General features: G+C 70.0%; 110 protein-coding genes, 2 tRNA genes and 2 pseudogenes (2 of these 114 cut by a window edge). 74 read left to right on the plus strand and 40 right to left on the minus strand.

Annotated features, from left to right (window positions below):
- Together AB0G04_RS01625 and AB0G04_RS01630 are read right to left on the minus strand one after the other, a co-directional pair.
- On the minus strand, positions 1-71 hold the 5' end (the start) of the coding sequence (locus AB0G04_RS01625) for a DUF5667 domain-containing protein (RefSeq protein WP_360974590.1). 1,078 nt of this gene lie to the left of the window's left edge; 71 of the gene's 1,149 nt are visible here — the first part of the coding sequence; its start codon is at positions 69-71; its stop codon lies beyond the left edge, outside the window.
- A 175-nt stretch (positions 72-246) separates the two neighbouring features.
- Positions 247-1,191, minus strand: a complete 945-nt coding sequence (locus tag AB0G04_RS01630) for an ECF subfamily RNA polymerase sigma factor, BldN family (RefSeq protein ID WP_360974593.1) — start codon at positions 1,189-1,191, stop codon at positions 247-249.
- Positions 1,192-1,585: 394 nt separating this feature from the next.
- On the opposite strand from AB0G04_RS01630, the gene AB0G04_RS01635 reads away from it, so the two are divergent.
- From AB0G04_RS01635 to hemB, 8 genes are all read left to right on the plus strand, one after another.
- Positions 1,586-3,022, plus strand: coding sequence for an AMP-binding protein (locus AB0G04_RS01635; protein WP_360974596.1), 1,437 nt, complete (start codon positions 1,586-1,588; stop codon positions 3,020-3,022).
- Positions 3,019-3,264, plus strand: coding sequence for a glutaredoxin family protein (locus tag AB0G04_RS01640; RefSeq protein WP_360974599.1), 246 nt, complete (start codon positions 3,019-3,021; stop codon positions 3,262-3,264). Before AB0G04_RS01635 ends, AB0G04_RS01640 begins: the two co-directional genes overlap by 4 nt.
- Before the next feature lie 10 nt (positions 3,265-3,274).
- The gene (locus AB0G04_RS01645) at positions 3,275-3,916 is read left to right on the plus strand and encodes an HAD hydrolase-like protein (RefSeq protein ID WP_360974602.1); all 642 of its coding nucleotides are present in this window, start codon (positions 3,275-3,277) and stop codon (positions 3,914-3,916) included.
- Between the two features lie 232 nt (positions 3,917-4,148).
- Positions 4,149-4,895, plus strand: a complete 747-nt coding sequence (locus tag AB0G04_RS01650) for a redox-sensing transcriptional repressor Rex (protein ID WP_360974605.1) — start codon at positions 4,149-4,151, stop codon at positions 4,893-4,895.
- A complete protein-coding gene (locus AB0G04_RS01655; RefSeq protein ID WP_360974608.1) occupies positions 4,892-6,187 on the plus strand; it encodes a glutamyl-tRNA reductase in 1,296 nt (431 codons plus the stop codon). The genes AB0G04_RS01650 and AB0G04_RS01655 overlap by 4 nt, the downstream gene beginning before the upstream one ends.
- On the plus strand, positions 6,184-7,110 hold the full coding sequence (hemC, locus tag AB0G04_RS01660; protein ID WP_360974611.1) for a hydroxymethylbilane synthase: 927 nt from the start codon (positions 6,184-6,186) through the stop codon (positions 7,108-7,110). The genes AB0G04_RS01655 and hemC overlap by 4 nt, the downstream gene beginning before the upstream one ends.
- Positions 7,107-8,693 carry a uroporphyrinogen-III synthase gene (locus AB0G04_RS01665; protein ID WP_360974614.1) on the plus strand — a complete coding sequence of 529 codons (1,587 nt, stop codon included), beginning with the start codon at positions 7,107-7,109 and terminating at the stop codon, positions 8,691-8,693. Before hemC ends, AB0G04_RS01665 begins: the two co-directional genes overlap by 4 nt.
- A gap of 107 nt (positions 8,694-8,800) precedes the next feature.
- Positions 8,801-9,790, plus strand: coding sequence for a porphobilinogen synthase (gene hemB, locus AB0G04_RS01670; protein ID WP_360974617.1), 990 nt, complete (start codon positions 8,801-8,803; stop codon positions 9,788-9,790).
- Between the two features lie 148 nt (positions 9,791-9,938).
- On the opposite strand, the gene AB0G04_RS01675 is transcribed toward hemB, so the two are convergent.
- Both AB0G04_RS01675 and AB0G04_RS01680 read right to left on the minus strand, forming a co-directional pair.
- The gene (locus AB0G04_RS01675) at positions 9,939-10,958 is read right to left on the minus strand and encodes a GNAT family N-acetyltransferase (RefSeq protein ID WP_360974620.1); all 1,020 of its coding nucleotides are present in this window, start codon (positions 10,956-10,958) and stop codon (positions 9,939-9,941) included.
- Positions 10,959-11,065: 107 nt separating this feature from the next.
- A complete protein-coding gene (locus tag AB0G04_RS01680) occupies positions 11,066-12,841 on the minus strand; it encodes a lytic murein transglycosylase (protein ID WP_360974623.1) in 1,776 nt (591 codons plus the stop codon).
- Between the two features lie 124 nt (positions 12,842-12,965).
- Here AB0G04_RS01680 and AB0G04_RS01685 point away from each other — a divergent pair, with 124 nt between their 5' ends.
- Both AB0G04_RS01685 and AB0G04_RS01690 read left to right on the plus strand, forming a co-directional pair.
- Complete coding sequence (locus tag AB0G04_RS01685) at positions 12,966-13,184, plus strand: zinc ribbon domain-containing protein (RefSeq protein WP_360974626.1); 219 nt, start codon at positions 12,966-12,968, stop codon at positions 13,182-13,184.
- Between the two features lie 316 nt (positions 13,185-13,500).
- Positions 13,501-16,128, plus strand: a complete 2,628-nt coding sequence (locus tag AB0G04_RS01690) for an adenylate/guanylate cyclase domain-containing protein (RefSeq protein WP_360974629.1) — start codon at positions 13,501-13,503, stop codon at positions 16,126-16,128.
- Position 16,129: 1 nt separating this feature from the next.
- Here the strand turns inward: AB0G04_RS01690 and AB0G04_RS01695 are convergent, their stop codons facing one another.
- Positions 16,130-16,564 (minus strand): phospholipase, encoded by a 435-nt coding sequence (locus AB0G04_RS01695; RefSeq protein WP_360974631.1) that lies wholly within the window; start codon positions 16,562-16,564, stop codon positions 16,130-16,132.
- Between the two features lie 94 nt (positions 16,565-16,658).
- Here AB0G04_RS01695 and AB0G04_RS01700 point away from each other — a divergent pair, with 94 nt between their 5' ends.
- Entirely contained in the window at positions 16,659-17,678 is a 1,020-nt protein-coding gene (locus tag AB0G04_RS01700) for a potassium channel family protein (RefSeq protein ID WP_360974634.1), read from the plus strand.
- On the opposite strand, the gene AB0G04_RS01705 is transcribed toward AB0G04_RS01700, so the two are convergent.
- Positions 17,675-18,685: a 2-oxoacid:ferredoxin oxidoreductase subunit beta gene (locus tag AB0G04_RS01705; protein ID WP_360974637.1), complete on the minus strand. Its 1,011-nt coding sequence runs from the start codon at positions 18,683-18,685 to the stop codon at positions 17,675-17,677. The genes AB0G04_RS01700 and AB0G04_RS01705 overlap by 4 nt on opposite strands.
- Positions 18,678-20,543 carry a 2-oxoacid:acceptor oxidoreductase subunit alpha gene (locus AB0G04_RS01710; RefSeq protein ID WP_360974640.1) on the minus strand — a complete coding sequence of 622 codons (1,866 nt, stop codon included), beginning with the start codon at positions 20,541-20,543 and terminating at the stop codon, positions 18,678-18,680. The genes AB0G04_RS01705 and AB0G04_RS01710 overlap by 8 nt, the downstream gene beginning before the upstream one ends.
- 170 nt (positions 20,544-20,713) lie before the next feature.
- Here AB0G04_RS01710 and ndhC point away from each other — a divergent pair, with 170 nt between their 5' ends.
- The 5 genes and pseudogenes from ndhC to AB0G04_RS01735 all read left to right on the plus strand — a co-directional run bounded on the left by ndhC (position 20,714) and on the right by AB0G04_RS01735 (position 23,191).
- Positions 20,714-21,091, plus strand: a complete 378-nt coding sequence (ndhC, locus tag AB0G04_RS01715; protein WP_360974643.1) for an NADH-quinone oxidoreductase subunit A — start codon at positions 20,714-20,716, stop codon at positions 21,089-21,091.
- Between the two features lie 64 nt (positions 21,092-21,155).
- Positions 21,156-21,503, plus strand: a pseudogene (locus tag AB0G04_RS01720) (DivIVA domain-containing protein); the annotation flags it as partial.
- Positions 21,504-21,619: 116 nt separating this feature from the next.
- On the plus strand, positions 21,620-22,108 hold the full coding sequence (locus AB0G04_RS01725) for an SRPBCC family protein (RefSeq protein WP_360974646.1): 489 nt from the start codon (positions 21,620-21,622) through the stop codon (positions 22,106-22,108).
- A complete protein-coding gene (locus tag AB0G04_RS01730) occupies positions 22,105-22,677 on the plus strand; it encodes a DNA-3-methyladenine glycosylase I (protein ID WP_360974649.1) in 573 nt (190 codons plus the stop codon). Before AB0G04_RS01725 ends, AB0G04_RS01730 begins: the two co-directional genes overlap by 4 nt.
- Positions 22,678-22,681: 4 nt before the next feature.
- Positions 22,682-23,191: a hypothetical protein gene (locus tag AB0G04_RS01735; protein WP_360974652.1), complete on the plus strand. Its 510-nt coding sequence runs from the start codon at positions 22,682-22,684 to the stop codon at positions 23,189-23,191.
- Positions 23,192-23,194: 3 nt separating this feature from the next.
- Here the strand turns inward: AB0G04_RS01735 and AB0G04_RS01740 are convergent, their stop codons facing one another.
- Together AB0G04_RS01740 and AB0G04_RS01745 are read right to left on the minus strand one after the other, a co-directional pair.
- Positions 23,195-24,028, minus strand: coding sequence for an enoyl-CoA hydratase-related protein (locus tag AB0G04_RS01740; protein WP_360974655.1), 834 nt, complete (start codon positions 24,026-24,028; stop codon positions 23,195-23,197).
- Complete coding sequence (locus tag AB0G04_RS01745) at positions 23,952-24,818, minus strand: PaaX family transcriptional regulator C-terminal domain-containing protein (protein WP_360974658.1); 867 nt, start codon at positions 24,816-24,818, stop codon at positions 23,952-23,954. The genes AB0G04_RS01740 and AB0G04_RS01745 overlap by 77 nt, the downstream gene beginning before the upstream one ends.
- 274 nt (positions 24,819-25,092) lie before the next feature.
- Between AB0G04_RS01745 and AB0G04_RS01750 the strand changes: the two genes are divergently transcribed.
- Together AB0G04_RS01750 and AB0G04_RS01755 are read left to right on the plus strand one after the other, a co-directional pair.
- Entirely contained in the window at positions 25,093-25,260 is a 168-nt protein-coding gene (locus AB0G04_RS01750; protein ID WP_014694782.1) for a DUF3117 domain-containing protein, read from the plus strand.
- Positions 25,261-25,337: 77 nt separating this feature from the next.
- Positions 25,338-26,747, plus strand: coding sequence for a leucyl aminopeptidase family protein (locus AB0G04_RS01755; RefSeq protein ID WP_360974661.1), 1,410 nt, complete (start codon positions 25,338-25,340; stop codon positions 26,745-26,747).
- Here AB0G04_RS01755 and AB0G04_RS01760 read toward each other — a convergent pair.
- Positions 26,712-27,320, minus strand: a complete 609-nt coding sequence (locus tag AB0G04_RS01760) for an O-methyltransferase (RefSeq protein ID WP_360974666.1) — start codon at positions 27,318-27,320, stop codon at positions 26,712-26,714. The two genes, AB0G04_RS01755 and AB0G04_RS01760, sit on opposite strands and share 36 nt — an antisense overlap.
- 250 nt (positions 27,321-27,570) lie before the next feature.
- Here AB0G04_RS01760 and AB0G04_RS01765 point away from each other — a divergent pair, with 250 nt between their 5' ends.
- Both AB0G04_RS01765 and AB0G04_RS01770 read left to right on the plus strand, forming a co-directional pair.
- Entirely contained in the window at positions 27,571-28,830 is a 1,260-nt protein-coding gene (locus AB0G04_RS01765; protein ID WP_360974669.1) for a trypsin-like peptidase domain-containing protein, read from the plus strand.
- Between the two features lie 70 nt (positions 28,831-28,900).
- On the plus strand, positions 28,901-29,314 hold the full coding sequence (locus AB0G04_RS01770; protein ID WP_360974672.1) for a preprotein translocase subunit TatB: 414 nt from the start codon (positions 28,901-28,903) through the stop codon (positions 29,312-29,314).
- Positions 29,315-29,524: 210 nt separating this feature from the next.
- Here the strand turns inward: AB0G04_RS01770 and AB0G04_RS01775 are convergent, their stop codons facing one another.
- The 3 genes from AB0G04_RS01775 to AB0G04_RS01785 are packed head-to-tail and all read right to left on the minus strand — an operon-like array spanning position 29,525 to position 32,499.
- Positions 29,525-30,676, minus strand: a complete 1,152-nt coding sequence (locus AB0G04_RS01775; RefSeq protein WP_360974675.1) for a P-loop NTPase — start codon at positions 30,674-30,676, stop codon at positions 29,525-29,527.
- Between the two features lie 48 nt (positions 30,677-30,724).
- The gene (locus tag AB0G04_RS01780; protein ID WP_360976204.1) at positions 30,725-31,180 is read right to left on the minus strand and encodes a DUF1003 domain-containing protein; all 456 of its coding nucleotides are present in this window, start codon (positions 31,178-31,180) and stop codon (positions 30,725-30,727) included.
- Positions 31,181-31,227: 47 nt separating this feature from the next.
- On the minus strand, positions 31,228-32,499 hold the full coding sequence (locus AB0G04_RS01785; RefSeq protein WP_360974678.1) for a CBS domain-containing protein: 1,272 nt from the start codon (positions 32,497-32,499) through the stop codon (positions 31,228-31,230).
- A 27-nt stretch (positions 32,500-32,526) separates the two neighbouring features.
- Here AB0G04_RS01785 and AB0G04_RS01790 point away from each other — a divergent pair, with 27 nt between their 5' ends.
- Positions 32,527-33,411, plus strand: a complete 885-nt coding sequence (locus AB0G04_RS01790) for a PhzF family phenazine biosynthesis protein (RefSeq protein WP_360974681.1) — start codon at positions 32,527-32,529, stop codon at positions 33,409-33,411.
- Positions 33,412-33,428: 17 nt separating this feature from the next.
- Here the strand turns inward: AB0G04_RS01790 and AB0G04_RS01795 are convergent, their stop codons facing one another.
- Positions 33,429-33,923: a hypothetical protein gene (locus tag AB0G04_RS01795; protein WP_360974684.1), complete on the minus strand. Its 495-nt coding sequence runs from the start codon at positions 33,921-33,923 to the stop codon at positions 33,429-33,431.
- A gap of 151 nt (positions 33,924-34,074) precedes the next feature.
- The gene (locus tag AB0G04_RS01800) at positions 34,075-34,773 is read right to left on the minus strand and encodes an HAD family hydrolase (protein ID WP_360974687.1); all 699 of its coding nucleotides are present in this window, start codon (positions 34,771-34,773) and stop codon (positions 34,075-34,077) included.
- Between the two features lie 135 nt (positions 34,774-34,908).
- Here AB0G04_RS01800 and AB0G04_RS01805 point away from each other — a divergent pair, with 135 nt between their 5' ends.
- From AB0G04_RS01805 to AB0G04_RS01815, 3 genes are all read left to right on the plus strand, one after another.
- On the plus strand, positions 34,909-35,814 hold the full coding sequence (locus AB0G04_RS01805) for a DMT family transporter (RefSeq protein ID WP_360974690.1): 906 nt from the start codon (positions 34,909-34,911) through the stop codon (positions 35,812-35,814).
- Positions 35,815-35,894: 80 nt separating this feature from the next.
- A complete protein-coding gene (locus AB0G04_RS01810; protein WP_360974693.1) occupies positions 35,895-36,512 on the plus strand; it encodes a hypothetical protein in 618 nt (205 codons plus the stop codon).
- 233 nt (positions 36,513-36,745) lie between these two features.
- Positions 36,746-37,558, plus strand: coding sequence for an SDR family NAD(P)-dependent oxidoreductase (locus AB0G04_RS01815; protein ID WP_360976207.1), 813 nt, complete (start codon positions 36,746-36,748; stop codon positions 37,556-37,558).
- A 48-nt stretch (positions 37,559-37,606) separates the two neighbouring features.
- Here the strand turns inward: AB0G04_RS01815 and AB0G04_RS01820 are convergent, their stop codons facing one another.
- The 4 genes from AB0G04_RS01820 to trxA all read right to left on the minus strand — a co-directional run bounded on the left by AB0G04_RS01820 (position 37,607) and on the right by trxA (position 41,286).
- On the minus strand, positions 37,607-38,167 hold the full coding sequence (locus tag AB0G04_RS01820) for a DUF4190 domain-containing protein (RefSeq protein ID WP_360974696.1): 561 nt from the start codon (positions 38,165-38,167) through the stop codon (positions 37,607-37,609).
- Positions 38,168-38,276: 109 nt separating this feature from the next.
- Positions 38,277-38,684: a CoA-binding protein gene (locus AB0G04_RS01825; RefSeq protein ID WP_360974699.1), complete on the minus strand. Its 408-nt coding sequence runs from the start codon at positions 38,682-38,684 to the stop codon at positions 38,277-38,279.
- Between the two features lie 86 nt (positions 38,685-38,770).
- A complete protein-coding gene (locus AB0G04_RS01830; protein WP_360974702.1) occupies positions 38,771-40,702 on the minus strand; it encodes an intein-containing Rv2578c family radical SAM protein in 1,932 nt (643 codons plus the stop codon).
- A gap of 125 nt (positions 40,703-40,827) precedes the next feature.
- A complete protein-coding gene (gene trxA / locus AB0G04_RS01835) occupies positions 40,828-41,286 on the minus strand; it encodes a thioredoxin (RefSeq protein ID WP_360974705.1) in 459 nt (152 codons plus the stop codon).
- Between the two features lie 521 nt (positions 41,287-41,807).
- Here trxA and AB0G04_RS01840 point away from each other — a divergent pair.
- The 7 genes from AB0G04_RS01840 (at position 41,808) to AB0G04_RS01870 (ending at position 46,851) form a co-directional block, all read left to right on the plus strand.
- Positions 41,808-42,440, plus strand: a complete 633-nt coding sequence (locus AB0G04_RS01840) for an RNA methyltransferase (protein WP_360974708.1) — start codon at positions 41,808-41,810, stop codon at positions 42,438-42,440.
- Positions 42,441-42,518: 78 nt separating this feature from the next.
- Positions 42,519-43,181: a DUF6758 family protein gene (locus tag AB0G04_RS01845; protein WP_360976210.1), complete on the plus strand. Its 663-nt coding sequence runs from the start codon at positions 42,519-42,521 to the stop codon at positions 43,179-43,181.
- A gap of 130 nt (positions 43,182-43,311) precedes the next feature.
- Positions 43,312-43,470, plus strand: coding sequence for a hypothetical protein (locus AB0G04_RS01850; RefSeq protein ID WP_170153748.1), 159 nt, complete (start codon positions 43,312-43,314; stop codon positions 43,468-43,470).
- A 9-nt stretch (positions 43,471-43,479) separates the two neighbouring features.
- Positions 43,480-44,295, plus strand: a complete 816-nt coding sequence (locus tag AB0G04_RS01855) for a PH domain-containing protein (protein ID WP_360974712.1) — start codon at positions 43,480-43,482, stop codon at positions 44,293-44,295.
- A gap of 39 nt (positions 44,296-44,334) precedes the next feature.
- Positions 44,335-45,189 (plus strand): PHP domain-containing protein, encoded by an 855-nt coding sequence (locus AB0G04_RS01860; protein ID WP_360974715.1) that lies wholly within the window; start codon positions 44,335-44,337, stop codon positions 45,187-45,189.
- Positions 45,190-45,240: 51 nt separating this feature from the next.
- Positions 45,241-45,858 carry a MarC family protein gene (locus AB0G04_RS01865; RefSeq protein WP_360974718.1) on the plus strand — a complete coding sequence of 206 codons (618 nt, stop codon included), beginning with the start codon at positions 45,241-45,243 and terminating at the stop codon, positions 45,856-45,858.
- A gap of 141 nt (positions 45,859-45,999) precedes the next feature.
- Positions 46,000-46,851 carry a PD-(D/E)XK nuclease family protein gene (locus AB0G04_RS01870; protein ID WP_360974721.1) on the plus strand — a complete coding sequence of 284 codons (852 nt, stop codon included), beginning with the start codon at positions 46,000-46,002 and terminating at the stop codon, positions 46,849-46,851.
- A gap of 132 nt (positions 46,852-46,983) precedes the next feature.
- Here the strand turns inward: AB0G04_RS01870 and AB0G04_RS01875 are convergent, their stop codons facing one another.
- Both AB0G04_RS01875 and AB0G04_RS01880 read right to left on the minus strand, forming a co-directional pair.
- Entirely contained in the window at positions 46,984-47,838 is an 855-nt protein-coding gene (locus AB0G04_RS01875; protein ID WP_360974724.1) for an oxygenase MpaB family protein, read from the minus strand.
- Positions 47,839-47,917: 79 nt separating this feature from the next.
- A complete protein-coding gene (locus tag AB0G04_RS01880; protein ID WP_360974727.1) occupies positions 47,918-48,352 on the minus strand; it encodes a Fur family transcriptional regulator in 435 nt (144 codons plus the stop codon).
- A 210-nt stretch (positions 48,353-48,562) separates the two neighbouring features.
- Here AB0G04_RS01880 and AB0G04_RS01885 point away from each other — a divergent pair, with 210 nt between their 5' ends.
- Complete coding sequence (locus tag AB0G04_RS01885) at positions 48,563-49,018, plus strand: hypothetical protein (protein ID WP_360974730.1); 456 nt, start codon at positions 48,563-48,565, stop codon at positions 49,016-49,018.
- 473 nt (positions 49,019-49,491) lie between these two features.
- Here the strand turns inward: AB0G04_RS01885 and AB0G04_RS01890 are convergent, their stop codons facing one another.
- On the minus strand, positions 49,492-49,818 hold the full coding sequence (locus AB0G04_RS01890) for a translation initiation factor 2 (RefSeq protein ID WP_360974733.1): 327 nt from the start codon (positions 49,816-49,818) through the stop codon (positions 49,492-49,494).
- 64 nt (positions 49,819-49,882) lie between these two features.
- Here AB0G04_RS01890 and AB0G04_RS01895 point away from each other — a divergent pair, with 64 nt between their 5' ends.
- Positions 49,883-50,062 carry a hypothetical protein gene (locus AB0G04_RS01895; protein WP_360974736.1) on the plus strand — a complete coding sequence of 60 codons (180 nt, stop codon included), beginning with the start codon at positions 49,883-49,885 and terminating at the stop codon, positions 50,060-50,062.
- Positions 50,063-50,206: 144 nt separating this feature from the next.
- Here AB0G04_RS01895 and AB0G04_RS01900 read toward each other — a convergent pair whose 3' ends face one another.
- The 3 genes from AB0G04_RS01900 to AB0G04_RS01910 all read right to left on the minus strand — a co-directional run bounded on the left by AB0G04_RS01900 (position 50,207) and on the right by AB0G04_RS01910 (position 52,455).
- Positions 50,207-50,710, minus strand: coding sequence for a hypothetical protein (locus AB0G04_RS01900; RefSeq protein ID WP_360974739.1), 504 nt, complete (start codon positions 50,708-50,710; stop codon positions 50,207-50,209).
- A gap of 572 nt (positions 50,711-51,282) precedes the next feature.
- Entirely contained in the window at positions 51,283-51,645 is a 363-nt protein-coding gene (locus tag AB0G04_RS01905; RefSeq protein WP_360974742.1) for an FmdB family zinc ribbon protein, read from the minus strand.
- A gap of 120 nt (positions 51,646-51,765) precedes the next feature.
- Entirely contained in the window at positions 51,766-52,455 is a 690-nt protein-coding gene (locus AB0G04_RS01910) for a 5-formyltetrahydrofolate cyclo-ligase (RefSeq protein WP_360974745.1), read from the minus strand.
- A gap of 81 nt (positions 52,456-52,536) precedes the next feature.
- Here AB0G04_RS01910 and AB0G04_RS01915 point away from each other — a divergent pair, with 81 nt between their 5' ends.
- The 7 genes from AB0G04_RS01915 to mraY all read left to right on the plus strand — a co-directional run bounded on the left by AB0G04_RS01915 (position 52,537) and on the right by mraY (position 60,073).
- On the plus strand, positions 52,537-54,516 hold the full coding sequence (locus tag AB0G04_RS01915) for a diguanylate cyclase (RefSeq protein ID WP_360974748.1): 1,980 nt from the start codon (positions 52,537-52,539) through the stop codon (positions 54,514-54,516).
- 47 nt (positions 54,517-54,563) lie between these two features.
- Positions 54,564-55,457 carry a UTP--glucose-1-phosphate uridylyltransferase gene (locus tag AB0G04_RS01920; RefSeq protein WP_360974751.1) on the plus strand — a complete coding sequence of 298 codons (894 nt, stop codon included), beginning with the start codon at positions 54,564-54,566 and terminating at the stop codon, positions 55,455-55,457.
- Complete coding sequence (glp, locus tag AB0G04_RS01925) at positions 55,454-56,767, plus strand: gephyrin-like molybdotransferase Glp (RefSeq protein WP_360974754.1); 1,314 nt, start codon at positions 55,454-55,456, stop codon at positions 56,765-56,767. Before AB0G04_RS01920 ends, glp begins: the two co-directional genes overlap by 4 nt.
- On the plus strand, positions 56,768-57,406 hold the full coding sequence (locus tag AB0G04_RS01930; RefSeq protein ID WP_360974757.1) for a GNAT family protein: 639 nt from the start codon (positions 56,768-56,770) through the stop codon (positions 57,404-57,406). It abuts the gene before it with no gap.
- Between the two features lie 118 nt (positions 57,407-57,524).
- Positions 57,525-58,274: a hypothetical protein gene (locus AB0G04_RS01935; RefSeq protein ID WP_360974760.1), complete on the plus strand. Its 750-nt coding sequence runs from the start codon at positions 57,525-57,527 to the stop codon at positions 58,272-58,274.
- Between the two features lie 218 nt (positions 58,275-58,492).
- Positions 58,493-58,566, plus strand: a tRNA-Ala gene (locus AB0G04_RS01940).
- 403 nt (positions 58,567-58,969) lie between these two features.
- Positions 58,970-60,073, plus strand: a complete 1,104-nt coding sequence (gene mraY, locus AB0G04_RS01945) for a phospho-N-acetylmuramoyl-pentapeptide-transferase (RefSeq protein WP_360974763.1) — start codon at positions 58,970-58,972, stop codon at positions 60,071-60,073.
- A 185-nt stretch (positions 60,074-60,258) separates the two neighbouring features.
- Here the strand turns inward: mraY and AB0G04_RS01950 are convergent, their stop codons facing one another.
- Positions 60,259-60,462: a cold-shock protein gene (locus AB0G04_RS01950; RefSeq protein ID WP_360974766.1), complete on the minus strand. Its 204-nt coding sequence runs from the start codon at positions 60,460-60,462 to the stop codon at positions 60,259-60,261.
- Between the two features lie 249 nt (positions 60,463-60,711).
- On the opposite strand from AB0G04_RS01950, the gene AB0G04_RS01955 reads away from it, so the two are divergent.
- Positions 60,712-62,358, plus strand: a complete 1,647-nt coding sequence (locus AB0G04_RS01955) for a Na+/H+ antiporter (RefSeq protein ID WP_360974769.1) — start codon at positions 60,712-60,714, stop codon at positions 62,356-62,358.
- 31 nt (positions 62,359-62,389) lie between these two features.
- Here the strand turns inward: AB0G04_RS01955 and AB0G04_RS01960 are convergent, their stop codons facing one another.
- Positions 62,390-62,845 (minus strand): GNAT family N-acetyltransferase, encoded by a 456-nt coding sequence (locus AB0G04_RS01960; RefSeq protein ID WP_360974773.1) that lies wholly within the window; start codon positions 62,843-62,845, stop codon positions 62,390-62,392.
- Between the two features lie 10 nt (positions 62,846-62,855).
- On the minus strand, positions 62,856-63,359 hold the full coding sequence (locus AB0G04_RS01965) for a DUF2199 domain-containing protein (RefSeq protein ID WP_360974776.1): 504 nt from the start codon (positions 63,357-63,359) through the stop codon (positions 62,856-62,858).
- A 116-nt stretch (positions 63,360-63,475) separates the two neighbouring features.
- On the opposite strand from AB0G04_RS01965, the gene AB0G04_RS01970 reads away from it, so the two are divergent.
- Positions 63,476-64,720 (plus strand): GAF domain-containing sensor histidine kinase, encoded by a 1,245-nt coding sequence (locus AB0G04_RS01970; protein ID WP_360974779.1) that lies wholly within the window; start codon positions 63,476-63,478, stop codon positions 64,718-64,720.
- Between the two features lie 50 nt (positions 64,721-64,770).
- Here AB0G04_RS01970 and AB0G04_RS01975 read toward each other — a convergent pair whose 3' ends face one another.
- The 3 genes from AB0G04_RS01975 to AB0G04_RS01985 all read right to left on the minus strand — a co-directional run bounded on the left by AB0G04_RS01975 (position 64,771) and on the right by AB0G04_RS01985 (position 69,861).
- Positions 64,771-67,125 carry a bifunctional polysaccharide deacetylase/glycosyltransferase family 2 protein gene (locus AB0G04_RS01975; RefSeq protein WP_360974782.1) on the minus strand — a complete coding sequence of 785 codons (2,355 nt, stop codon included), beginning with the start codon at positions 67,123-67,125 and terminating at the stop codon, positions 64,771-64,773.
- Positions 67,122-67,838 (minus strand): hypothetical protein, encoded by a 717-nt coding sequence (locus AB0G04_RS01980; protein ID WP_360974785.1) that lies wholly within the window; start codon positions 67,836-67,838, stop codon positions 67,122-67,124. Before AB0G04_RS01980 ends, AB0G04_RS01975 begins: the two co-directional genes overlap by 4 nt.
- Positions 67,839-68,277: 439 nt before the next feature.
- Positions 68,278-69,861 carry a glycosyltransferase family 39 protein gene (locus AB0G04_RS01985; protein ID WP_360974788.1) on the minus strand — a complete coding sequence of 528 codons (1,584 nt, stop codon included), beginning with the start codon at positions 69,859-69,861 and terminating at the stop codon, positions 68,278-68,280.
- Positions 69,862-69,936: 75 nt separating this feature from the next.
- Here AB0G04_RS01985 and rsmI point away from each other — a divergent pair, with 75 nt between their 5' ends.
- Complete coding sequence (gene rsmI / locus AB0G04_RS01990; protein WP_360974791.1) at positions 69,937-70,794, plus strand: 16S rRNA (cytidine(1402)-2'-O)-methyltransferase; 858 nt, start codon at positions 69,937-69,939, stop codon at positions 70,792-70,794.
- Positions 70,795-70,799: 5 nt separating this feature from the next.
- On the opposite strand, the gene AB0G04_RS01995 is transcribed toward rsmI, so the two are convergent.
- Positions 70,800-71,720: a hypothetical protein gene (locus tag AB0G04_RS01995; RefSeq protein ID WP_360974794.1), complete on the minus strand. Its 921-nt coding sequence runs from the start codon at positions 71,718-71,720 to the stop codon at positions 70,800-70,802.
- A 133-nt stretch (positions 71,721-71,853) separates the two neighbouring features.
- Here AB0G04_RS01995 and metG point away from each other — a divergent pair, with 133 nt between their 5' ends.
- Positions 71,854-73,659: a methionine--tRNA ligase gene (metG, locus tag AB0G04_RS02000; protein ID WP_360974797.1), complete on the plus strand. Its 1,806-nt coding sequence runs from the start codon at positions 71,854-71,856 to the stop codon at positions 73,657-73,659.
- 192 nt (positions 73,660-73,851) lie between these two features.
- The gene (locus AB0G04_RS02005) at positions 73,852-75,108 is read left to right on the plus strand and encodes a hypothetical protein (protein ID WP_360974800.1); all 1,257 of its coding nucleotides are present in this window, start codon (positions 73,852-73,854) and stop codon (positions 75,106-75,108) included.
- Between the two features lie 10 nt (positions 75,109-75,118).
- Here AB0G04_RS02005 and AB0G04_RS02010 read toward each other — a convergent pair whose 3' ends face one another.
- Entirely contained in the window at positions 75,119-76,153 is a 1,035-nt protein-coding gene (locus AB0G04_RS02010) for a hypothetical protein (protein ID WP_360974803.1), read from the minus strand.
- A gap of 79 nt (positions 76,154-76,232) precedes the next feature.
- Between AB0G04_RS02010 and AB0G04_RS02015 the strand changes: the two genes are divergently transcribed.
- Positions 76,233-77,132, plus strand: a complete 900-nt coding sequence (locus AB0G04_RS02015; RefSeq protein WP_360974806.1) for a TatD family hydrolase — start codon at positions 76,233-76,235, stop codon at positions 77,130-77,132.
- 142 nt (positions 77,133-77,274) lie between these two features.
- On the opposite strand, the gene AB0G04_RS02020 is transcribed toward AB0G04_RS02015, so the two are convergent.
- Positions 77,275-77,694 (minus strand): hypothetical protein, encoded by a 420-nt coding sequence (locus AB0G04_RS02020; protein WP_360974809.1) that lies wholly within the window; start codon positions 77,692-77,694, stop codon positions 77,275-77,277.
- Between the two features lie 60 nt (positions 77,695-77,754).
- On the opposite strand from AB0G04_RS02020, the pseudogene rsmA reads away from it, so the two are divergent.
- The 4 genes and pseudogenes from rsmA to AB0G04_RS02040 form a co-directional block, all read left to right on the plus strand.
- Positions 77,755-78,576: pseudogene (rsmA, locus tag AB0G04_RS02025) on the plus strand (16S rRNA (adenine(1518)-N(6)/adenine(1519)-N(6))-dimethyltransferase RsmA); the annotation flags it as partial.
- A 227-nt stretch (positions 78,577-78,803) separates the two neighbouring features.
- Complete coding sequence (locus AB0G04_RS02030; RefSeq protein WP_360974812.1) at positions 78,804-79,757, plus strand: 4-(cytidine 5'-diphospho)-2-C-methyl-D-erythritol kinase; 954 nt, start codon at positions 78,804-78,806, stop codon at positions 79,755-79,757.
- A 7-nt stretch (positions 79,758-79,764) separates the two neighbouring features.
- A complete protein-coding gene (locus tag AB0G04_RS02035; protein ID WP_360974815.1) occupies positions 79,765-81,564 on the plus strand; it encodes an ABC-F family ATP-binding cassette domain-containing protein in 1,800 nt (599 codons plus the stop codon).
- A gap of 100 nt (positions 81,565-81,664) precedes the next feature.
- Entirely contained in the window at positions 81,665-82,126 is a 462-nt protein-coding gene (locus AB0G04_RS02040; protein ID WP_360974818.1) for a DUF4383 domain-containing protein, read from the plus strand.
- 21 nt (positions 82,127-82,147) lie between these two features.
- On the opposite strand, the gene AB0G04_RS02045 is transcribed toward AB0G04_RS02040, so the two are convergent.
- A complete protein-coding gene (locus AB0G04_RS02045) occupies positions 82,148-82,810 on the minus strand; it encodes a TetR/AcrR family transcriptional regulator (protein WP_360974821.1) in 663 nt (220 codons plus the stop codon).
- Between the two features lie 176 nt (positions 82,811-82,986).
- Between AB0G04_RS02045 and AB0G04_RS02050 the strand changes: the two genes are divergently transcribed.
- The 10 genes from AB0G04_RS02050 to cysN all read left to right on the plus strand — a co-directional run bounded on the left by AB0G04_RS02050 (position 82,987) and on the right by cysN (position 93,065).
- Positions 82,987-83,694 (plus strand): helix-turn-helix domain-containing protein, encoded by a 708-nt coding sequence (locus AB0G04_RS02050; RefSeq protein ID WP_360974824.1) that lies wholly within the window; start codon positions 82,987-82,989, stop codon positions 83,692-83,694.
- Positions 83,695-83,711: 17 nt separating this feature from the next.
- Positions 83,712-83,783, plus strand: a tRNA-Gln gene (locus AB0G04_RS02055).
- A gap of 87 nt (positions 83,784-83,870) precedes the next feature.
- Positions 83,871-85,310 (plus strand): bifunctional UDP-N-acetylglucosamine diphosphorylase/glucosamine-1-phosphate N-acetyltransferase GlmU, encoded by a 1,440-nt coding sequence (glmU, locus tag AB0G04_RS02060; protein WP_360974827.1) that lies wholly within the window; start codon positions 83,871-83,873, stop codon positions 85,308-85,310.
- Between the two features lie 111 nt (positions 85,311-85,421).
- Positions 85,422-86,402: a ribose-phosphate diphosphokinase gene (locus AB0G04_RS02065; protein ID WP_360974830.1), complete on the plus strand. Its 981-nt coding sequence runs from the start codon at positions 85,422-85,424 to the stop codon at positions 86,400-86,402.
- Positions 86,403-86,778: 376 nt separating this feature from the next.
- On the plus strand, positions 86,779-87,387 hold the full coding sequence (locus AB0G04_RS02070; protein ID WP_360974833.1) for a 50S ribosomal protein L25/general stress protein Ctc: 609 nt from the start codon (positions 86,779-86,781) through the stop codon (positions 87,385-87,387).
- Between the two features lie 80 nt (positions 87,388-87,467).
- Positions 87,468-88,055, plus strand: a complete 588-nt coding sequence (gene pth, locus AB0G04_RS02075; RefSeq protein WP_360974836.1) for an aminoacyl-tRNA hydrolase — start codon at positions 87,468-87,470, stop codon at positions 88,053-88,055.
- Between the two features lie 100 nt (positions 88,056-88,155).
- A complete protein-coding gene (locus tag AB0G04_RS02080; RefSeq protein ID WP_360974839.1) occupies positions 88,156-89,898 on the plus strand; it encodes a sugar transferase in 1,743 nt (580 codons plus the stop codon).
- Between the two features lie 29 nt (positions 89,899-89,927).
- The gene (locus AB0G04_RS02085) at positions 89,928-90,800 is read left to right on the plus strand and encodes a 3'(2'),5'-bisphosphate nucleotidase CysQ (RefSeq protein ID WP_360974842.1); all 873 of its coding nucleotides are present in this window, start codon (positions 89,928-89,930) and stop codon (positions 90,798-90,800) included.
- Positions 90,801-90,855: 55 nt separating this feature from the next.
- The gene (cysD, locus tag AB0G04_RS02090) at positions 90,856-91,767 is read left to right on the plus strand and encodes a sulfate adenylyltransferase subunit CysD (protein ID WP_360974845.1); all 912 of its coding nucleotides are present in this window, start codon (positions 90,856-90,858) and stop codon (positions 91,765-91,767) included.
- Complete coding sequence (gene cysN / locus AB0G04_RS02095) at positions 91,767-93,065, plus strand: sulfate adenylyltransferase subunit CysN (RefSeq protein WP_360974848.1); 1,299 nt, start codon at positions 91,767-91,769, stop codon at positions 93,063-93,065. Before cysD ends, cysN begins: the two co-directional genes overlap by 1 nt.
- On the opposite strand, the gene AB0G04_RS02100 is transcribed toward cysN, so the two are convergent.
- The 4 genes from AB0G04_RS02100 to galE form a co-directional block, all read right to left on the minus strand.
- Positions 93,049-93,867, minus strand: a complete 819-nt coding sequence (locus tag AB0G04_RS02100; protein WP_360974851.1) for an ATP-binding protein — start codon at positions 93,865-93,867, stop codon at positions 93,049-93,051. The genes cysN and AB0G04_RS02100 overlap by 17 nt on opposite strands.
- A gap of 104 nt (positions 93,868-93,971) precedes the next feature.
- Positions 93,972-94,163 (minus strand): hypothetical protein, encoded by a 192-nt coding sequence (locus AB0G04_RS02105; protein WP_360974854.1) that lies wholly within the window; start codon positions 94,161-94,163, stop codon positions 93,972-93,974.
- 36 nt (positions 94,164-94,199) lie between these two features.
- Complete coding sequence (gene galK, locus AB0G04_RS02110; protein ID WP_360974857.1) at positions 94,200-95,342, minus strand: galactokinase; 1,143 nt, start codon at positions 95,340-95,342, stop codon at positions 94,200-94,202.
- Positions 95,343-95,515: 173 nt separating this feature from the next.
- A complete protein-coding gene (gene galE / locus AB0G04_RS02115; protein ID WP_360974860.1) occupies positions 95,516-96,490 on the minus strand; it encodes a UDP-glucose 4-epimerase GalE in 975 nt (324 codons plus the stop codon).
- 131 nt (positions 96,491-96,621) lie between these two features.
- Between galE and trpS the strand changes: the two genes are divergently transcribed.
- From trpS to AB0G04_RS02175, 12 genes are all read left to right on the plus strand, one after another.
- Positions 96,622-97,647 (plus strand): tryptophan--tRNA ligase, encoded by a 1,026-nt coding sequence (gene trpS / locus AB0G04_RS02120; protein WP_360974863.1) that lies wholly within the window; start codon positions 96,622-96,624, stop codon positions 97,645-97,647.
- Between the two features lie 5 nt (positions 97,648-97,652).
- Complete coding sequence (locus AB0G04_RS02125) at positions 97,653-98,186, plus strand: 2'-5' RNA ligase family protein (RefSeq protein WP_360974866.1); 534 nt, start codon at positions 97,653-97,655, stop codon at positions 98,184-98,186.
- A 21-nt stretch (positions 98,187-98,207) separates the two neighbouring features.
- Positions 98,208-99,128: a YihY/virulence factor BrkB family protein gene (locus AB0G04_RS02130; protein ID WP_360974869.1), complete on the plus strand. Its 921-nt coding sequence runs from the start codon at positions 98,208-98,210 to the stop codon at positions 99,126-99,128.
- A gap of 7 nt (positions 99,129-99,135) precedes the next feature.
- On the plus strand, positions 99,136-99,513 hold the full coding sequence (locus tag AB0G04_RS02135) for a hypothetical protein (protein WP_360974871.1): 378 nt from the start codon (positions 99,136-99,138) through the stop codon (positions 99,511-99,513).
- Between the two features lie 21 nt (positions 99,514-99,534).
- Complete coding sequence (locus AB0G04_RS02140; RefSeq protein ID WP_360974874.1) at positions 99,535-99,762, plus strand: hypothetical protein; 228 nt, start codon at positions 99,535-99,537, stop codon at positions 99,760-99,762.
- A gap of 200 nt (positions 99,763-99,962) precedes the next feature.
- Entirely contained in the window at positions 99,963-101,057 is a 1,095-nt protein-coding gene (locus AB0G04_RS02145; RefSeq protein ID WP_360974877.1) for a BMP family ABC transporter substrate-binding protein, read from the plus strand.
- A gap of 158 nt (positions 101,058-101,215) precedes the next feature.
- A complete protein-coding gene (locus AB0G04_RS02150; protein WP_360974880.1) occupies positions 101,216-102,697 on the plus strand; it encodes an ABC transporter ATP-binding protein in 1,482 nt (493 codons plus the stop codon).
- Between the two features lie 56 nt (positions 102,698-102,753).
- Positions 102,754-103,893 carry an ABC transporter permease gene (locus AB0G04_RS02155; protein WP_360976213.1) on the plus strand — a complete coding sequence of 380 codons (1,140 nt, stop codon included), beginning with the start codon at positions 102,754-102,756 and terminating at the stop codon, positions 103,891-103,893.
- Positions 103,894-103,897: 4 nt separating this feature from the next.
- Positions 103,898-105,166: an ABC transporter permease gene (locus AB0G04_RS02160; protein WP_360974883.1), complete on the plus strand. Its 1,269-nt coding sequence runs from the start codon at positions 103,898-103,900 to the stop codon at positions 105,164-105,166.
- A gap of 115 nt (positions 105,167-105,281) precedes the next feature.
- Positions 105,282-105,998, plus strand: a complete 717-nt coding sequence (locus AB0G04_RS02165; RefSeq protein WP_360974886.1) for a cytidine deaminase — start codon at positions 105,282-105,284, stop codon at positions 105,996-105,998.
- The gene (locus AB0G04_RS02170) at positions 105,995-107,272 is read left to right on the plus strand and encodes a thymidine phosphorylase (protein ID WP_360974889.1); all 1,278 of its coding nucleotides are present in this window, start codon (positions 105,995-105,997) and stop codon (positions 107,270-107,272) included. Before AB0G04_RS02165 ends, AB0G04_RS02170 begins: the two co-directional genes overlap by 4 nt.
- A gap of 6 nt (positions 107,273-107,278) precedes the next feature.
- On the plus strand, positions 107,279-107,959 hold the full coding sequence (locus tag AB0G04_RS02175) for a DUF4272 domain-containing protein (protein ID WP_360974892.1): 681 nt from the start codon (positions 107,279-107,281) through the stop codon (positions 107,957-107,959).
- A gap of 4 nt (positions 107,960-107,963) precedes the next feature.
- Here the strand turns inward: AB0G04_RS02175 and AB0G04_RS02180 are convergent, their stop codons facing one another.
- On the minus strand, positions 107,964-108,764 hold the full coding sequence (locus AB0G04_RS02180; RefSeq protein WP_360974895.1) for a putative RNA methyltransferase: 801 nt from the start codon (positions 108,762-108,764) through the stop codon (positions 107,964-107,966).
- 26 nt (positions 108,765-108,790) lie between these two features.
- Between AB0G04_RS02180 and AB0G04_RS02185 the strand changes: the two genes are divergently transcribed.
- A complete protein-coding gene (locus AB0G04_RS02185; RefSeq protein ID WP_360974898.1) occupies positions 108,791-109,912 on the plus strand; it encodes an adenosine deaminase in 1,122 nt (373 codons plus the stop codon).
- Positions 109,913-110,366: 454 nt separating this feature from the next.
- A protein-coding gene (locus AB0G04_RS02190) for a nitrate- and nitrite sensing domain-containing protein (RefSeq protein WP_360974901.1) crosses the window boundary here: on the plus strand, positions 110,367-113,198 show its 5' portion. It continues 585 nt past the right edge of the window; only the first 2,832 of its 3,417 coding nucleotides appear in the window; its start codon is at positions 110,367-110,369; its stop codon lies beyond the right edge, outside the window.

The following is a 113,198-nucleotide window of genomic DNA, read 5'->3' on the forward strand; positions in this document are numbered from 1 at the left end:
GCGCCACCGGCGTCGTCGATAAGTTCCGCGAAGCGCTCGGCACTCCGGGAGTTCGGGAATGCGAACTTCACCGTGGGCACCTCCCCTCGCTCGTGACTGTCTCGCCGGCCTGCGGGCCGACGTCGGCGACCGGACCGTTTTCCACGGTCCCGGGTCGCATCCGGACAAACGCGCGACACGCGGCCCCGGTTACGGGTGCGAGGCGTTGCCATCGGGTATCGGAGATCGAAAACTCGTCAAGTCTGATCAAGATTGGAACCCGTCGGGCAGGAGCCGGTTCAGGGCGCGGACCGCCCGGTACTGCAGGGCCTTGATGGCACCCTCGTTCTTGCCCATGGTCTGCGCGGTCTCGGCCACCGAGAAGCCCTGCAGGAACCGGAGCACGATGCATTCCTGCTGTTCCGGGTTGAGCTGCTTGACCGCGGTGAGCAGGGCGACGTTGGTGATGTGGTCGACCACCGCGGACTCCGGGCTGCCCTCCGGCCCCCGATCCTCGCGGTCGGCGTCGAGCACATCGCCGGTCGTCACCTCGAGTCGGTATCGGCCGGACTTGAAGTGGTCGGCGACCAGGTTCCGGGCGATGGTGACCAGCCAGGCACCGAGGTCGCGGCCCTGCCAGGTGAAGCTGCCGATGCGCTTGAGCGCACGCAGGAAGGTGTCCGAGGTGAGATCCTCGGCGAGCTGCCGGTTGCCAACGCGGAAATAGACGAACCGGAAGACTGTGTCGACGTATCGGTCGTAGATCAGGCCGAATGCCTCGGACTCACCGGCCTGGGCACGCTCGACCAGTGCCCACACCTCGGCCGCGGGGTCGCCGCGGTCGGGACGGGCCTTCGGCGGCGCGGACTCGGTCGGCGGCCCGGTGGTGCTCTGGGTCGGAAGGACCACGGTGTGGTCGCCGGCGACGGCTTCGCCCTCACCGATGTTGGAGCGCTGGCCCGCGGTGGGCTGCGCCGGTGGCCGCGGGGCGCCGGCCCGTCCGCCGCCGTTGCCCTTGCCGGCGTGCGGTGAGGCGACCGCGGGCGGCCCGTTCAACGGGCGCCGGCTGCCGGTCTGCTTGGAGCTGTCGCCCCGGATGGCGTTGACGATCATGCCTCCTGATCCCCGGAGGGCATTCAGGCCCCCGGTCAGCGCGTGCCGGGCCGCGAGGACATCGCGGTGGTACGGGTCCTCCGCGTACACATGGGTCACTGCGCCTCCTCAGCCCGGCGGGCCTCCGGCGACAGTGAATTCGTCCCGCCAGACGTGAATTCACCGTGATTCCGTGCTTCGTGGGGCACAGCGGCCTCCTCGGGATGAGGGTGGGTCACTCACAACAAAATGGTCAATCACAACAAAATGGGTGAGTAACCGGCAGAAATGCCAGTCCGCCTCACCCGTTGGTGTGTATTCCGTTACACAGAGCGGAAGTATTGCCGACCTCGGACACGAGGAGTCGCACACCGTGTGCGCTACGCGCAAAGCCGCGAATCGCGCCGAACACGGCAACCATCGTCAAGGTCACTTTGGCGGAACAAGCCGCATCCCGGACGGACCGCCTGTCCGGCGTCCCGGTCACGGCCCGTCTGTGCCAGACTCGGGCCTCGTGGACGAACCCGCCCGTGACCCGGTCGCTGACGCCGCCCGCCGTCGCCCCGACCGGCCCGCACTGATCGCCGCGGACACCGTCGTCACCTGGGCGGAACTGGACACGCGGGTGTCCGCGGCCGCGAAGTGGATCGCCTCCCGGACCGCGCCCGGCGATCGAGTTGCATTGCTGCTCGGGAACACCGTCGAGTTCGCCGCCGCCTACTTCGGGACGCTGCGCGCGGGCCGTGTCGCGGTGCCGCTCAACCCCGGCTACACCACCGACGAGCGCGAGCACGCGATCACCGACTCCGGTGCGTCCCTGGTCGTGGACGGCCCGCCGGGGACAGCGGAAACGGGCGACACGCCAGCCGTACCGAAAATTAATGATCTTGCGGTGTTGCTCTACACCTCGGGCACGAGCGGGCGACCGAAGGGGGCGATGCTCACCCACGCCGCCCTCGCCGCCAACCATGACCAGCTGGATCGCATCGATCCGCCGGTGGTCGGCCCGGACGACGTGGTGCTGCTGGCCGTGCCGTTCTTCCACGCGTACGGACTGAACACCGGGCTCGGCAGCGTGGCGCACCACGCGGCGACCGGCGTGCTGGCCGAGCGTTTCGACCCGGCGGACTCGCTCGAACTGATCGCCAGGCACTCGGTGACCGTCACGGTCGGGGTGCCGGGGATGTATCAGGCCTGGCTGGGGCGCCCGGAGGCGGCCGAGGCGCTGCGCGGGGTGCGGACCGCGGTGTGCGGCGCGGCGCCGCTGGACACCGGCGTCGCGACGCGCTTCCGCGAGCTGACCGGCAGGGCGATCCTGATCGGGTACGGGCTGACCGAGACAGCCCCGGTGCTGACCACGACGGCGGTGAGCGACCGGGACAAGCGGGGCTCGATCGGCCGGCCGCTGCCCGGGATCGAGCTGATGCTGCGTACCACCGCCGGGGCCGAGCTGTGGCGGGACGGCACCGCCTCGGTCGACGAGGATCTCGAGATCGCCGAGTCGGCCGGCACCGACCCGGGTGAGATCGTGGTGCGCGGGCCGAACCTGTTCTCCGGCTACTGGCCGGACGGTCGCGACGGTCCCGGACCGGACGGCTGGTGGCGTACCGGGGATGTCGCGTACGCGGACGGCGACGGCGACCTGGTGCTCGTCGACCGGATCGGCGAGCTGATCCTGGTGAACGGTTTCAACGTCTACCCGGCCGAGATCGAGCGGGTACTGATGGCACATCCGCGGGTGACCGGGGTGGCCGTGGTGGGAGTGCCGGACCCCGCGGCCGGGCAGCGGCCGCACGCGTACGTCACCGTCCTCGGCGACCCCGCACCCACCCCGACCGAGCTGCAGGTGCACTGCGCCACCCGGCTCGCCCGGTTCAAGCTGCCCGGTGTCGAACTGGTGGACGAGCTGCCGCGGACGGTCATCGGCAAGGTACGGAAGAGGGACCTGTGAGACTGACTTTGATCAGCCGGGTGGGTTGCCACCTGTGTGAGGTGGCCGAGCAGACGCTCGACCGGATCGCACCCGGCCAGTGGCGCAAGGTCGACGTGGACTCCGACGTCGAGCTGGAACGGGACTACGGCGACCGGGTGCCGGTGCTGCTGCTGGACGGCAAGGAGCACGGCTACTGGCGGATCGAGGAGGAGCGCCTGCTCCGTGATCTGGCTCGACAGCCGGGTGAACCCCGCCTGTAGTTTTTCGCGGGTGACAGCAAAGCATCTGGTTTGGGACTGGAACGGAACCCTGCTCGACGATCTTCACCTGGTCGTGTCGTCGAGCAACGTCGCCTTCGCCGCCGCCGGTGGCCGTGACGTGCACGCGGACGAGCACCGGCGGGCCTTCCGGCGTCCGGTTGCCGACTTCTACGCCGAGATGCTCGGCCGCGCGATCGACGAGGAGGAGTTCGGCCGGCTGGACCGGATCTTCCACGACGCGTACCGCCTCGGCCTGACCGACGTGTCGCTCGCCGCCGACGCGCAGGCCGCCATCAAGACCTGGCCGGGCAGCCAGTCCCTGCTGTCCATGTGGTTCCACCACGAGCTGGTCCCGGCGGTCGAGAACTACGGGCTGAGCGGCCTGTTCGCCCGGATCGACGGGCTGCAGGCCGAGCTCGGCGGCGGTTTCAAGGCCGCGCACCTCGCCGCCCATCTCAACGAGATCGGCGTGGCCGGCACCGACGTGGTGATGATCGGCGACTCGCTCGACGACGCCGACGCGGCGGAGTCGGTCGGCGGTCGGGCGGTGCTCTACACCGGCGGGTTCACCGACCCCGCACGGCTGCGTGAATCCGGCCGTCCGGTCGCCGACACGCTGGTAGAGGCGGTAAAGATGGCCATGTCACTCTGAGCTGAGTGGCCCTGGCGGGGTCCGAGCGGTAATACTCGACAGGTCGGCCCGACTAACACAGCCGGGTCGATCTTGTCCAATTGTCCCGACAAGATCGCGATTTGTGCACGCCTTCACAAGCGCCTACTCTGTGACTCCGACGAGCCCCGCTACCACAGCCACCCCACGTGGGTTTCACCGGTATCGCACAGACAGGGCTCACCGCAGGTTCGCCTCGTCGGCACGGAGTCAGATGAGCCAGCAGCGTCACGGAAGCACGCCCGGCGAAGCCGATGGCGTCCCGGCCTTCCCGGATCTCCCGGAGGCGACCATCGCGCGACTTCCGGAATACCTGCGCGCCCTCCACCATCTCGCCGAAACCGGCGCCGAGACAGTCTCCAGCGAGGGACTGGCCGCGGCCGCCGGGGTCAACTCGGCCAAGCTCCGCAAGGACCTGTCGCACCTCGGGTCGTACGGCACCCGGGGCGTCGGTTACGACGTCGCGCTGCTCATCGACCAGATCGAGTACATCCTCGGTCTCGACACGAGCCGTGCGGTCTGCCTGGTCGGCGTCGGTAACCTCGGGCACGCGCTGGCCGGTTACGCCGGGTTCGCCAGCCGCGGCTTCCGGGTGGTGGCGCTCTTCGACGCAGACCCGAAGAAGGTGGGCGAGGAGATCAACGGCCTGGCCGTACGGCACATCGACGATCTGGCGCGGGTCGCGGTGGAGGAGTCCGTCGCGATCGGTGTCATCGCCACCCCGCCCGGCACCGCCCAGGCGGTTGCCGACGCGCTGGTCGCAGCAGGTGTGACAAGCATCCTCAACTTCGCTCCGGGGGTTTTGTCGGTGCCGCCCAACGTCGACGTCCGTAAGGTGGATCTCGCCATCGAGCTGCAGATCCTTTCGTTCCACGAGCACCGCAAAGCGTCCTTGACCGCGCTGCCCGGTGGCCGGGCACCCGCGACGGGGAACGGCGATCAGGAGGCGGTCAGTTCGTGAATCTCCTCAGCATCGGCGCCTCCTATCGCACGGCCGACGTCGCGGTCCTGGAACGCCTCACCATCCCCGAATCGAGCGTCCCCGAGCTGCTGCAACGCCTCGTCGCGCAGCCGTACGTGGGTGAGGCGGTCGTCGTCTCCACGTGCAACCGGGTCGAGGTCTACGCGGCGGTCAGCGGCTTCCACGGCGGCCTCGGCGACATCTGCAACGTGCTCTCCGAACACTCCGGCATCCCGGCCAGCGAACTGGCCGGGCACCTGTACGTGCACTACGGCGAGGCGGCGGTCCTCCACTCGTTCCGGGTCTCGTCCGGCCTCGACTCGATGGTCGTCGGTGAGGCCCAGATCCTCGGCCAGCTGCGTGACGCGTACCACGCCGCCACCGAGGTCGACTCGGCCGGCCGGCTGCTGCACGAGCTGATGCAGCAGGCGCTGCGGGTCGGCAAACGGGCACACGCCGAGACCGGTATCGACAAGGCCGGTCAGAGCGTCGTGACGGCCGCCCTCGACGTCGCCGCCGAGCACCTCGGCGGTGACCTCACCGGCCACTCCGCGCTGGTCGTCGGAGCCGGCGCGATGGGCGCGCTGTCGGTGGCCACGCTCACCCGGAGCGGGGTCGGGCCGCTGCGGATCACCAACCGCAGCCACGAACGGGCCGACCGGCTCGCCGAGGCCTACGGCGCGACCGCGGTCCCGTTCGAGCAGCTCGACTCGGCGCTGCGCGAGGTCGACATCGTGGTGTGCGCCACCGCCTCCACCGAGCCGGTGCTCACCCGGGACCGCCTGGAACGGGCCGGCAAGGAGCTGGTCGTCCTCGACCTGGCCGTTCCCCGCGACGTCGCCCCGGACGTGGCCGGCCTGCCCGGTGTGCTCATCGTCGACATCGACAGCCTGGCCAACAGCCGCCGCAGCAACCCGGCGGCGGCCGAGACCGCAGCCGTCGAACAGATCGTCACCGCCGAGGTCGAGAACTTCCTCGCCTGGATGCGCGGCGCCGAGATCGCACCCACGGTGGCCGCCCTGCGGACCCGCGCCGATGAGGTCGTCTCGTCCGAGATGCGCAAGTTGATCTCCCGGCGTCCGGATTTCACCGAGGAGCAGCGGGCCGACGTTTCCCGTACCCTGCACCGGGTCGTCCAGCAGCTGCTGCACTCGCCGACCGTGCGGGTCCGTCAGCTCGCCGCCGAACCCGGCGGCGACCAGTACGCGGCCCTGCTCCGCGAGCTGTTCGACCTGGACGTCCCGCTCGCCACGCACGCGGACGCCGTACCCGAGATCGGAGGACGTGCATGACCGCGCTACGTCTTGGCACCCGGGGCAGCGCCCTGGCACTCACCCAGTCGCAGATGGTCGCCGACGCCCTGACCGCCGCGACCGGCCGCCCGGTCGAGCTGGTCCGGATCGTCACGCCCGGCGACCGGTCGAGCGCCCCAATCGCCCGGATCGGCGTCGGTGTGTTCGTCTCCGCGCTGCGTGACGCATTGCTGGCCGATGAGATCGACTTCGCTGTCCACTCGTACAAGGACCTGCCCACCGCCGGGCATCCCCGCCTGCACATCGCCGCGATCCCGCCCCGCGAGGACCCGCGCGACGCCCTGATCGCCCGGGACGGACTGACCCTCGCGGAACTGCCGCCGGGGTCGTCCATCGGCACCGGTGCGGTGCGCCGAATCGCGCAACTGCATGCTTTGGGCCTAGAGTTGCAGGTCACGCCGATCCGAGGGAACGTCGACTCGCGCATCGCCCGGGTACTCGGACCCGAGGCCGACCTCGATGCCGTCGTTCTCGCCCGGGCCGGTGTGGCGCGTCTCGGCCGATCGGCGGAGATCACCGAGACGCTCGACCCGATGCTCATGCTGCCCGCCCCGGCTCAGGGTGCGCTGGCTGTGGAGTGCCGGGCCGACGACACCGCCCTGATCGAGCTGCTGTCCGCTCTCGATCACGCACCGACCCGTACCGCCGTACTGGCGGAACGGTCGATGCTTGCCACGCTCGAGGCCGGGTGCTCCGCCCCGGTCGCGGCACACGCCGAGATCGCCGAAGGCGATGACGGTGACGAGATCTACTTGCGCGGTGCCGTGATCAGCCCGGATGGTGTCCGAGCCGTCCGACTGTCGCGCACCGGAACGCCCGCCGGCGCGGCGGAGATCGGCAAGGCGCTTGCCATCGATCTCCTCGACGCCGGAGCCGATACCCTGATGGGGAGCACAGAATGACCACCCGCACCGCCCGTAAGCCAGCCGGACGCATCGCGTTCATCGGCGCCGGACCCGGCGACCCGGAGCTGCTGACCCGCCGCGCGTATGCGGCGCTGACCGATGCCGACCAGGTGGTCTACGACCGCGGCGTGCCCGATTCCCTGCTCAGCGCGATCCGGTCCGGCGCCAAGGAGGACGCGCAGTTCAGCCCCGCCGAGGGCGCTCCCGGCGACGTCGCCAAGGTGCTGCTCTCCGCGGCCAAGTCCGGCCTGTCGGCCGTGCACCTGGTCGCCGGTGACCCGTTCGGCCACGACTCGGTGGTCAAGGAGGTGCAGGCGGTCGCACGCACCGCGGTGCACTTCGAGGTGATCCCCGGTATCGGCCAGGCCGAGGGCGTCGCCGCCTACGCCGGTGTGCCGCTGCCCGGTGTACGGATCGCCGCGGACGTCGACGACGTCACCACCCTCGACTTCGACGCGCTCGCCGCGGCCGCCCAGAAGGGCTCGTTCGCCGTGGCGGTGGACGCCGGCGACCTCGCCGCCGTCCGTGACGGCCTGCTCGCCGCCGGTGTCGAGCCGGGTGTCCCGGTCGGCGTGACCGGTGACGGCACCGGCGAGACGCAGTACACCACCACCTCGACCGTGGACAGCTTCGTCGCGGCGGCGCTCGGCTTCACCGGCCGGGTCGTCCTCACCGTCGGCTCCGACGTCGCCGAGCGCGACTCGCTGAGCTGGTGGGAGAACCGGCCGCTGTACGGCTGGAAGGTTCTGGTCCCGCGGACCAAGGAGCAGGCCGGCGCCATGAGTGCCCGGCTCCGCGCCTACGGTGCCATCCCGTGCGAGGTGCCGACCATCGCGGTCGAGCCGCCGCGTACCCCGGCCCAGATGGAGCGGGCCGTCAAGGGCCTGGTCGACGGCCGGTACGCGTGGGTCATCTTCACCTCGGTCAACGCGGTCCGCGCGGTCTGGGAGAAGTTCGGCGAGCACGGCCTCGACGCCCGTCACTTCGGTGGCGTGAAGATCGCCTGCATCGGTGAGGCCACCGCCGACGCGGTTCGCGCCTTCGGTATCCAGCCGGAGCTGATCCCGTCCGGCGAGCAGTCCTCCGACGGTCTGCTTGCCGAGTTCTCGCCGCACGACGAGATCCTCGACCCGGTCGGCCGGGTGCTGCTGCCGCGCGCCGACATCGCCACCGAGACCCTCGCGGCCGGGCTCATCGAGCGCGGCTGGGAGGTGGACGACGTCACGGCGTACCGGACGGTTCGTGCCGCCCCGCCGCCGGCCGAGATCCGCGACGCGATCAAGTCCGGCGGATTCGACGCGGTGCTCTTCACGTCGTCCTCGACCGTGCGGAACCTGGTCGGCATCGCGGGCAAGCCGCACGCCCGTACCGTCGTCGCCGTGATCGGCCCGAAGACGGCCGAGACCGCGGTCGAGTTCGGCCTGCGGGTCGACACTCAGCCGCAGAACGCCTCGGTGCCCGACCTGGTCGAGGCGCTCGCCGAATACGCCCTCGAACTGCGCGAGAAGCTGGCCGCCATGCCGGCCAAGCAGCGTCGTGGCTCCAAGGTGCAGGGCCCGACGGCTCTCCGTTTCCGCTGACCCTGTTGATGAAGGCGCGCCGGCTCAGCTGACCCGGCGCGCCTCTTCGTTCTCCGACCGCTTCCTCGTTCGCGTCTCTTCGTTCTCCGATCGCTTTAGGAGCGCCGATGTCCTTCCCTGACATCCGTCCGCGCCGGCTGCGGCGTACGCCCGCGATCCGCCGCCTGGTCGAGGAAACCCGCCTCGCGCCGTCCGAGCTGATCCTGCCGATGTTCCTCAAGGAGGGACTGACCGAGCCCAAGCCGATCAGCTCCCTGCCCGGCGTCTACCAGCACACCCGCGAGTCGCTGCGTAAGGCCGCGACCGAGGCGGTGGCCGCCGGAGTCGGCGGGCTGATGCTGTTCGGCGTGCCGGACAACGCCAACAAGGACGAGACCGGATCGGCCGGCATCGACCCGGACGGGATCCTCAACGTCGGCCTCCGCGACCTCAAGGCCGAACTGGGCGACAGCACGGTCATCATGGGCGACCTCTGCCTGGACGAGTTCACCTCGCACGGGCATTGCGGTGTGCTCGCTGCCGACGGTTCGGTCGACAACGACGCCACCCTGGCCCTCTATGCCGAGATGGCGGTCGCGCAGGCCGAAGCCGGGGCACACATGGTCGGCCCGTCCGGCATGATGGACGGCCAGGTCGGCGTCATCCGCAAGGCCCTCGACGCGGCCGGCCACCAGGACGTCGCCGTCCTCGCCTACTCGGTGAAGTACGCGGGCGCCTTCTACGGCCCGTTCCGCGAGGCCGTCGAGTCGACTCTGCAGGGCGACCGGCGCCAGTACCAGCAGGACCCGCCCAACGCCCGTGATGCCCTGCGCGAGGTCGACCTGGACATCGCCGAGGGCGCCGACATCGTCATGGTCAAGCCGGCGCTGCCCTACCTCGACATCATCGCCGCGATCCGTGACCGGGTCACCGTCCCGGTCGCCGCCTACCAGGTGTCGGGTGAGTACGCGATGGTCGAGGCGGCCGCCGCGAACGGCTGGATCGACCGCGAGCGGGTCATCCTGGAGTCGCTGACGTCGATCAAGCGAGCCGGTGCCCAGATCACCCTGACGTACTGGGCGACCGAGGCCGCCCAGCTGCTGCGAGCCCGCTACTGACCCAGCCCCAGTCCCGGCTGCGCGCCCCCGGCTGTCTCAGCGCCTGTGAGACAGCGATGCTGTCCAGCTGGGTCGGGGTTGGCTGTACGCTACCGCTGTTTCGGGGGGTTGTGAGACAGCGGTGCGGGCCAGCTGGGATTCGATCGTTTCAGTCCTTGGGTTCGAGGAACTGGACCAGCTGGGTCACGTCGGCGATGTACTCGTACCAGTCCCGGTCGGACTCGTAGCCCAGCTCGGCGTTGACCTTGAGCATCGACTCGTTGTGCTGCGCGTTCCACGTCTGCACCTGGCACAGCGTCGGTTCGGCGGAGCGCAGCTCGAACAGCATGCGCGCCTTGATCGCCCGATCGATGCCGTAACCGCGGTGCTCCCGGACGACGATCGTGTCGTACTGGTCGGCGCGTTCCGGATGTTGTGCCGGCACCACCACCTCGGTGAGCCCGGCCACCTCGCCGGTCGCCTCATGGATGGCGAGCACGATGTACGGCTTCAGGCCGCGCTTGTGCAACGTCTCCAGCGACTCCCGCAGCCGCTGCGGATCGGACGAGCGCGGTGCCAGTTCCAGATCGTCGTCGTCGCGCTGCGCCTCGGCCTTCGCCTGCGCGTACGCGGCGAGCAGGTGCTCCGGTGGGCCGCCCGGGTGGTACTCCACCCGGTAGCCGGAGCTGATCCCGCTGGCCATGCCGCCGAGCGCCAGCCAGTCCACGGTGTCCAGGTTGAGAACGCTGCGAGTCTCCACGTACTCCCGCTCGAACCGGAGCGATTCGTAGAACGGGATCGCCGACGTGCCGCCGATCGCCTCCACCCCGATCGACGAGAAACCCTCCAGATAGGCCCGGCGGGCCGCCACCGCGACCAGCTGCCGGCCGAGCCCGCGACGCCGGAGTTCGGGGCGGACCAGCACCTCGAGCACCCCGATGTCGCCGAGCAGCAGAATGTTGACGTGCCCGAAGATCTTGCTCGTACCCTCGGGAAGGCGATCGTCCTCAGCGACCCAGGTGATCCGCCGCTCGCCGGGCATGGTCTCGGCGAGGTACTCCCGGACCTGCACGTCCCGCCAGGGTGGATCATCTGGAAGATCGGCCGCCAGGACCGCGTTCACCGTCTCCACGAGCGAGTTGACCTCGGTCGCGGACGCGGAGCGGGGATCCCATTCACGCACCCTCACGGGTACATCGTGCCGTTTGTGAGAACTCTAGGGAAGTGCTGGCCACGCAAAAGTACGGTTGCGCTCACGCTGCGTCGCGACACTTGCCGATGTCCCGGTGATCCTGATCAGGCCCGGCTGCGCCGGCCGTAATCGTTCGCGGTGTCGAAAACCTTCTGGGCGTACGGACGGACGGCGTTGTACGACAGAATCGCGTCCCACCAGGACTCGGCCTTGGACAGGTCGCGGCCGCCCTTGCAGAGGTACGCCGCCGCGGTCAGCGCCGCGTCGTCGATGTCGTTGGGGTTCGCCACCCCGTCACGGTCGGCATCGACCGCCGTCGCCGTCCAGGTCGCCGGGATGAACTGCATCGGCCCGATCGCCCGGTCGTAGGTGGTGTCCTTGTCGAGGACGCCCCGGTCGGTGTCGGCGATCAGCTGCCGGCCACCCTGCCCGTCCAGCGGCAGGCCCAGGATCGTCGGCTGGGCCACCCCGTCCGCGCCGAGGACCGCACCGTTGTAGCTGCCGTGCGACGATTCCACCTTGCCGATCGCGGCCAGCGTGGTCCAGCTCAGCTTGCAGGCCGGCGTGGTCTGCGCGGTCACCAGTTCGGCGTAGCCGTAGGCCTGCACCGCCACCACCGGGATACCGACCCGCGTGCCGGTCTGCTCGGCCCAGCCCACCAGGGAGTCGGCCGGGCGGGCCGCGTTCACCGTCGGCGGAGGGACTCCGGGCAGTCCGGTGGCACCCGGCAGTCCGGTGGCACCCGGTAGCCCCGTGGCACCCGGAAGGCCGGTCGTGGCGCCGGGAAGCGGGTAGCCGGGGATACCGGTACCGGGGAGGCCGCCCGGCACGCCCGGGGAAGCCCCCGCCGGCGGGACCGAGCCCTGCGCGGCCTCACCGAACGCCGGCGTGGCGCTGGGCGTGGGCTTGACCTCCAGTGCCTTGGGAACGAGATAGGCCCCCGACGTGACGGCCAGCGTGACCAGGCCCGCCACCAGCACGCCCGGCACCACCACGCGCCCGGTGGGGCCCCGGGTCCAGGTGGCGACACCCTTCGCTGCTCGGCCGGTGGCGTGCAGCGGCCGGAACCGCCGCTTCGGCTTCCCTGCCGCAGCTGGGTCGCCCGCCTTCCCGGCCGCTGTGGCGTCGCCCGCCTTCCCCGCCCCGGCCGCAGCCACCGCCCCGTCGGCCGTCTTACCTTCCCCGGGCTTGGCGGTCTTGCCGTCTGCGGGCGTGGCGGTCTTGCTGTCCCCGGGCGTGGCGGTCTTACCGTCTCCAGCCGTGCCGGACTTATCCGCGGCGGCCTTCTTGTCTTCCGTGGACGTAGCGGTGGCCGAAGCTTCCGAAGGGACGGCGTCATCCTCGCGGTTGGCTGCGGCCGGCTTCTCCTCGATCTTCGCCGGAGATTTCGACTCGGACCCGGCTCCGGCGAGGGCTGTCGTGGGCTCAACTTTCGCCTCAGCATCGGCCGTCGTCGAAGACGTCGCGCCGGCTCCGGCCTTCTGAGCGTCGTCGCCAGCCGATGCAACCCCGACCTGAGGTCCGGCACCGATCTCGGGCCCCGTTCCGACCTCCGGCCCGGCCTTCCGTCCGGCCGCGCTCGTGGCGTCGTCCGACGCCGAGGCGCCCGCAGCACCCGAAGCGCTGACGTCGCCGGAAGCACCGGCAGCACCCGTCAAGTCCGACGGGCTGCTCTTGACGGGAGCACCGGCAGCGCGCGAGGCGCCGGAGGAGGGCTGTGCCTGGCTCGGCACGGTCGGCAGCGGTGGAGCCGGCGGCAGCGGCGAGGCGGCGCGCGGAGCGGCCGGTGCCGCACCGGAACTGGCCAGCGGCCCGCCCTGATGCGGTGCCGCGGACCGCAGCTCCGGCTGCTCTGCTGGTTTCTTCTGCGCCTCCGCCACGGGCTAGACCCTACCCGCCGGAAACCCCCTGCGGGGAGGTCGTCCGGGGCCTGTGGACAACTACCCGGCATCGACTCGGGAACTCCTCGTGCGCCGCCGGCCGTACGGGTCCTACGCTGGTCCGATGCCGCGTTATGAGTTCCGGTGCCGCGCGTGCGGCGCCAACTTCGAGGTCAGCCGTCCGATGCGGGAGGCGACCGCCCCGGCGTCCTGTCCGCAGGGCCACGGCGACACCGTCAAGCTCCTGTCCACTGTCGCCGTCACCGGCCGTGGCGGCGCGGCCCCCTCGGGCCCGGCGGGGGGCGGCGGCGGTGGTTGTTGCGGAGGGGGGTGCGGCTGCTGATTCCGCAGGTCGTTCATGTTCGGTGTCGACTCCGGCCGGTGACCTTCTCCTTGCTGGCGGTGGAGATTCCGTTGCCCCGTACGGGTACACCCGATCGTCCCGGCGGTTTCGGCCGACCACGGCGTTTCCGCGTTCGATCTCTTTCGTTACGAGACGCGTAGTCCCGTATGCCTCCGGTCGATGTGGTGATCAGGATGTCCTCCGTAAGGGGTCGGCCATGGCGGGTACATGATTACCGTCCGTTTCTACGATGGGCGGTAACGCAGAGATACGACAGCATGAGTCGCGACTTCCCAAAGGGGGCGGAGGTTCCACCGTGTCGGGACGGATCGAGCTACCCAGTGGCCTGGTGACCTTTATGTTCACCGACATCGAGGGCTCGACACGGCTAGCCCGGATGCTCGGTGACGCGTACCGGAATGTTCTTGGAGCGCACCGAGCAGTGCTACGCCGTGTGTTCGACGACTTCGGTGGTGTCGAACTTCTCACGGAGGGTGACTCGTTTTTCGTTGCCTTCTCGAATGCCGACGCGGCGGTCGCGGCATGTGTCGAGGCGCAGCGCCGACTGTCCGCTCACGACTGGCCGCGCCGCGACGCCGTTCCGCGGGTCCGGATGGGACTGCACACCGGTCGCGCCGTTCCGGTGGGCCAGGAGTACGCCAGCGCCGAGGTGCACCGGGCGGCCCGGGTGTCCGCTGCCGCCCATGGTGGACAGGTTCTCTGCTCGGAGGCCACGGCCCTCGCGGTGACCGCTACTTACGCCGCCACCACCGGCGGGTCCACCGGTACCGCTGCCGCGGCCACGCTGGCCACCGTGGATCTGCTCGATCTGGGCGCCTTCCGGCTGCGCGGTTTCGACGACGACGAGCGGCTGTTCCAGGTGATGGCTCCGGGCCTGGACCGGGACTTCCCCCACCCGCGTACCGCCGAGGCGCCGCGGCACAACCTTCCGGCCGAGCACGCCCCGTTCGTGGGCCGCCGCGCCGAGCTCGCCGAGCTCACCGAGCTGATCAGCCGTAACCGTCTGGTCACGGTCGTCGGGCCGGGCGGCTCCGGCAAGACCCGGCTGACGCACGCGGTGGCCGAGCAGCTGCTTCCGGCGTACCCCGGCGGAGTGTGGACGATCGATGCGGCGAGTGCCGCCCAGGGCCTGCCCACCGCCCTCGCCGCGGCCCTCGGCCTGCGGCCTGAGCCCGGCCGGCCGATGATCGACACGGTGGTCGAGGCATGCGCCGAACGGCGGATGCTGGTGCTGCTGCAGACCTGTGACGCGGCGCCGGTGCTGACCGTGACGCTGGTGCACCGGCTGCTCAGCCGCTGCCGCCGGCTGGACGTGATGGCCACCGGCCGGGCGCCGCTCGCGCTCGCCGGGGAGACCGTGTGGCGGATTCCGCCACTGGTGCCGGCTGACGCGTTCGCACTCCTCCGGGACCGGGCGGCGGCTGCGCAGGGCGGGCGTCCGGGTGACGGCGACCCGCAGCTGGCGCGGCTGGCGGCCCGGCTGGAGGGCTCGCCGCTGGCCATCAACCTCGCCGCGGCCCGGTTGCGGCTGCTGCCGGCCGAGCAGCTGGCCCGCCGCCTCGACGACCCGCTGGGTGCCCTGGACAACGATGCCGCCGGCGACGGCCGGCACGCCAGCCTCACCAACAATCTGACCTGGTCGTACCGCACTCTCGGCAGCCGTGCCGCCGAGCTGCTGCGGCGCCTGGCGGTCTTCGCGGGGCCGGTGGACCTCGCGGCCGTCGAGTGGTGTGACCCGGAGGCGCTGGGTGCGCTCTCCGAACTTGCCGACAAGTCGCTGGTCGAGGTGACGCCGGGGCCGCGATACCGGCTTTCCGATCAGGTGCGGGCGTACGCGTTGCGCCGGCTGGCGGCGACCGGTGAGGAACCGGCGGTCCGGGATCGGCATCTCAGCTGGTCGTTGCACGTGCTCGACCGGGTCCTCGACGATCAGGTTCGCACGACCTCGCTGAACGATGTGAGCCCGTACGTGGCCGAGTGGCAGGCGGCCCTGCGCTGGGCGGCGGCCACCGGGAACGTGAAGGCCGGGCTGCGGCTCGGGGTCGCTCTGGATCCGTGGTGGCGTGAGCACGGCGATGTCCAGGAGGGCCGCGCGCTGCTGGCCGGCCTGTTCCGGCATCTGCCCGCCGACGCGACCGCGATGGTTCCGGCGGCGGAGCTGGCGGCGGCCTGTCTGGTGCGGGCGGGTCTCAGCACGGACCGGGTCGAGCGCGACCGCCTGCTGGAGCGGGCGCTGGCCGAGGCGGAGCGTTCCGGTGATCCGTCGTTGCTGGTCCGGGCATGTGCCGCCGGCCTGACGCTGACGGGTGACGACACCGCCGCCGCCGAGCGGGCCTGTCGCGACGTGATAAGCCTGGCGGAGCGGTCGGGCGTTCCGAACGCGGGTTTCCCGGCCGTGCTGGCGCTGGCCGAGCTGCTGTGGCGCCGGGAGGCGCTGGCCGAGGCGGCCGAGGTGCTCGGCGCCGCCCGTCACCTGGAGGCGGCACGTCCCGAGGACCGGGGCCGCCGGGCTGTCGACTGGCTGCTCGGCATGGTTGCGCTGCGCCGGGGCGACCTGGTGGCCGCGCACGATCATCTGGTGGTGGCACTGCGGTCCCGGCTGCGGCACGGTTTCCGTGGTGCGGCGGCCGACGCGGTCGCGGCGATCGCGGTCCGCTGTGTCGTCGGTGGTGACCCGGCGACCGCGACGGTGCTGTTCGGCGGGGCGGAGGCGGCTCGCGGCGCCCGGCGTACCGAGTCGTTCGGTGCTTTCTGGTCGGCGCATCAGACGTCGCTGCGGGAGGCGCTCGGCGATGCCGCTTTCGACGCGGCCTACGCCGACGGCGCCGGGCTCGGTTTCGATCGGATAGTCGCGATGGCACTGGCCGTGGAGCACCCGGACCTGGAGGACGGCGCCGCCCGGTTCGCGCAGATCGTACGATGAATCAGGAATTGACCAGAAGCCGGACCGCCTCGTAGTAGGTGAAGGCGATGCTGTTGCAGAACGGCTGCGCCATCAGCGGGCGAGCGTCGCAGACGCGTCGCAGATCGGCTCGGAACACCTCGTCGATGCGGTCCTTGTGGCGCGCGAAGTCCGTCCGGTAATTGCGGTAGCCGAAGTCGTGGTGCCGGCACGCGTTGCCGAAGTCGAAGCCGAGCGGGGTGTCCGGCGCGCGGCTGCAGAGGTCGCTGGACCAGTCGAAACGGTATTCGGCCCAGCGTGCCTGATCGAGCCGTGCGGCGTTCCAGGCGGCGGTGCTCTCCGCGGTCGGCTGGGTCCAGTTCGCCAGGATCGCCTGCCGGTCCGTCGATGACGCCCGCGCCGGCGCGGGCGGGAGCAGAACGATGCCCAGCAGAGCGGCGGCCGCGATGCGGCGCATGTGGCACCTCCGATGCGTGACCGGTGACGGATGTGATGTCCTGGGGATACGACGTCAAGCTTGACCGCTAAGGTGATCGCGTGCGGGCGGTTCCATGATTCATCTACCTTCGGTCCGCCAGGGACCGTTGAGGGCTCTCGGGGTCCGGATGCTGGCGGCGTGCGCCCTGGTCCTCGCCGCGGTCGCGGTGGTCTACGCCGACCGGAACGGTTACAAGGACGCCAACGATCCGGGGCTCACTCTGCTCGACTGCTTCTACTACGCGGTCGTCTCGCTCTCCACCACCGGCTACGGCGACATCACGCCGGTGACCCAGCCGGCCCGCCTGGTGAACGTCCTGTTCATCACGCCGGCCCGGGTCCTCTTCCTGATCATCCTGGTCGGCACCACACTTGAGGTGCTCACCGACCAGTACCGCAAGGGCCTTCGGGTCAGCCGGTGGAGGCGCAAGTTGAAGGACCACGTGATCATCTGCGGTTACGGCACCAAGGGCCGGGCCGCCGTCGCCGCGCTCCTCGAGACGGGGTACGACAAGTCCCGGATCGTCATCGTGGAGAACAAGGAGGCCGGTGTCCGTCAGGCCGCGGCCAGTGGGTTCGTCGTCATCGAGGGCGACGCCACCAGGTCGGCGGTGCTCAACGACGCCGACGTGAAGAACGCCAAGTCGGTGATCATCGCGACCGACCGGGACGAGGCGTCGGTGCTGATCACGCTTACCGTCCGCCAACTGACGGCCGGCCAGGTCCGGATCATCGCGGCGGTGCGCGAGCAGGAGAACGCCGCCCTGCTCAAGCAGAGCGGCGCCCATCACGTGATCGTGTCGTCGTCCACGGCCGGCCGGCTGCTCGGCCTGACCACCACCGCGCCGCCGCTGATCGACGTGGTGGAGGATCTGCTCACCCCGGGCCAGGGCATGGCGCTGGCGATGCGATCGGCGGAGCGGGCCGAGGTCGGCCGCAACCCCCGCGAACTGCCGACCCTGGTGGTGGCCCTGATCCGTCGCGGCAAGGTGCTGCCGCTCGGTGGCGAGCAGGCCGTCACGATCGAGACCGGCGACCTGCTCGTCTACATCCGGGCCGACGAGGCCGTCCGCACCGGGGTGACGACCTTCTAGAGGATCGTCCAGGTGTCACCGGCGTTGAGGAGGCCGTCGAGCATCTCCTCGGGTGTGCCGGTGGCCTGTGCTTTGGCGTCCAGCACCTGCTTGCGGACGATCTCGTCGTAAGACGGGCGTTTCACGTTGCGGAACACGCCGATCGGTGTGGTGTTCAGATCCGAGCCGGAGAGCCGGCTGAGCGCGAAGGCGTACGCCGGGTCGTCCACGGTCGCGTCGTGGATGATCGGTGTGCCGCCCTCCTGCACCTTCAGGCCGAAGCTGCCCTCCGGGTGCACCACGTTGAGGTTGCCGACCGTGATCGGCTCACCCTGCTCCAGGCGGATCAGGTGCGCGTCCTTCGTGGAAGGGTCCTTGATCAGGTCGAAGGCGCCGTCGTTGAAGATGTTGCAGTTCTGGTAGATCTCGACGAACGCCGAACCCTCGTGCTCGGCGGCGGCCCGCAGCACCGACTGCAGATGCTTGGCGTCGGAGTCGATGGTCCGCGCCACGAAGGTGGCCTCGGCACCCAGCGCCAGCGACAGCGGGTTGAACGGCGTGTCCGCCGAACCGGTCGGAGTCGACTTGGTGATCTTGCCGATCTCCGAGGTCGGGGAGTACTGACCCTTGGTGAGCCCGTAGATCCGGTTGTTGAACAGCAGAATCTTCAGGTTCACATTGCGTCGCAGCGCGTGGATCAGATGGTTGCCGCCGATCGACAGGGCGTCGCCGTCGCCGGTCACCACCCAGACGTTCAGGTCGGGGCGGGACGCGGACAGCCCGGTCGCGATCGCCGGGGCACGCCCGTGGATCGAGTGCATGCCGTAGGTGTTCATGTAGTACGGGAACCGGGACGAGCAGCCGATGCCGGAGACGAAGACGATCTTCTCCCGCGGGATGCCCAGCTCCGGCATGAACCGCTGCATGGCCGCGAGGATCGAGTAGTCCCCGCAGCCGGGGCACCAGCGGACCTCCTGATCGGACTTGAAGTCCTTGGCGGTCAGTTTCAGCGCGATCGTGTCAGCCATTCTTGACCACGTCCTCCAGCATGCTCTCCAGCGTCGCGGCGGTGAACGGCAGGCCGCTGACCTGGTTGAACGGAATCGCATCGACCAGGTACCTCGACCGGATCACGGCGGCGAGCTGGCCCAGGTTCATCTCCGGGACGACCACCCTGTCGTACGCCCGGAGCACCTCGCCGAGGTTGGCCGGCAAGGGTGAGAGGTGCCGCAGATGCGCCTGCGCGACGGTGAGACCGCGCTGGCGCAGCGCACGGCAGGCCGCGCCGATCGGGCCGTAGGTGGAACCCCAGCCGAGCACCAGCACGCTCGCGCTCTCCGACGGGTCCTCGACATCGACGTCGGGAACCGGGATCGTGTCGATGCGGGTCTGTCTGGTGCGCACCATGAACTCGTGGTTCGCGGGGTCGTACGAGATGTCCCCGGTCTTGTCGGCCTTCTCCAGACCGCCGATGCGGTGCTCCAGGCCGGGCGTGCCGGGCACGGCCCACGGCCTGGCCATGGTCTCCGGATCACGCAGGTACGGCAGGAAGCGCCCGTCGTCGGTGTTGGGTGCCGTCGCGAAGTCCACCCGCAGGTCGGGCAGCTCGCCGACGGACGGCAGCAGCCACGGCTCCGAGCCGTTGGCCACGTAGTTGTCCGACAGCAGGATGACCGGGGTGCGGTAGGTCAGCGCGATGCGGGCCGCCTCCAGCGCCGCGTGGAAGCAGTCGGACGGCGACTTCGGGGCGATCACCGCGAGCGGCGCCTCCCCGTGCCGGCCGAACAGGGCCATGTTGAGGTCGGCCTGCTCGGTCTTGGTCGGCATGCCCGTCGACGGCCCGGCGCGCTGCACGTCCACGATCACCAGCGGCAGTTCCAGGGCGATGGCGAGCGAGATGGTCTCGCTCTTGAGGGCCACGCCCGGCCCTGAGGTGGTGGTGACCCCCAGCGCACCGCCGTAAGCCGCGCCGAGCGCCGCCCCGATGGCCGCGATCTCGTCCTCGGCCTGCATCGTGGTGATGCCGAACCGTTTGTGCTTGGAGAGCTCGTGCAGGATGTCCGAGGCCGGTGTGATCGGGTAGGCGCCGAGGAACAGCGGGAGCCCCGACCGGACCGCGGAGGCCACCAGCCCGAGCGCGAGCGCCTGGTTGCCGGTGATGTTGCGGTACGTGCCCGGCGGCATCTTCGCCGGTTTGATCTCGTAGCGGACCGAGAACGCCTCGGTCGTCTCGCCGTAGTTCCATCCGGCCCGGAACGCCGCCTTGTTCGCCGCGACCAGATCGGGGCGCTTGGCGAACTTGCGTTCCAGGAACCGCAGCGTCGACTCGAACGGCCGCGAGTACATCCAGCTGAGCAGGCCCAGCGCGAACATGTTCTTGGCGCGCTCACCGTCCTTCTTCGAGACGCCGCTCTCGGCCAGCGCGCCTAGGGTCAGGGAGGTGAGGGCCACCGGCCGGACCGCGTACTCGTCGAGCGAGCCGTCCTCCAGGGGACTGACGGCGTAGCCGACCTTGGCCAGGTTGCGGCGGGTGAACTCGTCGGTGTTGACGATGATGTCGGCGCCGGCGGGCAGGTCGGCCACGTTGGCCTTCAGCGCCGCCGGGTTCATCGCGACGAGCACGTTCGGCGCGTCGCCGGGGGTCAGGATGTCGTAGTCGGCGAAGTGGACCTGGAAACTCGAGACACCCGGCAGTGTCCCCGCGGGGGCGCGGATCTCCGCCGGAAAGTTGGGAAGTGTCGAGATGTCGTTGCCGAGCTGAGCTGTCTCGGATGTGAACCGGTCACCGGTGAGCTGCATGCCGTCGCCGGAGTCACCGGCGAAACGGATGACAACCCGGTCCAGTTGCTCGACACGCTTCTCGACTGGTTTCTCGGGAGCGGCCACGATCAACCTCCAAAAGGGCAGCCGGCTGCTTCACGAGTGTCGATGTGCCGGCCCGCAAATCGTCACTTCCACACTACGTCGCCGCTCCTTACGAAGGGGCCCCGGACCGTTGCCCACGGTAGCGATCCGGGGCCCCTATCAGCTAGTGCTCTTGGGTAGGCTGCACGATCGTGGAGGGATATCTGGGCTCCTATGCCGTCCTCGGCCTCGTCCTGGCCGCCGGGGTGCTGCTGTTCGTGGCCGCGTTCGGGGCGAACCGGCTGCTCAGACCGGCCCGTCCGGCGGAGCCGCCCGGAAAGCGGATCTCGTACGAGAGCGGCATCGACCCCGTCGGCGGTGACTGGGCGCAGGCGCAGATCCGGTACTACGTGTACGCGTACCTATATGTGCTTTTCGCCGTTGAAGCCGTATTTCTCTTCCCCTGGGCGCTGATCTTCGATCGTCCCGGTTTCGGGGGACTGTCGATCGCCGAGATGGGCATCTTCGTGGCCGTCCTCGCGCTCGGCATTCTCTACGCCTGGCGTAAGAAGATCCTCGACTGGACATGAGGCCGGCGGTCCACCACGGGTGGCGGGCTCGCCACCGGAAAGCGGACATGTCAACATCGTGCGCATGGGTCAGCTTCTGCTCTTCGTAGTCGTGGCGCTCGTCGTCGCGACGATCGTCTTCGGCGTGACCGTCCTACTGAGCGGGGGCGACTCCGGCCTGACCCCGGTCGAGCCCGACGGCCGTGCGGTGCCGCTGCCCAGCGACCGCCCGCTCGGCGAGGACGACATCAGCGCCACCCGGTTCGACACCGTCTGGCGGGGGTACCGGATGGCTCAGGTCGACCAGGCGCTGCAGCGTGCCGCCTACGACATCGGTTACAAGAGCGAGCTGATCGGCGTGCTCGAGGCCGAGGTGGCCGCCCTGCGCGAGGGCCGTACCGAGGAGGCCGACGCGCTGCGCCGGGCCCGTGAGGCGGCGCTCGCCCCGGCCGCGCAGGTTCCGCCGGCGCCGGAGCCGCCGGTCATCCCGATGGCTCCTCCTTCGGACGACGAGGTGCCCGCGGACGACCCCGAACCGGTGGAGAAACGATGAGCAACGATGCGGAGGCGGGCCCAGGTTCGCCGGCGGGTCCAGGCGAGTTCACCGCCACGGTAATCGTCAACGCGCCCGCGCCGAAGGTCTTCGCCGCCTTCCTGAACTGGGAGAAGCAGTCCGAGTGGATCCCGTTCACCCGGGTCCGGGTGGTCGAGGGCGACGGCGGCGAGGGCAGCCTGGTGGAGGCGATCACCACGATCGGCCCGGCGGTGATCCGGGACGAGCTGCGGGTGATCAAGGTCAACGCGCCGTACGAGGTCCGCGTCGTCCACTGCGGCAAGCTGCTCAAGGGCCCCGGCGCGATGCGCTGCACCGCGATGTCCGGCGACCGGACTCAGATCGTGCTGCACGAGTGGTTCCAGCTCCCCGCCGGCCCGGTCGGCAAGATCGCCTGGCCGGTCCTCTGGCCGGGTTCGAAACTCGGCTTCACCGGCGCCCTGAAGCGATTCGCCCGGCTGGTCGAACAGGGCCGCCTGCCGTGACCGGCACCGGGATCGTCATCGGCGCCGACGGGCGCTCCCGCTGCTTCTGGGGCGGCGGCTCGCCGGACTACACCGAATACCACGACAGCGAGTGGGGGCAGCCGGTCCGCGGCGACGACGCGCTCTTCGAACGGCTCACCCTGGAGGCCTTCCAGTCCGGCCTGTCCTGGATCACGATCCTGCGCAAACGGCCGGCCTTCCGGGCCGCCTTCGCCGGGTTCTCGATCGCGAAGGTCGCCGAGTTCACCGAGACCGACGCCGAGCGCCTGATGGCCGATCCCGGCATCGTCCGGAACCGGATGAAGGTCGACGCGGCCCTGCACAACGCCCGGGTGGCGGTCGAGCTCGATCTGACGGACCTGCTCTGGTCGTTCGCGCCCCCGGCTCGCCCCCGGCCGCGAACGCGCGCCGACGTCCCGGCGGTCACGCCCGAGTCCACCGCCATGGCCAAGGCGCTCAAGAAGCGCGGCTTCAAATTCGTCGGCCCCACCACGGCGTACGCGTTGATGCAGGCCACCGGCATGGTTGACGACCACCTCACGGACTGCTGGGTGCCCGTGATGAGATGACACCATGGCTCAGTTCGTGGTGATCATTCCGGAAGGGCAGTGGGCGACCGAGCGGTTGTTCCAGCACGAGGCGGTGACGGTGCCGGCCGTTCCCTCGGCTGAAGTCGGTGACGAGGTCCTGGTCGTCGCCGAGGAGCAGGTCGTGGCCCTGGCCCGGGTGGAGAAGGCGGACGGCGGCGAACTCGCGCTGTGGTACCTGCGCCGGGCTTTCGACGAGCCGGTCCCGGCCACCGGCCTGACCGCCGGAGCGGTCGACGAGGCGACGTTCCGCCGGTTCGCCGACCGGCTGGGCGGCCCGGCCGACCGGAAGGCCTGGCTGGTCAGCGTGGCCATGCCGATCGAGGCGGTGAACCCGGCCGAGGCGGTACGCCAGTTCTGGTCGCACGTTCTCGAGCTGGGCCCGGCGGAGCTGCCGACCTACGTCTGGCCGTCCGGCGACGAGCTGGCCATGCAGGCCTTCGTCCTCGGGGCCGAGGCCAACCAGGACCCCGAGGAGGAGGATGAGGACGAGTAGTCCTCAGCGGCCCTGGTACGTCGGCTTCTCCTTGTTCAGGAACGCGGTCACCGCGGCCTGGTGGTCGGCGGTCGCGCCGCAGATCGACTGGGCCTGCGCCTCGGCCGCCAGCGCGTCCGACAGGGTGCCGGCGTCACCGATGGAGAGCTCCCGCTTGATCGCGCCGTAGGCGATCGTCGGGCCCGCGGCCAGCCGGGCGGCCAGTTCCTGGGCCCGGGGCAGGACCTGCTCGTCGTCCTCGAGCAGTTCGGTGAGCATCCCGATCCGGGACGCCTCCTCCGACTTGACCGGCCGGGCCAGCAGCAGCAGTTCGACCGCCCGGGCGTGGCCCACGATCCGCGGCAGTGACCAGGAGATGCCGCTGTCGCCGGCCAGGCCCACGTTGGCGAACGCCATCAGGAAGCTGGTCCTCGGGCCGCCGATCCGGAAGTCGGCGAGCAGGGCCAGCGAGGCACCCGCCCCGGCGGCCATCCCGCGGACCGCGGCGACCACCGGCTTGGGCATGCTGGCCAGCCGCTGGGCGATCGGGTTGTAGTGCACCTGGACGGTGTTCAGGTCGGTGGAACCGGCCTCGAGCAGGGCCGCGTGCTCCTTGAGGTCCTGGCCGCCGCAGAAGTTGCCGCCGGCGCCGGCGAGCACGATCGCCCGGCAGGACCGGTCGCTTTCGAGCTGGGCGAGGGTGTCCCGCAGCGCCTCCTTGAGATCGACGGTGAACGAGTTCATCGCCTCGGGGCGGTTCAGGGTCAGGGTGACGACCGCGTCAGTGCGGTCGACGATTAGGCAATCCGCCCTTGGTCCGTTCGTGGGTGGTGAGTGGGGCGGTTGGATGGCGGTCATGGGGTTGAGAATCCCACACGTCTTCCACGCGTGGCGCCTGCAGGCAACGTTCCACGTGCCGGTCCGCGGCCGGGCGGAGTCGCACGGCGTACTTGTCGAAGAACGCCGCCGCCTTCACGCCGGGCCAGCCCGGGGGCAGGAGTGCGGACGGCAGATGCGGGTCCTCGAAGAGGAACGAGCGCCAGGCGTGCACCAGCCGGAAGCGGGCCGCGTACGCCTCCTCGTCGGTGCTACGTGGAGTGATCGCCTTGACGACGGGAAGTAGTGATTCGATGAACTCCTCGTACGACTGTCCGATCCGGCCGAGGTCCCAGGCCCGTCCGACGATGTCCGACCCGGCCGTGTGGCTGGCGCTGAACCGCGTGTAGCCGACCTCGGCGAGCACCTGTTCGACCTCGTCGGAGGCCCTGGGCGCCACCCACACCCGATCGCTCAGCAGTCCGTAGCCCAGATAGGTGAGACGCAGCGCATCCGGCCGCGGGATCGGCTCGTGCAACAGGATCATGTCGAAGCGGCCGTCCCAGCCGCCGCGACCGGTCCGGTACACCCGGGCGGCCGCCTCGTCGAGCCGTCGCGCGGCTTTCGGGGTGAGCAGATAACCCGGTCCGGAGGCCAGACGAAGCGGATGCAGCCATCCCTGTCGCACCATTCGCGACACTGCGGTACGGACCGCTGGGGCCGCGATGTCGAGCGGCGCAAGCAGCCTCACCAGGGCCGCGACCGGTGCTCGGGAGCCGCGGGCTCGCAGGTAGTCGCCGTACAGGTCGAAGAGTGCGGACCGCGCCTGCATGACCGGACATTGTGACAGCCCGAAAGACGATATGCTAGACGCTGTCACATCCGCCCGGGCTGGGTTTGGGTTCGCCGGTGTTCATCAGGGAAAATGTTTGATCGGCACGGTGGGCCGCAACGCGTGAAGACGTGAAACGGCCTGAGCGGGCCGCCGGTCGGAAACGAGCACCGCGTCATGTGGGGCTGAGCACGTGACGTGGCTGCTGGCATTCCAGGAGCAAGTGGCTGTGGGGCAACCCACCGACCCTGACGTAGGTCTGAGGGGAGACAAGATGGCGGCGATGAAGCCGCGGACGGGCGATGGTCCGCTGGAGGTCACCAAGGAGGGTCGTGGCATCGTGATGCGCGTCCCGCTGGAGGGTGGTGGCCGTCTCGTCGTGGAGATGACCCCGGACGAGGCCAGCGCGCTGGGTGACGCGTTGAAGTCGATCGCCGGCTGACGTTTCACGCGAGCCCGCCGGTACGGTACCGCCCGTACCGGCGGGCTTTCCACGTCTTACGGAAAGGTCATCCTCCCGTGTTCGCAATCCGATTGACGGACGTTCCCGACGACACGTCCACCCGGGTCGTACCGGTCGGTCCCGGCCTGGATGCCGAGGCGTCCGCGCTGGCCGCAGCCACCGAGGGCGCCGATGTGGCGGGCCGGGTAACCGTGTTCCCGCGCCCGCTGCGGCAGCCGTCCCGGGTCCTCCTGGCCGGTGTCGGCGCCGGGGACGAGGCGGGCTGGCGTGCCGCCGGCGCCGCGGCGATCCGGGAGGTGGCCGACGACGAGGTGCTCGAGGTGCACCTGCCCGGCGCCATCGCCGCCGAGTTGGTTCGTGGCCTGGCGGAAGGGCTCTGGCTGGGTGGCTATCGCTATCGCGACGCGCCGCGCGGGCCCCGTACCGGCGAGGTCCGCATTTTCACCGATGAATCCGACGCGTACGCGGAAAGCCTCGCCCAGGCGCAGATCACGGCCCGGGCCGCCTGGCTGGCGCGGGACCTGACCAACACCCCGTCGTCGGTGAAGAATCCGGAGTGGTTCGCCGCCCAGGTCGTGGCCGAGGCGCAGAACCGCCCCGGGCTGACCGTCACCGTGCGCGCCGGCGACGAACTGGAGAGGTTCGGCGGCCTGCGGGCGGTCGGCGCCGGTTCGGTGTCGCCGCCCCGATTCGTCGAGCTGTCGTGGCAGCCGCCCGGCGCGACCACCCACGTGGTCCTGGTCGGCAAGGGCATCACGTTCGACACCGGCGGCATCTCGATCAAGCCGCGCGACGGCATGAAGCTGATGAAGAAGGACATGGGCGGCGCGGCCGCGGTGATCGCCGCCGTGCTCGGCGCCGCCGACCTGGGCCTCGGCCTGCGGCTGACCGCCCTGGCACCGCTCGCGGAGAACGCGGTCAGCGGCTCGGCCTTCCGCCCCGGCGACGTGATCACCCACTACGACGGCTCGACCAGCGAGAACACCAACTCCGACGCGGAGGGCCGGATCGTGCTGGCCGACGCCCTCGGATACGCGGCCGACGTACTGCACCCCGACCTGGTGCTCAACCTCGCCACCCTGACCGGGGCCAACGCGGTCGCGCTCGGCAAGCGCACCGCCGCGCTCTTCAGTCCGTGGGACGACCTGGCCGCGGCGCTCACCGAGGCGGGCACGGCGACCGGGGAGCGGATGTGGCGGTTGCCGCTGTCCGACGACTACCTCGACAACCTGCGCAGTGACATCGCCGACCGGATCAGCGCCCCGGCCGGCCCGGGCGCGGTGATGGCGGCCCTGTTCCTGCGCGACTTCTTCGGCGACGCCCGCTGGGCGCACCTGGACATGTCGGCGCCCAGCTGGTCGGAGACGCACGAACTGGAGCTGACCAAGGGCGCTACCGGGTGGGGCGCCCGGATGCTGCTCAGGTACCTCTCAACGCTTGACAGCGGTCAGCAGGCCGGCGCCTGAGGGGATCACCGCCGGGATCCAGTCCTCGGACTCCCGGATCGCCTTCACCGTCTCCCGGATCGTGAGGGTGTCCACGTCGCGGGCGGACGGGTCGCTGATCCGGCCGCCCGCATGGGCGCCGTTCACGATCAGCACACCGCCGGTCCGCAGCAGGCGCAGCGCGGCCTCGGTGCAGGCGGCGAATTCGGTGGTGTCGGCGTCCACGAAGATCAGGTCGTAGGCGCCGTCGGCGAGTCGCGGCAGCACGTCGAGGGCGCGTCCGCTGATGATGCGGGTACGCGACGGGGCGTACCCCGCCTCCAGGAAGACCCGGCGGGCGATCCGCTGGTGCTCGTGCTCGACGTCGATCGTGGTGAGGACCCCGTCCGTGCGCATCCCCCGCAGCAGCCAGATGCCGCTCACGCCGGTGCCGGTGCCGATCTCGACGACCGCCTTGGCGCTGCCCGCAGCGGCCAGCAGGCGCAGCACGGAGCCGGCGCCGGGGGAGACACAGGGCAGGCCGAGCTCGTGCGCGAGAGCACGCGCGGTCTGCAGAACCGGGTCCTCGGTGGCGTAGGTCTCGGCGAACGGCATTGACTGCGCCGCCGGCTGACCGAATGAACGAGCGGGACCGATGATGACGACCTCCGTACGGCAGTGGATGTCGCGGCAGAACCACGCACATCGGATAAGAGAGTAGAGCGATGTTCTCCGGTGATGCACCGCGCCGTCGATGGATAAACAACCCACTCGGCGCAGGTGCGGACCCGTGGCAAGGTGTGAACCGGTGGATCCGTGTCATCCTGGATGCGCGGAGCCGGTCGAGCGGAGTGGAGGCACCGACGTGACCGACGGCTGGAATTGGAGCCGCCCGCCGGCGCCACCCCCCGGTCAGCCGCCACAGACGCCGCAGCCGTCACCCTGGTGGTCCGGCGGGCAGGCGGACCCGTGGCGTGATCCCTACGCGCCGGCGGCGATCGTGCTGCCGTCCTCCCCGTCATCCGGCGGGCCACGGCTCGAGACGCCGCCCAACCCCGACGCGCCGCGCCGCCGGATCGGCCCGATCCTGCTGATCTGCCTGCTCACGGCCCTGATGGCGGGTGGTGTCGGCGGCACTCTCGGGTTCGTTTTCGCGGTCAAGGGCGGCTACGCCTCGGCCGCTCGCACCCAGCTCGGCGGCTCCGGGGAGAACGCTCCCGAGTCCGCGCAGCGTGCTCCCGAGTCGCTCGCCGGCGTTGCCGAGCGGGTCCAGCCGAGCGTCGTGACGGTCCGGGTCAGCGGGGCGATCGGCTCCGGGTTCGTGGTGTCCGCGAACGGCTATGTGATCACCAACGACCACGTGGTCGAGGGCGCCGACGACACCCTCACGGTCGCCTTCCACGACGGTTCCACGGCCACCGCGAAGCTCGTCGGACGGGACCCGGAGTCCGACCTGGCAGTGATCAAAGTCGCAAAGGAGGGGCTGGTCCCGGTCAGCCTCGGAAACTCCGACGAGATCGCCGTCGGTGACCCGGTGCTCGCTTTCGGTTCACCGTTGGCGCTCGTCAACACCGTGACCGCCGGCATCGTGAGCGCTCTCGACCGGACCATCCTGGCGGGCGAGGAGACCGGGACCAAGCGCTACTACGCGGCCATCCAGACCGACGCCGCGGTCAACCAGGGCAACTCCGGCGGCCCGCTGGTGGACGCGTCCGGCCAGGTCGTCGGGGTCAACTCGGTGATCCGGTCGGTCGGTGGGAGCACCACCGAGGCCGGCAACATCGGCCTCGCCTTCGCCATCCCGATCAACCAGGCCAAACGGATCGCCGAGGACATCATCGACACCGGCAAGGCCCGCCGTACCGTGATCGGCGCCGAAGTGATCACCGGCGAGTCCGCCTCGGGCGCCCGGCTGCGCTCGGTGGAACCGGCCGGCCCGGCCGCGGCCGCCGGACTGCGCTCCGGCGACGTGGTCACCAAGCTTGACGGGCGTCCACTGGAGGACGGGACCAGCCTGATCGCCATGGTCCGCAAGTACGCACCGGGCTCCGTCGTCGCCGTCGAGTACCGCCGTGGCACAAGGACCGCATCGGCCTCGGTGACCCTCGCCGCGGACACCAATTGATGGTCCGGGTGGGCTGCGATCGAACAGCGGGCGTGCGTACCCTTGGCCCGGGAAACCTGGGAGGCCGGACGTGTTCGAGAATCTGAACTGGTGGGAGATCGGCGCGCTGCTGCTGCTGGCGCTCCTGATCTTCGGGGAGCGGCTCCCCAAGGTGATCGGCGACGGGCTCCGCATGCTACGTGGCCTGCGCAGCATGGCCCAGAACGCAACCAGCGACCTGAGCCGTGAGCTGGGCACCGACATCCAGCTCGAGGACCTGCATCCCAAGGCGTTCATCCGCAAGCATCTGCTCAGCGAGGAAGACGAGGCGGCGATCCGCAAGCCTCTGCAGAGTCTCCTCGACGACGTGAAGCAGGACCTCAACGGCGTCAAGACCGAGCTCTCCGACGTGGCCAAGGCCGCCGACCTCAAGTCGGCCGCACAGACGGCGGCGCCGGCCGAGGCTCCTCGACCGGCGCAGCGTTACGACCTCGACGCTACTTAGGATGGCTTCGCTTCGCTCCGCGGCAACTTGCCTTGTAACCGGTGAGATGGCAGGCGATTTTCCGCCACCCGCAAACCCGGCGGGCGTCGGAAAATCACTTGCCATCTCACCGGCGGCAAATTGCGGTGTCGTGACCGTCAAGTCGCTTGGGGTGACCAAGCCAGGCGCGCTTGGCGGTGACTGAGCCAAGCGCGCTTGGTGGTGGCCGAGTCAGGCTCGCTTGGCGTTGACCATCAGGCCCAGCGGTTTGCCGACCAGGGACTCGCGGCGGACCGCCAGCCTGTCGGCGACACTGTCGAGGGCCTTCGCGGCCGGAGCGTCCGGGTCGGCAAGCACGATCGGGGTGCCGCCGTCGCCGGCCTCGCGCACCCGGGTGTCCAGCGGGATCTGACCGAGCAGCTCGACGCGGGCGCCGATGGTGGTGCTCAGCGAATCGGCCACGGTCTGGCCGCCGCCCGCGCCGAAGACCTCCATGCGCGAGCCGTCCGGCAGCTCCAGCCACGACATGTTCTCCACCACACCGACCAGGCGCTGGTGGGTCTGCAGCGCGATCGCACCGGCCCGCTCGGCGACCTCGGCGGCGGCCATCTGCGGTGTGGTGACGACCAGGATCTCCGCGTTCGGCAGAAGCTGGGCGAGCGAGATGGCCACGTCGCCGGTGCCCGGCGGCAGGTCGAGCAGCAGCACGTCCAGGTCGCCCCAGTAGACGTCGGCGAGGAACTGCTGGAGCGCCCGGTGCAGCATCGGGCCGCGCCAGACCACCGCGGCGTTGCCGGCCGTGAACATGCCGATCGAGATCACCTTCACACCGTGCGACTGCGGCGGCATGATCATTTCCTCGACGCGGGTGGGCCGGCCCTCGACACCGAGCATCCGCGGGACCGAGTGGCCGTAGATGTCCGCGTCGATCACACCGACCGACAGGCCGCGCTTGGCCAGGGCCGCGGCGAGGTTCACGGTGACGCTCGACTTGCCGACACCGCCCTTGCCGCTGGCCACCGCGTACACCCTGGTCCGGGAGCCCGGCTGGGCGAAGGGGATGACCGGCTCGGCGGACTCGCCGCCGCCGCGCAGGGTGGTCTGCAGCGCCTTGCGCTGTTCGTCGGTCATCACCCCGAAGTTGATCTCGACCCGGTCGATGCCGGGGATCTTCGTGACGGCGGCGGTGATGTCGTTGGTCAGCTTGTCCCGCAGGGGGCAGCCGGCAACGGTGAGCAGCAGATCGACCTTGACCAGGCCGGTGCTCACAGTGAAGCCGGCAACCATGCCGAGGTCGGTGATCGGGCGGCGGATCTCGGGGTCGTCCACGGTCGCCAGAGCGGCCTGGATCGCGTCCTCGAGCGTGTTGGCGGGAGCGGACATGGTTGCCATGCTACGTCGAGGTCAGAGCCGCTCTCCGTCAGGTGAGACTCACTCCGTACGCGCCCGTTTCTCCCGGCGCTGGGCGGCCTCGTCCAGTTCGTCGGCCAGCCGGGACAACTCCGACCGCAGGAAGTCCCTGGTCGCCACCTCACCCAGGGCGATCCGCAGCGCGGCGATCTCCCGGGCCAGGAACTCGGTGTCCGCCTTCTGCAGGGCGGCACGGCGGCGGTCCTCCTCCATGGCGAGACGGTCCCGGTCCGCCTGACGGTTCTGTGCCAGAAGGATCAGCGGCGCGGCGTACGACGCCTGCAGCGACAACATCAGGGTCAGGAACGTGAACGTGTACGGGTCGAACCGCAGCGGCTTCGGCGCCAGAGTGTTCCACGCGAACCAGGCGGCGATCAGCACCGTCATGTAGACGATGAACTTCGCCGTACCCATGTACCGCGCGATGCTCTCCGACCAGCGGCCGAACGCCTCCGGATCGAATCTCGGCAGCTGCATCCGGCCCGGGTCGCGAGGCTGGTCGAGCCGGTCCCTGCGCTGCTCGCTCACGCGGCCCCCTCGTCGTGGGCGTCGCGATCACGCCAGTCCCGCGGCAACGAATGGTCGAGCACATCGTCGACGGTGACCGCGCCGAGAAGCCGGTTCGTCGAGTCCACCACCGGCATCGCCACCAGGTCGTACGTCGCCATCCGCCGGGTGATCTCGAGCAGCCCGGTGTCGGTCCGCAACGGATCGATCCCGCTGTCCACCAGCGCGCCGACCATCGAAGCCGGCGGCTCTCGTAACAGTCGCTGGAAATGCACCATGCCCAGGTACCTTCCGGTAGGTGTGGCGTTCGGCGCACGGGCGACGAAAACCTGGGCGGCGATCACCGGGGAGAGCTCCGCGTTCCGGATCCGGGCCAGCGCCTCGGCCACCGTGGCGTCCGGGGTGAGAATCACCGGCTCCGAGGTCATCACACTGCCCGCGGTGCCCGGCCGGTAGCTCATCAACTGGCGCACCGGGGCCGCCTCCTCCGGCTCCATCAGGTCGAGCAGCACCGCTTGCTCGGTCTTCGGCAGCTCGGCCAGCAGGTCGGCGGCGTCGTCCGGGTCCATCCGCTCCAGCACGTCGGCAGCGCGTTCCCGTTCCAGTGCGACCAGGATCTCCACCTGGTCGTGTTCCGGCAGCTCCTCGAGCACGTCGGCGAGCCGCCGGTCGTTCATCGCGGCGGCCACCTCGTTGCGGCGGGGATCCGGAAGGTCCTGCAGCGCGTTGGCCACGTCGGCCGGGCGCATCTGGTCGAGCAGCGCGATCAGGTTGGCGGTGCCCTGTGCGTCGGCCGGACCGACCAGACCGCGAATCCGGTCGTATTCGGCCTGGTAGACATGCCCGCGCCGGGTCAGCCGCCCGGTGTGCTCCCGGACCGCCACCCGCGTGATGATCCACTCGGTGTTCCGGTTCAGCTCCATGCCGAGATCCAGCACGGTGGCGGTGTGGTCCGGCCCCTCGCCCTGCTCCGGCAGCACGGTCACCCGGCGGTCCAGCAGGTCCTCCAGGACCAGTAGTTCGTTCGGCCGCTTCTCGAAGCGGCGCAGGTTCAGCGAACCCGTCCCGAGCACGACCGCCTCGGCATCCATGTTCGTCACCCGCCCGATCGGCAGGAAGATCCGGCGCCGCAGAGCCATCTCGGCGACGAGGCCGACGACCTGCGGCGCACGATGCGTGGTGCGCAGCCGGACCACCGCGTCCCGGACCCGCCCGACACGATCGCCGTTGGGGTCGAACACCGGCAGACCGGCGAGGCGCGCCAGGTAAACCCTCGTCCCCATGGTCACGCCCCCAGACTAGGTTAGGGTCCGGACATGTCAGGAGTGGCGTACGAGATCGTCGACGTGTTCACGGATCGGCCGTTCGCCGGCAATCCGCTGGCCGTGGTGTTCGACGGTGCGAACCTGGCCAGCGGTCAGATGCAGACGCTGGCCGCCGAGTTCAATCTTTCGGAGACGGTCTTCCTGCTCCCGCCGTCCACGGCCGAGGCCACGTACCGCGTCCGGATCTTCACGCCGACCCTGGAACTGCCGTTCGCCGGGCACCCGAGCGTCGGTGCGGCGGTCACCGCGATGCGCCGCGGCCTCTTCGGCGCCGGTCCGGTGGTCCAGGAGTGCGGCGCCGGGCTGCTGCCGCTCACCGTCACCGCCGCGGGCGCGGCCACCCTCACCGGCGCTCCGCCCCGCCTCGGCGATCAGCTCGACCCGGGGCCCCTGCTCGCCGCGGCGGGTCTGACCGCCGCCGACTTCGCGGGCGATTCCCCCGGCGGCGTGGCTGCCCCGCGATCGGCGGGCTGCGGTCTCGACTGGATCTTTCTTCCGGTACGCCGGGAGGCGCTCGCCCGGGTCCGCGTGAATCCACGGGCCGCCGAGGAGGCGGGATGCGCCGACCTGAGCGTGTTCGCCTGGTCCGGTACCGAGGCCCACGCCCGGGTCTTCTCCTCCACCTGGACCGTCGACGAGGACCCGGCCACCGGCTCGGCAGCTCTGGGCCTCGGGGTGTGGCTGGTCGCCGCCGGCCGCCTGCCGGGCGACGGCACCTCCACCTACCGGATCCACCAGGGCGTGGAGATGAAGCGCCCGTCCCGCCTCGACTGCACGGTGACCGCGACCGGCGGCGTGGCCACCGCCGCGACCGTCACCGGCCACGTCCATCCGGTGGCCGCCGGCCGCATCGCCGTCCCGCCCTTCATCGGCTGACCCGAGGGTGGGGGCGGTCAGCGCTTGGTGACCCGGTGGAGACGGAACGGTTTGCGGGTCTCGACTCTCGCGGGGGTCTCCCGGGGTGGCTCGGCGTTCGAGCCGGCCGGGAGATCGGCGACGCCGGCCGCGGTCTCGGTCGCCGGGGTGAGCAGGACGACAGCGCAGTCGTCGGCTGCCCAGCGGGCCACGACCTCCTCGGCGCTGCCGCTGGCGTTGAGGCGTTTGCCGGCGAGCTGCGGGGCGATCTCGGCCCACTCGTCCGAGCCCGGGATGAGCCTGGTCACGCTGGCCTCGGTGACCACGATGAGACCGCCGTGATCACCGCGGAGCCGGACCGTGGCACGCTGCGCCTCGGCCAGCCCCGGGGCGAACTGCTCACCGTGACCACTGACGACCGCCAGCGACGCCTCCACCGGCATGCACCAGAGGGCATAGGCCGGCTGGTCCGCCACGGAGATCCAGGCGATCGCCGCTTTCTTGATCGCCTCTTCCAGCACTCCAGCACTCACCGGGCCATCCTCCCACGCCGTCCGCACACCGCCGGCCGTACCGCAGCTAGCTTTCCGGGCTGCGTTGACATGCGAGTTGTACGGCTGGGGGTGTGGCGGCCCGCGGGACAGGTCACCGCGGCCCGGAGGTCGTCCGTGGCGGACGCCGCGTTCAGAGGAGAGCCGGGACCGGGTCGACGAGGGTGAGTACGTCGGTGAGGGAGCGGACCGTACGGCCGGCGAAGTTGGTGTCGGCGTCGAAGACGAGGTGGTTGGCGAGGTCGGGGGCGGCCAGCCGGACCGGGGTCATGCCGACCGCGGCGGCGCCGGTCAGTTCGTGGCTGCCACCGTCGCCGACGTACAGGCAATCCTCCGGGTCGACGCCGAGCCGATCGCAAGCGGCCAGGTAGATCTCCGGGTCGGGTTTGCAGACCCCCAGTTCGACCGAGTAGATCTGGGCGTCCAGCAGCGGAGCCACCGGCAGGCCGGGCAGGAAGGCGGGGAGCTCGTGGGTGCAGTCGCTCACCACGGCAGTGCGGACGCCCCGGCTCCGGATGGCGATGAGGGCGCTGACCGCGTCCGGTCGCAGCTGGGTGTCGGCCCGCAACGCATCGACCCTGGCCGGCATGGCGGCCCGGATGGCGCCGGGACGTGGACGGCCGCCGGCCTGTTCGATCACCCAGCGTAGGGTTGCCTCGGCGGAGCCGTAGCGGCCGCAGGCACGGGCCCGGAAGGTTCGATCGAGGACGCCGGTGACGACCTCCGGGTCGGCACCGAGCGACCGGGCAATGGCGGCGTGTTGCGGACCGCGCTGCACAGATCGGGTCAAGGTGCCAAAAAAGTCAAACACGACCGCACGGTACGCGGGCATGCAGATCGTCCTCCTGGACATCGAAGGGGTGGAAACCGTCAGTGAGCCGTCGGTGACTGTAGCGATTCCGTCACTGTCAGCCAATAGACACTTGCCAACTGCCCGGTATCGCCCCGCAAGAAGCGATGGCCGGGGATGAATGTGCGCTCATCAGGTCAAGTGGCGGTGCCGACCGCTCTGGCGCTGACCGTCGCGGTGCTTGCCGTGTCGTCGTCCGCGCCGCTCATCGCGTTCGCGACCGCGCCCGCCCTCGCCATCGCGTTCTGGCGGAACAGTCTCGCCACGCTGGTGCTGACCCCGATCGCCCTCGGGCCGCGCCGGGCCGAGGTCCGCGGTGCGGCGCGTGGCCGGGCCGGGCTGCTGTGCGTGCTGGCGGGACTGACCCTGGCCGCGCATTTCGCCACCTGGATGCCGAGTGTGCAGCTCGGGTCGGTGGCCACCGCGACCGCGCTGGTCGCCACTCAGCCGGTGTGGCAGGGCCTGATCGCCGCGGCGCAGGGCCGGCGGCCGACGTCCGCGCAGTGGCTCGGCATCGGGCTTGCGGTGGCCGGGGCGGCCTGGGCGACCGGCGTCGACCTGGGGGTCTCCGCGCAAGCCGTGTTCGCCGACGTGCTGGCACTGCTGGGGGCGCTTGCGGCGGCGGTCTACACGGCATTCGGTGAGCGGGCCCGGGCCGAGCTGAGCACCACCACGTACACCTGGATCTGCTATGGGACATGCGGGATCGTGCTGCTCGGGGTGTGCCTGGCGTTCGGCGTACAGCTCCATGGCTACAACGACCGCACCTGGGCCGCGATCCTGGCTCTCGTGGCGGGCGCACAGCTGCTCGGGCACTCGATGTTCAATTACGCGCTGCAGCACACCTCGGCGACGACGGTCAGCGTGCTGATCCTGCTGGAGGTGCCGGGTGCGGCGTTCCTCGCCTGGTGGTGGCTGGGTCAGGTGCCCCGGGCCGAGTCACTGCCGGGGTTGTTCCTGCTGGTGGCGGGGGTGGCGGTCGTCATCCTGGGGCAAGCCTCTTTTAGGCTAATTCGTCGTTGATGTCAGCATTTCCCTCCGCCGATGACGGAACGTCGGCACTTGGCGCTCGTTGACCCGGGCGGGTATTGAAGGGGGATGCGATGCATCGCGAACGAGTGGTCCGGCTGCTGCTCGCCGGAGCGCTCGTCATGACGGCTCCCGGTTGTGGTGAGAACGACGGAGACGAGGCCGAGCGGCAGGCCGGGCTGACCGGTGGCTGGCGGACGGCCGGCTGCGAGTTCAGCCGCCCGGCCCAGTACACGACCGCCGGCTCCCAGCGCATGCCCACCACACCGCCGCGGCTCGCCGCCGCGATGGAACGGATCGACCGGGGCGGGCGTGAGCGGTTCGCCGCCAGCTTCGCCGGGCTCGAGGTCGATCAGGCGCGGGTACGAGCCATCGTGTACCGAGTTCCCTCGGCCGAGTTCGACGACTTCATCCGGGTCGCGGCCGAGGACTCCTGCGTGGTGGTGCGCGACGCCGCCCATGCGGTGGCGGAACTCACCGGCTGGCACGATCGGGTGGTGGCCGACCTGCCCTACTGGGCTGAGCAGGGCCTCCGGATAACCACGGTGGGCAGCCGGCACGACGGGGTGGGCCTCGAGATCGGCACCCGTGACCTCGAGGCGACCAGGATCGGTTTCCTCGCCCGCTACGGTGACGAGGCGCCGCTGGTCTTCGTCGAGGAAGGCCCGGTCCGCCCCCTGTCCACGGGCTGATCGCCGCCTCTCCGGATGCCGTTTCGCACCGTGCCGGACGACGGCGCCGGGAACGCCACAGTGACACGATGTTTGCCCCGGCTTGCCGGACCAGGCAGGATCGCCGCATGGTCTTCGACGCCCGTTCCACCGGGGGCAGTCCGTCCCGGCGCGACACCACACGCCCCGCCGCCGGTCGACCACCACGCTCCGGCACGTCCGGCGGCGACCCGGATCGCCCGTCCGGCAATGAGATGCAGGACCTCGTCGAGGCCGAGCTCGTGGAGGTGACCGGCGACGCGCCCGTCACCCTGCGCCTGGACGGCAAGGTCGCGCTGGTGACCGGTGCGGGCAGTCCGGACGGCATCGGGTACGCGACCGCCCGCCGCCTGCGGGATCTCGGCGCCCGGGTGGCGATCGTCTCCACCACCCGCCGCATCCACGACCGCGCCTCCGAGCTCGGTGTGACCGGCTTCGTGGCCGACCTCACCGACGAGTCCGAGGTCGGTGCCCTCGCCGACGCGATCTCGGATCAGCTCGGCGATGTGGAGGTGCTGGTCAACAACGCCGGTCTGGCGAGCCGGGCCAGTCCCGAGGTGCTCCGTCCGGTGGCTCAGCTCACCTACGACGAGTGGAAGGCCGAGATCGACCGGAACCTGAGCACCGCGTTCCTGTGCAGCCGGGCGTTCTGCGGCAGCATGTCGGAGCGGGGCTGGGGCCGGATCGTGAACCTGGCCGCCACCGCCGGACCGGTGAACGCGCTGCCCACCGAGGCCGCCTACGCGGCGGCGAAGGCCGGTGTGGTCGGACTGACCCGCGCCCTGGCGATGGAGCTGGTCGCCGACGGGATCAACGTCAACTGCGTGGCACCCGGCACGATCTACACGGCCGCTTCGACGGTGACCGAGATCAAACAGGGTCTGGGTACGCCGATCGGCCGGCCCGGGACGCCGGACGAGGTCGCGGCCGCGGTGACGTTCCTCTGCTCGCCGGCAGCGTCGTACATCACCGGCCAGATGCTGGTCGTCGACGGGGGCAACAGCGTCCGCGAGGCCCAGTTCCGCTGAGACGACACAGGTGGACCGGTCCAGGAGAGGACCGGTCCACCTGTCGTATCAGAAGCTGGAGGAGTTCGCGGCGCCGGAACCGATGGCCGCGATGATCACCACCACGTAGAAGATGATGGCGAGCAGACCCAGGGCGGACAGGATGTAACCGACCCACAGGCCGGCCGTGGCCAGTCCGTCGCCGTCCTCGCCGGTCTCCCGGATCTGCTTTTTCGCGACGTGCCCGAGAATGACTCCGACCGGCGCGCTGATGCAGGTCAGCACCCCCGCGATGGAGCAGACCAGCGACGCGATGGCCAGGCCGTTGGTGCGCTGGGCCGCGCCGTAGGGCGGGTACGGAACGCCGTAGCCGGGCGGCGGCTGGCCGAACGGGGACTTGTCGGGCGGCGGCGGGTAGCCGGGCGGCGGCCCGTAGGCCGGTGGCTGCTGTCCGTAGGCCGGCGGCGGTGCGCCGTAACCGGCCGGTGGCGGCGGGTACGCGCCGGGGCCGCTCGACGGTGCCGGACTCGACGGCGCGTAGGGCGGCGGGTACGGCATCGTCGGGTCGTAGGGTGGTGGTTGCACCGGCTGGTATGGATCCGGCGGCCCGCTGGCCGGGGGATAGGTCATGGAACGTCCTCCTCGAGTCCTCGCACCGTACATGCGGCGGAGGACGCAGACAGCGTACGAGTGCGTGTCACCACGTGACGACGGCTTTTCGACCGCTTTCCCCAGCGGGTCAGGAGAGCCTGGTGTGCCTGCCGACCGCGCGCTCGACGGCGATGCACAGGTCCTCGACGTAGTCGATGCCGGCCTCCTCGGCGATCCGCCGCGCCTCCGCCGAGACGATGCCGCTCTGCAGCCAGACCGCGGGTGCCTTGATCGCCACCGCCTGCCGGACCACCTCCACGGCGTCGCGAGCCGGGCGGAAGACGTTCACGAGGTCGACGGGCTCATCCAGGTCGGCCAGTGACGGCACCGCGGGGATGCCGAACACCTCGTCCACGAAGGGGTTGACCGGGATGACGCGCCAACCGTGCTGGACCAGCTGCAGCGGCACGGTGTGCGCCGCCTTGAAAGGATCGCGGGACGCTCCCACCACCGCGATGACCTGTGCCTCGGCCAGGATTTGCTGAGCATTCCGCATCAGTCGACTCTATGTCGTGCTCCGGTTGGGTGGCTTTCCGTGCACGTCACTCGCCATCCGGACCCCACCCCCTCACCTCAGGCCCCTCACATCAGGCTCAGCTGGTCACCGTGGGACGGCCGCGGAGCCGGCCCGGCGGCCACCTCGCGGGCTGCCACGGGTGAGGGCCGGTGCAGACCGTGCCGGCGGGCCGCCATCCGGACCCGGGCGTTGATCTCGTCCTGGTAGGCCCGGGGCAGGTAGGAGCCGTTGCCGAAGAGCTCGCGGTACCGCGGCCGCAGCTGGGGATGCTCCCGGCCGATCCACGCCGCGTACCACTCCCGGGCGCCGGGGCGCAGGTGCAGCGGGAGCGGAGTGACACCGGTCGCCCCGGCGGCGGCGATCTGCGCCACGGTCTCGTCGATCGACTCCTCGGTGTCGGTGAGGCCGGGCAGGATCGGGGCCATCAGCACGCCGACCCGGAAGCCGGCGTCGGTGAGCCGGCGAACCGCGTCGAGCCGGCGCCGCGGGCTCGGGGTGCCGGGTTCGGCGGAGCGCCAGACCGTCTCGTCCACGAAGCCGACCGAGAAGGACACCCCGACCCGGGTCACCGCGGCCGCCTGCCGCAACAGGTCGAGATCGCGCAGGATGAGCGTGCCCTTGGTGAGGATGGAGAACGGGTTGGCGTGGTCGCGCAGCGCCGCCAGGATCTCCGGCATGAGCCGGTAACGGCCTTCGGCCCGCTGGTAGACGTCGACGTTGGTGCCCATCGCAATCGGTGCGCCGGACCACCGTGGTGCCGCCAGCTCGCGGCGGATCAGCTCACCGGCGTTCACCTTCACCACGACGCGGGTGTCGAAGTCGTGTCCGGAGTCGAGGTCGAGGTAGGTGTGGGTGTTGCGGGCGAAGCAGTTGTGACTGACCACGCCGTCGGCGATGAAGTCGCCCGTGCCGGTCGAGATGTCGAACAGGGGCAGGGTCAGCCCGAGCTCCTCGATGTCGGCCACCGCGAGCCGGCGCTCCCGGCGCACACCCACCCCGGAGGCGTCCAGCGGCCGCATCGACGCCCCGGTCGCGTGCCGGAATCGCAGCGCGGCCTCGAGGTGACGCTCGGTCTCCACGCGGCCGACGCAGCCGGGCCGGACCCGGCCCGGTCCGCGGGCGGCCAGCCCCAGGCATGTCAGCGCCTCCGCCACCCGCCGGAGGTAGGCCGGGTCACTGCTCTCGAAGACCACGGCCAGCCGGTCGGTGCGGCCCACCGCGCCGAACGCGCCGGCCAGGAAGCCGCGGAACCAGTCACCGGTGGGCAGCTCGGGCCAGCGCACCGCCTCGGTGAGGGAGACGTTGTCGAGATAGCCGTCCGCCCGGATCCAGGCGTCGCTCTCGGTGGCCGTGCCGCCGTCGGCCGCGTCGCCGCGGACCAGGCCGCAGACGAATCCGGCCTGGTAGTCGGGCGACTCCTTGGGGGAGTCGGCGAACCGGCCCACCCCGGACATCAGGTCGCCGACGGCCAGCGACGGCTGGTGCGGCTCGGCCGGGCTGACGTGCCGCCAGCCGCGGTCGGTCAGGAAGCGGTGGTCGCCGCTGGAGACCAGGCGGGTCCCGTCGGCCAGAGTCACCCGGAACGCGGGCTTGGTGGTCTGCCAATGGTCGAGCACCGTGGTCGGCACGTAACGGCGGTGGGCACCGGCGCCCATGGTGCCCATCACCGCGTCCCCGGGCCGGATCTCCGCCAGCCGCCGTGTTGAGCCGTCGGCGAGCAGGATGGGGGTGTCGCCGGCGAGGCAGTAGGTGCAGGCGTGGGAACAGCCACGATAGGGATTGACGGTCCACTCGAACGGCACGGCGGACGTGCCCGGCACCCGGTTGATCAGGGACTTCGCGCGGATCTCGTAGAACGTCATGCCCGCGAAGCCGGGTGTGTCGAAGGTGCGGACGGTCGCGCCGGGCAGCGCCAGCGGCAGGGGTGGAGCCGCCGGCGCCGCCCTGTCCAGGAGCGAGCCGTCGTCGGGCCGAGCCGACAGGTTGGACCATCGCATGGCGGATATTCGAACACACGTTCTATGCCGTGTCCATGACCTTCCTCGAACAGGTGTACAAAGGGGAGCGTACGACGAAGGCCCGCGGATCGGGCGATCCACGGGCCTTCTCGATCGAGCTGTCGTCAGCCGCGTGCCGTAGCCGGCTCTTCCTCGGCCGCCACCTCGGCGGTCTTGGCGGGCTCGGTGGTCGTGGCGGGCTCGGTGGGCTCGCTGTGCGCGCCCTTGCGGTGTGCGGACATCTGCTCGCGCACCTCGTCCATGTCGAGCTCCTCGACCTTCTCGATCAGGCTCTCGAGGGCGGGCTCGGGGAGCGCGCCGGGCTGGGCGAAGACCACGACACCGTCGCGGACGGCCATGATCGTGGGGATGGAGCGGATGCCGAACTTCTCCGCGAGCAGCTGCTCGGCCTCGGTGTCGACCTTGCCGAAGGTGATCTCCGGGTGCTTCTCCGAGGAGCGCTCGTAGGTCGGCGCGAAGCGGACGCAGGGCCCGCACCAGCTGGCCCAGAAGTCGACCAGGACGATGCCGTCCTTACTGGTGACCTCGTCGAAGTTCGCTGCGGTCAGCGTAACCGTCGCCATGATGCCTCCGTCTGCGGGAATCGCTTTCGTCGGGTGAAACTCCGGGTACCCATTCATCATTCCCGTGCCGAGCGTCCCGACACGTGTCGTGCGGCACCCTCTCGGGTCGGGCCCGGGTCCGTACCCGCAAACGACACGGGCGCCCTATCGTAACTGAAAGTAGGCGCTCGGTGTCCGGTTGCTGACACGATTGAGTTGATGTTTCCGTACTTGATCGTGTGATCTAGGTGATTTGCCCTGGCTGCGAAGCGTCCGTGGGAGCGATCCCGTGAAGGAGGGTAAACAGTTAACTAACCTAAAAGTGAGCTGGCTCACAATTGAAAGTCCTTCACATGGATACGGACGGTAAGGCAAACTCTGTCAGAACAGAGCGTGGGCGGCGGGTGCCGGGGAGGGCCCCGCCGCTCATTGCGTCTCCTGCCGAAAATTCCGGCGCCTTGTCCCGTGCCGATTCCGGGGTGCTTCCGCCGTTCCCGATCACCTCGTGGTGTCGCGCGGCCGAATCGGTAGCCTAACGCCCCATGACCGTGGGCGAGGACCAATCCACCGAGGTCGGCGTGGGCCCGTGGGAGGGCGAGCCGCCGGCCGGCGACCATTGGGACCCCGAGTTGCTGGAGCACGGCGACCGGCGCAACGTGGTCGACCGTTACCGCTACTGGACCCGCGAGGCCGTGGTGGCCGACCTCGACACCCGCCGCCACGGGTTCCACGTGGCGATCGAGAACTGGCAGCACGACTTCAACATCGGCACGGTCGTACGCAACGCGAACGCCTTCCTTGCCGCCGAGGTCCACATCGTCGGCCAGCGCCGGTGGAACCGCCGTGGCGCCATGGTCACCGACCGGTACCAGCACGTGCGTCACCACCCGTCGATCGAGGACTTCGTGACGTGGGCCGCGGAGGCGGATCTGCCGATCATCGGTATCGACAACCTGCCGGGTTCCCGCCCGATGGAGTCGACCGTGCTGCCGGTGCGGTGCGTGCTGCTCTTCGGTCAGGAGGGCCCCGGCCTGTCCGATCCCGCGCGGAAGGCGTGCGCCCAGCTCTTCTCGATCGCCCAGTACGGCTCGACCCGCTCGATCAACGCCGGTGTCGCCAGCGGTATCGCCATGCACGCCTGGATCCGTCAGCACGCCGGCCCACCTCCCGGGTGACCCGGATCGGCCCGTCTTCGGCCGATTCGCTTGACGTCGCGCCGTGCGACCGACACGGTATGGAGTGTGGGTGTCACGGTGAGTTGCCCTAGGTGCACTGCACAGGTCCGGAAGCCGGATCTGATGCACAGCAGCTGGCGGTGCGACAACTGTGGCGACGTTCCGCCGTTCCACGTCGCCGAGCACATCAGCGCGGAGATAGTCGGAACGGTGCTGCGGGAGTCGGCGTCGAGCGCGGAGCGGACACCGCTCTGGTGTCCCTGGCCGTTGCCGTCCGGGTGGATGGTCACCGGGGTCGGCTGGTCGGGTGACGACCGGTTCGGGGTCCGCGCCACGGTCCTCGCCTGCAGCGGCCCGGAACCTCTCGGGGGCGGGCCGGCCGACCTGGTCCTGATCGCGGAACAGCCCGGTGTCGGCCTGGGCACCCGGTTCGCCGGGATACCCGGGATCGACCCCGGACACCTGCTCTCCGAAGCGCTGGCGGACCGTGGTTCGCACGCCGGTCCACATGCGAAGATCAAGGCGGCTGGGCACCCCACTCCACTGTGGTGTGTCAAGTCACCTGAGGATCGCAGCGCCTACGTGAGTGAGGCAAAAGGAATGTGGCTCTATGCGGTAGCGTGGCCCGCGAGCGCGGGCTATCTTCTCGCGGAGCACGTCGTCCTGCACGACCTCTCCGAGGGCGTGCCGCCTGAGCTCGTGTTCGGAGCGCCGTCGCCCTATCTGCATGGCCGGGCCTAATCCCTAGGTGTTGACCTGCAGCTATGGCAATCGACTTTCTGGCCACTTTGTTCACACGAAGCGACGAAGCTGATACCGTCAGTATTGCCGCGGCGCTGAACGCAACCCGCACCGGAGGAGAAGGCCCGCCATGATCAAGAAGGTCCTCACCTGGCTTGGCATTGCATTCTTGATCTTCTTCATCGCCTTCAACCCGAGCTCGGCCGCGGCGGTGTTCGAGTCACTCGGAGGCACGATCGCTGACATCGCCGAGGGCTTCGGCACTTTCTTCACCGACCTCGTCGCATAGCATCTCTACATGGATCCTGGTGAGCCGCGCGACCCGCGAGGTGAGGGTGCACGTCGCCCTCAGGACGACGACGAGAGCTACGGGTGGCGAGACCCCGCTCTGGACGACGGTCCTGCTTTCACGGACGGCGATCCCTATGAGGACGACCCGGCGTATGCGCGGCGCCGCCGCTCGGCCGACGACGTCTTCGACGAGACGGACGAGTACGAGGCGCCCAGCTTCACCGCCGAGGAACTCGAGGGCCTGGACCGCGGCGGTGGCCCGCGGCGCTTCCTCCCCCTGGAGGACGAGCCGACCACACTTGTCGCCCGTTACCTGTTCCCGACCGAGCGCTACCGCGGCGAGTGGAAACGGCACTGGATCCACCTCGCCAAGCCGATCGGCATCGGCGCCGCGGCCACGCTCCTTCTCGGCTATCTGGCCGGCTTCCTCACCAAGCAGGACGTCGACGGTCTGGTGACCGTCGCGGTTCTCATCTGGCTCGGTGTGATCAGCTGGGTGGCCTGGGAGGTCTTCGACTGGTACTTCGACAGGTTCATCCTCACCAACAAGCGCGTGATGGTGGTCAACGGCATCATCACCCGCAAGGTGGCGATGATGCCCCTCCTGCGGGTGACCGACATGAAATACGAGCAGTCCGCCCTCGGCCGCATGCTGAGCTACGGCACGTTCGTCCTCGAGTCAGCCGGTCAGGATCAGGCGTTGCGCGAGGTCAAGCACCTGCCCAACCCCAACGAGCTCTACCTGCGCGTCGTCGAGGAGATGTACGAACCGCAGGCCGTCGAGGCCCGGCTCGGCAAGGACGACGAGGGCGACGACGCCTGACAGATGCCTCCTCCGGAGGCGTCCAGCGGTAGCGTGACGGTGATGACCAGTATCGACCTGCACTGCCATTCGACTGCCAGCGACGGCACGCTCACCCCGGCCGAACTGGTCCGGGCCGGAGCGGCCGCCGGATTGGCCGTCATGGCGATCACCGACCACGACACCACCGGTGGCTGGGCCGAGGCTGCCGCGGCCCGGCCCCCCGGCATACGGCTGGTGCGCGGCGCCGAACTGTCCTGCCGGTGGCACGGCGTGGAACCCGGCATCCCGCTCCACCTGCTCGCCTACCTCTTCGACCCGGCCGAGCCGGCGCTCGCCGGGGAACTGACCCGGCTGCGCGAGGACCGCGAGCAACGCGCCGAGCAGATCGTCATCAAGCTGCGGGCCGACGGGGTGCCGATCACCTGGGAAGAGGTGCACGGATACGCGGCCGGTGGCTCGGTGGGGCGGCCGCACATCGCGCAGGCACTGATCAGAGCCGGACTCGTCAAGACCACGAGCGAGGCTTTCGCCTCCACCTGGCTCGGCGCGCGATACTTCGTACCCAAGTCTGATCTTGATGTTTTCGATGCCGTCCGGGCCGTGCGGGAGGCAGGTGGGGTGGCCGTTTTCGCCCACCCGCGGGCGTCCAAGCGTGGACGTGTGGTGCCGGACGAGCTGATTGCCGACCTCGCCGAGGCCGGGCTCTTCGGCCTGGAAGCGGACCACGAGGATCACTCACCCGCCGAGCGGGCCCAGGTGCGGGCGCTGGCCGGACGGCTCGGCCTGGTCGTCACCGGGTCGTCCGATTTCCACGGTACGCACAAGACTGTCCAGCTCGGTGCCTTCCAGACCGACCCCGAGGCGTACGAGAAGATCGTCTCCGCCGCCACCGGAGTACCGGTGCTCGGGTGACGCTCGCCGCACCAGCCTGCGCCCGCGGATGACGACCCCTAACCTGCTCGGGTGAACCTCAAGCTGTTCGGCGAATTCTTCGTGACGCTGCTGGTCATCGTGGACCCGCCCGGCATGGTCCCGGTCTTCCTCGCGCTCACCGGCTCCCTGCCCGCGAAAGCCCGCAACCGGGCCGGCACCCAGGCTGTGCTGCTCGCCCTCGGCGTGATCATCGGCTTCGCCGTCGCCGGGCAGACTCTGCTCGACTACCTGCACGTCCAGCTGCCGGCCCTGCAGGCGGCCGGTGGCCTGCTGCTCGTCCTGGTCGCCCTGCAACTGCTCACCGGAAAGACCGACGAGCCGTCGGAACAGGCCGGCACCACCAACGTCGCTCTCGTCCCGATCGGCACCCCGCTGCTGGCCGGGCCCGGTGCCATCGTCGCCACCATGCTCTTCGTGCAGCGGGCCGAGGGCCCCGACGAGTACCTGGTGCTGGCCGCCGCGATCCTCGCCGTGATGGCCTGCGTCTGGCTCGTGCTGCGCTTCTCCGGCGCCATCGTGCGACTGCTGCGCCCGGCCGGCATCGAGGTCCTCACCCGCATCGCGGGCCTGCTCCTCGCCGCCATCGCGGTCCAGCTGATCGCCGACGCGGTGTTCGCCTTCGTCAAGTCGTACACCGCTCTGCCCTGACGGTGCCGTCGGTTTTGCCGGGAGGGGCCGGCAGGGCGGTTGTGGGGATTTGTCAGGGGGTGCTGGCAGGATGGTCGCGTGCCCCCCACCCGATCCCGTGCCACCAGGTCAGCGGTTCCCGAGCAGCTAGGCTTCGCCGGCATGCCCGAGCGGCTCTTCGTCTGCACGCCGAGCAAGCTCGGGGCATATACGGACTGCCCACGGCGATACCGGTATTCGTATGTAGATCGGCCGGTCCCGCCCAAGGGGCCACCCTGGGCGCACAACTCGCTCGGCGCCAGCGTCCACACCGCGCTGAAGAACTGGTACATGCTGCCCGCCGAACGCCGGGCACCCGAGGCGCTGCCCACCCTGCTCAAGGCGACCTGGGTCCGTGAGGGTTACCGCGACGTCGACCAGGAACGAGCCGTCTACCGCCGGGCGCTCGACTGGCTGGAGAGCTATGTGGCGACCCTCGACCCGGAGGACGAGCCACTCGGAGTCGAGCGCGTCGTCGCCGCCAAGACCGCGGTTCTCGCGTTGAACGGCCGGGCCGACCGGATCGACACCAGGGCCGGCGAGTCCGGTCCCGAAGCCGTGATCGTCGACTACAAGACCGGACGCTCGGGGCTCTCCGCCGACGACGCCCGCGGATCACAGGCGCTGGCCCTGTACGCGTTCGCCACCGAGCGGATGTTCCGGCGACCCTGCCGACGCGTCGAGCTGCATCACCTGCCGACCGGGACGGTGGTGACCCACGAGCACACCGAGGAGTCCCTGGCCCGGCAGGTCCGGCGGGCGGAGGAGACGGCGCAGGACATCATGGCCGCCGAGAAGGCGGTGGCGGCCGGGGCTGATCCGGACGCCGAGTTCCCGGTCAACCCGGGGACGCTGTGCGGGTGGTGTGACTTCCGCAAGGTCTGTCCTGCCGGAGCCGATGCCGTGGCCAAGGAGCCGTGGACAGCCGTCGAGCACCTGAGCCCATCAACCGGGCAGGCCGGTCAGAGCGGGTAGATCCTGCTTCCGCCCACCGGGCGGGCCGGTCCGACCGGGTAAACCTTGCCTCCCGCCAACCCGGGTAGGCCGGTCAGGCTGGGTAGATCCTGCTCCCTCGCCTGTCAGGCCCGCCCGGATCGGCGCGCTCGGTCAGGCCAGGCCGGCTCTTTCCATGGCTGCGCGGCGTAGCGGGGGCACCCGGTACTGGGCCGGGAGCGTGGTCAGCACCGCGGCGATCACGGCCCGCAGGCCGCGGACCGAGAGGCCGGCGGCCAGGTCGGTGGTCGGCCAGCCGAGTCCGCCGTACATCTTGCGTGCCCAGGCCGGCAGCAGGCCGATCGCCGTGCCCGCGACACCGAAATAGGCCCAGCGGGCCGGACCCAGCGACAGCCCCAGGCGCAGGGGTAGCCCACCCCAGGTCTCGGGCACCGGCGGCACGGTCAGGAAAAAGGCCGCCTCCGCGCTGTCCCGGGTCAAGGACAGCTCCGGGCGCATCTCCTCGAAATAGTCCGCCACCTCGGCAGCGGTCGACGGCACGGTCGAGGGATCCAGACCGACCAGCTCGGCCGACCGCAACTGTTCCGTGTAGTAGCGGTCCACCTCCTCGGCGGACAGCCGCACCCCCGCCCGCACCGCCGTGGTCAGGAACGACTCGACCTCGGCCACGTGCACCCAGCGGAGCAGATCGGGTTCGTCGATGCGGAACCGCTCACCGGTCCTCGGATCGACCGCCGACATCCCGGCGTGCAGGCGTCGCAGCCGGCTCGCGGCCAGCTCGACCTCCTCGCTACTGCCGAAGATCACCGTGCCGACGTAGTCGGAGGTACGGGCCAACCGGCCCCACGGATCGGCGCGGTAACCCGAGTTCTGTGACACCCCGGCCACCGCCCGCGGATGCAGCGCCTGCAGATAGAGCGACCGCAGGCCGCCGAGCAACAGGATGGGTTCCTGGTGCAGTTTCCATGTGACCGAATCCGGTCCGAACAGCCCGACGTCTCCCGCCATGCTCTCCAGCGTGCCACGCCCGGCGGCGCGGGGCAGGATGGCGGCGGGGCCGGCTTCACAAGCCGGGCCTGCCCGAGGCTCAGGAGGCGATGTCGGCCGTGCGTCGGGCCTTGCAGGCCGGGCACAGGCCCCAGAAGGTGATCTCGGCCTCGTCGAGGTCGAAGCCGTGTACCTCGGCCGGCATCAGGCACGGTCGCCGGCCGACCTCACAGTCGACGTCGGCGATCGCACCGCAACCGCGGCAGACGATGTGGTGGTGATTGTCGCCGGCACGGGACTCGTAGCGCGCGGCGCTGCCGGCCGGTTCGATACGCCGGGCGAGGCCGGCCCGGGTCAGTGCGCCGAGTACGTCGTAGATCGCCTGAGTGGAGACCGAGTCGAGGCGGGACCGTACCCGGTGGGCGATCTCGTCGACTTCCAGATGGCCGCCGCCGTTCAGCACCTCGAGCACGGCGAGACGTGGACGGGTGACGCGCAACCCGTGCTCACGCAGCAGTTCCGCGCCGGTCGACATGAGTCCATGACAACACGACACCACCGATTCACCAACCCGGATCGTGGCCATACCCGCGCGCTCCGTACAGCGCGTTTCGATCACGACTTGCCCACGGGATAGTTGCGCCGTCAGACGATCCCTAAGCTTGCGGTCACTCCGGATGGCCACCGCCCGGATCAATGCCACGGCCCGGATCGAGGAGGAATGGTGTTAGACCAGGTCAACGGTTTGCCAGTACATGTCCTTGTGCTGCACGCCGCCGTCATCTTCGTGCCCCTGCTGGGCCTGGGCGCCGTCGTCTACGGCTTCGTCGCCGCGCTGCGCCCCCGGATCGGCTGGGCGGTGGCATCACTGGCCGTCGTCGCCCCGGTCGCTGCGCTGATCACCAAGCTGTCCGGCACCGAGTTCTACACCCGCCTGCTCCGTGAGGAACGCGTCTCGCCGGCAGGCAAGGTCATCCTCGACGGACACATGAACAACGGCGACATCACGTTCTGGCTGACGCTCGCGCTCGGCGTCCTCAGCCTGATCCTGTTCGTTCTCACCGCCCGCAATCCCCGCGCGCTGCCGAAGATCGCCGACCTGGGATTCGCCGTGGTCCTGCTGGTGCTGGCCGGCCTCAGCGCCTGGTACCTGTTCCAGACCGGCGACTCGGGTGCGACAGCCGTGTGGGGCACCTACTGACCGGACCTTGACCACCGGGCTCGGGCCCACGCCGGCCGCCGGGTCCGGACGGATCATGACTGCCAGGACTTAACCCACCCGGCTGCTGGCCATGTTGCGTTGCCGTGATCACCGGCCGGGAAACACCGAGCAGTCCGTCCAGGCCGAAGGGCTCGGGCTCCGCTATCGAGCGGCTCGTACCCTCCGCGCCTGGGCGGACTTTGTCTTTCGAGCTGTCCCAGCCCGTAATTCAGGCAGCTCATGCCGGGCCTGCACTTCGGTGGACTGCTGCGCGGACGTGAGCGGCCCGGTTCCCGGCCTAACGACTACTCGTCGTGGACCTGCGACCACTCGTCGCGTGGACCTGCGACCACTCGTCGTGCGGACTCGCGACTGCTCATCGCGCGGACTCGCGACTGTTCCGCGTGCCCCGGCCGCGCGGTCCTGCGCTGAGGCGTTGCCGGGATCGCCGGTGGCCCCTGTCCCGGTGTCGGTCAGAAGACGATCCGGGCGCAAAGCAGGCAGACGACGATCAGGGCGATCGCTCCGGCGACCAAGCCGACGCCGTAAGTGACAGTGCGCGCCGAACCCTCCGCCTCGTCGAGCGCCTCGAAGTCCTGGGGCGGCATGCGGCGGGGCGGGGGAGGATGCGCGATCGTCGGCGGGCGCCATCCGGCCGGAGGCGGTTCGGCGCGCGGCGGCCCCGGATAGTCGGCAGCCCTGGACGAGGGCGGATGCTCACTCCGGCGGGGCGGCTCGGCAGCCGGATCAGGGCGCTGCCAGTACGCGTCGTCGTCCGGGACATCGGTGGGGGAACTCACGTTCACCGACGGTACAACCGGAGGGGGACGACGACCGCGCCGCTCTCGGCTTACCCTCATAGTCGTGGACATCCTTGATGACCCTGAGCGTGACAACGACGCGGAGCGCGAGGTCGACTTCGAGTCCGAAGAGGCTCCGGTGCTGCCCGAGCAGACCCGGGACGACACCGAGCGCGGCTGGGGTGAGCCCTCCTGGTCGAACGACGACCGTCTGATCCAGGACCGTCCGCCGCACTGGGACTGAGCCTCTCCGGCCTCGCCGACACCGCGACTCCGGGATGCGCGCCTTCGGGGTGCGCGATCCGGGGTGCGCGACGCGGGACGCGCCACCGCGGGACTTCGCCGACTCTGGGACTCGCCGTATCTGTGCCGCTGCACGCACACGCCGTCAGCCTGGGCGGATCACGATCGCGAAGCCTCGGCCGGTCACGGAGACCGCGCGTTGCGCCTCGTCGGGGCCGAGTGCCAGGAGCAGCCCGCCGGTTGCCGGGTCGTCGGCTCCGGTGACCTCCAGGACGAGTGCGGCGCTGGCGACCGCGACGGTCCGGTCACGGTCGCCGTCGATCCGGAGCAGGTCCACCCGGTTGCCCGGACGCACCACGGTCAGGGCTGTGGGGTCGGCCAGTCGCACCGGGACGCCGACACTTCCGGGTGGTATCGCCATGGCGTCCGGCGCGGGTCCGGACGCTGACGCGGCGGGGGCGGCCGGCCCGGAGGATTGCGGAGCCGTCATCGGCGTGGCGCAGGTGGTGGGTTGCAGCCACAACACCGCTGCCGCGGTGAACAGCAGCCCGGCGGCCGCAACCAGCCGGAACAGCGTGCCCCGGCCCGGTCGGCGCCACCGCACCGGATCGAGACGTTCATCGGCCGGTGACGGGTCCTTGCGGGGCATCAGACCTCCAGAATCTCGCCACACCATGTCCGGCCGCCGCTGGCACCCGCGACAGGGCCGGGGCGGGCACGGACGCCCGCGTGGCGCCTTCTCGCGGCGTCGGGCCGCCGTTGCGATGACGTTAGGCCGAATGGGGCAAGCCGTACCGAGTCCCTGTGGACAGCCGGGGATTGTGGATAACGCCGACCTGCGCTGAAGAGCGTGGTGGGCGCGTGTTTGAGGGCGAGGAGAGCTTCACCAAGGCGCAGCTGGTGGCCACCGGGGAGAGGCAGGCGATCCGCCGCGCCAGCAGCTGAACCGGGAGCGCTGCGGTACATACAAGCAGAGATGGGCGGCAGACCGCGGGCCGGCGGCGGGGAGCGCCAGAGAGGGCGGGGCGCCTCGCGGTGAAGTGTGATGTTGTGACCGTGCGGTGCCAGCGGCCGGAGGGCTGGGAACGGCCGCGCGCCGGGCCGGAGAACCGGCCCGGCGCGCGGGGTGATGTCACAGCAGGCCGCATGCGCCTGCCTCACACGGGCGCGTGAGAGCACGACCGAGGGAGCCGCCCGAAGGCGCGGCTCAGAAGTCGCGGCTCAGGAGGCCGCGGCCGCCTTCGTGCCGCTGCTCGACGACGAGCTCGTGCTGCTGCTCGAGGAAGAGGACGACGATGACGAGGTCGTCGAGGGCGTGGTGGACGACGTCGACGTGGTCGAGGTCTCCGGCTTCTTGGCGGCCGCCTCACCGGTGCCGCTGCCTGACTTCTCGGCGCTCACGGTCCCGGAACGGGAATCGTTGCGGTAGAAGCCCGAACCCTTGAAGACGATCCCGACCGAGTTGAACACCTTGCGCAGTTTGCCCTGGCAGTTCGGGCACTCGGTGAGTGCCGGGTCGGAGAAGGACTGCACGGCTTCAAGCTGTTCACCGCACTCGGTGCAGGCGTACTGGTAGGTGGGCACGGCTCCTCCGGATCAATCGGCTGCTGGCACTCGCCAACTCCGAGTGCCAATGTTGCGGCATCGGAGGTCAATTCGTCCACTCGGCTCTCGGACTGAGGCAGAAGCAGGGCGTGGGCGATGTCACACGGGGCGCCGGGAGAGGCCGCCGGTCGGGGTGATCACCGCCTGTACGCGCCGATCGTGCGGTTCGGCGGGAACGACTTCCACGTCCTCGCCGTCGTGGAGGAGTGCCACGGTCAGCGGGCCCGGTGCCGGCAGGCGGGCCAGGACCCGGTCGTAGGAGCCGCCGCCCCGGCCCATCCGGGTGCCGTCGTGGCCGACGGCCAGCGCCGGGACCAGGAGTAGATCCACCGAGCGGATCGCGTCCACGCCGAGTCGCGGGCCGGACGGTTCCAGCAGTCCGCGCGGTCCCGCAACGAGGGAACCGTGCACCTCCGCATCCGGGGGGAGCCCGTCGCCGGGTGAGGTGCCGGGACCCGCGGCACTCGCCGTTCCGGGCGGGGTGAGTTCGGCCCAGTCCAGGTCGTTGTCGGGGAGCAGGACCGGCAGCAGGAGGCGGCCGCCGGGTGGGAGGGCGGCCAGCAGGCGGGCCGGGAGGTCGGGGCCGCCCGGTTCGGAGCCGACCGGTACGTACGCGGCAATCGAACTGGCGCGCGTCTCCCGTACCAGAGCAAGAATTTGATGTTGAAGTTTGGTGGCGGCGGCTGCCCGCGTGGTGACCGGAAGTGATCGACGCGCAGTGAGCAGGCGTGCGCGTAGCGCGATCTTGATTTGCGGTGATTTTTCCGCGACAGGGGTTAAATCCGACATGCAACACCCCCTTTTGAAAACCGGCAAACGGCACACACTATGTCAGCATCGCTGAAAAGAGGGCCACCTCCAGGAGGATGCGTGACACTACGTGGCCGGCTGACCAGCGCATTCCTGGTCGTCGTGCTCGGTCCGGTCCTGTTCGGGTCCATCTTCGTCGCTCTCACCGTCGGCGCCGTGAACCGGGAACGCACCACCGAACGCCTCGATCACGCTGCTAACACCGTCAGTGTCGCGATCGGCGCGATCTGCCGCCAGCTGCAGGTTTCGGCGGACGCCGTCGCCGTCGTCCCGGCCGGTGAGCGCCGGGCGGTCGCTGACCAGCTGGTTGCTCGCGGACTGGCAACGGAGATCCAGGTGACCGATCCGGAACAGCCGATCCTGGGCCGTTCCGCGGTGAGCGGTGACCCGGCCGGGGACGGCAGGCGGGACTGTGCCGGGCCGGGGGCCGACGCGAAGGCGCAGGTCACCGCGTTGACCGCGTCCGCGTACGCCCAAGAGGTCACCGTGACCGCCGCCCAGCGGGTCGATGCCGCCCTGCTGGACCGCCTCGGCGATGTCGCCGGGGTCGCCGTCGCGCTCGGTGCAGGCGCACCGGAGGCCGCCGGGAGTGCCCACCGTGACCTGCTCGCCGAGCCGGGCCGTCCGCTGCCGTTGACCTTGACCGTCACCACCGGCGGACCGACCTTCCGGTACCTGACCCTGCTGCTCATCGTGCTCGTCACCGCGGCCGCCGCGGTCCTTGCCGCACGGTGGCTGGCGCGTTCGACGACCCGCCCGCTCGGTGATCTGGCGTGGGCGGCCGACCGGGTGGCCAACGGTGATCTCGACACCCGGGTGCCGATCCCGCGCCCGGACGAGCTGGGCCGGCTGGCCGGGACGTTCAACCGGATGACGCGCGAGCTGCAGTCGTACGTGCAGGCGCTGACCGCGAGCCGGGACCAGCTCCGGCGGCATCTGGCGATCCTCGGCGACACCCTGTCCAGCACCCACGACCTGGACCGCATCCTCCCGGTGATCCTGCGCACCGCGATGACCGCGACCGGAGCGCGGGCCGGGCTGCTCCTGCTGACCGACCCGGCCGACGGGCGGCTGGCGGCCCGCTGCGGTTTCGGGCTGACCGGTGACTGGGATGTGCCGGGCGCCGAGCTGTCACAACGGCGTCTCACGCCGGGACGCGGCGTGCTCGGCACGGTGGCGGCGACCGGTTCACCCTCGCGGGGTACGAACGGCACCGACCCCGACGAACCGGTGTGTGAGTCGTATCTCGCCGTGCCGATCTGTGCGCCGCCGGACGAGGAGGCCGGTCCGGAACACGGCACGCTGGGGGTGCTCGCCCTGTACGACCGGCTCGGCGGCCCCGCGTTCTCCGACACCGATCTGCGTACGCTGCGCACCTTCGCCGGGCAGGCTGGGGTGGCGGTGCACAACGTCCGGGTCCACGAGGAGGCACAACGTCTGTCGTTGACCGATCCGCTGACCGGCCTCTGGAACTACCGTTATCTGCGCGAGGTGCTGCGGCGCGAGGTGGAGCGGGCGAGCCGGTTCGGCCGGATGCTCACCGTTCTGGTCCTCGACCTGGACCACTTCAAGGAGGTGAACGACACGTACGGGCACACGGCGGGTGATCAGGTGCTGGGCGAGTTCGCGCGGCGGATCCGGATCGGCCTCCGTGAGGTCGACGTGGCGTTCCGTCAGGGCGGGGAGGAGTTCGTGGTGCTGCTGCCGGAGACGGACGCGTACGGCGGCTTGATAGTCGCCGAGCGGCTGGGCGCCGCGGTCCGGGACCGGCCGGTGGCGGTGGATCCCCGGCGGCCCGGCCTGGCCGACCGGATCCCGATCAGCGTCTCGATCGGCATCGCGGTCTTTCCCGAGCACGGCGCCACCGCCCAGGAGGTGCTCGACGCCGCCGACGAGGCCCTGTACGCGGCGAAGAATGCGGGACGCGACACCTATCGGCTCGCCGAACGGGTTTCCCGGGGCGGGAATGAAGGGCATTCGGATCCCGCGACCGCCGTCACCGGTGGGCCGCAGCCGTCGCGACATGGCCGTGGCCGATAGTCTCGCGGCATGCCAGGGGCACGAACCAGCGAAGGTGAAGTGACTGAATGACGACGAAACGCGCCGTCAAGGCGGTGATCCCGGCGGCGGGACTCGCGACCCGATTCCTGCCGGCCACGAAGGCCGTGCCCAAGGAACTGCTGCCGGTTGTGGACCGGCCGGTTCTGGAGTACATCGTCGAGGAGGCCGCGGCTGCCGGCATCACCGACGTGCTGCTGGTCACCGGCCGCGGCAAGACCGCGATGGTGGACCACTTCGACAGGCGTCCCGACGTGGAGGCCCGGCTCGAGAAGAAGGGCGACCACGCGCGTCTCGCCGCGGTCCGCCGATCCAGCGAACTCGCCGACATCTACACCGTGCGCCAGGGTGAGGCTCTCGGGCTCGGCCACGCCGTCGGCACGGCCGCCTCGCACGTCGGCGACAACGCGTTCGCCGTGCTGCTCGGCGACGAGTTCGTCGAGGAGGACAAGCCGCTGCTCCCGGCCATGCTCGACCTGCAGGCGCGGACCGGCGGCATCGTCCTGGCGTTCATGGAGGTCGCGCCGCAGGAGACCTCCCGCTACGGCATCGCCTCCATCCGGGAGAGCGACCTGGGCGAGGACATCGTCGAGGTCACCGGCCTGGTCGAGAAGCCGTCGCCCGAGGAGGCCCCGAGCAACCTCGCGGTGCTCGGCCGGTACGTGCTGCCGGGCAAGATCTTCGACGTGATCGCCGACACCAAGCCGGGCAACGGCGGCGAGATCCAGCTGACCGACGCCATGGCGACGATGCTCGCCGACGGTGTCCCGGTGCACGGCATCGTCTACCGCGGCCACCGGTACGACACCGGCATGCCGCTCGGTTATCTGCAGGCCGTCGTCCAGCTCGCGGTTCAGCGCGACGATCTGGGCGAGGAGTTCCTGAGCTGGCTCACCGAATTCGTCGGCGGCCGGAAGGGATGACCGCCACGGCCGATCGCGAGGCGGCCGCTTCCAACGAGCTGATGCCTCTCGCCGAGTACCTGGGCAGCGTGCTGCGCAGGCTTCGCGCGCTGCCTCCGCTCGACCTCGACCTCACCCAGGCGCACGGGAACGTGCTCGCGGCCGACGTGGTCGCGCCGCACCCGTTCCCGGCGTTCGACCAGGCCGCGATCGACGGGTACGCGGCCCGATGGGAAGACCTGGCCGGTGCCGGGCGCATCGGGTCGCACCCGTCGTTCGGGCAGTTCGAGAACACCGCCCGCACGATCCGGCTGAACGTGGTCGGCGACATGGGGGCGGCCCACTGGCGGCCGGTCCGGCTCACCCCGGGCACCTGTTTCTCGGTGGCCGCCGGGGCGCCCCTGCCGATCGGTGCCGACGTGGTCGTCCCGATCCACTGGACCGATCAGGGCATGGCCGCCGTGGAGATCCTGCACGCGCCGAAACGGGGTTCCGGCGTCCGGCGGGCCGGTGAGGAGATCGCCGTCGGGCAGCTCCTCGCCGCCGCCGGGTCGTACGTGACCCCGCCCATGGTGGCCGTCTTCGCCGCCGCCGGTATCGGGCACGTCATGGTCCGGCCAAGCCCGCGGGTCGTGGTCGTCGCCACCGGGGACGAACTCGTCGACGTGGGCCGGCCCAGCCAGCCCGGTCAGGTCGTCGACGCGAACTCGCACGCTCTCACGGCCGCCGCCGTGGAGGCGGGCGCGATGGCGTACCGGATCGGCATCTGCGACGACGACCCGGAAGGCCTGCGTGGCCTGCTCGAGGACCAGACGCTGCGCGCCGACCTGATCATCACGACCGGCGGCACCGGCACCGGCCCCGGCGACATGCTGCGCCGGGTGCTGTCGCGTCCCGGTCCCGGCCGGGGCACCGTCGAGTTCACCGACGTGGCCCTCTGCCCGGGCACCTCCCTGGGGTTCGGCACGGTCGGCGGCGAGGAGGTCCCGGTGGTGTGCCTGCCGGGTGAACCGGGCGCCGCGCTGATCGGCTTCGAGGTGCTGGCCCGGCCGGTGATCCAGCTGCTCGCCGGAGCGGAACCGGTGTTCCGGCCCGGGATCAAGGCGCATCTGCTGGAGACCGTCTCGTCGCCCGGCGGGCTGCGCGAGTTCCGGCCGGCGTACGTCGCGGAGCGGCGCGGTGGCGGCTACACGGTGCAGCCGCTCGCCGGTGGGCCGTACACTCTCTCCGGTCTGGCCGAGGCCAACGGCCTGCTGGTGCTCGGCGAACGGGTCACCACAGCGGCCGCGGGCTCGACCGTCGACGTTCTGCTGCTCGACCGGAGGCGATGAATGCTGGGGGCCACCACGCCCGGATGGCCCGCTGTTCTGGCGGACGGGGCGGTGCTGCTCCGGCCGTACAAACGCGGTGACGCCCGCGCCTGGTCCGAGGTCCGGGTCGCCAATCAGGCCTGGCTCGCCCCCTGGGAAGCCGCACCGCCCGGGCCGTGGGCCGAGATGAACTCGCCGCGCGCCTTCGGTTACGTCTACCGCGACATGCGCCGTGCCGCCCGCAACGGCGACAGCATGCCGTTCGCGGTCTGCCTCGTCGAGGACGGCCGGGAACGGCTCGTCGGCCACGTCAACCTGGGGAATATCGTGCGGCGGGCGTTCGCGTCGGCGTACGCCGGCTACTGGGTCGATCATCGGGTGGCCGGCCGGGGCGTCATCCCGACCGCGCTCGCTCTCGCCGTCGACCATGCCTTCGGACCCGGCGGACTGCACCGCATCGAGGTCAACATCCGGCCCGAGAACGGGCCGAGCCGCCGCGTCGTCGAGAAGCTCGGTTTTCGCGAGGAGGCGTACCACGAGCGCTACATGCATATCGACGGTGGTTGGCGCGATCACCTCGGTTACGCCATGACCAGCGAGGAGGTCGCCGCCGAGGGCGGCCTGCTGGCACGCTGGCGCCGGGTACGCACGTCGAACTGATCTTGAACGTCGGAACGCTACCGGCGCGGCGCGCGAGATATCACCGCTACCGCCCGTAACCTCGCATTCGTCGTGTCATTTCACGTGTCATTCGTCGTGGCGGATCGGAGAGGTCACGGTGCCGACCTCGGTGCTCCTCGCCGTCCTCGCCGCGGCGGGTCTGCTCGCCCTCGCCCCGGCGCTCGTCCGCCGGTACGACGCCACCGAGCGCCTCGCCGCGGAGCGGGCGTCGTCGACGGCGCGGGTGCTTCAGCGCCGGCGCCGGATCCGCACCGTGCCCGGACGCCGACCGATCAACCCCGCGCGCCAGGTCACGGTTACGGTTCCGTCCCCAACGGGTGATTCTGCCCCGCCCGAACGCCGGCTCCGCCTGGTCACCGGCAAACGCCCGCCACGGCGTGCCCCGGAACGCCGCGGCACCCCGGCCGTCGTCCGCCGCCGCCGCGTCTTCGCCGCGCTCGTCCTGCTCAACGCCATCGAACTGGTCGGTGTCGTAGCGGTCGGGCCCGGCTTCTGGATCAGCTTCGCGGTCACCGGCAGCCTGCTGGGGCTCTATCTCGTCCACCTGCGCAACCGCGCCATCACCGACCGGCGCCGCCGTCGCGTCCAGGCCCGCGAGGCCGCCTGGCTCGCCGCCCGCCAGGCCGAGGTCCGCCGCGAACAGGCCAGGCGTGCCGCTGCCCGCCGCGAGGCCCAGCGACGGCTCGCCGCCCAGCGCGAAGCCGTCCGGCGTGCGGCGATGGGCCTCGACCGGGAACCGTCCGACCTTCCGGTCGCCGCCAACGGCGGCTCGGTCTCCTATCGTCGGCGGGGCGGTCTGCGAGGTCGTGCCTACGAGGCGGGCGGGCGTCACCACAACGCTTCCTGATTCTTCTTTTGTACGGAAGGAAGCGCCGGCAGACGCATCGGAGCCGTCCCGTGGCTCCGCCGGAACGAGTGCGGAACTCACGGCGGCCAGGCCGCCATCCGGGCTGTTGCCCTCCCGCACGACTGTGGGCGTTCTTGAGGAGGGGTGGTTCGCGGGGTCTCTGGGAGACCTGTTAGCCTTTCAACGGTTCCACGGTGGCGAAGCCACCCGACAACCAGGGGGCTGTGGCGCAGTCTGGTAGCGCACCTCGTTCGCATCGAGGGGGTCTGGGGTTCAAATCCCCACAGCTCCACCTCTTGAACGCCTGGACTTCGGTCCAGGCGTTTTTTGTGTCCGAGGAGCTGGCCGCCTGGAACGCGCGGTGGACTGGCCGAATGCTCCAGAACGGCGGCAGGTGTTGCTCCGGGCCGTGGAGCGCGGTTTGCCACTCATTCCTGAGGGGACGACGGCACGGTAAAGGTGGATCGCCGTTCCGGGCGGGCTGGGAACGGAGCAGGCCACGGTCTCGCCGTCGGCGATTTTCGCCGGTGGGCTCCAAGCCGGGCGGCGTTGCGAACCGTCGGCCCGTGAGGTGCAGGGCTGCTGCGGTTGCTGGTCGGATGGCAAGATCATGCCCCATGATCGATGCCGACTCATCTGACACGCATCGCGTGGTGGGACCCCGTGAGTGATCCGGATTCCCTGAAGGCTTGTCCGTGAGGGCGGTCATCGTCGCGGCGGCGGTCGCGTTCATCATCTCGCTGTTCGGCACGCCGGTGGCGATCCGGGTCTTCACCGCGCTCAAGGCGGGACAGCCGATCCGTTCTCTCGGTCTCGCCTCGAACGAGGGCAAGAAGGGCACCCCCGCCATGGGTGGTGTCGTGTTCATCGTGGCGACCCTCGTCGCCTACGTCGCCGGGCATGTGGCGCTGACCACGCTGCCCGAGCGGCAGATCGCGCAGGAGAAGCCGACCATGACGGCCCTCGTCCTGCTCGGCCTGTTGGTCTTCTGCGGCGCGGTCGGCTTCATCGACGACTTTCTCAAGGTCCGCAAGCGCAACTCCGACGGCCTGTCCGCCAAAGGCAAACTGCTCGGCCAGGCGATCGTCGGCACCGGGTTCGGCATCGCCGCCCTCTACATGGCGAGCACCAACGGTGAGACCGTGGCCAGCGAGAACATCTCGTTCATCCGTGACATCAGCTGGCTGAACGTCGGCAAGGTGGGTTCGGTGATCGTGTTCGTCTTCGTCATCACGGCGATGTCGAACGGCGTGAACCTCACCGATGGCCTCGATGGCCTGGCCACCGGCGCGTCGACCCTGGTGCTGGGTGCGTACGCGCTGATCGGGTACTGGCAGTATCGGCACTGGTGCGCCGACGAGACGTACGCCCGCGCGAACGATTACTGCTATGAGGTCCGTGATCCTCTGGAGATCGCCATGATCGCGGCGGCGGCGGCCGGCGCCTGCGTGGGCTTCCTGTGGTGGAACACGTCGCCGGCGCGGATCTTCATGGGCGACGTGGGCTCGCTGGGACTCGGCGCCCTGATCGGCGGGCTCGCGGTGGCGACGCGCACCACGCTGCTCTCGATCCTGATCGGCGGTCTGTTCTTCATCATCACGGTCACCTGGGTGATCCAGATCGTCTCGTTCCAGACCACCGGCAGGCGTGTCTTCCGGATGGTGCCGCTGCACCACCACTTCGAGCTGGCCGGGTGGAGCGAGGTCAACATCGTGGTCAGGTTCTGGACCGTGGCCGGGGTCTGCGTGGCGGCTGGTCTGGGCCTGTTCTACTCAGACTTCCTGGCGGCCGTCGGATAGGGCCACGCGATCCGCTGCACCAGGCTCAAGCCGGTGATCTGCACGGGAGTCTGCTGATCAACCGGTTGCTCGTTCCGCCGTGGCGGGAGAATGAGCACGGGATAAAAGAATGCGAAGGCAATAAAGGTGGAACGCCGAAAGGCGGCCCGCTGAACCAGTCGGGCCGCCGTTCGAAGAATGTGAAATCAGATGCCGCGGATGTTCTCCGCCTGCAGGCCCTTCTGGCCCTGGGTGATGTCGAACTCCACCCGCTGGTTCTCCTCAAGGCTGCGGAATCCGCTCGCCGAGATCGCGGAGAAGTGGGCGAACACGTCGGCGCCGCCACCGTCCTGAGCGATGAAGCCGAAGCCCTTGTCCCCGTTGAACCACTTCACGGTACCTGTAGTCATGTCTGCTCCTTCGCAGGCTGTTGGAGGCCGCACTGTGCGGACTCACACGCCGCCGCGTTGATCACCAGCGCCGGAACCGACACACAGAACGAAAAAGCGCCTTGACGGGTTAGATACCCATCAGGCGCCGAAAACGTCTACGGAAATCAAAACTGCAACTGGAAAACCGTACCACAGAAATTGTGTTCGAGCCTGCCGGATCTCGCACGGATCACCGAAGTCACCTGGCCGGTGCGTGAGGATGGGCCGATGGATGTCGAGTCGGTTCTGATTCTTGTCCTGGTTACCGTCGCGGTTGTCGGTCTGGTGCGGTGGTTCGCCGGCCGGACCGGGCTTCCCGCCGCCGCGCTGCTGCCGATCGTCGGTGTGGGATATGCCCTCCTGCCGGTTCCGGGTATCACGCTCGACCCGGACATCATCCTGACCCTGATTCTGCCGCCGCTGCTGTACAGCGCCGCCCTGGACTCGTCGATGCTCGCGATCCGCCGCAATCTGCGTACGGTGGTGAGCCTGTCCGTGGTCCTGGTTCTGCTCACGGCGCTGCTGATCGGGTTGGGCTTCGCGTGGTTCGTCACCGGGGCGACCCTGGCCGCCGGGATCGCGGTAGGGGCGGCCGTCGCACCACCGGATCCGGTCGCGGCGCTGGCTGTCGGGCACCGTGTGGGACTGCCGCCGAGGATCATCACTCTGATCCAGGGTGAGGGACTTCTCAACGACGCCACCGCGCTCACCATCCTGAGCGTCGCGGTCGCGGCGGCCACGGGCGGCGACTTCTCGCCGCTGTCGGCGGCCGGTCAGTTCCTCGTCGCTGCCGTGGGTGGTGTCGCCGTGGGTGTGCTCGTCGCTTTCGTCGTCCGCCTGTTGTCCCGGCCGCTCGCCGGCGATCCGTTGCTGGCCAATGCCGTTTCGCTTGCCACACCGTTCGCCGCCTACCTTCTCGGGGAGCGGCTGCACGTGTCCGGCGTACTGGCGGTGGTCGTCGTCGGGTTGATCGTCGGGCACCACACACCGCGATCGGCCTCGGGCGCCGGCCGTCTGCAGACGAGCGCGGTATGGCGGCTGGTCGACTTCCTGCTCGAGGGTTTCGTGTTCCTGCTGATCGGCCAGCAGTTGCCGCAGGTGATCGAAGGTCTGGCGGGGTACGACACCACCACTGTCGTCGTCGCGGTCGCGATCACCGTGGGCGTCGTCCTGGTGCTGCGGCCGCTGTGGCTCCTGCTGACCCTGGTCCTGCCCGGTGTGCTGCAGACCTGGTGGCGAAGAGGCCCGGCCGGTGAGCGTGGGCCGGCATGGTTGACGGGCCGGGAGGTCATTGCTCTGAGCTGGTCCGGCACGCGCGGCGTGATCAGTCTGGCGGCGATCTTCACCCTGCCGCTGGTGACCCGGAGCGGGGATCCGTTCCCCGCTCGCGACCTGCTCCTCTTCTGCACCTTCGTGGTGGTTCTCGTCACCCTGGTCGGACAGGGCCTGACGTTCGCACCGATCATCGGCGTGCTCGGGCTGCACGCCGACGACAACGACCGGGCGCGGCTCCGTAACGAGGCCCGCTCGGCATCCGTCGAGGCCGCGCTCGCCGCGCTCGACGAACTGGAGGAGCAGGGACACGACGACATCAGTGCCCAGACGATCGAGACGACCCGTGAGCAGCTACGGGCCCGGCTTAACCGGTACCGCGAGCGGCTCCTGCTGTTGCGCGACCACTACTCGGCCGACCCGCCGATCTCACCGCTGTACGAGTCCGCGCTGCATGTTCGCCGGGTGACCATCGACGCCCAGCGGGACGAGTTGCTGCGGTGGCGTGATGCCGGACGGCTGCCCGACGAGGGTCTGCGCATCCTGGAACGCGAGCTGGATCATGAGGAGCGGTTGCTGCCGGACCGTCCCACCCGCCGGTGAGCGCATCCGCGACGGGCGGCTGCCGGATCCGCTAGCCGAGTTCGCGGACCGCGACGGTCTCGCCGTCGGCGATCTCGCCGGTGGGACGGAAGCCGAGCCGGGCGTAGAACGGGGCCGGGCCGCCCTCGCGGGCGTGATAGGTGACGTACGCCTCCGTGCCGCCCCGGGCGCGGATCTCGGCGCAGACCGCTTCGACGGCGAAGGTCCCGTATCCGCGGCCCTGCTGTCCGGCGGCGATGTTGAGGCGCCAGAGGCCGGAGCGCCGGTCGGTGTCGTCCGGGTCGGTCCACGGGATGTCGAGGAACGCCATCACGAAGCCGACGAGCTGGTCGCCGTCGTAGATGACGCGGGGCCAGGCCTGTTCACCGTAGACGTACGCCTCGGCGAGGGATTTGACGACGGGCGCAACGAGGTCGGCCTGGTCGGGGCGGACCGAGAGTTCCAGCGCCGCCTCGTAGTTACGGGGGTCGATCGCGCGCAGTTCCATGGAACGCACGTCAGCGGTGCAGGTGGAAGGAGGCGATCTCCTCGACCCGGGTACGGGTGATGCCGGCGAGCTGTTCCACGGCGAGCGGATGCCCGGTCGGTTCGAGTTCGATGTACGGCAGCTGCCCGACGGCCCTGGTGTGCACGTTGGTCCGCAGGTTGAGCGTCGACGGTTCGTACCCGGCGATGATGTTGGAAAGCCAGCCGAAATAGGGCGGCTCGTTCTCGCGGCCGGGCTGTTCCCACACGTCGACGGCCCGGGTGAAGCTGGGCCGGCTCAGGGAGACCCACATGCTGTAGGTGAAGATGTCCCCCGTGTCCCACACCGGCAGTTCGATCAGGCCGCGGATGAAGAACTGCTCCCCGGCGATCACGCAGAGGTCCCCGTCGAGCAGGCAACCTTCCTGATCTGCCATCTCCGGCCGCCAGTATTCGGGGGCCGGTGCGGCAAAGCTGAGCGGCGGGCCGTCGTGGGTGGCGCCGCACGTTCCGCAGGCGAACTGCTCGGTGCTCATGGGCGCGAAGCATAACCGCTCGTCAGGAGCCTGCGTTGCCTGCCAGTTCCGCGAGAAATGCGAGAATTGCTACTTTTTGGTGGTACCTCTTGAGCGAGTCTCGGAGGTGACGCCACATGAAAGCACCACTGCCCGACAACGAGATCGAGCGGTTGGCCGCGCTCTACTCACTCGACATCCTCGACAGTCCTCCGGAAAAGGACTTCGACGACATCGTCGCGCTCGCCGCCGGCGTGTGCGAAATGCCGATGTCAGCGGTCAGCCTGGTCGACGCGGATCGTCAGTGGGCGAAGGCCAGCACGGGGGTGGAACTGGCGGAGACCTCGCGGGATGTGTCGTTCTGCGCCCATGCCATCCTCGACCGCGATCTGATGCTCGTCCCGGACGCCCGCGAGGACGCCCGGTTCGCCGACAACCCCGGGGTGACCGCCACGAACGGCATCCGGTTCTACGCCGGGGCGCCGCTGCTGACGACCGACGGGTTCGCGCTCGGCACGCTGTGCGTGATGGACACCCGGCCACGCCGGCTGGACGTCGAACAGCAACAGGCGCTGCGCGCACTGGCCCGGCAGGTCACCGCACAGCTGGAGCTGCGCCGGTACGCGTTCGCGCTGGCCAACACGACGGCACGCCTGCAGGAACTGGAACGCCGCAAGGACGATCTGGCCGGGCTGGTCGGCGGAGAACTGCGATCGTCGCTGCGGCTGATGTCGGCGTACCTGGACCGGCTCGGCGACACCGGCCGTCATGACATGGAGATGGCCGAACTGGTCGGCCGGGCCACAGCGGCGCACGTGCGCGGCTTCCGCGAGCTGATCGACCACCTGACCACGATGGCCGACGCCGGGCTGGGCGGGGACAGCCTGCACATGCGGCAGTGCGACCTGACCAGGGTCACCCAGCGGGCGGTGGAGGCCGTGCGGCCGATCGCGGCCAGCAAGCACATCTGGATCCTCAACCAGGCCGGCGGCCCGTCGCTGCCGATCATCGCCGACCCGGTGCGCCTCGAACAGGTGCTGACGCACCTGCTGTTCGCGGCGGTCAAGTACACGCCGGAGGGCGGCCGGGTCCGGGTGGGCACGGAGATGGAATCCGGCCCGACGGTACGGCTGGACGACATGGACATGCCGGACGGACTCCGTCCCGACCTGTTCCCGCACCTGTACTACGGCGCCATCGCGCACGCCGCGGACGTGCCCGGCCCGGATCGCGGGCTGGCCGTCGCCAAACGGATCCTCGACGCGCACCACGCCACGGTGGCGCTCTCCGACCGGCCCGGTGACGGCACTTCGCTGCACGTCGTGTTCCCGTACGCGGAGATGTCCCCGGCCGATCTGATCCGGGACCTGGCGATCGCCTGACCGGCAACCCGCCCCCGGTCGGCTGCAGTTCGCTCGGGGGCGGGCCGGTCTCAGAGCCGTTCCCGTACGTCGTCCGGCACCACCTGGGACGGCACCGGCGGGGCGACAGCCCGTCCGACCGGCCCTCGGTACGGGTCGTCGCCGGTCGGGGGCCAGGTGTCCACCACGGGGGCCACCGACGGTGCGGGTGACGGCGCGGGCAGGGCAACCGCGGGCGCGGCTTCGGGGGACGGTGACCGGGGCGCCAGTCCGGTGCGGTTGAGCTTGTGCCAGCGCAGCCGCCCGCCGGTGAGTGCGGTGGTGGCCGACTGGAGCAGCACCAGGTACATCAGCTGGCGGTAGGCGAACTGCTGCAACGGCAGTGTGAGCAGGGGCCGGAGCGACTCCCGGTCCATCCGGAACGCCACCACCGCGGTGAACAGCTGCAGGGCGAGCATGCCGAGCCATGCGACGGCGGTCTCGCGGAGATCCCAGAAGATCAGGCCGTAGACGAGCATGATGTCGACCACCGGGGCGAGCATCGGCAGCCCCAGCCCGAACAGGGCCAGGAACGGCAGTCCCACACGGCCGAACCGCCCGGACGGCCCGGAGTCGAACAGCGCCTTCCGGTGCTTCCACATCGCCTGCATGGTCCCGTAGCTCCACCGGTACCGCTGCCGGTAGAGCTGCTCCATCGTGGTCGGTGCCTCGGTCCAGGCCCGGGCCTTCTCCTCGTAGACGACGCGCCAGCCGGCCCGGCAGAACGCCATGGTGACGTCGGTGTCCTCGGCCAGGGTCTCGTCGCTGACCCCGCCGACCTGCTGGAGGGCCTGCCGCCGGAACGCGCCGATTGCGCCCGGGACGGTGGGCATGCAGTTCATCACCTCGTAGAGGCGGCGGTCGAGGTTGAAGCCGATGACGTACTCGATGTGCTGCCAGAGGGCGACCGTGGTCTCCCGGTTGCCGACCTTGACGTTGCCGGCGACCGCGCCGACCGTGTGATCGGCGAACGGCTGGACCAGCAGCCGCAGCGAGTCCTCCTCGAACACGGTGTCACCGTCGACCATGACGATCAGGTCGTGCCGGGCCAGGGCCACGCCGGTGTTGAGGGCGTTCGGCTTGCCGCCGTTGGGCACGCGGACCACGCGCACATTGGGCAGGGCCATCCGCTCGACGAGATCGGCGGTGCCGTCGGTGGAGCCGTCGTCGACGACGACCACCTCGATCTCGGGGTGGTCGCCGCCGGCCAGTGAGCGGACGGCTGCCTCGATGCCCTCCTTCTCGTTGTAGGCGGGCACGATCACCGAGACCGGTTCGGTCACCGGTGGGCCCCACTGCCAGCCCGGCTGACGGCGTTGCCGGGCGTGCCGGGTGGCTAGCAGGAGGAGCAGGAGGGTACGGCCGATGGTCAGCGACCCGACCACGAGGAAGAGGGCGCCGATCACGGTGACCAGGCCGTCGGCGAGGCCCACGGTCCAGATCAGGGCGGTGCCGCGCCACTGGTCGCCGGCCGGCGCCGGTGGGTTGAGCGGCAGCGGGGCCGGCGCCTCCGTCTTCGCGGCCTGCTCACGGATGCCCAGGTTGAGGCCCTCGGTGACGGTGGTGAAGCGGTAGCCGCGGGCCTTCATCCGCGGGATGAACTCGTCGAGGGCCGCGACGGTCTGGGCACGGTCGCCGCCGGCGTCGTGGAACAGGACGACGGCGGACTGATCGCCGGGCGGGGTGGCGTTCTGGATGATTTTCGTCGGCCCGGGGCGCTGCCAGTCGAAACTGTCCGTGTCGTTGACCACGACCAGATATCCGAGGGCGCCGGCCTCCTTGATCAGCTTCCAGTTGGCGTCGTCGATCGCGGCGTTCCTGGAGGAGTAGGGGAACCGCGCCAGGCTGGTGCGTACGCCGGTGGCCTTGGCGATCGCCATCTGGTTCTGGGACAGCTCGAGCTCCCGCCGCCACGGGGCGAGCCGCTGCATGTCCGGATGGGTGAAGGTGTGCAGGCCGAGTTCGTTGCCGGCCTCGACGACCTGCCGAGCCAGCTCGGGGTGCCGGGCCACCTGCGATCCGACCATGAAGAAGGTGGCGCGCGCGTCGTGGCGGCGCAGTACCTCGAGCACCTTCGGTGTCCAGGCCGGGTCGGGCCCGTCATCGAAGGTGAGGGCGATGGTGCGGTCCGGCAGCCGGGTGGTGCTCTCCTGGCCGCCGGTGGTGTTGATGATCGGCCCGCCGCGCAGCACGGCGGCGGGCACTCCGGCCTGGTCGCCGACTCCGGTCTCGACGTGGTCGCCGGTGAACTCGGCGTTGATGTAGGCCTGCACGATCAGCACCGCCACAAAGGACCCGGCGAGCAGGACACCGAGGAGCACCCGCGGTCGCGGCAGGATGCGGCGCCGTACGGCAGGCCGGGCCCGGCGGCCGGTTCGGGCACTCATGGCGCGGCCCGGGTGCTGGGTGCGGCCGTGTCCGCGGGGTGGTCCTCGGCGGGCGGTTGCGACGGGACCGGCGTGTCCGCGCGATCGGTGGTGACCCCCGGGGCCGGGATGATGTCGTCCGGCACGGGTCCGCCGCCGCCGGTGCCGCCGGTGTCCGGCTTCTCCACCACGGGCGGCGGGACCGGGGCGACAGGTGTGCCGGAGCCGGGGCCGGGCTTCGGTTGCTGACTCACGGTTGCGGACTCGACCGGTTTGGTTACCGGCCCTGCCGGCGAGCGGGACGGTGACGGGCTGGGGCTCGGTGACTTCGTGGTTCTGCCGGATGTCCGTGGCGAGGCTGACGTGGACCGGCGCGGGCCGGTGGCGTTGCGCTGCGTCGACTCGACGACCGGCCGGGCCGTGGTGGCGCTCGGCGACGGTTGCGGCGTGCGGGCGGGCGGCCGGGTGGGTTGCTGGTCCTCGGATTCTTCGTCGAGGACGGGGAACGGCAGCACGGCGCTCGAGCTGACCGGTCCGCCGGCGAGACTGACGCTGACCAGGCCACCGTAGGCGACCAGGAGCGCGCCGAAGGCCATGGCGAAGCCCCGGAGGACTCGGCTGCGTCGTCCGGTGGAGTCCACGAACACCGGCGCGGGCTCCGGTACGGCGATCACTTCCGTCTCGGGGGAGTGATCGTCGTCGTGGTGCGGGGTCTTGGGCTCCTGCGAAGTCACGCGGCGAAGCTTAAGAACATTTATCGCGATCTTGGCGTAGATCACTCACAAGGGTGACACACCGCTGATTACATGAAATAGGACGAAATGGCGACGCGCGGGTTTGGGCCGGTGGAGTCCGGTGTGCCGGTTCCGTCACGCCATTCGACTGAGCTGCTGTGCGGCGCGAAAACAAATGAGGTTACGCGGTTTTGCCAGCCAATTCGTTGTCGCATTTCCGACTGAATTGCCGAGCAAATCTCGCGAAGCGATACGGGAGATAAGTGAGGTTAGAGCTTAATGTCCGAATATCTGGGATGGTGGGAGCGACGCGACAATCTGGGGCCGGCACCCGTTGTGCGGGACATCTCCGCTCGTTAAGCTCTTCTTGCGCGCCCCAATCGCCCGCTTCCCCCGTGGCAGGCGATCGGGGCGCGCCCTTTCGTTTCTGTGGATCTCGCTAGATCCAGCGGCCGCCAAGCCACATGCGTACCGACCAATCGTCGTACGGCATGAGCGTGCCCACGAAAACCGGGTAGAAGTAGGCGAAACACAGCGCAACCAGGACGACGTAGGTGGACACCACGACCGTGCCCACCAACTGCCGGTCGGTCCGCGCCGCGCCGACCGCCATCCCGCTCTTCGGCGTCATGATCGCCCCGAGGACGTACACCACCGCGAGGATCAGGAACGGCAGCGCCGGCATCGCGTAGAACGCGAACATCGTCCGGCCGTCCTTGACCGCGAAGTAGAACCACGGCAGCAGCCCGGCGACGACCCCGGTCATGATCGCGTAGGCCCGCCAGTCCCGCCGCGCGATGCCGAACCAGGCCAGCGCGCCCAGCGCCGGCAGGAACGACCACCACAGGATCGGCGTGCCGACCAGCAGAATCTCGGCGGCGCAGCTGGGCGCCCCGCAGGTGCCGGCGGACGACCAGTAGAACGCCACCGGCCGCCCCAGCAGCAGCCACTGCCACGGCCACGACTGGTAGGTGTGCCGCTGCGTCAGGCCGGTGTGGAACTTGAACGCTTCCTCGTGGTAGTGGATCAGATTGAGCAGCGGCCCGATGACCGGCGGCTCGCTCCAGCCGTTGTCGGCCCGGTAGTGCCGGAAGTAGCCGTGGTCGGTGACGAACCAGCCGGTCCAGCTCGCCAGGTACACCAGGACGATCAGGCCGAAGGTGAGCACCAGCCAGCCGATGTCACCGAGGATCCCGGCGATGATCGGCCCGCGCACGCCGGCGGACCGGCGGGCCTGAGCGCGCCAGACGAACACCATCGCGGCGAAGAACGGGGCGAAGAACAGGGCGCTCCACTTGACGCTGCACGCCATCCCGAAGCAGACGCCGGAGACCAGCAGCCACCACGGCACGAACCGCGGGATGTGCGGGGTCGCGGACGGGTCGTAGCCCCGCTCCAGCGCCCGCTGCCAGCTGCGCCGGTAGTGGTCGCGGTCCAGCACCATCGCGGCGAACGCCATCAGGATGAACAGGCCGACGAAGATGTCCAGCAGCGACGTGCGCGACAGCACCAGCTGGAATCCGTCGAGCGCCATCAGCAGACCGGCGATCCCGGCCAGCACGATCGAGCGGAACAGCCGGTAGGCGAGCCGGATCAGGATCAGCACCATCAGCGTGCCGGCGACCGCGGTGGAGAACCGCCAGCCCATCTCGGTGTTGCCGTAGATCATCTCGCCGAGCGCGATGAGCCACTTGCCCAGCGGTGGGTGCACCACGTACGCGGCGCCGTTGCTCTTCTCGTCCCACTCGACGCCGTACTGCAGCATGTCCCATGCGTCGGTCGGGTAGTACACCTCGTCGAAGATGTATCCCTTGGGCCGGTCGACCCCGGCGAACCGCAGGATCCCGGCCGCCAGGGTGATGATGGCGGTGACAAGCCACGAGTACGGGTCGAACCGCCGGTCCAGCGTCGACAGGCGCCGCCGGACCACCGCTGGGAGGACCCGTATGCCCGGGGACGACTCCGCCCCGGTGGGGGAGTCCGCGGTGGTGAGTTCTGTCTCAGCTGTGGCCGCCGTCGTCACCCCGCGATCGTAGGCCCAGTCGCTGAGAACCGACGCCCGCCGTCGGCGCGTCCTGGCATGTGATGGACTTTTCCGATGCCTGATGCAGAACAAGCCGGTGGACGCGTCGTCCTGGCGGGCGCGCCGCTGGGTAACACCGGCGACGCCTCGACGCGGCTGCGCGAGGTCCTGGCCTCGGCGGATGTCGTCGCCGCGGAGGACACCCGGCGCCTGGCCCGGCTCGCCAAGGACCTCGGCGTCACGGTGCGCGGGCGGGTCGTCTCCTACTTCGAGGGCAACGACGAACGGCGTACACCCGAACTCGTCGAGGCCCTGCGGTCCGGCGCCGTCGTCGCCGTAGTGACCGACGGTGGCATGCCGAGTGTCTCCGACCCCGGGTACCGGCTGGTCCGTGCCGCGCTGGACGCCGGGTTCCCGGTGACCGCCGCGCCCGGCCCGAGCGCGGTGACCACCGCGCTCGCGCTGTCCGGCCTGCCCAGCGACCGTTTCGTCTTCGAGGGCTTCCTGCCGCGCTCCGGGTCGGGCCGCCGGTCCCGGTTGCGCGAGCTCGCGGCCGAGCCCCGCACGCTCGTCTTCTTCGAGGCCCCGCACCGGATCAAGGGTGCGCTCGAGGATCTGGCGTCGGTCTTCGGCGCGGACCGGCCGGCCGCCGTCTGCCGGGAGCTGACCAAGACGTACGAGGAGATCCGCCGCGACACCCTCGGGGCGCTGGCCGAGGGCGCGGCGCAGGATCCGCCGCGCGGCGAGATCACCCTGGTGGTGGCGGGTGCGCCGGCCGGACCGCCGGCGCAGCCCGCCGACGACGAGCTACGGGAGGCGGTGGCCCGGCGCGAGGCCGGCGGGGAGAGCCGGCGGGACGCGATCCAAGCCGTCGCCGATGCCTACGGTCTGCGCAGGCGTGCGGTCTACACCCTGGTCCACGAGAAAGCCTGACCTGATCAGTACGCCGAGACGAGGAACCCGCCGAGCAGCAGGATCGGTCCGAGGAAACTGGCGATCGTGGCCGACCGCCGGGTGGGCCGGGACGGCAGCCGCCGTGCCCCGGTCGCCTCAGCGATGCCGTAACCGCAGATCAGCACGAGCAGGAAGCCGAGTCCCCAGCGCAGGTGCATGAGAGGCCCGGCCGGGGCGGTGTAGGCCTGGCCGCTGTCGGCGCTCACCATCCGGGCCGGTGAGACGGCGCCGGGATGCCGCCGGTCGCCGGTGATGCCGAGCAGCGTCACCGGGGACACCGCGAAGTTCCCGTCGGCGGTGGCGAACCGGCCGGTGCAGCGCTGGGTCAGGCCGTCGCCCTGGCAGTGGGCCGTCGTCGCGTACCCGTGTTTCCCGTGCCCGGCCGCCAGCCAGAACGGTTCCGCGCTGACCCAGCCGAAGAAGGCCGCCACCAGGCTGAGCACCACCAGGCAGAACAGTGCGGCCAGCGGGTTGTGGGCCGGTGGGCGGCGGCGCCGGCCGGGCGGCCGGTCGGTTCCGGTGGTCTCGGCGGCGGCCCGTTCCTCCTCGCTGAGCCAGAACGGCGAGTTCTCCATCCGTTCCAGCCGGGCCTCGATCTCGGGCTCGCCCAGCACCTCAGGGAGCGGTGTGACGCCCGGCCGGGCGAGCCGCTCCGGCTCGATGATCATCAGTTCGCCGGCGGTGGCCAGCCGCGAGCCCCCGGGTGGCTCGACGGCCGGTGGTTCGGCGAGGTGCTCGGTGAGGTCACGGACCCCGGCGGCGTGGGCGGCGGCGATGGGCGGGCCGGCGTCGGGCTCGTCCCGGCCGGTCTCCCCGCGCCACCAGGCGCCCTCGGGGTCGGACAGAATCCAGGGGTTGACCTGGTCGCCAGGCGTTTCCCCTGGTTGCGGCACGTTTCCGGTCACCTGCTCATTGAACGCCCGAGGCCTGCGGTGAGCACGTCACTGATGGGGCGTGTCGGGACAAATCGGCATACCGCGCGTGGGAGGCGGCAATCCGTTCGCGGGCCGCCCCGAGCGGTCACTACGCTTGTACGTCATGAGTCACGTTCTCGCCGCGGTCGCCTGGCCCTACGCCAACGGCCCGCGCCACATCGGTCATGTCTCCGGCTTCGGGGTCCCCTCCGACGTCTTCAGCCGGTACATGCGGATGGCCGGCCACGACGTGCTCATGGTGTCCGGCACCGACGAGCACGGCACCCCCATCCAGGTGCAGGCGGACGCCGACGGGGTCACCCCGCGCGAGCTCGCCGACCGCTACAACCGGGTGATCGTGGAGGACCTGCACGGTCTGGGCCTGTCCTACGACCTGTTCACGCGCACCACCACGCGCAACCACTACGCCATCGTCCAGGAACTGTTCGAGGGACTGCACCGCAACGGCTACATCGTCGCGCGCACCACGCTCGGCGCCATCTCGCCGTCCACCGGCCGCACCCTGCCCGACCGCTACATCGAGGGCACCTGCCCGATCTGCGGCTACGAGGGTGCCCGCGGCGACCAGTGCGACAACTGCGGCAACCAGCTCGACCCGGAGCAGCTGGTCAACCCGCGATCCCGGATCAACGGCGAGACCCCGCAGTTCGTCGAGACCGAGCACTTCTTCCTCGACCTGCCGGCGTTCGCCGAGGCGATCGGCGGCTGGCTGGACCGCCGGGAGAACTGGCGGCCCAACGTGCTCAAGTTCTCCCGCAACCTGCTCGACGACCTGCAGCCGCGGGCCATCACCCGCGACCTGGAGTGGGGCGTCCCGATCCCGCTGGACGGCTGGCGGGACCGCGGCGACAAGCGCATCTACGTCTGGTTCGACGCGGTCATCGGCTACCTGTCGGCGTCGATCGAGTGGGCCCGCCGCACCGGCGACCCGGAGGCGTGGCGGCAGTGGTGGTCGGCCGACGCGCAGGGCAAGGACGCGCTCGGCTACTACTTCATGGGCAAGGACAACATCGTCTTCCACTCGGTGATCTGGCCGGCCCTGCTGCTCGGCTACTCCGGGGAGGGTGACAAGGCGGGCGAGCCCGGGTCGCTGGGCCGGCTCAACCTGCCCACCGAGGTCGTCTCCAGTGAGTACCTGACGATGGAGGGCAAGAAGTTCTCCTCGTCGCGCCGGGTGGTCATCTACGTACGCGACTTCCTGGAGCGGTACGACGCCGACGCACTGCGCTACTTCATCGCGGCCGCCGGTCCCGAGTCCAACGACACCGACTTCACCTGGGCCGAGTTCGTCCGGCGCAACAACGACGAGCTGGTGGCCGGCTGGGGCAACCTGGTCAACCGGTCCGTCTCGATGGCCGCGAAGAACTTCGGTGAGATCCCGGCGGCCGGCGAACTGACCGACGAGGACCGCGCGGTCCTGGCGGTGGCCAGAACCGGGTTCACGACGGTCGGTGAACTGATCGGCAAGCACCGGCAGAAGGCGGCGATCGGCGAGGCGATGCGGGTCGTCGCCGAGGCCAACAAGTACCTCTCCGAGCAGGCCCCGTGGAAGCTGAAGTCCGAGGAGGACAAGCCCCGCCAGGCCACCGTCCTGCACGTGGCGCTGCAGGTGGTCAGCGACGCGAACACGTTGCTCACACCGTTCCTGCCGCACTCCGCGCAGAAGGTGTTCGAGCTGCTCGGCGGTGAGGGCGTGCACGCGCCGATGCCGCGGATCGAGGAGGTCGAGGATCTTGACGGCGGCCCCGGTTACCCGATCCTGACCGGCGACTACACGACCGGGGCCCGCTGGGAGTCGGTGCCGCTGGTCGCCGGCACCCCGCTGGCGGCGCCGAAGCCGGTGTTCCGCAAGCTCGATCCGTCGGTTGTGGACGAGGAGCTGGCCCGCCTGGGCGGCGAAGAGTCCTGATTCGACGGTACGTCCGAGATGCCCGCCGGGATGACATTCCGGCGGGCATTCTCGTTGTCAAATACGTTGATCTGCCTCTGTGGACTCGGTAAGGTCATCGGAGCCACGGGGGAACGGGGGCGTTTCGTCGGTACGTGTTCGTAGCGGTTGCTCGACTTCTTCATGTGGCATTCCCACCCTTGAAGGAGTTCTGTGAGATCACGCCTTGCGCGTCCCGCTCTGGCGGCATTCGTCGGCGGCGCACTGCTCGCCGGCGGCGCGCTCCACGGCTCGCCGGCCTACGCGAGCCCGGATTCGTCCGCCGACGCCCTGACCGAGAAGCCCGCCGCCGAGTCCGGTACGGCCGACCCGGGTGCCGTCACCCTGGACGCCACCGACCCGGGCACCACCGACCCCGGCACGACTGACCCGGGCACCACCGACCCGGGCACGACTAACCCCGAGCCGCCGACGTCCGAGCCGGACACCACGAAGCCGACCGGCTCGTTCCGCATCAACTACACCTCGGTGTGGGCCGGCCAGCAGATCACGATCGGCCAGAACGCGTCCGAGTACAGCGACCCGGTCGACGCCCAGGACACCCTCAAGCGGGTTGTCAGCTGGGGTGACGGCACCACCACCACGCTCGGCGCGACCACGTTCCTCGCGTCGAAGTCGTACACCAAGGCCGGGAGCTTCAAGGTGACGGTGATCGTCACCGACCCCGCCGGCAACCAGTCGGAGATCCCCGCCCGGACCGTCGGCGTCAGCGTCCCGGCCGGCAAGATCTCGCTCAGCCGCAAGAGCATCTACCAGGGCGGCTCGTTCAAGGTCAACATCGACAAGGTTCCCGCCGGTGCGACCAAGTACCGGATCGACTGGAGCGACGGCTGGGTCTCCGTCCACAACGCGTCCACCCGCCGGCTCACCGGCAGCGTGCTCTACCAGTGGAAGTGGGACGCGGCCAAGAAGAAGTACGTCCGGGTCGGCAACGGGCGCCTCTCCGGCGTGCGGCCGATCAAGATCTCGTGGGGCAGCTCGCGGGGTTACAGCACCTTCCAGACGGGCGCCTGGATCAACGTGGTCAAGGACACCTGGAAGCCCACCGTGTCGATCACGAAGCCGTCGTCGCCCAGCAAGGCGAGCTCCTGGAAGACCATCCGGGGTACCGCGAAGGACAAGGGCGCCGGCCTGCGTCACGTCGGCGTGACCGTTTTCCGGGTCACCTCGACGGGCAAGGCCTACTGCCTGACCCCGCAGAAGAAGTGGAAGCGGTACTACAACGACGCCGACGTCGACAAGTACTGCTACGCCACCGGCTACAAGGTGAAGGTCGTCAACGGCAAGTGGTCGCTCAAGCTGCCGGCCGGCGTCGCCCGGAACCAGTTCATCGCCGTAGACATCTGGGCGTACGACTGGGCCGACCACTTCCGCCAGACCTACCGCACCGCCAAGCTGACCCGCAGCTGACGTTCTCTCGTCAGAGCTGGTAGGCGATGTCCGCGATGTGGTGCTCGGTCAGTTCGTCGACCGGAGCCCACGCCTCGTAGATGCCGCGCTCGTAACACCGGGCGCCGACCGCGTTCACCGTGTCGGCGTCCGGTCGCAGCAGCCGCAGCCGGGCCCACGTCTCGTCCCGCTGCAGCACCCAGCACGGCACCCTGCGCCACCGGGCCTGTTCGGCCCGCCGCGACAGGGTCTGCACCGGGTACCGGGCGGCCCGGGTCAGCGCACGCACCCGGAACTCGCCGGGCGGGTCCGCGACCGCCTCGTACTCGTTGTCGTCGATCCGCCCGACCAGCCTTGCCGACGCGGTCGCGCTGCACGGGACGTACTCCCGATCCGGGCTTCCGCCGGGGATCTCCGACAGCAGGCCGCGCCACCGCGGCCCGGCCAGCCGCAACCAGCCGTGCTGCTCCGGCTGGTACGTGTACAGCACCACCTCGTCACCGCCCGGCAGGTACGCGAGCAGCTGCGCGTTCGCCGACAGCGGGAGATCCGCGAAACCGGCCGTCACGTACTCCGGGACCAGATCGTCGGTGCTCGGGGTGAACCCGGTGCCCAGGACCATCGCCCCGACCCGGGAATGCGCCGGCAGCGCCGACAGCCCCGGCTGCGACGGCCCGGCCGGCACCTCGTAGTCGAGCGGATCGACGGCCCGCCACCGCAGCGCGAACGTGACATGGTCGTCGGACAGACCGTCGGTGCGCAGCAGACCCAGCTGCCGCGGCTCACGCAGGTGGGCGATGTCGCAGGAGCGGTAGCAGAAGCCGTACGGCAGCCAGCCGCCGAGGTGCCCGGCGACCTGCGCGGGGGAGAGGATCTTCGTCATCCGCGTGCCCCGGCGTACCGCCGCGGTCGCCCGGATCCGCCGCAGCCCGGCGTCGTCCCGGTAACCGGCCGACTGGCTCATCGACTGAACCTGCTGCCAGTCGAGGTCACGGCGGAGTGGCGCCATCAGAGGCGGGTCGAGCGGGTCGGCGCCCAGATCGCTGTCCTCACCGGTCACGGTCACGGCCCGGAACCTAAGTGATGCCGGTGGATATCGGATGAACGCCAGGTTGCCGGAAATGTCGACGTGCACAATGTCTCACATGCCTTCGTCACCCCCCGGTCAGTCTCCTTCAGACCGCCGCCGCGCCAAGGAATCGCGCCGAGCAGGCGAGTTCCCGCCGGCCCCGGAGCCGCTCGCGGTCCCGGTCTTCGACAGCCACACCCACCTCGACCTGACCGTGCAGGAGGCCGGCGTACCCGCGGAGGGTGACCCGGTCGAGGTACTGATCGCCGCCGCGGCCAAGAGCGGCGTCGACCGGCTGGTCCAGGTCGGAGTCGACGTCGACTCGTCACGGTGGGGGGCCGACCTCGCCGACGCGCACGGACAGGTGCTGGCCGCGGTGGCCCTGCACCCGAACGAGGCACCGCGACTCTCCGATCTGGACGAGGCGCTGCGGCAGATCGAGGCACTGGCCGCCCGGCCCCGGGTCCGCGGCGTCGGCGAGACCGGCCTGGACACCTTCCGTACCGGCGAGGACGGCCGGGCCGCGCAGGAGGAGAGCTTCCGGGCCCACATCGCCATCGCCAAGCGTCACGGCAAGGCCCTGATCATTCACGACCGGGACGCACACGCCGACGTCCTGCGGGTCCTCGACGACGAGGGTGCCCCCGACCGGGTGGTCCTGCACTGCTTCTCCGGTGACGCCGAGTTCGCCGCCGAGTGCGTACGCCGCGGCTACTACCTGAGCTTCGCCGGAACCGTCACCTTCGCCAGCGCCGCCGCTCTCCGCGAAGCCGCGGCGATCACCCCGCCGGGTCAGATGATGGTCGAGACCGACGCTCCTTACCTCACCCCGACCCCCTACCGGGGCCGGCCCAACGCCTCCTACCTCATCCCGATCACCATGCGGGCCCTCGCCGATGCCTCCGGCACCGACCTCGACACCCTCTGCGCCGCGGTCTCCGCCAACGGCACCGAGGTCTTCGGTTCCTGGACCTGAGATCCCTTCGCCGGTACGGGCAAAGCGGCCCCCGCCTGTCCCGGCTCCCTCGAAACAGCGGCCCAGCCCAGCCGCCAAGCCCCAGCTGTCGCGCACCGTTGTCTCAGCTCGCTTGAGACAGCGGTCCCGTCCAGGTGTGGTTTTAGTCGGTCAGGACCCGGGTGGCGGCGCCGAGCGTGCGGCCCAGCTGCTCCAGCTGGGTCGCGAACGCGGCCGGCGCCGCGTTCAGCGGGCCACGCGACACCATCCGTACCGCCCACCGATGACCCGGCGCCACGTTGTAGATCCGGTGCACCACGAGCGACCCGCGCGGGTCGGCCTCCACCGAGGTCACCCCGCGATACCACCAGTCACCCTGCTGCGTGACCGATCGGCCCGCCCGGTCCACCGTCACCGTGATCCGGCTGCCGTCCCGCACCATCACGAACTCGTTGCCGCCCCGCTCGACCGTGCCGGTCACCGTCAGCGGTGAACGACCACCGGGGGCGACGTCCAGCAGCACCGCGGCCACCGCGTCCGGAGTCGCCTCGATCACTCCGCGCAGCTCCAGCAACTCCGTCATGACTTCCTTGTTACCCGGCGGTGTCCAGTGGCCCGGACCGCCCACCGTAGGCTCTGGCGCATGGCGGAGACTCTCCTCGGCCCGGCGGAGATCCGGGACCTGGCCGCGCGCCTCGGCGTGGCGCCGACCAAGAAGCTCGGCCAGAACTTCCTGCACGACCCCAACACCATCCGCCGCATCGTCGCCGCGGCCGCCCTGCACCCCGGCGACGTCGCCCTGGAGGTCGGTCCCGGTCTCGGCTCCCTGACCCTCGGCCTGACCGGAGCGGTGCGGCACGTGCACGCCGTCGAGATCGACGCCACTCTGGCCGGTGCCCTGCCCGCGACCGTCACCGCGCCGCACCTGACCGTGCACCACGCCGACGCCCTCCGGATCACCGGCGACCGTTTCGATCCCGCCCCGACCATGCTGGTGGCGAACCTGCCGTACAACGTCGCCGTCCCGGTCGTCCTGCACCTGCTCGCGGAGCTGCCCACCCTGCGCGGCGGCCTGGTGATGGTGCAGAAGGAGGTCGCCGACCGGCTCACCGCCGGCCCCGGCTCGAAGGTCTACGGGGTGCCCTCGGTCAAACTCGCCTGGTACGCCGAGGCCAGACCGGCCGGGAAGGTGCCACCCGCGGTCTTCTGGCCGGTGCCCAACGTGGATTCCGGCCTTGTCGCGTTCACCCTTCGCGAGCCACCGGCCGGCGCTGACCGCGCCGACGTCTTCGCGGTCGTCGACGCCGCCTTCGCCCAGCGCCGGAAGACCTTGCGGGCCGCCCTGGCCGGCTGGGCCGGCGGCCCGGACCGGGCCGAGACCGTGCTGCGCGCTGCCGGGATCAGCCCGCAGGCGCGCGGTGAGGCGCTCACCGTCGGTGAGTTCGCCGCGATCGCGGCGGCGGCGAAACTGTCGGTCCCCGGCGGTAAGCTCGGCCGGTCCGACGCGCGGCCCCCTGACACACGTTCTTCAGGAACACGTTCTTCAGGAACACGGTCTCCGGGAACACGTTCTTCCGGAACACCGTCTTCGGGAACACGTTCTTCCGAGACACGGTCCTCGGGAGCACGGTCTTCCGGAGCACGGTCTTCCGAAATGCGGCCCTCCGACACCCAGCCTGAGGAGATGAACTGATGACGGAGGCGTGGGGGCCGGACGACGATGAGCCCCGCCCGCATCGCGGGCCGGTGCGGGTGCGAGTCCCGGCGAAGATCAACCTGCACCTGGCCGTCGGACCGCTGCGTCCCGACGGCTACCACGAGCTGAACACCGTCTACCACGCGATCAGCCTCTTCGACGAGCTCACCGCCCGCCGGGGCGACACCCTCACCCTCACCATGGAAGGGGAGGGCACCGGTGACCTCGAACTCGACGAGACCAACCTGATCATCCGGGCCGCACGGGCCCTGGCCGCCCGCGCCCGCGTCCCCGCCCATGCCCGTCTGCACCTGCGTAAGAGCATCCCGCTCGCCGGCGGCCTGGCCGGTGGCAGCGCCGACGCCGCAGCCACCCTGATCGCGTGCGACCTGCTCTGGGGCCTCGGCATGTCCCGTGACGACCTCGCCGAGGTCGGCGCCGAGATCGGCTCGGACATCCCGTTCCTGCTGCACGGCGGCACCGCCCTCGGCACCGGCCACGGCGAGGCGGTCAGCCCCATCCTGGCCCGCCCCACCATCTGGCACTGGGTCGTCGCAATCGCCGACGGCGGCCTCTCCACCCCCGAGGTCTACCGCGAACTCGACCGGCTCCGCGCCGCCGACCGGCCCCTGCCGCCCACCCCGCTCGGCGGTCCCGACCAGCTGATGACCGCGATGCGCCAGCGCGATCCGGAAGTCCTCGGCGCGGCCCTCGGCAACGACCTTCAGGCCGCCGCCCTGTCCCTGCGCCCGCAGCTCGCCGACGTGCTCAAAGCCGGCCACGAGGCGGGTGCCATCGCCGGGCTCGTCTCCGGCTCCGGCCCCACCTGCGTCTTCCTCGCCGCCGACGCGGCACACGCGCAGGAGATCGCGGCCGGCCTCACCGCGTCCAAGACCTGCCGGGCAGCTGTCACCGCGCGCGGACCCCAGCCCGGCGCGCGGGTAATCTAGACGCATCGTGGCCAACATCATCAACCTGGACCGGGTCAGCAAGGGTTACGGCGCAGCCGGCCAGTTGCTCACCGACGTGTCCCTCGGCCTGGACGACGACGCCCGCATCGGCATCGTCGGCCTCAACGGCGCCGGCAAATCAACCCTCCTCCGCCTTCTCGCCAAAACCGAGGAGCCCGACTCCGGCCGGGTCACCCACCGGCGCGATCTGCGGGTCGCGACCCTGCCGCAGACCCTCACGCTCGCCGGTGACCTCACCGTGCGTGATGTCGTCCTCGGCACCGCCTGGTTGCCGCAGAGCATGGGCGCCGAGCACGAGTGGGCCGGTGACGCCGGAGTCCGCACCATCCTCGACGGCCTCGGCATGGGCTACCTCGGCCTCGACACCCCCGTCGGGCCGATGTCCGGTGGCGAGCGCCGCCGTGTCGCTCTCGCCGCGCTCCTGGTCCGCGACAGCGACCTGCTCATCCTCGACGAGCCCACCAACCATCTCGACGTGGCCGGCGTCGACTGGCTCGCCAAGCACCTCCTCACCCGCAAGGGCGCGCTGCTCGTGGTCACCCACGACCGCTGGTTCCTCGACGCCGTCTGCACCATGACGTGGGAGGTCGTCGACGAGGAGGTGCACACCTACGAGGGCGGTTACGCCGCGTGGGTGCTGACCCGCGCCGAACGTCAGCGCATCGCCGCCACCGTCGAGGCCCGCCGCCAGAACCTGCTCCGCAAGGAGATCGCCTGGCTGCGCCGCGGCCCACCGGCCCGCACGTCCAAGCCGAAATTCCGGATCGACGCGGCCAACGCCCTGATCGCCGACGTCCCGCCGGTCCGCGACACGGTCAGCCTGCAGCGACTGGCCACCACCCGGCTCGGGAAGCAGGTCTACGACCTGGAGAACGTGGAACTCAAGGCCGGTCCCAAGCCGATCTTCCAGGGCCTCACCTGGCAGGTCGGCCCCGGCGACCGGATCGCGATCCTGGGCGCCAACGGAGCCGGCAAGACGACCCTGCTGCGCCTGCTCGCCGGAGTAACCACACCCGACGGCGGCCGCCTCGTCACCGGCTCCACCGTGCGGCCCGCCTTCCTGTCTCAGGAACTCAAGGAGCTCCCCGGGCATCTGCGTCTGCTCGAAGCCGTCGAAGAGGTCGCCAAACGCGTCAAACTCGGCGACCGGGAACTCTCCGCCGGCCAGCTCGCCGAAGTGTTCGGATTCACCGACAAACGGATCTGGACACCCGTCAGCGACCTCTCCGGTGGCGAACGCCGGCGCCTGCAGATGCTGCGGCTGCTCGCCGCCGAGCCCAACGTGCTGCTGCTCGACGAGCCCACCAACGACCTCGACACCGACACCCTCGCGTCGCTGGAGGACCTGCTCGACTCCTGGCCGGGCACCATGATCGTCGCCAGTCACGACCGCTACCTGGTCGAACGCGTCACCGACACCGTCTACGGCATGTTCGGCGACGGGCGGCTCGTGCACCTGCCCGGTGGCATCGACGAATACCTCGCCCGCGTGACCGATCCGGCCGCTCCGGGCGTACCCGCCAAGGGTGTTGCGACGGCGTCGCCGGCCGCGAGTGGCCTCTCCTCCGGTGAGCTGCGGCTGGCCCGCAAGGATCTGGCCCGTCTGGAACGTCAGATGGACAAGCTCACCGAGAAAGAGCGCAAGATCAACGAGGGTCTGGCCGAGCACGGCAGCGACTACGACAAGCTCGTCGAGCTGGAAGGCCAGCTCAAGGCCGTACAGCAGGAGAAAGCCGAGGCGGAGGAAGCCTGGCTGCTGCTCGCCGAACAGGTCGGCGACAGCTGATCCGCAGAGGGCGAAATGCCTTCCGGGGGGTGTGCCTGCGCCGCTTGTCGGGGATACGCGAGAATCTGCACGGAAGACACCCGACCTTGGAGACGGAACCATGGCGCACACCCCGGTCAATCACCCGCTACGGCCGATCTACCGGATCGTCGGCTTCATCGTCGGGGCATACCTCGTCGCCTTCGGCATCATCGGTCTCATCGCCACATCGAGCGAGGCGTTCACCGGCCCGGGCGTTCGGGTCCTCGGCCAGGGCACCAACATGCTGTGGTCGATCGTCTGCCTTGCCCTCGGTGCCCTCGTCCTGCTCGGCGCGGCCGTCGGCAAGAACATCGACGTCGCCGTCGACAAGTACCTCGGCTGGGGCCTGCTCGTTCTGGGCAGCTACGAGCTCTGCGTGCTCCGCACCGACGAGGTGAACATCTTCGGCTTCACGATGTCCACCGTGATCGTCACCTACCTCGCCGGGCTGCTGCTGATCACCGTCAGCCTCTACAGCAAGTCGGCGCCCGCGTCCCAGGCCGGCGCGCCCCGCCAGGTTCGCGAGGGCCGCACCGCCTGACCCGGCCCGCGCCGGGTCCGCTCAGCGGACCCGGCGGGTCGACAGTCCCGGCTTCGCCTCCAGATGCGACAGCCCGTTCCACGCCAGATTCACCAGGTGCGCGGCCACCATCTCCTTCTTCGGCTTCCGCGCCTCACGCCACCACTGCCCCACCAGCGCCACCATGCCGACGAGCGCCTGCGAGTACAGCTCGGCGAACCGCGGATCCAGCCCTCGGCTCTTGAACTCCGCGCCCAGGACATGCTCCACCTGATGCGCCACATCGTTCATCACGCCGGAGAAACTCCCCGACGCCGACAGCAGCGGTGCATCACGGACCAGCACCTGAAAGCCGTGCGGCTCCTCGTCGATGTAATCCAGCAGTGCCAGCGCCGCCTGCTCCAGCAACTCCCGAGGGTGCCCTGCCGTCAACGCGGCCGCGATCCGATCGAGCAGAGCCCGCACCTCGCGGTCCACGACCACCGCGTACAGGCCTTCCTTGCCACCGAAGTGTTCGTAGACCACCGGCTTGGACACCTTGGCCCGCGCTGCCACCTCCTCCACGCTTGTCGCATCGAACCCGCGCTCGGCGAACAGCTGCCGGCCGATCGTGATCAGCTGCTCCCGGCGCTGCGCGGCCGGCATCCGTACCCGTGGTCGCTGATGTCTGCCGCCGCTGTCACCCTGCTCCGTCACCCGGATCATCCTGCCAGCAACCGCCCACCCTCCTGATTGTCCGAAGCCGGGGAGTTGATCTTGTGGGTGTCCGGCGGCCGGGTGATCTCCCGCGGGAACCGTGAACGCCGCGGACGAGACCTCCCGGCGATTCGGGCGGGACTGCCGTCCTTGCGGCTCGATTGCTGCGCGGCTAGCATAGTCGCATGCCAGCTGGAGGCGTGCCTAGTGGTCTTGCAGCCAGTGGTCGCAGGCGCGCGGAGGCAGCCGAGCTGCGGAAGATCGGGTGGTCGATAAACGACATCGCGGTCCGGATGGGGATCGCCAAGTCGACCGCGTTCGCCTGGGTGCGGCACGTGCCACCCGACCCCGGCAGTGAACGGGCCAGGATGAAGCACGAGCTGGCGAAACTGCGTATCGCCGCCCGCTGGGACGCGTTCCGGGAGGAGCGTGACCGCCATCGTGCCGATGTGCGGGCGGCGGCCATGGGAGAGGTCGGCGGTCTCTCCGACCGGGACACGTTGCTTCTCGGCGCTGTCGTGTATCAGTGCGGGGGCGTCAAACCGGACCGTTTCGTCTTCACCGGCGATGACCCTGATCTGCTACTCCTCGTTCTGAAGTTCCTGCACCTGCACGGTTATGGCCCTGGCGACCTGAGCTATCGGGTGAACATCCGGGACGCAGCCGACGCTGAGGCGGCCGCTGACTGGTGGGCCCGGGTTCTGGGGATCCCTCGCGAGCGTTTCCGGAACGCGGCGGTCCGGAGGCACGTGCCGGGTGGTGGCCACCACCACGGCCGCCTGGCGGTGACGGCGCCGAGGAGCCGGGAACTCTGCTGGCGGATCGAGGGTGTCGTCGCGGCGATCGCCGGTGAGGCCTCGTCCGCTTATCGCCTCCGTCCGGAGGACCGCTAGGCTGTCGGTAGGAACATTCGGCCGTGGTGTAATTGGCAACACTCTTGGTTTTGGTCCAAGCTTTCCGGGTTCGAGTCCTGGCGGCCGAGCAACTTCTGTGGTAATGCGAACCGGATGGTCAAGGGGTGGCGTGCGCTCACCCCTTGTACGCCACCGCCAAATCAATGGAGTTGCGCGTGAGCCAGGCCCCCAGCCGTACCGTTGTCGTCCTCGCCGCCGGTGAGGGGAAGCGGATGAAGTCCGCGACGCCCAAGGTTCTGCAGCCGTTGCTGGGTCGCACCCTGCTGGGCCACGTGCTGGCCGTCGCGCAGGCGATCAACACCGACCGGACCCTGGTGGTCGTCGGGCACAAGGCGGACGAGGTCGGCGCGTTCCTGGACCACGCCGCGCCGGAGGCGACGCCGGTGCTGCAGGCGGAGCAGAACGGCACGGGTCACGCGGTGCGGATCGCTCTGGACGCGACACCCGACCTGGCCGGCACCGTGGTGGTGCTGAGCGGTGACGTGCCGCTGCTGCGCCCGGAGACGGTGGAGGCGCTGCTGGCCACGCATGAGCGGGCCGGTGCGGCGGCGACGGTGCTGAGCGCCGAGGTGGACGTGCCGGGTGGACTGGGCCGGATCGTGCGGGGCCCGGACGGCAATCTGGAGCGGATCGTCGAGGCGAAGGACGCCAGTGACGCGGAACGCCGGATCCGCGAGATCAACTCGGGTATCTACGCGTTCGACGCCGTGTTGCTGCGGGAGGCGCTGGGCAAGCTGTCGACCGACAACGCGCAGGGCGAGGAATACCTGACGGACGTCTTCGGGATCCTGGCGTCGCAGGGTCACCCGGTGGCGATCGAGGTGGCCGAGTTCGCGTTCGAGACGCTCGGCTGCAACGACCGGGCCGAGCTGTCGAAGCTGCGGGTGCTGATGCGCGATCGGGTGAACGAGGCGTGGATGCGGTCGGGTGTGCTGCTGCTCGACCCGGCGACGACCTGGATCGACGTGACGGCGACGCTGGAGCCGGACGCGGTGGTGGACCAGAATTCGCAGATCCTGGGGTCGAGCTCGGTGGCGACGGGTGCGGTGGTCGGCCCGGACACCACGCTGATCGACACGGTGGTGGCGGAGGGTGCGACGGTTCTGCGTACGCATTCGATCGGTGCCGAGATCGGGCCGGACGCGTCGGTGGGGCCGTTCTCGTTCCTGCGTCCGGGGACCCGGCTGGCGCGCAAGGCGAAGATCGGCGGGTTCGTCGAGGCGAAGAACGCGGAGCTGGGTGAGGGCGCGAAGGTGCCACATCTGACCTATGTGGGTGACGCGTCGATCGGTGCGCGGGCGAACATCGGGGCGGGCACGATTTTCGCGAACTATGACGGTGTGCGGAAGAGCCGGACGACCGTGGGCGAGGCGGCGTTCGTCGGTTCGGACACGGTGCTGATCGCTCCGGTCGAGATCGGCCCGGGGGCGTACGTGGCGGCCGGCAGCGCGGTGGCGAAGGATGTTCCGGCCGGCAATCTGGGTGTGACGCGGGCGCCGCAGCGCAACATCGAGGGCTGGACGGTCCGGAAGCGGCCGGGCACGGTTTCGGCGGCCGCGGCGGAGGCTGCGGATATCACCTCTGAGCAGGAGTGATCCAGCTGGGGTGAGGCATGCCACGCGAGGGCCTCGAAACGTGGCGGTTACGTTGCCGCAAGGGATACTTCACTGCGAACCCCACCCCCTATCCACGGGAGCAGCGAGTCGATGGGCAGCATCGTCGCCGAGAACCGTAAGAGTCTGATGCTTTTCTCCGGCAGGGGTTTCCCCGAGCTGGCAGAGGAGATCGGCCAGGTGCTCGGCGTGGCGCCGACGCCGGCGGATTCGTATGAGTTCGCCAACGGGGAGATCTTTGTTCGTTTCAAGGATTCGGTGCGTGGCTCGGACGCCTTCGTCGTCCAGTCGGTGACCGAGGGCGTCAACCGGTGGGTCATGGAGACCCTGATCATGATCGACGCGCTGAAGCGGGGTTCGGCCAAGCGGATCACCGTGGTGCTGCCGTTCTACCCGTATTCGCGGCAGGACAAGAAGCACCGCGGCCGGGAGCCGATCTCCGCCCGGCTGGTGGCCGACCTGCTGAAGACGGCCGGTGCCAACCGGATCCTCACCGTCGACCTGCACACCGCGCAGATCCAGGGCTTCTTCGACGGTCCGGTGGATCACCTGTTCGCGATGGACATTCTTGCCGACTACGTGCAGAAGAAGTACGCGGGCCGGCCGATGACCGTGGTGGCGCCGGACTCGGGCCGGGTGCGGGTGGCGGAGCGGTGGACGGACCGGCTGGGTGGCTGCCCACTGGCGTTCATCCACAAGACCCGTGACCCGTTGAAGCCGAACCAGGTGGTGGCGAACCGGGTGGTGGGTGAGGTCGAGGGCCGGGTCTGCCTGATCGTCGACGACATGATCGACACGGGCGGCACGATCGCGAAGGCTGCCGACATCCTGTTCCAGGAGGGTGCGGCGGACGTGATCGTGGCGTCGACGCACGCGCTGTTGTCGGACCCGGCGACGGAGCGCCTGAAGAACAGCAAGATCAGTGAGCTGGTGGTGACGAACACGCTGCCGCTGTCGCCGGAGAAGCGGCTCGACAAGATCACTGTGCTGTCGATCGCGCCGTTGCTGGCGCGGGCGATCCGTGAGGTGTTCGACGACGGATCGGTGACCACTTTGTTCGGTGGCCTCAGCTAGAAATCCGGCCGAAGGCGCTCGTCGTGCCGGCGGGCGCCTTTCGCATGTGGTGCAACTTGCATCAGGAGAGTTGTTTTTTCGCAGGCGTCGTCAGCGGGGCGGACCCGCTGACCGATGCACGATCGTGGCAGGTAAGCTAGTACGGTTGCCACGGCGAGGGTGCTTCGTGGGCTGTTGAGGTTCGCAGCCTGCTCGAGGCGCCGTCATCGACGCGGTGCTCCGGGCCTGTGCCCAGCGCGCCCCCTTGCCCGGCAGCGCCAGGAACACCTTTCGCCGGCGACGTTCCGCGCCGACGGCGACCGCCATGCAGCACTGCCGGATACCGCAGCCGCAGACTTAGACGCAGCCCGCATCGAAGAGTTTCAGGAGTTTCCCCGTGTCCGAGGTAAAGATCAGCGCCGAGCCCCGCACCGAGTTCGGCAAGGGTGGTGCTCGCCGCACGCGCCGGGCCGGCCTCGTGCCTGCCGTGCTGTACGGCCACGGCGAGAAGCCGCAGCACATCGCCCTCCCGGCCCGTGAGTTCGCGGCCGCCATCCGCCACGGCGGCATCAACCAGATTTTCACCATCGACATCGCCGGCAACGCGGCGGCGACCCTCGCGCTGCCGAAGGCGATCCAGCGTGACCCGATCCGTGACACGTTCGAGCACGTCGACCTGCTGATCGTGAAGCGCGGCGAGCGGATCCAGGTGGACATCTCCGTCGTCCTGACGGGTGAGGCCGCCAAGAACACCCTGATCGTGCACGAGTCGAACACCGTCGCGGTGGTCGCCGAGGCGCTGCACCTGCCGTCCGAGCTGGAGGCGTCGATCGAGGGCCTCGAGGCGGGCTCGCACGTGACCGCCGGTGACGTGAAGCTGCCGAATGGCGTCGAGCTGGCCGTCGAGGCCGACACGGTCCTCGCGGTGATCAACGCGGCTCAGTCGAACGAGGAGGCTCCGGCCGAGGACGAGGCCGTCGCCACCGAGGGCGACAGCGCGGAGTAAGTCCGTCACGCAGCAGCGGTAAGCCAGGGATCAGGGAAAGTGCCGGACGGCACTTTCCCTGATGTGTATGTGGAGGCGATGTGGTGGACGAGGCGCCGTGGCTGGTCGTCGGCCTCGGTAACCCGGGCCGGGAGTATTCCGGTAACCGGCACAACGTGGGTTTCATGGTGGCCGACCTGCTGGCATCGCGGGTGGGTGCGAAGTTCGGCCGGGCGAAGCGGGCACAGGCGGAGGTCGCCGAGGGGCGGCTGGGTTTCGGCGGTCCGAAGCTGGTGCTGCTGAAGCCGTTGACGTACATGAACCTGTCCGGCACTCCGGTGGTGTCGCTGGCGCAGTTCTTCAAAGTACCGGTGGCGAATGTGGTCGCGGTGCATGATGAGCTGGATGTGCCGTTCGGGCAGGTCAGGGCGAAACGAGGCGGCGGCGAAGGCGGTCACAACGGGCTCCGCTCGATGTCGAAGTCACTCGCGAGCAAGGAGTACGCGCGGGTGAGGTTCGGGATCGGCCGGCCCCCGGGACGGCAGGATCCGGCGGATTACGTGCTCTCCGACTTCTCCTCGGCGGAGCGCAAGGAGCTGGACTTCCTGGTGGACCGGGCGGCCGATGTGGTCGAGGCGATCGTCGTCGAGGGCATCGAGTGGGCGCAGAACAAGTACCACGGGATTTGATCTCCATCTGACGGTGCCGTGACGCTGCCCGCGGTCGTCCGTTGGTCACTCGGACGCACGATGTTCGGTGCGTGGCCGACGTGACGGGAGGGGTTCCAGGATGTCGCAGGACGTGTCCGAGGGCCGGGCGGACGCGTTGACCGAACCTACGGTGGCGTTGCCACAGGTGGCGCCTCCACCGGGTCACGGTGCGGCTAACCATCCGCCGGGCAATCAGGGCCCGCAGAGGCCGGCGGTACGCCGCGGCGGCCGCAACCGCCGGATACCCGGGCCGTCGGCAGGGGTGGAGAACGCCCCGCCGCTGGTGGTGAGCGGAGAGCCGGATCCGGCCCGCAACCAGGTCGTGGATCGGCTCGCCAAGGGCGGCCGTAACCGGTCGATGGCGGCACGTCCAGCGAGCCGGCCGTTCGTACGGACGCGGGGCCGGCACGCGGCGATGTCACGGCGGCAGGACTGGGAGCGCCGTTATGTGCGGAACCTGGTCCTGGCCGATCTGACGGCCGGTGTGGCGGCGGGGGCGGGTACGTTCGCGGTCCGGTTCGGTCATACGGTCACCGACTGGAACCGGATCTATCTGATCTGGTCGGCGCTGATGCCGGTGGTGCTGCTCCTGGTTCTGGTGGGGGCGCGGGCGTACGAGCGCCGGTATCTGTTCGTCGGCTCGGACGAGTACCAGCGGGTGCTGCGCGGCGGGGCGGGCCTGATCGGTGGTGCGGCCGTCGTGTCGTACGCCTTGAATCTGGATCTTGCCCGCTCGTACGTCCTGGTGGCGTTCCCGCTCGCGATAGCCGCCATCGTGGTGTTGCGGTTCGTGCTGCGCAAGCGGCTGCATCTGTCCCGGGCGCGCGGCAAGAATCTCCGTCGGGTGATCGTGGTCGGCCATGAACTGTCGGTCATCGGGATCACCCGGCAGCTGCGCCGGGAGCGGTATCACGGCTTGGAGGTGGTCGGCGCGTGCCTGCCCCCGGGCGCGGACGGCATCGGGGTGACCGATCTGCCGGTCTACGGGTCGTTCGAGGACGTGGCGAGCGCGGTGAGCCAGGCGGACGCCGACACCGTGGTGGTGCTGAGCTGCCCGGAGCTGGACGGGGCGGCGTTGCGCCGGCTGGCGTGGCGGCTGGAGCGCGACGAGGTCGACCTGGTGGTGGCCAGTGCGCTGGTGGACGTGGCGGGTGCGCGGACCACGATCCGGCCGTTCGACGGGCTGCCGATGCTGCATGTCGAGCATCCACGGCTGCACGGCGGCTCTCGGCTGGTCAAGGAGTTCGTCGATCGAGCCGGCGCGTTGCTTCTGCTGATCCTTCTCGGTCCTGTGCTTCTAGGCGTGGCGCTCTGCGTGGGCCTTACGTCCCGTGGACCGGTACTCTTTCGCCAGGTGCGCGTGGGACGTGACGGTCGGTTGTTCCGGATCTTCAAGTTCCGCAGCATGTACGTCGATGCCGAGGCGCGGCTTGCCGAGTTGAGGCACCTCAACGAGCACGACGGTGTGCTCTTCAAAATCCGCGACGACCCGCGTGTCACCCCGGTCGGACGGTGGTTGCGCAGGTTCTCGCTCGACGAGCTGCCGCAGCTGCTGAACGTGCTGTCGGGGCGCATGTCGCTGGTCGGTCCGAGGCCGCCGTTGCCGACCGAGGCAGCCGCCTACGCCGACGACGTGCGGCGCCGGCTTGCCGTCAAGCCGGGGATGACCGGTCTCTGGCAGGTGTCGGGCCGGTCGGACCTCTCCTGGGAGGAGGCGGTCCGGCTGGACCTGCGCTATGTCGAGAACTGGTCGCTGAGCTTGGATCTGGTGATCCTGCTCAGGACGGTGACCGCCGTGGTGCGGTCGTCGGGAGCGTACTGACAGGCGCGTCTGGAGTGAGGAGCGTGGGGATGGGCGAGCAGACGAAGGCGTCGGCGCGCATAGCGGGGCCGAGGGACACCGGTGAGGGCGGTGCTCCACCGGTGATCGATGCCGCGTTCGCCCGCTGGCTGGCGGACCGTGCCGGCCAGTTGCTCCTCCAGGTTCGCGCGGACACCGGGTACGCCGACGGCAAGGCCCTCAAGGCGGCCGGTGACCAGGCGGCGCACGAGCTGCTGCGGGCCGAGCTGGCCCGCTGGCGCCCGGCCGACGCGGTGCTGTCCGAGGAGGACGAGCAGTCGCGCGTGGCGTGGACCGAGGGCAACCGCCCGGACCGCCTGGGCGCGAACCGGGTCTGGATCGTGGACCCGCTGGACGGCACCCGTGAGTTCTCCGAGGAGGGCCGCGACGACTGGGCCGTGCACGTGGCGCTGTGGACGGCCGATTCGTCGGCGCCGGCCCGGCTGACCGCGGGCGCGGTGGCGATGCCGGCCCGGCACTGCACGCTCGCCACCGATCAGCCGCCGGCGTACCCGCCGATGCCGCTGGAGTCGGCGACCGGTGGCTCGATCAGGATCGCGGCGAGCCGGACCCGGCCGCCGGCGTTCGTGACGGGGCTGGCCGAGGACCTGGGCGCCGAGCTGGTGCCGATGGGATCGGCCGGGGTGAAGATCGCCGCGGTGATCAACGGTGAGGCGGACGCCTACGTGCATGCGGGCGGTCAGTACGAGTGGGACTCGGCCGCCCCGGTAGCTGTGGCGTTGGCCACGGGACTGCACGCGTCCCGCGTCGACGGCAGCCCGCTGGCCTACAACCGGCCCGATCCGAAGTTGCCTGACCTGGTCGTATGTCGTAAAGATCTCGCTCCTCGGATGCTTGCTGCGTTGCAGCGGCATCTTCCGTAACAATGGCGTCTGCCCTGCCGGCCGACATCGGAGAAAGGTCTGGGGACAGGAACCCATGAGCCAGACGAAGCCCTATCGCGTCTCGCATCTGGATGCACTCGAAGCGGAGAGCATCTTCATCATGCGAGAGGTCATGGCCGAGTTCGAGCGCCCCGCGCTGCTCTTCTCCGGCGGCAAGGACTCGATCGTGATGCTGCGCCTAGCGGAGAAGGCGTTCGCGCCGGCGCGCATACCGTTCCCGGTCATGCACATCGACACCGGCCACAACTTCGCCGAGGTGCTGGAGTACCGGGATTCCCGGGTCGCCGCCCTGGGCCTGAACCTGGTGGTCGCCAGCGTGCAGGAGGCGATCGACACCGGACTGGTCCGGGAGCTGCCGGACGGCACCCGTAACCGGATCCAGACGCCGGTGCTGCTCGCCGCTCAGGAGAAATACCGGTTCGACGCCCTCTTCGGCGGTGCCCGCCGGGACGAGGAGAAGGCCCGCGCCAAGGAGCGGATGTTCAGCTTCCGCGACGAGTTCGGCCAGTGGGACCCGAAGAACCAGCGGCCCGAGCTGTGGTCGCTCTACAACGGGCGGCACCACCCGGGCGAGTCGATCCGGGTGTTCCCGCTGTCCAACTGGACCGAGCTGGACGTGTGGCACTACATCGCCAAGGAGAACATCCCGCTGCCGAACATCTATTACGCCCACGACCGTGAGGTCGTCGAGCGTAACGGGATGTTCTACGCGGTCAACGAGTTCATCCGGCTGCGTGACGGTGAGACGTCCGAGGTCCGCCGCGTGCGGTACCGGACCGTCGGCGACGCGTCGCAGACCGCGGCCGTGCTCTCCGACGCCGACACCGTCCAGAAGGTGATCGACGAGGTGGCCGCGACCCGGATCACCGAGCGTGGCGCCACCCGTGGCGACGACAGGGTCAGCGAGGCCGCGATGGAAGACCGTAAGCGAGAGGGTTACTTCTGATGAGCCAGGCAGTTCTCGAGCCTGACGCCGCCTCCTCCCGCGGCATGGACCTGCTGCGATTCGCCACCGCCGGCAGCGTCGACGACGGCAAGTCCACCCTCATCGGCAGGCTGCTGTTCGACACCAAGACGATCTTTGAGGACCAGCTCGAGGCCGTCGAGAGCGCCAGCGCCTCCCGCGGCGACGAGTACACCAACCTCGCGCTGCTCACCGACGGCCTGCGTGCCGAACGGGAGCAGGGCATCACCATCGACGTGGCGTACCGGTACTTCGCGACGCCGCGGCGCAAGTTCATCATCGCCGACACCCCGGGCCACATTCAGTACACCCGGAACATGGTGACCGGCGCGTCCACCGCCGACCTGGCGCTGATCCTGGTCGACGCCCGCAAGGGCCTGGTCGAGCAGTCGCGCCGGCACGCGTTCCTGACGAGCCTGCTGCGGGTGCCGCATCTGGTGCTGTGCATCAACAAGATGGACCTGGTCGACTGGGACAAGTCGGTCTACGACAAGATCGCCGACGAGTTCACCTCGTTCGCCGCGAAGCTCGACGCCCCGGACCTGACGATCATCCCGATCTCCGCGCTGAACGGCGACAACATCGCCTCCCGCTCGGAGAACAGCCCGTGGTACGAGGGCCCGTCGCTCCTGCACCACCTGGAGCACGTGCACATCGCCAGCGACCGCAACCTGGTCGACGTGCGTTTCCCGGTGCAGTACGTGATCCGGCCGCAGTCCACCACGGTCACCGACTACCGTGGGTACGCCGGTCAGGTCGCCTCCGGCATCCTCAAGCCCGGTGACGACGTGATGGTCCTGCCGTCCGGCCTGACCAGCACCATCGCGGCGATCGAGACGGCCGACGGCCCGGTCGAAGAGGCGTTCCCGCCGATGTCGGTGACGGTCCGGCTGAACGACGAGATCGACATCTCGCGCGGTGACATGATCTGCCGTCCGCACAACGCGCCGGCCGCCGCGCAGGACATCGAGGCGATGATCTGCTGGATGGACGAGACGGCCCCGCTCCGGGTCGGCGGCAAGTACGCGATCAAGCACACGACCCGCAGCGCCCGCGCCGTGATCCGCGGCCTGCAGTACCGGCTCGACGTGAACACGCTGCACCGGGACGAGAGCGCCGGCGACCTCAAGCTCAACGAGATCGGCCGGGTCAAGCTCCGCACGACCGTGCCGCTGCTCGCCGACGAGTACCGGCGTAACCGCACCACCGGCGGCTTCATCCTGATCGATGAGGGCTCCAACCGGACGGTCGGCGCCGGGATCATCATCGAGGCGCGCTGACCCGTTCGCCGCATCTGATCGTCGCCCAGACGACCTTGCCCGTCTCGGTCGGTACGGCACCCCACTGGGCGGCGATCTCGTGCACCGTCCGCAGCCCGCGGCCCCGCTCGTCGAGCGGCAGGTCCGGGCGCGGGCGGGACACCGGCACCACCCGCGGCAGGCGGGGGTCGCCGTCGGCCACCGACAGGTGCAGCCCGGAGCCGCGGCGGTGCACGGCCACCCGGATCTCCGTGCCGGTGTGCTCGAGCGCGTTGGTCACCAGTTCCGACATGACCAGCCGGCTCCGGTGCAGCAGATGGACCAGCCCCCAGGCCAGGCAGGCATCGCTGACCAGGTTGCGGGCCAGGCTCGGCGCCTCCGGATCGGGCCGCAGCGTCGCGCTCAGCCGCTGGTCGCCGGGGATCCGCCCGGCCAGCGCCACCCGGGCCTGCCGCACCTTGGCGTAGACCGGCAGGTATCGGCCGGTGCCCAGCCCCTGCATGCGGTCGGCGAGCGGCAGGTCGGGTGGCACGCACAGGGCCAGGTGGACCGGCGGTTCCAGGCCGGCGGCGACCTGCCGGGCGGTCGTCCAGACGGGCGCGCTCTCGCTGTGCGGATCGTGCAGCGCGGACAGGTCCACGATGAGACCGTCCGGCTGCCCGGTGAAGCAGCGCCGGAGGGTCACGGACACGTCGAGGCACAGCTGGGCATCCCACGGCCCGCGGACCGTGAGCAGTGGGACGGACATGTCTTCGGCGTCGTCGACGCTGACGCCGGAACCTCGCGCGGTGTCATCGTGAAGATACGGTGGGCTAACCCCCATGCAGGACACCCTAGCCGCGGGTCCGCCCGGCAGGCCCCTGGTCTCGCTCCTGCGGGTGATCAGCTGAACGGACGGTTCCGTACCCCATGTGGGGGTGGTCCGGCTCAGTCGTCGCTGGAGTTCGTCGCCTCCTCGAGCGTCCGGGTGAGGGGTGCGGTGAGATCGTCGGCGGGCACCGCGATGTCCTCGCCGAAGGTGTTGCGATCCTGATCCGGGCGCGGTTCCGGGCCGGTGGCGTCTCCGGCGAAGCCGAACTCGTTGGGCTCGTTCTGCTGTGGGTGCTGTCCGGTCGTCATGGAACCGGGCATACCCACAGCAGAACGCTCGAAGCGTCAGATCCGGGTCGCGCCCGGTCCGGCGGTCGCCACCCAGCTCGTGGGGGCGGTGAAACCCCGCTTGTCGTACGCGGCGGCGACCGCGGCCGCCGTCGCGTCGGCCCGGCCGGCGTCGATCAGGGCCAGCACGCAGCCGCCGAACCCGCCGCCGGTCATCCGGGCGCCGTACGCCCCGGCGTCCAGTGCCGACTGGACGGCCACGTCGACCTGGTCCACGGTGATCTCGAAGTCGTCGCGCATGGACACGTGCGAGGCGGTCAGCAGCGGGCCGATCTCCCGGACCCGGCCGGACCGCAGCAGCGACACGGTGTCGAGCACCCGCTGGTTCTCGGTCACGATGTGCCGGGCCCGGCGGCGCAGCACGTCGTCGTCCAGCCGTTCCAGAGCCTGCGGCAGGTCCGCGGTGGACACGTCACGCAGGGCCGCCACCCCGAGGGCCGCGGCCGCCGCCTCGCAGCTCTTGCGGCGCTCGCCGTACTCGCCGTCGACATGCTGGTGCGGGGCGTTGCTGTTGATCACTAGAATGGCCAGGCCCTTGCCGGCCAGATCGAACGGGATCTGGTCGATCTCATAACTGCGGCAGTCCAGGAACAGCGCCCGGCCGTCCTGGCAGCGGATCGACGCGGACTGGTCGAGGATGCCGGTGGGTGCACCGACATACACGTTCTCGGCGCGCTGGGCGATGGCGGGCCGGCGCTCCAGCGGCACGTCCAGGTCACCCAGATCGATCAGCGCGGTGAGAACGGCCGACTCCAGGGCTGCCGACGACGAAAGACCCGACCCCAGCGGTACGTCCGAAGCGATCGCGATCCGCGCCGGCGGCACCTCGAAACCGGCGTCCTGCAACGCCCACACCACTCCGGCGACGTACGCACCCCAGCCGGTCACGTCACCCGGCTCGGTGGGCCCGAAGGCGACCGGTTCCGGCGTCAGCGTCGAACAGACCGACCAGCGGCCGTCCGGTGCCGGGCCGGCGGCCGCGACCGTGCGCTGCGGCAGCGCGAACGGCAGCACGAACCCGTCGTTGTAGTCGGTGTGCTCGCCGATCAGGTTGACCCGGCCGGGCGCCGCCCAGAGTCCGGCCGGCTCGGTCCCGTAAGCCTCGACAAAGGCCGCCCGTGCGGTCTCGGAAACGCTCATGCTGTGCCTTCCCCGGCATGCGCTCCCGGCCCTTGCTTCGCTGCGGTGCAGTCGCTCATGCTGTGCCTTCCCCGGCATGCGCTCCTGGCCCTTGCTTCGCTGCGGTGCAGTCGCTCATGCTGTGCCTTCCCCGGCATGCGCTCCTGGCCCTTGCTTCGCTGCGGTGCAGTCGCTCATGCCACGTGCTTTCGGTAGAACGTCCACGCCTCGCCGATCATGTCGTTCAGGGTGTTCTTCTGTGGCACCCATCCGAGGTCCTCGCGGGCCCGGTCGGACGAGGCGACCAGCGTGGCCGGGTCGCCGTCGCGCCGGGCGGCGATCTCGACCGGGATCTCGGCGCCGGTGACCGCCCGGGCCGCCTCGACGACCTGCCGGTTGGAGAAACCGTTGCCGTTGCCCAGGTTGTAGATGCGGTGCTCGCCGGCGACCGTCGCGTCCAGAGCCAGCAGGTGCGCCCGCGCCAGGTCCTCGACGTGGATGTAGTCGCGGACGCAGGTGCCGTCGACGGTGGGGTAGTCGTCGCCGAACAGCTGCAGCTTCTCGCGCTTGCCGGCGGCCACCTGAAGGGTGATCGGGATCAGATGGGTCTCCGGGTCGTGCCGTTCGCCGATCTCGTGGCTGTCACTGATGTAGGCGCCGGCCACGTTGAAGTACCGCAGCGACACGGCGGCTAGGCCGTGCGCGAACGTCTCGGACGTCAGTGCCAGGTCGAAGGTCAGCTTCGTCGACCCGTACGTGCTGGTGGGGGCTTTGATCGCGGTTTCGGTGATCGGCAGTTCGACCGGGTTGCCGTAGACCGCGGCGGTGGACGAGAAGATGAACCGCGGTACCTTCGCGGCGCGTACCGCGTCCAGCAGGGCCAGCGACTTGACCACGTTCTCGTGCCAGTACAGCTCCGGCTTGGCCATCGACTCACCGGCCGCGATCAGCCCGGCGAAGTGCAGCACGGCGTCGAAGCCGGCGTCCGGCGTCAGTACCCGCGCGGCGTCGGCGATGTCGGCCTGCACGAACGTGGCGTCGGGGGCGACCGCCTCGCGGAAGCCGGTGCGCAGGCTGTCCAGGACGACGACCTCGTGGCCCGCGTCCAGCAGCAGCCTGCTGGTCACGCTGCCGACATAGCCGGCGCCTCCGGTGACGAGCAACTTCACGACTCGGCCCTTTCTCTGGTAGGACGGTCTAACAATTCCCCATAATCGATCAAAGGTCAACAGGTTCGAACATTCCCGCGACCGGGTAGGGGATTCGCAAATCCCGGGGCGGGGCTGACACAATGGCGGCCATGTCCGACGTTGCCCGCCGCCCGCGAGTGCTCTCCGGCATCCAGCCGACCGCCGACTCCTTCCACCTCGGCAACTACCTGGGCGCGGTGCGCAACTGGGTGGCGATGCAGGATACGCATGACGCCTTCTACTGCGTGGTGGACCTGCACGCCATCACCATGGGACATGATCCGGAGACTCTGCGTAACCGTAGCCGGATTTCCGCCGCCCAGCTGCTCGCCCTCGGGCTCGACCCGGAGCGCTGCACACTGTTCGTGCAGTCCCATGTTCCCGAGCACGCGCAGCTCGGCTGGGTGCTCAGCTGCATCACCGGGTTCGGCGAGGCCGGCCGGATGGTCCAGTTCAAGGACAAGTCCACCAAGGCCGGTCAGGACAGCACCTCCGTCGGTCTGTTCACGTACCCGATCCTGCAGGCCGCCGACATCCTGCTCTACCAGGCCGACCAGGTCCCGGTCGGCGAGGACCAGCGTCAGCACCTCGAGCTGACCCGCGACCTGGCGCAGCGGTTCAACACCCGGTTCGGCAAGACGTTCAACGTGCCCTCGCCGTACATCGTGAAGGACACCGCCAAGATCCTCGACCTGCAGGACCCGTCGATCAAGATGTCGAAGTCGGCCTCCTCGCCGAACGGCATCATCGAGCTGCTCGACGACCCGGCCCGCTCGGCCAAGAAGATCAAGTCCGCGGTCACCGACACCGGTCGCGAGATCCTCTACGACGAGGAGAACAAGCCGGGTGTCAGCAACCTGCTGACCATCTACGCGGCCCTGACCGGACGGGCCATCGACGAGCTTCTCGAGGCGTACGACGGCCGCGGTTACGGCGACCTGAAGAAGGACCTCGCCGAGGTGCTGCTCCAGTTCGTCAAGCCGATCCAGGAGCGCACCAAGCTCTACCTGGACGACCCCGGTCAGCTCGACAAGGTGCTCGCGGTCGGCGCCGAGAAGGCCCGGGCGGTCTCCGCGGAGACCCTCGCGTCGGCGTACCGGAACGTGGGCTTCCTCAGCCCCGCCCGCGAAGCCTGAACCTGATGTCCGAGCTCGGAAGGCTCACCCGCATCGGGGTGGCGATCAACATCCCGGAGCCGTGGGGCTCGGCGCTCACCCGGCGGCGTGCCGAGGCGGGCGACGCGCAGGCGGCCTGGATCCCGGCGCACGTGACGCTCCTCGGCCCCACCGAAGTGGCCGAGGACGCGTTGCCGGCCGTGGAGAAGCACCTGGAGGCGGTGGCGTCCGGGCAGCGGCCGTTCACCGTCCACCTGCGGGGGACCGGCACGTTCCGGCCGGTCACCGAGGTGGTGTTCGTGACCCTTGCGCAGGGCATCAGCGAGTGCGAGCTGCTCGCCGAGGCGATCACCCGGTCGGAAGACATCAACCGGGACACCCGCTTCCCGTACCACCCGCATGTGACCGTCGCCCAGGACGTGCCGCCGCCGGCCCTGGATGCGGTGTTCGACGACCTGGCCGGCTTCTCGGCCCGGTTCGAGGTGGCCTCGTTCACCCTGTTCTCGCACGGTGGCGAAGGACCCTGGCGGCCACGCCGCGACTTCCCGCTCGGAAGCTGAAGTGTCCGATACGGTCGGCCGGTGAATCCGATCGACCGGGCCTACGACGCGACCGCGGCCCGGATCATGGCGGTGCGATACCGCTCGCCGTACTTCGACCACTTCTGCCGGGCGATCCTGCGGTACGAGAGCGTCCAGGGCGGGCGGCTGGCCGCGGCCATCGCCTACTACGGGTTCTTCGCGGTCTTCGCCCTGCTGCTGATCGGCTACTCGATCTTCGGCTGGCTGCTCACCGCCAACGTGCAGCTGCTCGGTCTGGTCCGTGACTTCCTGCATCAGAACCTGCCGTTCCTCGACATCCAGGCGATCCTGGACAGCAAGGGCAGCGTCGGCATCGTCGGCCTGCTCGGCCTCACCTTCACCGGCATCGGCTGGGTCGAGGCGATCCGCTCCTCCCAGCGGCTGATCTGGCAGCTGCGCGAGCAACCCGGCTACATCGGCGTGCGCCAGGCCGTCGACCTGCTCGTACTGGTCGGGCTCCTGCTTCTGCTGACCCTCTCCCAGCTCGCCGTCTACGGACTGGAACGACTGCTGATCTGGCTGGCCGGCGGTGGCTTCTCGACCGTGCTGTCCTTGGCCAGCTGGGTGCTCACCCTCGGCGTCAACATGCTGCTGGCGGCGGCGCTGCTGGCCGCCGTGCCCCGGCTGCGGATGACCGCCCGGCGGATGGCGCCGCCGGTGCTGCAGGTCGGCATCGGGCTCATGCTGCTCAACACGATTGGCAAGACGTTCGTCGAGATCGTCCAGCGCAACCCGGCGTACGGCCTGGTCGGCTCGGCCGTCGGCGCGCTCGTCTACCTGTACGTCTTCAACCAGCTGCTGCTGTTCGGCGCGGCCTGGGCGGCGACCAGCCCGCACGGCCGGGTGGTGGATCTGTCAGCTGACGACAAGACCGCCCCCGTGGGGCAAAACACCTGGATTCGGCACGACCGGCCGCGATGATGAGCCGATGGGCACCCTAGTGACGTTGCACCTGCCTCCCGGTTCGCCGATCGCCGAGCAGCCGTGGGTCATCACCATCGGCTCGCTCGACGACCTGGAGGAGTGGGAGCCCATCGTCTGCGGGCCCTACGAGCACCAGCACGCGCTCGCGCTGGCCCGCGCCGTGGTGTCCGACGACGACCTGATGGCCGTGGTCGAACCGATGCTGCCGCTGGACGGCGTCGACGCCATCCGCAAGGAGATCGAGCTGGCACGGGCCGCGGCCGAGGGCCCGGACGCCGAGGACCTGGGTGCCCGGATGCCGCAGGAGTACCCCGGCACCCCTCCCGAGCCGGCCGAGGTGCAGGCCGGCTGGCGGCGGATAGCCGGGAAGCTGACCGCCTGAGCACGCTGGGATACTGACCCCGTGTTGATCAACAAGCGCTGGGCGGCGTTCCTGATCGGGGTGGGCATCTGGACGTGGGTCATCTGGCCCCGGTTCGGGCTCGCCATCTGGAACGACGACCGCTCGTTCGACGGCGGGACACCGACCTCGTTCCTCTGGGTGCACGCCCTTCTGATCACCGCCTCACTGGCGATCGGAACCACGGTCGGTGTCCTCGGCGTCAGGGCATGGCGGCGCGCTGAACGTTAACTCAGTGTTTCGTGTCACGGGCGCATTTCCCTCCTGAACCAGCCGAAAGCGACGTGCCATCACCAGGGTGATTGCGGCGGTATAACGGTGCGCCAACAGTCCGTACCGATGTTCGGTCTCGGTCCTGGCCCGGGGATACGCTCCCGCCTGAGATTCACCCGAGTTAACAGGACCTCGGTGTGCAGCGGAAGGAGGGCGTCTTGCGCCCAGTACGTGGGAAGCGGATCGTGGCGATTCTCGCGGCAGGTGGGCTGACGCTCGCTGCCGCGGCATGTGGTGAGGCGCCGGCCGAGACCGGTACGCCGGGCTCGAGCGCGAGCGCCGCCGCCGCTTACAAGGCCTGCATGGTCACCGACCTCGGTGGCATCGACGACAAGTCGTTCAACGCGTCGGCCTGGGCCGGCCTGCAGGCCGCCCAGAAAGAGGCCCCGAACGTCGACCCGAAGTACGTGGCGTCCTCCTCCGAGGCCGACTACGAGCCCGGCCTGCGCGGCTACGTCACGCAGAGCTGCAACTTCATCCTCGCGGTGGGTGGCCTGATGGGCGAGGTGACCACCAAGGTCGCCAAGGAGAGCCAGACCTCCCAGTTCGGCATCGTGGACAGCACCAGCGGCAACAGCAACGTCTACCCGATGCAGTTCGCCACCCACCAGGCCGCGTTCCTCGCCGGTTACCTGGCGGCGGGCTACTCGAAGTCCGGAAAGGTCGCCACCTACGGCGGTCTGAAGATCGCCCCGGTGACCATCTTCATGGACGGCTTCGCCGACGGTGTCGCCCACTACAACCAGGTCAAGGGCAAGAAGATCGAGGTCCTGGGCTGGAACAAGGCGACCCAGAACGGCAGCTTCGCCGAGAGCTTCATCGACCAGAACAAGGGCAAGAGCGTCACCCAGACCCTGGTCGGTCAGGGTGCTGACGTGATCATGCCGGTCGCCGGCGGCACCGGTCTGGGCACCGCGCAGGTCGCCAAGGACTCCGGCGGCAAGGTCTCGGTCATCTGGGTCGACCAGGACGGCTGCGTCAGCGCCGCGCAGTACTGCGACGTCTTCCTGAGCACCGTCGTCAAGAACATCGAGGGCGCGGTCAAGCAGGCCGTCGTCAAGGGCGCCAAGGGTGAGGCCCTCGCGGCCGCTCCCGGTTACCAGGGCACCCTCGAGAACGACGGCGTCTCGCTCGCGCCGTTCAACAGCTTCGACAGCAAGGTCGACCCCACGCTGAAGACCGAACTCGAGAAGCTGAAGGCCGACATCATCGCCGGCACCGTCAAGGTCGAGTCGGTCAGCGCACCGAAGTGACCCTCGGGTAGGTAACATTCGGCCGCCGCCCGGCCGCGGGTCAACACCCGCAGCCGAGCGGCGGCTCGCATTCCACCGTCCACCAGCCCAGTTACCGAGGTCGGGAGATTCCGCTGAAACTGGAACTGCGCGGCATCACCAAGCGCTTCGGCGACCTGGTGGCCAACGACCACATCGACATCACCGTCGAACCCGGCGAGGTGCACGCCCTGCTGGGTGAGAACGGCGCCGGCAAGTCGACGCTGATGAACCAGCTGTACGGCCTGCTGCAGCCGGACGAGGGTCAGATCGTCGTCGACGACGAACCCCGCGTCTTCAAGAGCCCCCGCGACGCCATCGCCGCCGGCATCGGCATGGTGCACCAGCACTTCATGCTGGTCCCCGTCTTCACCGTGGCGGAGAACATCGCGCTCGGCGCCGAGGAGGTACGCGGCGGCCCGCTCGGCTGGCTCGACCGCCGCCGCTCCCGCCAGGACGTCATCGACACCTCCAGGAAGTACGGCCTCCCCGTCGACCCGGACGCGCTCGTCGAGGACCTTCCGGTCGGCGCACAGCAGCGCGTCGAGATCGTCAAGGCGCTGACCCGCGAGGTCGACCTGCTCATCCTCGACGAGCCGACGGCCGTGCTCACGCCCCAGGAGACCGAGGAACTGCTCGCGGTGATGCGCTCGCTCACCGCCATGGGCAAGTCCATCGTCTTCATCACCCACAAGCTCAAAGAGGTCAAGGCGATCGCCGACCGGATCACCGTGGTGCGCCGCGGGAAGATCGTCGGCACCGCCAGCCCCGACACCAGCGAGGACGAGCTGGCCGCCCTGATGGTCGGGCGTGCCGTGAGCCTCGAGGTGCAGAAGACCCCGGCCGAACCGGGCCGCAGCATCCTCAAGGTCGCCGGCCTGGTCGCCGACGACGACCGGGGCATCCGCGCGGTCGACGGCGTCGACCTGGAGGTCCGCGCCGGGGAGGTGCTGGGCATTGCGGGCGTGCAGGGCAACGGCCAGACCGAGCTGGTCGAGGCCGTGATGGGCCTGCGCGAGGTACGGGCCGGCACGATCCACCTGGAGGACGACGACCTGGTCGGGATGAGCACGAAGAAGGTCCTGCGGGCCGGTGTCGGCTACATCCCCGAGGACCGCAGCCACGACGGGGTCGTCAAGGAGTTCTCCGTCGCGGAGAACCTGGTCCTGGACATGTACGACCGCGCCCCGTACGGCAACGCGTTCAGCATCGACCTGAGCAAGGTGGACGGCAACGCCAAGGACCGGATCGAGCAGTTCGACATCCGCTGCCAGTCGTCGGCCACCCCCGTCGGCACCCTGTCCGGCGGCAACCAGCAGAAGGTCGTGGTTGCCCGGGAGATGTCCCGGCCGCTGCGCCTGTTCATCGCGTCGCAGCCCACCCGTGGTGTGGATGTCGGCTCGATCGAGTTCATCCACAGCCGGATCATCCAGGAGCGTGACCAGGGCACCGCGGTGCTGGTGGTCTCCAGCGAGCTGGACGAGGTGGTCGGCCTCGCGGACCGGATCGCGGTCATGTACCGCGGCCGGATCCTGGCCATCGTCTCGCCGGACACGCCGCGCGAGGAGATCGGTCTGCTCATGGCCGGCATTACCGGCGACACGCCGGAGGGAGAGAAGTGACCGGGTTCCTGCGGAGACTCTGGTCCGCGAACAACGTCACGCTGACGTTCCTGTCGATGATCCTGGCCGTGATCATCGGCGCGGTTCTGATCATCGTCTCGGACGCGGACGTGCTGGCGAAGTTCGGATACTTCACCGCCCGTCCGAGTGACGCGGTGGAGTCCAGCTGGCTGCTGGTCAGCACGGCGTACGGCGATCTGCTCAAGGGCGCCCTCGGTGACCCCGCGGTCTTCTCGGCCTGGTTCGCCGGCACCGCCACCTGGCAGCAGGCGTTCTTTCAGCTGTCCGAGACGCTGACGTACGCGGCGCCGCTGGTGTTCACCGGCCTGTCGGTCGCGCTGGCGTTCCGTGGCGGCCTGTTCAACATCGGCGCGCAGGGGCAGGCCGTGCTCGGCTGCCTCGCGGCCGGTGTCGCCGGGTTCACCTTCGGGCTGCCGATCGTGCTGAACCTGATCGTCGCGATCGTCGCCGGCATCATCGGCGGCGCGTTGTGGGGCTTCATCCCGGGCTTCCTCAAGGCCCGGACCGGGGCGCACGAGGTGATCACCACGATCATGCTCAACTACACCGCCGGGCTCTTCCTGTCCTGGCTGGTCATTCAGAAGGGCATCCAGGCGCCCGGCAAGAGCGACGCGATCAGCAAGATGGTCGACCAGTCCGCGATGCTGCCGTCGCCCGGCGGCCAGATCCGCGTCAACCTGGGCATCATCCTCGCCGTCCTGGTCACGGCCGGGGTCGCCTGGTTGCTGAACCGGTCGGCGTTCGGCTTCGAGCTGCGGGCGGTGGGTTCCAACCCGCACGCCGCGAAGACCGCCGGCATCAGTGTCAGCAAGACCTACATCCTGCTCATGGCGATCGCCGGCGGCCTGGCCGGAATGGGCGGGGCCGTGCAGGTTCTCGGCACCGCGCACCAGCTGACCCCCGCGGTGGCCGGCAACATCGGCTTCGAGGGCCTGCTCGTCGCCCTGCTGGGACGCAACCGTCCGTGGAGCACGTTCTTCGCGGCGCTGCTGTTCGGCGTCCTGCGGGCCGGCGGCAACCGGATGCAGTCCTACTCCGGCATCTCGTTGGAACTGGTCACCGTGCTGCAGGCGCTCATCGTCATCTTCATCGCCGCCCCCGCTCTGGTGAAGGCGATCTTCCGTCTGCGTGCCGCCCGGGCTGCCGGGCTCGGCGCCTCCCTGGCGAAGGGCTGAGGACATGTCGACCGCGACTGTGGAGGACCTGCCCGAGGTCGCCGCGCCGGAGCCGTTCTGGACCCGGCAGCGCCGCCTCGGCCTCGGCCTCGTCCTGATCGGCGGACTGGCCGCCGGGGCGTTCGGCGCACTGGCACCGAGCGAGGACGCCCGGTTCACCCTGAGCGAGGACGCCGCGGGCGCCGCGCTCTCCATCAACGGCCAGTTCGGCGCGATCCTTTTCGGGCTGCTGACCGTGGCAGCCGGCGGGGTGCTCTTCGCCGGCCTGCTCAAGCGCTGGTCCAACGCCCTGCTCAGCGTCGGCATCCTGACCTTCGTGCTCTCCTTCCTCTGCTGGCAGGTGGCGGGGGAGTTCATGCCGCTGGTGGACACCACCGACGGCACGCTGCAGCTCGCGCTGCCGCTGATCCTGGGTGCGCTCGCCGGTGTGCTCGGTGAGCGTTCCGGTGTGGTCAACGTGGCGATCGAGGGCCAGTTCCTGATGGGCGCGTTCGCCGGGGCCCTGGTCGGCACGATGGCCACCAGCGTCTGGGCGGGACTGATCAGCGCGGCCGTCGGCGGTGTGATCATCGCGGCGATCCTGGCCGTGCTGTCGATCCGCTACCTGGTCGACCAGACCGTCGTGGGCATGGTGCTGAACCTGTTCGCGCTCGGTATCACCGGCTTCCTCTACGAGCGCCTGATGCAGCCGGACGCCCAGACGTACAACCAGCCGCCGCAGATGCCCGAGTGGCGGATCCCCGGACTCGCCGACATCCCGGTGATCGGCCCGGTGCTGTTCGAGTCCAACCTGCTGGTCTGGCTGGCGCTGGGCCTGGTCGTGCTGATTCATTTCGGGCTCAACCGGACCCGGTGGGGTCTGCGGACCCGTGCGGTCGGCGAGCACCCGACCGCGGCTGACACGGTCGGCATCCGGGTACGCGGCCTGCGGTACCTGAACGTGCTGCTCGGCGGTGTGGTCGCCGGTGTCGGCGGGGCGTACTTCACCCTGGTGGCGACGGGCAGCTTCACCAAGAACATGACCGCGGGCGCCGGCTTCATCGCTCTGGCAGCGCTCATCTTCGGCCGCTACACCCCGTTCGGGGCCTTCGGGGCGGCACTGTTCTTCGGGTTCGCCCAGAAGCTGGCCACCTATCTGGGTGCGATCGAGAGCCCGGTGCCGAGCCAGTTCCTGAACATGCTGCCCTACCTGGCGACACTGATCGCGGTGGCGGGGCTGGTGGGCCGGGTCCGTGCCCCGGCGGCGGACGGTCTCCCGTACGTCAAGGGTTGATCTTGAAAAAACAGGGCGGAGGCCTGCGGTTTCCGCCCTGTTTCATGATCATTTATTGTCCGCCGGTACCGGTGCCGCGGTAAATCCGTCCCGCTCGTACGGCAGAATCGGCGTCATGGAGATCGACTGGGCGGCCCTGCGGGCTGCCGCCATCGAGACGATGCGGCGGGCCTACACGCCGGTGTCAGACTTCCCGGTCGGCGTTGCCGGCCTGGTCGACGACGGCCGGGTGATCGTCGGCTGCAACGTGGAGAACGCGTCCCTGGGGATGACCCTGTGCGCCGAGTGCGGCCTGGTCAGCTCATTGCACGCGACGGGTGGCGGCCGGCTGGTGGCGATCTCGTGCGTCGACGCCACCGGCGCCCCGCTGATGCCCTGCGGCCGGTGCCGTCAGCTGCTGTGGGAGCACGGCGGCCCGGAACTGCTGGTCGAGGCGCTGCCCCGGCCGCTGCGGATGACCGAGCTGTTGCCGTACGCGTTCGGCTACGAGGACATGGAACGGGTCACCGGCCCGGTCGGTGCCGCCGACGTCCCGGCCGAGCTGGCCAAGTGGCGCGGCCGCGGCACCGTCTTCGTCCACCCGGACCTGTCCGGCGGCGCGACGATCTGGACGGGCTATTGGGAGCGGTCGTCCGGCGAGCCGGGTTCGGCCGATGAGAAGGGCATCCTCGAGGAGGGGCCGAACCTGCCGAACGCGGCCGCCGCGGTGGCGTGGGGGCTGGTCCGCACCCCGCGGGTCGTCGTGGTCGATGCCGAGGGCGGTCTGTCCTGGGCGGGCGAGGGGGAGGCCCCGGAGGGCATCCCGCAGCGTTGGGAAGAGGAAAAACAGTGAGCGCTTTCGCAGCGGTGGACGTCATCCGGGCCAAACGGGACGGCCACGAGCTCACCGGCGCCCAGATCGACTGGGTGGTCGACGCCTACACCAAGGGTGTCGTCGCGGACGAGCAGATGTCGGCGCTGGCCATGGCGATCCTGCTGCGCGGCATGACGCCCGCCGAGATCGCCCGCTGGACCGCCGCGATGATCGCCAGCGGTGAGCGGCTGGACCTCTCCTCGGTGTCGCGCCCGACCGCCGACAAGCACTCCACCGGTGGCGTCGGCGACAAGATCACCCTGCCGCTCACTCCGCTGGTCGCCGCCTGCGGCGTGGCGGTGCCCCAGCTGTCCGGCCGCGGCCTGGGCCACACCGGCGGCACGCTGGACAAGCTCGAGTCGATCGCCGGCTGGCAGGCCCGCATCTCGAACGACCAGTTCAAGAGCCAGCTGCAGGACATCGGCGCGGTCATCTGCGCGGCCGGCGAGGGCCTGGCACCAGCCGACCGCAAGCTGTACGCGCTGCGCGACGTCACCGGCACGGTCGAGGCCATCCCGCTGATCGCCAGCTCCATCATGAGCAAGAAGATCGCCGAGGGCACCGGTGCGCTGGTGCTGGACGTGAAGGTCGGCACCGGCGCGTTCATGAAGGACCTGGCCAGCGCCCGCGAACTGGCCCGCACCATGGTGCAGCTCGGCAAGGACAGCGGCGTCACCACGGTGGCCCTGCTCACCGACATGAGTACCCCGCTCGGCCTCGCGATCGGCAATGCCAACGAGGTCGCCGAGTCGGTGGAGGTCCTCGCCGGCGGCGGACCGTCCGATGTGGTGGATCTCACGCTGGCGCTGGCCCGCGAGATGCTCGCCGCCGCCGGGGTCGACGCCGACCCGGAGAAGGCGCTGACCTCCGGGGCAGCGATGGACACCTGGCGGGCGATGATCCGCGCCCAGGGCGGCGACCCGGACGCGCCGCTGCCGACCGCCGCGCACACCGAGGTGCTCCGGGCCGGCTCCGACGGCGTGGTGACCTCGATCGACGCGTACGGCGTCGGCATCGCGGCCTGGCGTCTCGGCGCCGGACGCGCCCGTAAGGAGGACCCGGTGAGCTTCGGTGCCGGCGTGCAACTGCGGGTCCGCCCGGGTGACCGGGTCAAGGCCGGTGACGTATTGCTGGAGCTCCGGACCGATGACGAGTCGCGGATTCCGGTGGCACGCGACGATGCGGCCGCAGCGGTCGTCCTCGGTACCGAGCCGGCCGACCCTTCCCCGCTCCTGCTCGACCGCATAGCCTGAGCCGCCATGCAGAAGGCCGTCCCCGACCCCCGCGCGGTCCGCGAGGCCAGTCTCGACGAGCTGGCCCGTCTCGGCCTGCCCCTGCCCCCACTGGCGTTCCCGCTGGTCTGGGAAGAGGGTGACACGGTCGAGCTGCGTCCCACCGCGGAACTGGAGGCCCGTGCCGCGGTGCTGCACGTGGTCGTCGCCCGCTGCTTCGGTATGCCCACCGAGGCCGCGATGAGCTGGCTGCTCGGCTCGCACCTGGTGGAGCTGGTCACCCCGCCGGAGTGGCAGTTCGTGATCGGCGCCAAGGGCGACCACCGCTCGTTCGTGCTGCATCACGACGCGGTCTTCGCCCTGGCCTGGCTGCTCGGACTGAGCCGGCACCTGGACCCCACGGTGCCGCCGGACGACCGGATGATGGCGCAGATGCCGGACCTGCCGGCCGGTGAGACCTTCGCCAGCTGGCGGTCCCGGTCGCTTGTCGCGCTCCGGGACCCGGTCGAGGCGGCGGTTCTGCTGGATCTCTACTACTGCCTGGACTGGGCCTTCCAGGAGGCGGAGCAGAGCGGCCGGTCCCTGCCCGGCGAGGTGGACGGCAACGCGATCGGCCAGCGCCGGTGGGCCCTGGAGTGGGCGGTCGTCTTCAAGGGGCCGTACCACGACGACCCCCCGGAGTGGGAAGAGGTCGACCTCTCCGTCTGACGGGTCAGCGCGGCCGGTACACCGCCACGTCGACCGCGGCCGTCACCGTCAGGTCGTGGGTGGGCAGTTCCTCCACCGGTACGTGCCGGGCGCTCGGTGTCATTCCGATCAGCGTGCGCACCTCGGCCGCGGTCAGTTTCAGCTCACGCCGCAGCGTCCGGCTCGTCCCCGGCGTGAAGTGCTCGCCCAGGCTGCCGCTCACCCGTGCCGCCTTGTCCGGGTCCACCTGGATCAGCCCGTGCGCGGTGACCAGTTCGGACAGGTGGTCGGCGGCCGGCGTGACCACCAGCAGCACCCCCGCGGGCCGGAGCACCCGGTGGAACTCGGGTCCGTTGCGCGGCGCGAAGACGTTCAGGATCACGCTTGCGGCCGCGTCCGCCACCGGCAGCGGCCGCCACAGGTCGGTCAGCACCGCCGCCGCCCGCGGATGCGCCCGAGCGGCCCGCCGCAGCGCCGGCTTGGACACGTCCAGGCCGATACCGATCGCTTCGGGGGATCCGTCCAGGAACCGGGCCAGGTAGTCGCCGGTGCCGGTGCCCGCGTCGAGCACCAGCCCGCCGGTGGAGTGCCGGGCCAGTTCGGCGGCGATGAACGAGTAGTGGCCGGCGGCCAGGAAACCGGCGCGATCGGCCACCATCTCGGCGCTGTCCCCGATGTGCGGCAGCCGTCCGGCGCTCAGGTCGGCGTACCCCTGACGGGCCATGTCGAAGCTGTGCCGGCGTGGGCAGCGCAACGCCCGGTCCTCGCGGGCGAGTGTTTCCCGGCACACCGGGCATCGCAGATGCGGAATTGCTCCGTCGATCATCAAGGGCTTCCTACTAGGCTCTTCTGATGGCTGGCATCGCACATTCCGACATCATCAAGGCGCCGAAGGTTCTGTTGCACGACCATCTGGACGGCGGCCTGCGGCCGGCCACCATCGTCGAGCTGGCCGAGGCGGTCGGTCACGAACTGCCGTCCACCGATCCGGAGCGCCTCGGCGAGTGGTTCGTCGCGGCCGCCGACTCCGGCTCGCTGGAACGGTACCTGGAGACCTTCGCCCACACCGTGGCCGTGATGCAGACCGAGGAGGGCCTGCACCGGGTCGCGAAGGAGTGCGCTCTCGACCTGTCCGCCGACGGCGTCGTCTACGCCGAGATCCGGTATGCCCCCGAGCAGCACCTCGAACGCGGGCTCACGCTGGACCGGGTGGTCGAGGCCGTGCACGCCGGGTTCCGCGAGGGCTGCGCCGAAGCGGCCGCGGACGGCCGCCCCATCCGGATCGGCACGCTGCTGACCGCCATGCGGCACGCCGCCCGATCGCAGGAGATCGCCGAGCTGGCGGTCCGGTACCGGGACACCGGTGTGGTCGGTTTCGACATCGCCGGTGCCGAGGCCGGGTTCCCGCCCACCCGCCACCTGGACGCCTTCGAGTACCTGCAGCGGGAGAACTTCCACTTCACCATCCACGCCGGCGAGGCGTTCGGCCTCCCGTCGATCTGGCAGGCCCTCCAGTGGTGCGGCGCCGACCGGCTCGGTCACGGCGTACGCCTGGTCGACGACATCGCGGCCGGCGCGGACGTCCCGAGCGCCCCGTCGGTGACCGGGGGCACCCACTCGGCGCCGCCGGTGCTGGGCCGTCTCGCCGCGTACGTGCGTGACAAGCGGATCCCGCTGGAGATGTGCCCGTCGTCGAACGTCCAGACCGGTGCCGCCCCGTCGATCGCCGAGCACCCGATCAAGCTGCTGCACGATCTCCGGTTCCGGGTCACGGTCAACACCGACAACCGGCTGATGAGCGGTACGTCGATGTCACGCGAGATGACGCTGCTGACGGAGGCGTTCGGGTGGGGCTGGATGGAACTGCAGTGGCTGACCATCAATGCCATGAAGAGCGCTTTCATCCCGTACGACGAGCGCCTAGTCCTGATCAACGAGGTGATCAAACCGGCGTACGCCAAACTGCTGGCGTGAGATCCGGGTATATCAGGTCATAACCGGATCTGAATGAACGTACGTCAAAAGAAATCGTCCGTCAGACTCTGGGGCCCCGACGTTCGGCTAGACTGCCGCCTGCAAACTCGGCATACTCTGGCACCTTGCCTTGCCGATCGCGGGGAACCGAGTCATCGTCACTTCTATCGCGATCGACTACGATCGGGACCCGGTCGGCGTGCACCCACCCCCCAATGCTGCGCCGACCGAGTAAGTGACCTTGAGAGATGTGCGGCTCCACAGGCAGTGATACCAAGACCGGCGATGTCCAACTACGACGTTGCAACATCGCGTCACACAACCGGTCCGTGTCCGCCTGCTCTTTCTCTTTGACACTTGTCGTGATGGAATCTCGGGGGCCCGACGTCGGCGAGTCGGCCGTGTGCGGTGCCTGGCGAGCCGAATGCCGGGCCCGAATCAGGAGGACGGTGACGTGAGCAAGCGCCCTAACAGCGCGAATGGCGTCATGTCGCGTCTCAGTCGACCCGCGGGTCGGCTCCGAGACCTACCCATCTGGTCCAAACTTGGGCTGATCATGCTGGTGCCGACGGTGGCAACGATCGTCGTCGGTGTCAACGGCCTCGTGGAGCAGATCGACGAAGCCAGCAACGCGGACCGGGCACGCACTCTCTCGGTGCTTTCCGAGGCCGCCGGTGGTCTGGTGGACCACCTGCAGGCCGAGCGGACCTACGGCATCATGATCGCGGTCAGCGACAAGGACACCGACCCGTTCAAGAATGCGGTCAAGCTCTACAACCAGGAGCACCCCGAGGTCGACAAGGCCAAGACTCCGTACCTCCAGCAGAACACCGCGCTCGAGGACGTGCCCGACAACGTCGGCACCCTGCTCCTGCGGCTGGACCGCAACCTCGAGGACCTGCCGGCCTTCCGTAGCCGCGCCGCCAACGGTGGCGAGGACGTCGACAACGTCCGCAACACCTACAACCAGCTCATCGAGGACCTGCTCAAGGTCCGCGACATCTCCGCGCAGCTGGCCTTCGACCAGGAGCTGAGCGACAACCTGCGGGTCGTCGCCGCGGTGGCCCGGGCCAAGGACTACATCGCCCAGCAGCGTTACCTCGGCCAGCAGATCGTCGACGCCCAGCGGTTCGACAACGACCTGCGCCGGAAGATGCTGCAGACCAAGACCGGTTACAGCCTGGCGCTGGACACCCTCACCTCGGTCGGCACGGCGGACGAGGTGGCCTACTTCAACAACACGGTCACCGGCGAGAAGCGGCAGGCCGCGGAGAACTACGCCGACCCGCTGGAGTACCGGCAGCCGCAGGCCACCGGGAACCTCCCGTTCGACTCGGCGAAGTGGGAAGAGGCACTGGCCGGCTACAACCAGCTGTTCCGTCAGGTCGAGATCGAGTTCGACAAGCGGATCGTTGCCGACGCCACGGCGCTGCGCGACGAGACGAACCAGGACGTCTTCCTGCGGACCAGCCTCCTGCTCAGCATGCTGCTGCTGGCCATCCTCTTCGCCTGGCTCGTCGCCCGGTCGATGGCCCGCTCGCTGCGTGAGCTGCGTCAGGGTGCCCTCGCGGTCGCCCAGTTCGGCCTGCCGCACGCGGTGAGCCGGCTGCGTGACCCGGCGCTCTCCGCGTCGCTCACCCCGGCCCAGGTCGCCGACCAGATCGCCGAGCCACTCCCGGTGCGTAGCCGGGACGAGTTCGGGCAGGTGACCGAGGCGTTCAACGCGGTTCACCTCGAGGCGGTCCGGACCGCGGCCGAGCAGGCCGCCCTCCGTGCCTCCGTTGCGACGATGTTCGTCAACCTCGCCCGCCGTTCCCAGATCCTGGTCGACCGGCTCATCGGTCACCTGGACCGTCTGGAGCGCGGCGAGGAGGACCCGGACCGGCTGGCCGAGCTCTTCCAGCTCGACCACCTGGCCACCCGAATGCGCCGTAACGACGAGAACCTCCTGGTCCTCGCGGGCGCCGACTCGACCCGTGTGCAGCGTGAGCCCGCCGCTCTGATCGACGTGCTCCGTGCCGCGCAGTCCGAGGTCGAGCACTACACCCGCATCGAGTTCGGCATGATCGACCGGGACATCGAGGTGGCGGCACACGCCGTCAACGACATGGTCCACCTGGTCGCCGAGCTCTTCGACAACGCGACCGCGTTCTCTCCGCCGAACTCCAACGTCCTCGTCGAGGCCCGGCGTATCGGTGAGAACGCCGTGCTGACGGTCGAGGACCACGGCATCGGCATCAGCCGTGAGCAGCTCCGCGACCTCAACGAGCGGCTCGCCAACCCGCCGACGGTGGACGTGGCCGTCTCCCGGATGATGGGCCTCGTCGTGGTCGCCCGGCTGGCGAACCGGCACGCGGTACGGGTCGAACTGCGACCCGCCGACCGCGAGCGCGGCACCGTCGCCGAGGTGGGCCTGCCCGTGTCGGTCCTCGCCGCGGCGGCCTCCGCCCAGGTGCAGGGTCGCAACCCGTACGACCAGGGTCGCAGCCCGTTCGACGGCGGTCCCGGCTCCGGCCTTCCGGCCTTCGGCGAACCGCTGGCCCTGGAGAGCGGCTACCCCGGCCCCAATGGGTCCAACGGGTCCAACGGGGCGGTCCCGGCCTGGTCGGACCTCACCGGAGCGGCCCCGGCCGGCTTCGGCGGGTTCAACGCCGGTGGCTACAACGGCAACGGCAACGGGTCGGCCAACGGATTCCACGGCCCGCGCAGCAACGAGGTCATCCCGCCGCTACCGGCCGGCCCGCAGGGCTTCGCCGGTCTCGACGAGCTGGCTCAGCGCCGCAACGGTGGAGACTTCCGTCCTGACGGTGACACCAACGGCTACGGAGCGACCATCCCGCGTCAGCTTCCGTCCAACCCGAACGCGTTCATGCCGCCGGTGTCGGCACCCCCGGTTCCGCCGATCTCGGCGCCTCCGGTCTCGTCGGCCCCTCCGATGTCGGCCGCGCCGATCTCTCCGGGCCCGTCCGCGCCGATCTCGGCTTCCCCGATCTCCGGATCGCCGGCCGACCAGCGTGGGCAGTTCGCCTCGGCACCTCCGGCCTGGCCGCCGGTGGCCGCCGAACGCGAGCCCGCCACCCCGCACGTGCCTCAGAACCTGGCCGCCGCGCTCGACATGACTGCCGAGATCCCGCGGTACCGCCCGGAGAACTTCGATTCTCAGCCGCAGGTGGCGCGTCCGACCAACCCGCAGACGGCGCCGGTCTCCCCGTCGCCCGCACTGCCGCCCGTCCCGGACCCGGCGGAGGCGCAGGCCACCGCCGCCGCGCAGATGGCGTCGGCCCGC

Origin of the sequence: Actinoplanes sp. NPDC023801, assembly GCF_040639655.1 — a bacterium.
GTDB lineage: Bacteria > Actinomycetota > Actinomycetes > Mycobacteriales > Micromonosporaceae > Actinoplanes.

Excerpts from the sequence above, each read along its gene's own strand:
- AB0G04_RS01650 (WP_360974605.1), top strand. The coding sequence starts at position 4,149 with ATGAGCCAGCAGCGTCACGGAAGCACGCCCGGCGAAGCCGATGGCGTC.
- hemC (WP_360974611.1), top strand. The coding sequence starts at position 6,184 with ATGACCGCGCTACGTCTTGGCACCCGGGGCAGCGCCCTGGCACTCACC.
- AB0G04_RS01665 (WP_360974614.1), top strand. The coding sequence starts at position 7,107 with ATGACCACCCGCACCGCCCGTAAGCCAGCCGGACGCATCGCGTTCATC.
- hemB (WP_360974617.1), top strand. The coding sequence starts at position 8,801 with ATGTCCTTCCCTGACATCCGTCCGCGCCGGCTGCGGCGTACGCCCGCG.
- AB0G04_RS01685 (WP_360974626.1), top strand. The coding sequence starts at position 12,966 with ATGCCGCGTTATGAGTTCCGGTGCCGCGCGTGCGGCGCCAACTTCGAG.
- AB0G04_RS01695 (WP_360974631.1), bottom strand. The coding sequence starts at position 16,564 with ATGCGCCGCATCGCGGCCGCCGCTCTGCTGGGCATCGTTCTGCTCCCG.
- AB0G04_RS01700 (WP_360974634.1), top strand. The coding sequence starts at position 16,659 with ATGATTCATCTACCTTCGGTCCGCCAGGGACCGTTGAGGGCTCTCGGG.
- AB0G04_RS01705 (WP_360974637.1), bottom strand. The coding sequence starts at position 18,685 with ATGGCTGACACGATCGCGCTGAAACTGACCGCCAAGGACTTCAAGTCC.
- AB0G04_RS01725 (WP_360974646.1), top strand. The coding sequence starts at position 21,620 with ATGAGCAACGATGCGGAGGCGGGCCCAGGTTCGCCGGCGGGTCCAGGC.
- AB0G04_RS01735 (WP_360974652.1), top strand. The coding sequence starts at position 22,682 with ATGGCTCAGTTCGTGGTGATCATTCCGGAAGGGCAGTGGGCGACCGAG.
- AB0G04_RS01740 (WP_360974655.1), bottom strand. The coding sequence starts at position 24,028 with ATGACCGCCATCCAACCGCCCCACTCACCACCCACGAACGGACCAAGG.
- AB0G04_RS01745 (WP_360974658.1), bottom strand. The coding sequence starts at position 24,818 with ATGCAGGCGCGGTCCGCACTCTTCGACCTGTACGGCGACTACCTGCGA.
- AB0G04_RS01750 (WP_014694782.1), top strand. The coding sequence starts at position 25,093 with ATGGCGGCGATGAAGCCGCGGACGGGCGATGGTCCGCTGGAGGTCACC.
- AB0G04_RS01760 (WP_360974666.1), bottom strand. The coding sequence starts at position 27,320 with ATGCCGTTCGCCGAGACCTACGCCACCGAGGACCCGGTTCTGCAGACC.
- AB0G04_RS01775 (WP_360974675.1), bottom strand. The coding sequence starts at position 30,676 with ATGTCCGCTCCCGCCAACACGCTCGAGGACGCGATCCAGGCCGCTCTG.
- AB0G04_RS01780 (WP_360976204.1), bottom strand. The coding sequence starts at position 31,180 with ATGCAGCTGCCGAGATTCGATCCGGAGGCGTTCGGCCGCTGGTCGGAG.
- AB0G04_RS01790 (WP_360974681.1), top strand. The coding sequence starts at position 32,527 with ATGTCAGGAGTGGCGTACGAGATCGTCGACGTGTTCACGGATCGGCCG.
- AB0G04_RS01800 (WP_360974687.1), bottom strand. The coding sequence starts at position 34,773 with ATGCCCGCGTACCGTGCGGTCGTGTTTGACTTTTTTGGCACCTTGACC.
- AB0G04_RS01805 (WP_360974690.1), top strand. The coding sequence starts at position 34,909 with ATGAATGTGCGCTCATCAGGTCAAGTGGCGGTGCCGACCGCTCTGGCG.
- AB0G04_RS01810 (WP_360974693.1), top strand. The coding sequence starts at position 35,895 with ATGCATCGCGAACGAGTGGTCCGGCTGCTGCTCGCCGGAGCGCTCGTC.
- AB0G04_RS01815 (WP_360976207.1), top strand. The coding sequence starts at position 36,746 with ATGCAGGACCTCGTCGAGGCCGAGCTCGTGGAGGTGACCGGCGACGCG.
- AB0G04_RS01820 (WP_360974696.1), bottom strand. The coding sequence starts at position 38,167 with ATGACCTATCCCCCGGCCAGCGGGCCGCCGGATCCATACCAGCCGGTG.
- AB0G04_RS01825 (WP_360974699.1), bottom strand. The coding sequence starts at position 38,684 with ATGCGGAATGCTCAGCAAATCCTGGCCGAGGCACAGGTCATCGCGGTG.
- AB0G04_RS01830 (WP_360974702.1), bottom strand. The coding sequence starts at position 40,702 with ATGCGATGGTCCAACCTGTCGGCTCGGCCCGACGACGGCTCGCTCCTG.
- trxA (WP_360974705.1), bottom strand. The coding sequence starts at position 41,286 with ATGGCGACGGTTACGCTGACCGCAGCGAACTTCGACGAGGTCACCAGT.
- AB0G04_RS01840 (WP_360974708.1), top strand. The coding sequence starts at position 41,808 with ATGACCGTGGGCGAGGACCAATCCACCGAGGTCGGCGTGGGCCCGTGG.
- AB0G04_RS01850 (WP_170153748.1), top strand. The coding sequence starts at position 43,312 with ATGATCAAGAAGGTCCTCACCTGGCTTGGCATTGCATTCTTGATCTTC.
- AB0G04_RS01855 (WP_360974712.1), top strand. The coding sequence starts at position 43,480 with ATGGATCCTGGTGAGCCGCGCGACCCGCGAGGTGAGGGTGCACGTCGC.
- AB0G04_RS01870 (WP_360974721.1), top strand. The coding sequence starts at position 46,000 with ATGCCCGAGCGGCTCTTCGTCTGCACGCCGAGCAAGCTCGGGGCATAT.
- AB0G04_RS01875 (WP_360974724.1), bottom strand. The coding sequence starts at position 47,838 with ATGGCGGGAGACGTCGGGCTGTTCGGACCGGATTCGGTCACATGGAAA.
- AB0G04_RS01880 (WP_360974727.1), bottom strand. The coding sequence starts at position 48,352 with ATGTCGACCGGCGCGGAACTGCTGCGTGAGCACGGGTTGCGCGTCACC.
- AB0G04_RS01900 (WP_360974739.1), bottom strand. The coding sequence starts at position 50,710 with ATGCCCCGCAAGGACCCGTCACCGGCCGATGAACGTCTCGATCCGGTG.
- AB0G04_RS01910 (WP_360974745.1), bottom strand. The coding sequence starts at position 52,455 with ATGTCGGATTTAACCCCTGTCGCGGAAAAATCACCGCAAATCAAGATC.
- AB0G04_RS01920 (WP_360974751.1), top strand. The coding sequence starts at position 54,564 with ATGACGACGAAACGCGCCGTCAAGGCGGTGATCCCGGCGGCGGGACTC.
- glp (WP_360974754.1), top strand. The coding sequence starts at position 55,454 with ATGACCGCCACGGCCGATCGCGAGGCGGCCGCTTCCAACGAGCTGATG.
- AB0G04_RS01930 (WP_360974757.1), top strand. The coding sequence starts at position 56,768 with ATGCTGGGGGCCACCACGCCCGGATGGCCCGCTGTTCTGGCGGACGGG.
- AB0G04_RS01950 (WP_360974766.1), bottom strand. The coding sequence starts at position 60,462 with ATGACTACAGGTACCGTGAAGTGGTTCAACGGGGACAAGGGCTTCGGC.
- AB0G04_RS01955 (WP_360974769.1), top strand. The coding sequence starts at position 60,712 with ATGGATGTCGAGTCGGTTCTGATTCTTGTCCTGGTTACCGTCGCGGTT.
- AB0G04_RS01960 (WP_360974773.1), bottom strand. The coding sequence starts at position 62,845 with ATGGAACTGCGCGCGATCGACCCCCGTAACTACGAGGCGGCGCTGGAA.
- AB0G04_RS01965 (WP_360974776.1), bottom strand. The coding sequence starts at position 63,359 with ATGAGCACCGAGCAGTTCGCCTGCGGAACGTGCGGCGCCACCCACGAC.
- AB0G04_RS01970 (WP_360974779.1), top strand. The coding sequence starts at position 63,476 with ATGAAAGCACCACTGCCCGACAACGAGATCGAGCGGTTGGCCGCGCTC.
- AB0G04_RS01975 (WP_360974782.1), bottom strand. The coding sequence starts at position 67,125 with ATGAGTGCCCGAACCGGCCGCCGGGCCCGGCCTGCCGTACGGCGCCGC.
- rsmI (WP_360974791.1), top strand. The coding sequence starts at position 69,937 with ATGCCTGATGCAGAACAAGCCGGTGGACGCGTCGTCCTGGCGGGCGCG.
- metG (WP_360974797.1), top strand. The coding sequence starts at position 71,854 with ATGAGTCACGTTCTCGCCGCGGTCGCCTGGCCCTACGCCAACGGCCCG.
- AB0G04_RS02015 (WP_360974806.1), top strand. The coding sequence starts at position 76,233 with ATGCCTTCGTCACCCCCCGGTCAGTCTCCTTCAGACCGCCGCCGCGCC.
- AB0G04_RS02020 (WP_360974809.1), bottom strand. The coding sequence starts at position 77,694 with ATGACGGAGTTGCTGGAGCTGCGCGGAGTGATCGAGGCGACTCCGGAC.
- AB0G04_RS02030 (WP_360974812.1), top strand. The coding sequence starts at position 78,804 with ATGACGGAGGCGTGGGGGCCGGACGACGATGAGCCCCGCCCGCATCGC.
- AB0G04_RS02040 (WP_360974818.1), top strand. The coding sequence starts at position 81,665 with ATGGCGCACACCCCGGTCAATCACCCGCTACGGCCGATCTACCGGATC.
- AB0G04_RS02045 (WP_360974821.1), bottom strand. The coding sequence starts at position 82,810 with ATGATCCGGGTGACGGAGCAGGGTGACAGCGGCGGCAGACATCAGCGA.
- AB0G04_RS02050 (WP_360974824.1), top strand. The coding sequence starts at position 82,987 with ATGCCAGCTGGAGGCGTGCCTAGTGGTCTTGCAGCCAGTGGTCGCAGG.
- AB0G04_RS02065 (WP_360974830.1), top strand. The coding sequence starts at position 85,422 with ATGGGCAGCATCGTCGCCGAGAACCGTAAGAGTCTGATGCTTTTCTCC.
- AB0G04_RS02080 (WP_360974839.1), top strand. The coding sequence starts at position 88,156 with ATGTCGCAGGACGTGTCCGAGGGCCGGGCGGACGCGTTGACCGAACCT.
- AB0G04_RS02085 (WP_360974842.1), top strand. The coding sequence starts at position 89,928 with ATGGGCGAGCAGACGAAGGCGTCGGCGCGCATAGCGGGGCCGAGGGAC.
- cysD (WP_360974845.1), top strand. The coding sequence starts at position 90,856 with ATGAGCCAGACGAAGCCCTATCGCGTCTCGCATCTGGATGCACTCGAA.
- cysN (WP_360974848.1), top strand. The coding sequence starts at position 91,767 with ATGAGCCAGGCAGTTCTCGAGCCTGACGCCGCCTCCTCCCGCGGCATG.
- AB0G04_RS02100 (WP_360974851.1), bottom strand. The coding sequence starts at position 93,867 with ATGGGGGTTAGCCCACCGTATCTTCACGATGACACCGCGCGAGGTTCC.
- AB0G04_RS02105 (WP_360974854.1), bottom strand. The coding sequence starts at position 94,163 with ATGACGACCGGACAGCACCCACAGCAGAACGAGCCCAACGAGTTCGGC.
- galK (WP_360974857.1), bottom strand. The coding sequence starts at position 95,342 with ATGAGCGTTTCCGAGACCGCACGGGCGGCCTTTGTCGAGGCTTACGGG.
- trpS (WP_360974863.1), top strand. The coding sequence starts at position 96,622 with ATGTCCGACGTTGCCCGCCGCCCGCGAGTGCTCTCCGGCATCCAGCCG.
- AB0G04_RS02125 (WP_360974866.1), top strand. The coding sequence starts at position 97,653 with ATGTCCGAGCTCGGAAGGCTCACCCGCATCGGGGTGGCGATCAACATC.
- AB0G04_RS02135 (WP_360974871.1), top strand. The coding sequence starts at position 99,136 with ATGGGCACCCTAGTGACGTTGCACCTGCCTCCCGGTTCGCCGATCGCC.
- AB0G04_RS02155 (WP_360976213.1), top strand. The coding sequence starts at position 102,754 with ATGATCCTGGCCGTGATCATCGGCGCGGTTCTGATCATCGTCTCGGAC.
- AB0G04_RS02160 (WP_360974883.1), top strand. The coding sequence starts at position 103,898 with ATGTCGACCGCGACTGTGGAGGACCTGCCCGAGGTCGCCGCGCCGGAG.
- AB0G04_RS02165 (WP_360974886.1), top strand. The coding sequence starts at position 105,282 with ATGGAGATCGACTGGGCGGCCCTGCGGGCTGCCGCCATCGAGACGATG.
- AB0G04_RS02175 (WP_360974892.1), top strand. The coding sequence starts at position 107,279 with ATGCAGAAGGCCGTCCCCGACCCCCGCGCGGTCCGCGAGGCCAGTCTC.
- AB0G04_RS02180 (WP_360974895.1), bottom strand. The coding sequence starts at position 108,764 with ATGATCGACGGAGCAATTCCGCATCTGCGATGCCCGGTGTGCCGGGAA.
- AB0G04_RS02185 (WP_360974898.1), top strand. The coding sequence starts at position 108,791 with ATGGCTGGCATCGCACATTCCGACATCATCAAGGCGCCGAAGGTTCTG.